General features: G+C 63.9%; 105 protein-coding genes, 1 tRNA gene, 3 pseudogenes and 2 riboswitches (2 of these 111 cut by a window edge). Of the genes and pseudogenes, 53 read left to right on the top strand and 56 right to left on the bottom strand.

Going from position 1 to position 115343, the window contains the following annotated elements:
- A protein-coding gene (locus tag AC1DR6_RS01635; RefSeq protein ID WP_476827432.1) for an amino acid ABC transporter substrate-binding protein crosses the window boundary here: on the bottom strand, positions 1-416 show its start. 604 nt of this gene lie to the left of the window's left edge; only the first 416 of its 1020 coding nucleotides appear in the window; the start codon lies at positions 414-416; its stop codon lies off the left edge, out of view.
- A 117-nt stretch (positions 417-533) separates the two neighbouring features.
- Complete coding sequence (locus AC1DR6_RS01630) at positions 534-1418, bottom strand: GNAT family N-acetyltransferase (protein ID WP_476827431.1); 885 nt, start codon at positions 1416-1418, stop codon at positions 534-536.
- 202 nt (positions 1419-1620) lie between these two features.
- On the opposite strand from AC1DR6_RS01630, the gene argE reads away from it, so the two are divergent.
- The 6 genes from argE to AC1DR6_RS01600 all read left to right on the top strand — a co-directional run bounded on the left by argE (position 1621) and on the right by AC1DR6_RS01600 (position 8271).
- Entirely contained in the window at positions 1621-2754 is a 1134-nt protein-coding gene (gene argE, locus AC1DR6_RS01625; RefSeq protein ID WP_476827430.1) for an acetylornithine deacetylase, read from the top strand.
- 22 nt (positions 2755-2776) lie between these two features.
- Positions 2777-3700, top strand: a complete 924-nt coding sequence (locus AC1DR6_RS01620) for a 2-hydroxyacid dehydrogenase (RefSeq protein ID WP_476827429.1) — start codon at positions 2777-2779, stop codon at positions 3698-3700.
- A 35-nt stretch (positions 3701-3735) separates the two neighbouring features.
- Complete coding sequence (locus tag AC1DR6_RS01615) at positions 3736-4089, top strand: cupin domain-containing protein (protein ID WP_476827428.1); 354 nt, start codon at positions 3736-3738, stop codon at positions 4087-4089.
- Positions 4090-4225: 136 nt separating this feature from the next.
- Positions 4226-5689, top strand: coding sequence for an aldehyde dehydrogenase family protein (locus tag AC1DR6_RS01610; RefSeq protein WP_476827427.1), 1464 nt, complete (start codon positions 4226-4228; stop codon positions 5687-5689).
- Between the two features lie 64 nt (positions 5690-5753).
- Positions 5754-6797, top strand: coding sequence for a tartrate dehydrogenase (locus AC1DR6_RS01605; protein WP_476827426.1), 1044 nt, complete (start codon positions 5754-5756; stop codon positions 6795-6797).
- A 19-nt stretch (positions 6798-6816) separates the two neighbouring features.
- A complete protein-coding gene (locus AC1DR6_RS01600) occupies positions 6817-8271 on the top strand; it encodes an NAD-dependent succinate-semialdehyde dehydrogenase (protein ID WP_476827787.1) in 1455 nt (484 codons plus the stop codon).
- Positions 8272-8335: 64 nt separating this feature from the next.
- On the opposite strand, the gene AC1DR6_RS01595 is transcribed toward AC1DR6_RS01600, so the two are convergent.
- From AC1DR6_RS01595 to AC1DR6_RS01575, 5 genes are all read right to left on the bottom strand, one after another.
- Positions 8336-9613: an NAD(P)/FAD-dependent oxidoreductase gene (locus AC1DR6_RS01595; protein ID WP_476827425.1), complete on the bottom strand. Its 1278-nt coding sequence runs from the start codon at positions 9611-9613 to the stop codon at positions 8336-8338.
- A gap of 10 nt (positions 9614-9623) precedes the next feature.
- On the bottom strand, positions 9624-10292 hold the full coding sequence (locus tag AC1DR6_RS01590; protein WP_476827424.1) for a haloacid dehalogenase type II: 669 nt from the start codon (positions 10290-10292) through the stop codon (positions 9624-9626).
- Positions 10293-10570: 278 nt separating this feature from the next.
- The gene (locus AC1DR6_RS01585) at positions 10571-10927 is read right to left on the bottom strand and encodes a cupin domain-containing protein (protein WP_476827423.1); all 357 of its coding nucleotides are present in this window, start codon (positions 10925-10927) and stop codon (positions 10571-10573) included.
- A gap of 141 nt (positions 10928-11068) precedes the next feature.
- Positions 11069-12403 (bottom strand): NAD(P)/FAD-dependent oxidoreductase, encoded by a 1335-nt coding sequence (locus tag AC1DR6_RS01580; RefSeq protein WP_476827422.1) that lies wholly within the window; start codon positions 12401-12403, stop codon positions 11069-11071.
- A 102-nt stretch (positions 12404-12505) separates the two neighbouring features.
- Complete coding sequence (locus tag AC1DR6_RS01575; protein ID WP_476827421.1) at positions 12506-13258, bottom strand: helix-turn-helix domain-containing protein; 753 nt, start codon at positions 13256-13258, stop codon at positions 12506-12508.
- 166 nt (positions 13259-13424) lie between these two features.
- Here AC1DR6_RS01575 and AC1DR6_RS01570 point away from each other — a divergent pair, with 166 nt between their 5' ends.
- The 4 genes from AC1DR6_RS01570 (at position 13425) to AC1DR6_RS01555 (ending at position 18119) form a co-directional block, all read left to right on the top strand.
- Positions 13425-15110, top strand: coding sequence for a peptide ABC transporter substrate-binding protein (locus AC1DR6_RS01570; RefSeq protein WP_476827420.1), 1686 nt, complete (start codon positions 13425-13427; stop codon positions 15108-15110).
- Between the two features lie 33 nt (positions 15111-15143).
- On the top strand, positions 15144-16097 hold the full coding sequence (locus AC1DR6_RS01565) for an ABC transporter permease (protein ID WP_476827419.1): 954 nt from the start codon (positions 15144-15146) through the stop codon (positions 16095-16097).
- Positions 16097-16987, top strand: a complete 891-nt coding sequence (locus tag AC1DR6_RS01560; protein WP_476827418.1) for an ABC transporter permease — start codon at positions 16097-16099, stop codon at positions 16985-16987. The genes AC1DR6_RS01565 and AC1DR6_RS01560 overlap by 1 nt, the downstream gene beginning before the upstream one ends.
- A 187-nt stretch (positions 16988-17174) precedes the next feature.
- Positions 17175-18119: an ornithine cyclodeaminase family protein gene (locus AC1DR6_RS01555; RefSeq protein ID WP_476827417.1), complete on the top strand. Its 945-nt coding sequence runs from the start codon at positions 17175-17177 to the stop codon at positions 18117-18119.
- 83 nt (positions 18120-18202) lie between these two features.
- Here AC1DR6_RS01555 and AC1DR6_RS01550 read toward each other — a convergent pair whose 3' ends face one another.
- Genes AC1DR6_RS01550 through AC1DR6_RS01535 form a run of 4 tightly spaced genes read right to left on the bottom strand, consistent with a single transcriptional unit; the run spans position 18203 to position 23347 of the window.
- Positions 18203-18823: a sarcosine oxidase subunit gamma gene (locus tag AC1DR6_RS01550; protein WP_476827416.1), complete on the bottom strand. Its 621-nt coding sequence runs from the start codon at positions 18821-18823 to the stop codon at positions 18203-18205.
- Positions 18816-21800 carry a sarcosine oxidase subunit alpha family protein gene (locus AC1DR6_RS01545; protein WP_476827415.1) on the bottom strand — a complete coding sequence of 995 codons (2985 nt, stop codon included), beginning with the start codon at positions 21798-21800 and terminating at the stop codon, positions 18816-18818. The genes AC1DR6_RS01550 and AC1DR6_RS01545 overlap by 8 nt, the downstream gene beginning before the upstream one ends.
- Positions 21797-22072 (bottom strand): sarcosine oxidase subunit delta, encoded by a 276-nt coding sequence (locus AC1DR6_RS01540; RefSeq protein ID WP_476827414.1) that lies wholly within the window; start codon positions 22070-22072, stop codon positions 21797-21799. The genes AC1DR6_RS01545 and AC1DR6_RS01540 overlap by 4 nt, the downstream gene beginning before the upstream one ends.
- A gap of 24 nt (positions 22073-22096) precedes the next feature.
- On the bottom strand, positions 22097-23347 hold the full coding sequence (locus AC1DR6_RS01535) for a sarcosine oxidase subunit beta family protein (RefSeq protein WP_476827413.1): 1251 nt from the start codon (positions 23345-23347) through the stop codon (positions 22097-22099).
- Between the two features lie 55 nt (positions 23348-23402).
- Between AC1DR6_RS01535 and AC1DR6_RS01530 the strand changes: the two genes are divergently transcribed.
- The 8 genes and pseudogenes from AC1DR6_RS01530 to AC1DR6_RS01495 form a co-directional block, all read left to right on the top strand.
- Positions 23403-24404: a GlxA family transcriptional regulator gene (locus AC1DR6_RS01530; RefSeq protein WP_476827412.1), complete on the top strand. Its 1002-nt coding sequence runs from the start codon at positions 23403-23405 to the stop codon at positions 24402-24404.
- An 89-nt stretch (positions 24405-24493) separates the two neighbouring features.
- Complete coding sequence (locus AC1DR6_RS01525) at positions 24494-25312, top strand: transporter substrate-binding domain-containing protein (protein ID WP_476827411.1); 819 nt, start codon at positions 24494-24496, stop codon at positions 25310-25312.
- A 155-nt stretch (positions 25313-25467) separates the two neighbouring features.
- Positions 25468-26208: an amino acid ABC transporter permease gene (locus AC1DR6_RS01520; protein ID WP_476827410.1), complete on the top strand. Its 741-nt coding sequence runs from the start codon at positions 25468-25470 to the stop codon at positions 26206-26208.
- On the top strand, positions 26205-27056 hold the full coding sequence (locus AC1DR6_RS01515) for an amino acid ABC transporter permease (RefSeq protein WP_476827409.1): 852 nt from the start codon (positions 26205-26207) through the stop codon (positions 27054-27056). Before AC1DR6_RS01520 ends, AC1DR6_RS01515 begins: the two co-directional genes overlap by 4 nt.
- A 2-nt stretch (positions 27057-27058) precedes the next feature.
- Positions 27059-27811 carry an amino acid ABC transporter ATP-binding protein gene (locus AC1DR6_RS01510; RefSeq protein ID WP_476827786.1) on the top strand — a complete coding sequence of 251 codons (753 nt, stop codon included), beginning with the start codon at positions 27059-27061 and terminating at the stop codon, positions 27809-27811.
- 98 nt (positions 27812-27909) lie between these two features.
- Complete coding sequence (locus AC1DR6_RS01505) at positions 27910-29520, top strand: FAD/NAD(P)-dependent oxidoreductase (RefSeq protein ID WP_476827408.1); 1611 nt, start codon at positions 27910-27912, stop codon at positions 29518-29520.
- Positions 29521-29528: 8 nt separating this feature from the next.
- Positions 29529-30695 carry an NAD(P)/FAD-dependent oxidoreductase gene (locus AC1DR6_RS01500; protein WP_476827407.1) on the top strand — a complete coding sequence of 389 codons (1167 nt, stop codon included), beginning with the start codon at positions 29529-29531 and terminating at the stop codon, positions 30693-30695.
- Positions 30696-30706: 11 nt separating this feature from the next.
- A pseudogene (locus AC1DR6_RS01495) lies at positions 30707-30922 on the top strand (carboxymuconolactone decarboxylase family protein); the annotation flags it as partial.
- A gap of 33 nt (positions 30923-30955) precedes the next feature.
- Here the strand turns inward: AC1DR6_RS01495 and AC1DR6_RS01490 are convergent.
- From AC1DR6_RS01490 to AC1DR6_RS01475, 4 genes are read right to left on the bottom strand one after another with little or no spacing between them, the layout of a single operon-like run.
- The gene (locus AC1DR6_RS01490; protein WP_476827406.1) at positions 30956-31813 is read right to left on the bottom strand and encodes an ABC transporter permease subunit; all 858 of its coding nucleotides are present in this window, start codon (positions 31811-31813) and stop codon (positions 30956-30958) included.
- Positions 31810-32730, bottom strand: coding sequence for an ABC transporter permease subunit (locus AC1DR6_RS01485; RefSeq protein ID WP_476827405.1), 921 nt, complete (start codon positions 32728-32730; stop codon positions 31810-31812). Before AC1DR6_RS01485 ends, AC1DR6_RS01490 begins: the two co-directional genes overlap by 4 nt.
- 40 nt (positions 32731-32770) lie before the next feature.
- Positions 32771-34615 carry an ABC transporter ATP-binding protein gene (locus AC1DR6_RS01480; protein WP_476827404.1) on the bottom strand — a complete coding sequence of 615 codons (1845 nt, stop codon included), beginning with the start codon at positions 34613-34615 and terminating at the stop codon, positions 32771-32773.
- Positions 34599-36158, bottom strand: coding sequence for a glutathione ABC transporter substrate-binding protein (locus AC1DR6_RS01475; RefSeq protein ID WP_476827403.1), 1560 nt, complete (start codon positions 36156-36158; stop codon positions 34599-34601). Before AC1DR6_RS01475 ends, AC1DR6_RS01480 begins: the two co-directional genes overlap by 17 nt.
- Positions 36159-36949: 791 nt before the next feature.
- On the opposite strand from AC1DR6_RS01475, the gene AC1DR6_RS01470 reads away from it, so the two are divergent.
- Positions 36950-37615 carry a class I SAM-dependent methyltransferase gene (locus AC1DR6_RS01470; RefSeq protein WP_476827402.1) on the top strand — a complete coding sequence of 222 codons (666 nt, stop codon included), beginning with the start codon at positions 36950-36952 and terminating at the stop codon, positions 37613-37615.
- Here the strand turns inward: AC1DR6_RS01470 and AC1DR6_RS01465 are convergent.
- On the bottom strand, positions 37606-38175 hold the full coding sequence (locus AC1DR6_RS01465) for a hypothetical protein (RefSeq protein ID WP_476827401.1): 570 nt from the start codon (positions 38173-38175) through the stop codon (positions 37606-37608). The genes AC1DR6_RS01470 and AC1DR6_RS01465 overlap by 10 nt on opposite strands.
- A gap of 177 nt (positions 38176-38352) precedes the next feature.
- Positions 38353-38552, top strand: a riboswitch (cobalamin riboswitch).
- 118 nt (positions 38553-38670) lie between these two features.
- On the opposite strand from AC1DR6_RS01465, the gene AC1DR6_RS01460 reads away from it, so the two are divergent.
- Positions 38671-41583 carry a ribonucleoside-diphosphate reductase subunit alpha gene (locus AC1DR6_RS01460; protein WP_476827400.1) on the top strand — a complete coding sequence of 971 codons (2913 nt, stop codon included), beginning with the start codon at positions 38671-38673 and terminating at the stop codon, positions 41581-41583.
- Between the two features lie 26 nt (positions 41584-41609).
- Positions 41610-42743 (top strand): ribonucleotide-diphosphate reductase subunit beta, encoded by a 1134-nt coding sequence (locus AC1DR6_RS01455; RefSeq protein ID WP_476827785.1) that lies wholly within the window; start codon positions 41610-41612, stop codon positions 42741-42743.
- 48 nt (positions 42744-42791) lie between these two features.
- Here AC1DR6_RS01455 and AC1DR6_RS01450 read toward each other — a convergent pair whose 3' ends face one another.
- From AC1DR6_RS01450 to AC1DR6_RS01425, 6 genes are all read right to left on the bottom strand, one after another.
- A complete protein-coding gene (locus tag AC1DR6_RS01450) occupies positions 42792-43469 on the bottom strand; it encodes a ZinT family metal-binding protein (RefSeq protein ID WP_476827399.1) in 678 nt (225 codons plus the stop codon).
- A 31-nt stretch (positions 43470-43500) separates the two neighbouring features.
- Positions 43501-44724, bottom strand: a complete 1224-nt coding sequence (gene zigA / locus AC1DR6_RS01445; protein ID WP_476827398.1) for a zinc metallochaperone GTPase ZigA — start codon at positions 44722-44724, stop codon at positions 43501-43503.
- Between the two features lie 107 nt (positions 44725-44831).
- Positions 44832-45377: a GNAT family N-acetyltransferase gene (locus tag AC1DR6_RS01440; RefSeq protein ID WP_476827397.1), complete on the bottom strand. Its 546-nt coding sequence runs from the start codon at positions 45375-45377 to the stop codon at positions 44832-44834.
- 11 nt (positions 45378-45388) lie between these two features.
- Positions 45389-46402 carry an ABC transporter substrate-binding protein gene (locus AC1DR6_RS01435; RefSeq protein WP_476827396.1) on the bottom strand — a complete coding sequence of 338 codons (1014 nt, stop codon included), beginning with the start codon at positions 46400-46402 and terminating at the stop codon, positions 45389-45391.
- Entirely contained in the window at positions 46399-47388 is a 990-nt protein-coding gene (locus AC1DR6_RS01430) for an ABC transporter substrate-binding protein (RefSeq protein ID WP_476827395.1), read from the bottom strand. The genes AC1DR6_RS01435 and AC1DR6_RS01430 overlap by 4 nt, the downstream gene beginning before the upstream one ends.
- Before the next feature lie 2 nt (positions 47389-47390).
- Positions 47391-48368, bottom strand: a complete 978-nt coding sequence (locus AC1DR6_RS01425; RefSeq protein ID WP_476827394.1) for an ABC transporter substrate-binding protein — start codon at positions 48366-48368, stop codon at positions 47391-47393.
- Between the two features lie 152 nt (positions 48369-48520).
- Positions 48521-48715: riboswitch (cobalamin riboswitch) on the bottom strand.
- 172 nt (positions 48716-48887) lie between these two features.
- Between AC1DR6_RS01425 and AC1DR6_RS01420 the strand changes: the two genes are divergently transcribed.
- Positions 48888-50486, top strand: a complete 1599-nt coding sequence (locus tag AC1DR6_RS01420; protein ID WP_476827393.1) for an ABC transporter substrate-binding protein — start codon at positions 48888-48890, stop codon at positions 50484-50486.
- Here the strand turns inward: AC1DR6_RS01420 and AC1DR6_RS01415 are convergent.
- Positions 50476-51390, bottom strand: a complete 915-nt coding sequence (locus tag AC1DR6_RS01415; RefSeq protein WP_476827392.1) for a LysR substrate-binding domain-containing protein — start codon at positions 51388-51390, stop codon at positions 50476-50478. The two genes, AC1DR6_RS01420 and AC1DR6_RS01415, sit on opposite strands and share 11 nt — an antisense overlap.
- A gap of 100 nt (positions 51391-51490) precedes the next feature.
- On the opposite strand from AC1DR6_RS01415, the gene AC1DR6_RS01410 reads away from it, so the two are divergent.
- From AC1DR6_RS01410 to AC1DR6_RS01395, 4 genes are all read left to right on the top strand, one after another.
- Positions 51491-52429, top strand: coding sequence for an ABC transporter permease (locus tag AC1DR6_RS01410; RefSeq protein ID WP_476827391.1), 939 nt, complete (start codon positions 51491-51493; stop codon positions 52427-52429).
- Between the two features lie 2 nt (positions 52430-52431).
- Positions 52432-53292: an ABC transporter permease gene (locus AC1DR6_RS01405; protein WP_476827390.1), complete on the top strand. Its 861-nt coding sequence runs from the start codon at positions 52432-52434 to the stop codon at positions 53290-53292.
- A 33-nt stretch (positions 53293-53325) separates the two neighbouring features.
- On the top strand, positions 53326-54387 hold the full coding sequence (locus tag AC1DR6_RS01400; protein ID WP_476827389.1) for a hypothetical protein: 1062 nt from the start codon (positions 53326-53328) through the stop codon (positions 54385-54387).
- 305 nt (positions 54388-54692) lie between these two features.
- A complete protein-coding gene (locus AC1DR6_RS01395; protein ID WP_476827388.1) occupies positions 54693-56402 on the top strand; it encodes an ABC transporter ATP-binding protein in 1710 nt (569 codons plus the stop codon).
- Positions 56403-56699: 297 nt separating this feature from the next.
- On the opposite strand, the gene AC1DR6_RS01390 is transcribed toward AC1DR6_RS01395, so the two are convergent.
- The 11 genes and pseudogenes from AC1DR6_RS01390 to AC1DR6_RS01340 form a co-directional block, all read right to left on the bottom strand.
- Positions 56700-57755 (bottom strand): DUF2218 domain-containing protein, encoded by a 1056-nt coding sequence (locus AC1DR6_RS01390; protein WP_476827387.1) that lies wholly within the window; start codon positions 57753-57755, stop codon positions 56700-56702.
- Positions 57752-58591 carry an ABC transporter ATP-binding protein gene (locus AC1DR6_RS01385; protein WP_476827386.1) on the bottom strand — a complete coding sequence of 280 codons (840 nt, stop codon included), beginning with the start codon at positions 58589-58591 and terminating at the stop codon, positions 57752-57754. Before AC1DR6_RS01385 ends, AC1DR6_RS01390 begins: the two co-directional genes overlap by 4 nt.
- Complete coding sequence (locus tag AC1DR6_RS01380) at positions 58588-59625, bottom strand: FecCD family ABC transporter permease (RefSeq protein ID WP_476827385.1); 1038 nt, start codon at positions 59623-59625, stop codon at positions 58588-58590. Before AC1DR6_RS01380 ends, AC1DR6_RS01385 begins: the two co-directional genes overlap by 4 nt.
- 5 nt (positions 59626-59630) lie before the next feature.
- On the bottom strand, positions 59631-60668 hold the full coding sequence (locus AC1DR6_RS01375) for a FecCD family ABC transporter permease (RefSeq protein ID WP_476827384.1): 1038 nt from the start codon (positions 60666-60668) through the stop codon (positions 59631-59633).
- Entirely contained in the window at positions 60665-61657 is a 993-nt protein-coding gene (locus AC1DR6_RS01370; RefSeq protein WP_476827383.1) for an iron-siderophore ABC transporter substrate-binding protein, read from the bottom strand. Before AC1DR6_RS01370 ends, AC1DR6_RS01375 begins: the two co-directional genes overlap by 4 nt.
- A 76-nt stretch (positions 61658-61733) precedes the next feature.
- Positions 61734-64076, bottom strand: coding sequence for a TonB-dependent receptor (locus AC1DR6_RS01365; RefSeq protein WP_476827382.1), 2343 nt, complete (start codon positions 64074-64076; stop codon positions 61734-61736).
- Positions 64077-64315: 239 nt separating this feature from the next.
- Positions 64316-65101: an energy transducer TonB family protein gene (locus AC1DR6_RS01360; protein WP_476827381.1), complete on the bottom strand. Its 786-nt coding sequence runs from the start codon at positions 65099-65101 to the stop codon at positions 64316-64318.
- 25 nt (positions 65102-65126) lie between these two features.
- The gene (locus AC1DR6_RS01355) at positions 65127-65579 is read right to left on the bottom strand and encodes a biopolymer transporter ExbD (RefSeq protein WP_476827380.1); all 453 of its coding nucleotides are present in this window, start codon (positions 65577-65579) and stop codon (positions 65127-65129) included.
- 4 nt (positions 65580-65583) lie between these two features.
- Positions 65584-66708 (bottom strand): tonB-system energizer ExbB, encoded by a 1125-nt coding sequence (gene exbB, locus AC1DR6_RS01350; protein WP_476827379.1) that lies wholly within the window; start codon positions 66706-66708, stop codon positions 65584-65586.
- A gap of 374 nt (positions 66709-67082) precedes the next feature.
- Positions 67083-67984: pseudogene (locus AC1DR6_RS01345) on the bottom strand (dihydrodipicolinate synthase family protein).
- 41 nt (positions 67985-68025) lie between these two features.
- Complete coding sequence (locus AC1DR6_RS01340) at positions 68026-68652, bottom strand: LysE/ArgO family amino acid transporter (RefSeq protein ID WP_476827378.1); 627 nt, start codon at positions 68650-68652, stop codon at positions 68026-68028.
- Positions 68653-68720: 68 nt separating this feature from the next.
- On the opposite strand from AC1DR6_RS01340, the gene AC1DR6_RS01335 reads away from it, so the two are divergent.
- The 4 genes and pseudogenes from AC1DR6_RS01335 (at position 68721) to AC1DR6_RS01320 (ending at position 74372) form a co-directional block, all read left to right on the top strand.
- A complete protein-coding gene (locus tag AC1DR6_RS01335) occupies positions 68721-69647 on the top strand; it encodes a LysR family transcriptional regulator ArgP (protein ID WP_476827377.1) in 927 nt (308 codons plus the stop codon).
- 229 nt (positions 69648-69876) lie between these two features.
- Entirely contained in the window at positions 69877-72246 is a 2370-nt protein-coding gene (locus tag AC1DR6_RS01330) for a hypothetical protein (protein WP_476827784.1), read from the top strand.
- A 1028-nt stretch (positions 72247-73274) separates the two neighbouring features.
- A pseudogene (locus AC1DR6_RS01325) lies at positions 73275-73466 on the top strand (helix-turn-helix domain-containing protein); the annotation flags it as partial.
- 405 nt (positions 73467-73871) lie between these two features.
- Complete coding sequence (locus tag AC1DR6_RS01320; protein WP_476827809.1) at positions 73872-74372, top strand: hypothetical protein; 501 nt, start codon at positions 73872-73874, stop codon at positions 74370-74372.
- Positions 74373-74582: 210 nt separating this feature from the next.
- Here the strand turns inward: AC1DR6_RS01320 and AC1DR6_RS01315 are convergent, their stop codons facing one another.
- On the bottom strand, positions 74583-75776 hold the full coding sequence (locus AC1DR6_RS01315) for a tyrosine-type recombinase/integrase (protein ID WP_476827376.1): 1194 nt from the start codon (positions 75774-75776) through the stop codon (positions 74583-74585).
- Positions 75777-76151: 375 nt separating this feature from the next.
- Between AC1DR6_RS01315 and AC1DR6_RS01310 the strand changes: the two genes are divergently transcribed.
- The 8 genes from AC1DR6_RS01310 (at position 76152) to AC1DR6_RS01275 (ending at position 83317) form a co-directional block, all read left to right on the top strand.
- Positions 76152-77393: a tyrosine-type recombinase/integrase gene (locus tag AC1DR6_RS01310; protein WP_476827375.1), complete on the top strand. Its 1242-nt coding sequence runs from the start codon at positions 76152-76154 to the stop codon at positions 77391-77393.
- 97 nt (positions 77394-77490) lie between these two features.
- Positions 77491-78654, top strand: a complete 1164-nt coding sequence (locus AC1DR6_RS01305; protein ID WP_476827374.1) for a hypothetical protein — start codon at positions 77491-77493, stop codon at positions 78652-78654.
- 191 nt (positions 78655-78845) lie between these two features.
- Positions 78846-79037, top strand: coding sequence for a helix-turn-helix domain-containing protein (locus tag AC1DR6_RS01300; RefSeq protein WP_476827373.1), 192 nt, complete (start codon positions 78846-78848; stop codon positions 79035-79037).
- 196 nt (positions 79038-79233) lie between these two features.
- A complete protein-coding gene (locus AC1DR6_RS01295) occupies positions 79234-79521 on the top strand; it encodes a winged helix domain-containing protein (RefSeq protein ID WP_476827372.1) in 288 nt (95 codons plus the stop codon).
- On the top strand, positions 79518-80018 hold the full coding sequence (locus tag AC1DR6_RS01290; protein ID WP_476827371.1) for a hypothetical protein: 501 nt from the start codon (positions 79518-79520) through the stop codon (positions 80016-80018). Before AC1DR6_RS01295 ends, AC1DR6_RS01290 begins: the two co-directional genes overlap by 4 nt.
- Positions 80015-80476: a hypothetical protein gene (locus AC1DR6_RS01285; protein WP_476827370.1), complete on the top strand. Its 462-nt coding sequence runs from the start codon at positions 80015-80017 to the stop codon at positions 80474-80476. The genes AC1DR6_RS01290 and AC1DR6_RS01285 overlap by 4 nt, the downstream gene beginning before the upstream one ends.
- Before the next feature lie 208 nt (positions 80477-80684).
- Positions 80685-81533, top strand: coding sequence for a hypothetical protein (locus AC1DR6_RS01280; protein ID WP_476827369.1), 849 nt, complete (start codon positions 80685-80687; stop codon positions 81531-81533).
- Positions 81534-81535: 2 nt separating this feature from the next.
- Positions 81536-83317 carry a bifunctional DNA primase/helicase gene (locus tag AC1DR6_RS01275; RefSeq protein WP_476827368.1) on the top strand — a complete coding sequence of 594 codons (1782 nt, stop codon included), beginning with the start codon at positions 81536-81538 and terminating at the stop codon, positions 83315-83317.
- Between the two features lie 44 nt (positions 83318-83361).
- On the opposite strand, the gene AC1DR6_RS01270 is transcribed toward AC1DR6_RS01275, so the two are convergent.
- From AC1DR6_RS01270 to AC1DR6_RS01260, 3 genes are read right to left on the bottom strand one after another with little or no spacing between them, the layout of a single operon-like run.
- A complete protein-coding gene (locus tag AC1DR6_RS01270; RefSeq protein WP_476827367.1) occupies positions 83362-83847 on the bottom strand; it encodes a DUF7689 domain-containing protein in 486 nt (161 codons plus the stop codon).
- Positions 83848-83850: 3 nt separating this feature from the next.
- Positions 83851-84309, bottom strand: coding sequence for a hypothetical protein (locus tag AC1DR6_RS01265; protein WP_476827366.1), 459 nt, complete (start codon positions 84307-84309; stop codon positions 83851-83853).
- Positions 84309-84665 (bottom strand): hypothetical protein, encoded by a 357-nt coding sequence (locus AC1DR6_RS01260; RefSeq protein ID WP_476827365.1) that lies wholly within the window; start codon positions 84663-84665, stop codon positions 84309-84311. The genes AC1DR6_RS01265 and AC1DR6_RS01260 overlap by 1 nt, the downstream gene beginning before the upstream one ends.
- A gap of 666 nt (positions 84666-85331) precedes the next feature.
- Here AC1DR6_RS01260 and AC1DR6_RS01255 point away from each other — a divergent pair.
- The gene (locus tag AC1DR6_RS01255; RefSeq protein WP_476827364.1) at positions 85332-86192 is read left to right on the top strand and encodes an eCIS core domain-containing protein; all 861 of its coding nucleotides are present in this window, start codon (positions 85332-85334) and stop codon (positions 86190-86192) included.
- 324 nt (positions 86193-86516) lie between these two features.
- Here the strand turns inward: AC1DR6_RS01255 and AC1DR6_RS01250 are convergent, their stop codons facing one another.
- From AC1DR6_RS01250 to AC1DR6_RS01215, 8 genes are all read right to left on the bottom strand, one after another.
- Entirely contained in the window at positions 86517-86690 is a 174-nt protein-coding gene (locus AC1DR6_RS01250; RefSeq protein WP_476827363.1) for a hypothetical protein, read from the bottom strand.
- A gap of 527 nt (positions 86691-87217) precedes the next feature.
- Positions 87218-87673, bottom strand: a complete 456-nt coding sequence (locus AC1DR6_RS01245) for a DUF5681 domain-containing protein (protein WP_476827362.1) — start codon at positions 87671-87673, stop codon at positions 87218-87220.
- 392 nt (positions 87674-88065) lie between these two features.
- Positions 88066-90321, bottom strand: coding sequence for a hypothetical protein (locus AC1DR6_RS01240; RefSeq protein WP_476827361.1), 2256 nt, complete (start codon positions 90319-90321; stop codon positions 88066-88068).
- A 3-nt stretch (positions 90322-90324) separates the two neighbouring features.
- Complete coding sequence (locus AC1DR6_RS01235; RefSeq protein ID WP_476827360.1) at positions 90325-92913, bottom strand: hypothetical protein; 2589 nt, start codon at positions 92911-92913, stop codon at positions 90325-90327.
- On the bottom strand, positions 92913-93191 hold the full coding sequence (locus tag AC1DR6_RS01230) for a hypothetical protein (protein WP_476827359.1): 279 nt from the start codon (positions 93189-93191) through the stop codon (positions 92913-92915). Before AC1DR6_RS01230 ends, AC1DR6_RS01235 begins: the two co-directional genes overlap by 1 nt.
- The gene (locus AC1DR6_RS01225; RefSeq protein WP_476827358.1) at positions 93191-93367 is read right to left on the bottom strand and encodes a hypothetical protein; all 177 of its coding nucleotides are present in this window, start codon (positions 93365-93367) and stop codon (positions 93191-93193) included. The genes AC1DR6_RS01230 and AC1DR6_RS01225 overlap by 1 nt, the downstream gene beginning before the upstream one ends.
- Positions 93368-93956: 589 nt before the next feature.
- The gene (locus AC1DR6_RS01220; RefSeq protein WP_476827357.1) at positions 93957-94241 is read right to left on the bottom strand and encodes a hypothetical protein; all 285 of its coding nucleotides are present in this window, start codon (positions 94239-94241) and stop codon (positions 93957-93959) included.
- Between the two features lie 2 nt (positions 94242-94243).
- On the bottom strand, positions 94244-94609 hold the full coding sequence (locus tag AC1DR6_RS01215; RefSeq protein ID WP_476827356.1) for a hypothetical protein: 366 nt from the start codon (positions 94607-94609) through the stop codon (positions 94244-94246).
- Positions 94610-94699: 90 nt separating this feature from the next.
- On the opposite strand from AC1DR6_RS01215, the gene AC1DR6_RS01210 reads away from it, so the two are divergent.
- From AC1DR6_RS01210 to AC1DR6_RS01170, 9 genes are read left to right on the top strand one after another with little or no spacing between them, the layout of a single operon-like run.
- Entirely contained in the window at positions 94700-95173 is a 474-nt protein-coding gene (locus AC1DR6_RS01210; protein WP_476827355.1) for a hypothetical protein, read from the top strand.
- Between the two features lie 3 nt (positions 95174-95176).
- Positions 95177-95572 carry a hypothetical protein gene (locus tag AC1DR6_RS01205; RefSeq protein ID WP_476827354.1) on the top strand — a complete coding sequence of 132 codons (396 nt, stop codon included), beginning with the start codon at positions 95177-95179 and terminating at the stop codon, positions 95570-95572.
- 33 nt (positions 95573-95605) lie between these two features.
- Positions 95606-96403: a hypothetical protein gene (locus tag AC1DR6_RS01200; RefSeq protein ID WP_476827353.1), complete on the top strand. Its 798-nt coding sequence runs from the start codon at positions 95606-95608 to the stop codon at positions 96401-96403.
- Positions 96404-96455: 52 nt separating this feature from the next.
- Positions 96456-96908, top strand: coding sequence for a hypothetical protein (locus AC1DR6_RS01195; protein WP_476827352.1), 453 nt, complete (start codon positions 96456-96458; stop codon positions 96906-96908).
- Positions 96905-97069, top strand: coding sequence for a hypothetical protein (locus AC1DR6_RS01190; protein ID WP_476827351.1), 165 nt, complete (start codon positions 96905-96907; stop codon positions 97067-97069). Before AC1DR6_RS01195 ends, AC1DR6_RS01190 begins: the two co-directional genes overlap by 4 nt.
- Positions 97066-97479 (top strand): hypothetical protein, encoded by a 414-nt coding sequence (locus AC1DR6_RS01185; RefSeq protein ID WP_476827350.1) that lies wholly within the window; start codon positions 97066-97068, stop codon positions 97477-97479. The genes AC1DR6_RS01190 and AC1DR6_RS01185 overlap by 4 nt, the downstream gene beginning before the upstream one ends.
- Complete coding sequence (locus AC1DR6_RS01180) at positions 97476-97769, top strand: hypothetical protein (RefSeq protein WP_476827349.1); 294 nt, start codon at positions 97476-97478, stop codon at positions 97767-97769. Before AC1DR6_RS01185 ends, AC1DR6_RS01180 begins: the two co-directional genes overlap by 4 nt.
- 37 nt (positions 97770-97806) lie before the next feature.
- Positions 97807-98190, top strand: coding sequence for a helix-turn-helix domain-containing protein (locus tag AC1DR6_RS01175; protein WP_476827348.1), 384 nt, complete (start codon positions 97807-97809; stop codon positions 98188-98190).
- Positions 98187-99125 (top strand): tyrosine-type recombinase/integrase, encoded by a 939-nt coding sequence (locus AC1DR6_RS01170; RefSeq protein ID WP_476827347.1) that lies wholly within the window; start codon positions 98187-98189, stop codon positions 99123-99125. Before AC1DR6_RS01175 ends, AC1DR6_RS01170 begins: the two co-directional genes overlap by 4 nt.
- Positions 99126-99201: 76 nt before the next feature.
- On the opposite strand, the gene AC1DR6_RS01165 is transcribed toward AC1DR6_RS01170, so the two are convergent.
- Together AC1DR6_RS01165 and AC1DR6_RS01160 are read right to left on the bottom strand one after the other, a co-directional pair.
- On the bottom strand, positions 99202-100410 hold the full coding sequence (locus tag AC1DR6_RS01165; RefSeq protein ID WP_476827346.1) for a hypothetical protein: 1209 nt from the start codon (positions 100408-100410) through the stop codon (positions 99202-99204).
- Between the two features lie 287 nt (positions 100411-100697).
- On the bottom strand, positions 100698-101483 hold the full coding sequence (locus AC1DR6_RS01160; RefSeq protein ID WP_476827345.1) for an autotransporter outer membrane beta-barrel domain-containing protein: 786 nt from the start codon (positions 101481-101483) through the stop codon (positions 100698-100700).
- A gap of 303 nt (positions 101484-101786) precedes the next feature.
- Here AC1DR6_RS01160 and AC1DR6_RS01155 point away from each other — a divergent pair, with 303 nt between their 5' ends.
- On the top strand, positions 101787-102086 hold the full coding sequence (locus AC1DR6_RS01155; RefSeq protein ID WP_476827344.1) for a PRC-barrel domain containing protein: 300 nt from the start codon (positions 101787-101789) through the stop codon (positions 102084-102086).
- A 216-nt stretch (positions 102087-102302) separates the two neighbouring features.
- On the opposite strand, the gene AC1DR6_RS01150 is transcribed toward AC1DR6_RS01155, so the two are convergent.
- The 3 genes from AC1DR6_RS01150 to AC1DR6_RS01140 all read right to left on the bottom strand — a co-directional run bounded on the left by AC1DR6_RS01150 (position 102303) and on the right by AC1DR6_RS01140 (position 104033).
- Positions 102303-102878 (bottom strand): hypothetical protein, encoded by a 576-nt coding sequence (locus AC1DR6_RS01150; protein ID WP_476827343.1) that lies wholly within the window; start codon positions 102876-102878, stop codon positions 102303-102305.
- A gap of 316 nt (positions 102879-103194) precedes the next feature.
- A complete protein-coding gene (locus tag AC1DR6_RS01145; protein ID WP_476827342.1) occupies positions 103195-103782 on the bottom strand; it encodes a hypothetical protein in 588 nt (195 codons plus the stop codon).
- 174 nt (positions 103783-103956) lie between these two features.
- Positions 103957-104033, bottom strand: a tRNA-Arg gene (locus tag AC1DR6_RS01140).
- A gap of 28 nt (positions 104034-104061) precedes the next feature.
- Here AC1DR6_RS01140 and AC1DR6_RS01135 point away from each other — a divergent pair.
- Complete coding sequence (locus AC1DR6_RS01135; protein WP_476827341.1) at positions 104062-104871, top strand: hypothetical protein; 810 nt, start codon at positions 104062-104064, stop codon at positions 104869-104871.
- A 4-nt stretch (positions 104872-104875) separates the two neighbouring features.
- Positions 104876-106360: a M48 family metalloprotease gene (locus AC1DR6_RS01130; protein WP_476827340.1), complete on the top strand. Its 1485-nt coding sequence runs from the start codon at positions 104876-104878 to the stop codon at positions 106358-106360.
- 205 nt (positions 106361-106565) lie between these two features.
- Here the strand turns inward: AC1DR6_RS01130 and AC1DR6_RS01125 are convergent, their stop codons facing one another.
- The 5 genes from AC1DR6_RS01125 to AC1DR6_RS01105 form a co-directional block, all read right to left on the bottom strand.
- Positions 106566-107162, bottom strand: coding sequence for a CarD family transcriptional regulator (locus AC1DR6_RS01125; protein ID WP_476827339.1), 597 nt, complete (start codon positions 107160-107162; stop codon positions 106566-106568).
- A 384-nt stretch (positions 107163-107546) separates the two neighbouring features.
- Positions 107547-107882, bottom strand: coding sequence for a ferredoxin FdxA (fdxA, locus tag AC1DR6_RS01120; protein ID WP_476827338.1), 336 nt, complete (start codon positions 107880-107882; stop codon positions 107547-107549).
- A gap of 170 nt (positions 107883-108052) precedes the next feature.
- Positions 108053-108361, bottom strand: a complete 309-nt coding sequence (locus AC1DR6_RS01115; RefSeq protein WP_476827337.1) for an RNA-binding S4 domain-containing protein — start codon at positions 108359-108361, stop codon at positions 108053-108055.
- A gap of 24 nt (positions 108362-108385) precedes the next feature.
- Positions 108386-111847, bottom strand: a complete 3462-nt coding sequence (locus AC1DR6_RS01110) for a helicase-related protein (RefSeq protein WP_476827336.1) — start codon at positions 111845-111847, stop codon at positions 108386-108388.
- Positions 111848-112162: 315 nt separating this feature from the next.
- On the bottom strand, positions 112163-112609 hold the full coding sequence (locus AC1DR6_RS01105) for a MerR family transcriptional regulator (RefSeq protein ID WP_476827335.1): 447 nt from the start codon (positions 112607-112609) through the stop codon (positions 112163-112165).
- Positions 112610-112972: 363 nt separating this feature from the next.
- On the opposite strand from AC1DR6_RS01105, the gene AC1DR6_RS01100 reads away from it, so the two are divergent.
- Positions 112973-114442: an efflux transporter outer membrane subunit gene (locus AC1DR6_RS01100; RefSeq protein ID WP_476827334.1), complete on the top strand. Its 1470-nt coding sequence runs from the start codon at positions 112973-112975 to the stop codon at positions 114440-114442.
- Positions 114439-115343 carry the 5' portion of an efflux RND transporter periplasmic adaptor subunit gene (locus AC1DR6_RS01095; RefSeq protein WP_476827333.1) on the top strand. It continues 553 nt past the right edge of the window, so 905 of the gene's 1458 nt are visible here — the first part of the coding sequence; it begins with the start codon at positions 114439-114441; its stop codon lies off the right edge, out of view. The genes AC1DR6_RS01100 and AC1DR6_RS01095 overlap by 4 nt, the downstream gene beginning before the upstream one ends.

Genomic DNA, 115343 nt, shown 5'->3' with positions numbered 1-115343 from the left:
GTGTCGATGCCCATCTTCTTTTGTACGAGGAAGGCCTGCCCGTCATAATAGTTCACACCGGCGAAGGTCAGCCCGAGCGTGGTGTCGCGGGACATCGTCCAGGTGGAGGTGCGCGAAAGCAGGTCCACCTCCCCGCTCTGGAGGGCCGTGAAGCGGTCCTTCGACGAAAGCGGCGTGAACTTGACCTTCTTGGGATCGTTGAAGATCGCGGCCGAGATGGCGCGGCACAGATCGACGTCGAGACCGACCCATTCGCCCTGTGCGTCGGGGATGCCGAAGCCGGCGAGACCGGGGCTGACACCGCAAACCAGACTGCCGCGGCTCTTCACCGTAGCCAGCGTCGTGGTCTGGGCCTGCACCGGCAGGCTGAGTGCCGTCAGGCCGATGGCCAGTAGAGCCGAAGCGATTGTCTTCATGGAATGTCCCTCTGATGTGCCGCCGCCCATACAGTGTCGCGCAAGCCGCGCGGCAGCATCTGCCGTTGAGGGGTGCCGCAGCGGCAGTATCGGGCTTTACGCAGCGGAGCCGAGAGATCAACCCAGAGCTTGACTGGCCAATGCAATGCGGCGCGGCGCATCCGGTCCTGACGGGAGATAAGGTGCTCGGCCAAGCCCCATCGAGGTCACGCTGTCATAGATCTGCATGCCGCTGGCGACGAGGAAATCGGTGAAGGCCTTGTTGGGCGCCGGCGTGTCGGCGCGGAGGAACCCTCCGATCTGCGCCTGCACATGCGGCCGGCACACGGCGATCGCATCGGCCTCATTCGCCGCGATCACCGGCCCCAGCACCCGCTCGCGCCCGAAGCGCCGGCACAGCGCGAAGGCCACGATCTCGCCGCCGCGGATCAGAACCTGAGCGTCGGAGGCCGCAAGCAGCCGCTTCAGCACCGCCGAACGGTCGCAGCCGAGCGCCTGCTGATCGAGCCGGACCAGTGCCGCGTGATCCTCCGGGACAACAGCCCGCAACACGCCGTCGAATCTGGCTTCCGGTGCAGCGGCGGCGATATGGCCTTGGCACTGAAGGACTTTCTGCTCGTGGGCATAGCCCATCGAGCGGTACAGCCGCCGTGCCGCATGGGTGGCGGTCAGGCCGAAGGCGCAGCCCGGGTTGAGAGCGTGAACGCGCTCCATCAGCCAGCGGCCGGCACCGAGATCCTGCAGACGGGGCGATGTGATGAGCATGCCCACCACGGTGAAGTCCGGCCCGTAGTTCAGCCACATCACGGACCCGATCACCCGCCCGATCTCGTCGACGGCGGCGATGCCCTGCCCGAGCTCGATCAGCGTGCGCCAGTCCTCCTCGCGATGCGGCCAGCCCACGGCGACCGAAAGCGCGTGGAGCTTTTCGACGTCGACCTCCGCGATATCCTGCAGGGTGACCTCGAAGGCATCGAGATGCAGTTGGCCGACCGTCTCCAAAATCCCAAGCCTCCGCGCTTGCACGAACGCCGCTCGGTGCACGGCAGTCGCGCACCGCTCGGTTGTAAAGCAATACCGCGACAGGAAGCACCGTTCTCACCCATCATTTCAGCATGGATGACCGCACGGCCGCGCAGAACAGGCGCGATCGCCGCCGCTTCGCCGCTATTCTACGCCCAACTTGAGCAAGTCGGAGCCGTTCGTGACGTCGGAAGAGATCCTCTCGGAGCTGATACGCTTTCCATCCGTCGTCGGGCAGCCGAACGAAGCGATCGCCGGCTGGATCGTCGACTATCTCGGCCGCCACGGCATTGCCGCCCAACTCCTGCCTGGGCCTGAGGGGGACCGTTCCAACCTCTTTGCCACGATCGGCCCGCGCGATGTGCCCGGCCTCATCCTTTCCGGCCACATGGACGTCGTGCCGGCGGGCGAACCGCAATGGGGCAGCGACCCCTTTACGCTGCGGGCGGACGGCGAGCGGCTGCTCGGCCGCGGCACGAGCGACATGAAGGGCTTCCTTGCCGCCGCGCTTTCGATCGTGCCCGCGCTCGCGCAAAGCAACCTCGCCCGGCCGGTCCACCTTGCCTTTTCCTATGACGAGGAAGCCGGTTGCCGTGGCGTGCCCCATCTGATCGCGCAGCTCCCCTCGCTATGCGCGCCACCCACCGCCGCGATCATCGGCGAGCCCAGCGGGATGAAGCCGATCCTCGCCCACAAGGGCAAGGCTGCAGCCCGGATCGACATCAAAGGGCGTTCCGGTCACTCCTCGCGGCCCGATCTCGGCCTCAATGCGATCCATGCGATGGGCGCGGTGATCGTGGCGGCGGAGGCCGCAGCCGCCGACCTCCGCGCCGGCCCGTTCGACCAGACCTTCGCGCCGCCCTACTCCACCCTGCAGATCGGGACGATCCGTGGCGGCGAGGCGCTCAACATCATCCCGGAGCTTTGCCGGATCGAGGTCGAAGCGCGCGCCATCGCCGGGATTTCGCCGGAGGCCTTGCTGGAGCCGCTGCGCAAATCCTTTGCCGAGCTCGAATCGAAGGGCTTCGTCACGAGCTGGGAGCCGACCGCGAGCTATCCCGCGCTTTCGCTTCCGGCCGACGCGCCGATCGCCAGGCTGCTCGAAAGATTGACGGGCGCCCCGCCCATCCCCGCTGTCAGCTACGGGACCGAGGCCGGGCTGTATCAGGGTGCCGGCATCGACGCGATCATCTGCGGGCCCGGCGACATCGCCCGCGCCCACAAGCCGAATGAATACATCACGCGTGGCGAGTTGACCGAATGCGCCACACTGCTGGAACGGCTCTGCGCGGCCTTTGCCGGCAACGACGCCTGACGCCTCGATAGCGGAGCAACCCTTGACCTTCCTGTTCAATTCCACCGAAGACCGCGCCCGGATCTTTGCCGCGCGCTTCGCCGAAGCGCTGCCCGAGGTCTGCTTTCTCCGCAGCCATGAAGCTTACGATCCCGCCGATATCCGCTACCTGATCACCTGGACGGCCCCGGACGATCTCGCCCGCTTCACCAATCTCGAAATCCTGTTTTCGATCGGCGCCGGCATCGACCAGATGAAGACGGACGGCCTGCCCGAGCACGTCCTGGTCGTGCGCATGGTCGAGGACGGCATCACCAGGATGATGCAGGAATACGTCACCTTTGGCGTTCTCGCCTTGCATCGGGATTTCCCGCAGTATTTCGCCCAGCAGCGGCAGGCGCTTTGGCAAGGCCATGGCTTGACGCCGGCGGCCGAGCGGCGCGTGAGCGTTCTTGGGCTCGGCATGATGGGCACCGCGGTGATCGAGCGGCTCAAGCCGTTCGGCTTCCCGATCTCGGGCTGGAGCCGCTCGGAGCGAGCACTCGACGGCGTGCGCTGTTTCCATGGCGAGGATGGTCTGTCCGCGATGCTGGGCGAGACCGACATCCTGATTTGCCTGCTGCCGCTGACGCCGGAAACCGTGGGCATCCTCGATGCCAAGCTGTTCGCCAAGCTGCCCCAGGGCGCCGGCCTCGTGCATGTCGGGCGCGGCCAGCATCTCGACCATCAGGCTTTGCTCGATGCACTCGACAGCGGCCACCTCTCCGGCGCCGTGCTCGACGTCACGGAGCCCGAGCCGCTGCCGGCCGATCATCCGTTCTGGAGCCACCCCAAGATCCTGCTGACGCCGCATATCGCCAGCAAGGTCGAGGCCGAGCCCGCCGCCAAAGCGGTGATCGAGAACCTTCGCCGGCATCAGGCCGGCAAGCCTCCGATCGGCCTCATCGACCGCAGCCGCGGTTACTGATCCTCCCCCCCTGTCACCTCGGAAAGGCCAGACCCATGTCGCTTCTCATCAAGCTCGACCTTGCTCCCACCAGTGAGCCCAAGCACGCCAAGCCCGGCCCCGAGCGCCTGATCGCCGGCGACCCGTCCTTCAAGACCTGGGCGCAGGATGCGTCCCGCGACGACACCGTGAAGACCGGCGTCTGGGAAGCCACGCCCGGCGAAACCCACTCGATCAAGGGCGAGACCTTCGAGTTCTGCTACATCATCGAAGGCGTGGCCGAGCTCACGGAAAAGGGCCAGGCCCCGCGCATCGTCAAGGCCGGCGACAGCTTCGTGATGAAGCCCGGCTATGTCGGCGTCTGGAAGACGATCGAGACCATCCGGAAGATCTACGTCGTCGTCGGCTGAGGCCCTCGCCGAACAATACGCCGTCAGGGCCGGAGCGAACGGGATTTCGCACCGGCCCTGACGGCCTGCCCCGTGCCACCTGCGGGCGGCAGAGCCGTAGACTCTGGGCCGCGCAACCCTTCCGGAGACCGCTCCCGTGTCGCTGAGCTTCGATCCTTCCACCGTCGACCTGCCGAAAGCTCACTTCATCGGTGGCGAGCGCGTTGCCGCCACTGGCGGCCTTGCCTTGCATCGTCCCTCTGACGGCGTTTCATTCGCGGATTGCCCCATCGGCGACGCCGATCTGGTCGATCGCGCGGTTGAATCCGCCAGGCAGGCGCTGAAAACGAGTGGCTGGGGCACCGTACGCCCCCGCGAGCGGGTCAACGCCCTGCACCGATGGGCCGATCTGATCGAGGCGGAAGCCGTCACGCTGGCCAGGATGGAAGCCATTGCATCGACCCGCCCGATCGCGGAGCTGCTGAAGTTCGATATCCCGATCACCGCCGAGCAAATCCGATTCTTCGCTGAGTTCGCCGACAAGGAAGGCGGCCATCTCGTGCCGACCGGCAGCGACAGCGTCGGCATGATCGCGACCGAGCCCTACGGCGTCGTGGGCGCGATCACACCCTGGAATTTCCCGATCTCGATGGCCGCCTGGAAGCTCGGCCCTGCGCTCGCGGCCGGCAATGCCGTGGTGCTCAAGCCCTCCGAGATGACCCCCTTCGCGACGGTCTATCTGGCGGAACTTTCCGTGCGGGCCGGCGTGCCGGCAGGGCTCATCAACATCGTGCTCGGCGATGGCCGCACGACAGGCAGCGCCATAACCGGCCACCCCGGCATCGCCAAGGTGAGCTTCACCGGCTCGACCGGCGCTGGCGCCGCGATCATGGAGAACATCGCCCGCACCGGCATCAAGCCGATGACGCTGGAGCTCGGCGGCAAGAGCCCGCAAGTGATCTTTGCCGATGCCGATATCGGGCTCGCCGCCGGCGCCGTCGCGCGCGGCATTCTGGCCAATGGCGGCCAGGCCTGCGTCGCGGGCTCCCGCCTCGTGGTCGAGGAGAGCGTCGCCGAAGAGGTCGTCGCGCTGATCCTGAAGCAGATGGGCGAGATCAAACCCGGCCCGACCTGGGACGAGGCCAGCGCCTATTCGCCGATCATTTCGGAGCGCCAGCTCGGCCGGATGGCGAGCATTGTCGACGCCGCAAACGCCGGCGGCGCCCAATGCCGCACGGGCGGCAAGCCGCTAGACCGCGACGGTTATTTCTACGCTCCGACCTTGCTGGATGGTCTCCGGGCCGATTCGCCTGCAATCACCGAGGAAATCTTCGGGCCGGTGCTGACGGTGCAGACCTTCCGGGAGGAGGACGAGGCGATGGCGTTGGCCGATCACCCGACCTATGGCCTCTGCGCCGGGCTCTATACGCGCGACCTGTCGCGGGGCTTGCGCCTCAGCAACCGGTTGCAAGCCGGCACGGTCTGGGTCAATCGATACGGCCGCTCGCGCGACCATATCCTGCCGACCGGCGGCTACAAGCAGTCCGGCCTCGGCAAGGATCTCGGCCGCGAGGCCTATCTCGCCAACCGGAAATCCAAGAGCATTCTGATCGCCGTCTAAACCACAAGATCGATCGTCGTGATCGCGTCCGACCGGACGCGCGAGGATCGAAGGAGACAGCCCCGTGAAATCCTACAAGATCGCCCTGATCCCCGGCGACGGCATCGGCACGGCCGTGATCGACGCGACCTGGGACGTGTTGAACAAGGCTGCGGCCGGCACCGGCTTTTCGCTCGAAGGCACGAGCTTCCCCTGGTCGTGCGACTTCTATGAGAAGACCGGCGCGATGATGCCGGCGGATGGCATCGAGACGCTGCGCGGCTTCGATGCGATCCTGCTCGGCGCCGTCGGCTGGCCAAAGCGCGTGCCGGATTCGGTCTCGCTGCACGGGCTGCTGCTGCCGATCCGCAAGGCCTTCGTGCAATACGCCAACATCCGCCCGCATCGGCTGCTGCCCGGTGTCGAGGGGCCGCTGCGCGCCAGCGCGTTCGACATCCTCTGCATTCGCGAGAACACCGAGGGCGAGTATTCCGGCGCCGGCGGGCGGGTCCATAACGGCACCGTCGACGAGGTCGCGGTCGAAACCGCGATCTTCACCCGCAAGGGCGTCGAGCGCATCCTGCGCTTCGGCTTCGAGCAGGCGCGCAAGCGCCGCGGCAAGCTCGCCTCGGTGACGAAGTCGAACGCACAGAAATATTCGATGGTGTTCTGGGACGAAATTACGGCCCTGGTCGCGGCCGACTATCCCGATGTCGAGGTCGCGAACTACCATATCGACGCCATGGCCGCGCGGATGGTGATGGCGCCCGAAAGCCTCGACGTCGTCGTGGCGTCGAACCTCTTCGGCGATATTCTTACCGATCTCGGCGCAGCCATCCAAGGCGGGCTGGGCTATGCCGCCTCTGCCAACATCAATCCGGAGCGCAATGCGCCTTCGATGTTCGAGCCGGTGCATGGCTCGGCGCCCGACATCGCCCATCTCGGCATTGCCAACCCGATCGCGGCGATCTGGTCGGGTGCAATGATGCTGGAGCATCTTGGCGAGACGGCTGCCGCCAAAGCGGTAATGGATGCCATCGAAGTCGCGACAGGCCGAGGCATCGGGACGACGCCGGGCCAACACAAGACGAACGAGATCACGAGCGCCATTCTCGCGGCGCTGGGCTGACAGGAGAGCAGACATGAGCATCGAAGGCCTTCGCGATCCCGGCCTCGTCAGGGAAGCCTGCCTCATCGGCGGGCAATGGAACGCCGCCGCCTCGGGCCGTACTCTCGACGTGATCGATCCGGCAACGCAAGGCATCATCGGCACGGTGCCGGATGCCGGCACGGCCGAGACCAAGGCCGCGATCGACGCCGCCACAGCGGCTTTCGTGAGCTGGCGCGCCAAGACTCCGGCCGAGCGCGCCGCGCTGCTGGAAGCCTGGTACGGCCTGATGATCGAGCATATCGAGGATCTGGCGCTGATCCTCACCCGCGAGCAGGGCAAGCCCCTGGCTGAGTCTCGCGGCGAAATCCGCTACGGCGCCTCCTTCGTGAAATGGTTCGCGGAAGAGGCCCGCCGCATCTACGGCTCGACGATTCCCGCGCCGACGGCCGATCGTCGCATCCTCGTGATGAAACAGCCCGTCGGCGTCTGCGGCATCGTCACGCCCTGGAACTTCCCGAACGCGATGATCACCCGCAAGGTCGCGCCGGCGCTGGCCGCCGGCTGCACCGTGGTGATCAAGCCCTCCGAGCTGACGCCCTATTCGGCGATCGCGCTCGGCGTGCTCGCCGAGCGGGCCGGCATTCCGGCGGGCGTCATCAACATCGTCACCGGCCTGCCGACCGAGATCGGCGCCGAGCTCACGGGCAATCTCGACGTCCGCAAGATATCCTTCACCGGCTCGACCCGCGTCGGCGCGCTGCTGATGAAGCAGGCCTCCGACAGCATCAAGCGGCTTAGCCTCGAGCTCGGCGGCAATGCGCCCTTCATCGTCTTCGACGACGCCGATCTCGACCTCGCGATCGACGGCATCCTCGCATCGAAGTTCCGCAATGGCGGCCAGACCTGCGTCTGCGCCAACCGCATCCTGGTGCAGGACGGCATCTATGACCGCTTCGCCGAGAGGCTCTCGGCTAAGGTCACGGCCATGAAGGTCGGTCCGGGTACAGATGTCGGTGTCGACATCGGGCCGATGATCAATGCGGCCGCGCTGGAGAAGATCGAGCGGCACATCGAAGATGCCATGTCGAAAGGCGCCAAGCGCCTGGCCAGTGCCTCCGCCATGCCCAACGGCAAGCAATACGCCACGCCGACCGTGCTGGGCGGCGCAACCACCGAGATGCTGCTGGCGAGCGAGGAGACCTTTGGCCCCGTCGCGCCGCTCTTCCGCTTCCGCAGCGAGGAGGAGGCGCTGACCATCGCCAACGGTACCCCCTTTGGTCTGGCGGCCTATTTCTTCACGCAGGACATCCGCCGCTCCTGGCGCGTCGGCGAGGCGCTGGAGTTCGGCATGGTGGGCCTGAACACCGGCGCGATCTCGATGGAGGTCGCCCCCTTCGGCGGCGTCAAGCAGTCCGGCCTCGGCCGCGAGGGCTCGCAGCTCGGCATCGAGGAATATCTCGAGGTCAAGGCCTTCCACATCGGCGGGCTCTGAAACGAAAAGGGCGCCGGAAAGTCCCGGCGCCCTTTTTTCTTCCGTCAGGCTGGCGCGATCCGCGTCACTGAAAACGGTCGAGCATCTTGTAGTACGCCCCCACCAACGGCAGGAACCAGGGCTTGCCGAAATGGCCCGGCACCGCCGGCCAGTTCAGGCCCTTCAGCGGATTGCGATCAGGACGGCCGAGGATGGCGTCGGCCATGATCATGCCGAGCTGGGTCGACATCTGCGCCCCGTGGCCTGAATACCCCATCGCATACCAGACGCCGTCCTCGTAGCCGGCGCGGGGATAGCGGTCCTTGGTCATATCGACCATCCCGCCCCAGCAATAGTCGATCTCGACGGTCGCGAGCTGCGGGAAGATCCGCGATAGGCTCTCACGCAGGATCGCGCCGCTCTTGGCGTCTGAGCTCTGGTCGGAACTGGCCGAGAACCGGGCCCGCCCGCCGAAGATCAGCCGGTTGTCCGGCGACAGGCGGAAATAGTTTCCGATATTCATGGAGGTCACGGCGGTGCGGTTGCCCGGCATCGTCGCGGCGATCTCGGCCTCCGTCAGCGGCCGCGTCGCGATCAGGAAGCTGCCGACCGCGATGATCCGCCGGCGGAACCAGGCGAAGGGGCCAGCGGTATAGGCGCCCGTTGCGACCAACACGTCCTTGGCTGAAACGCTGCCGCGCGGTGTGTCGAGGACATGCCGCCCGCCCTCCTGACGACGGCTGGTGACCGGCGCGTTCTCATGGATCACGGCACCGTGGCGGGACGCCGCATTGGCAAGGCCCACCACGTAGCGGCCCATATGCATCATCGCGCTTTTCTTGGAGAGCATCGCACCGTGGAAGCGGTCTGAGCCGATCTCGGTTTTTAGATCGGCTCGCGTCAGCATCGCCGTATCGGGATCGACCTCGCGATGCAGAACCTCGAAATTGCGGGCGATGCCGGCGAGATGCTCGGGCTTGGAGGCGAGCTTGAGCTTGCCGGCGCGACGGAAGGCGCAGTCGATGCCCTCCTCCGCGACGATGCGCTCGATCGTGTCGACCGAGTCGTCGAAGGCCTTGTAGAGCGCAACGGCGCGCTCGCTGCCAAGCGATTGCTTGGCGGCGATGAAGCTGTGGGCGAGCCCGTTGTTGAGATGGCCGCCATTGCGCCCGGATGCGCCAAAGCCGACATGCTGTGCTTCCAGCACCACGACCTTCGCACCGGCCATGGCGAGCTGGCGCGCAGCCGCAAGCCCCGTGAAGCCGCCGCCGATGACGGCCACGTCATAGGCCCCTTCGACCGGCCCCGAGGTGGCGCCGGTGAAGGGCGCCACTGTGTCGTGCCAATAGGACTTGAACTGCATCGTCTTCGCCTCAGAGGCCGAAGACGCCGGGCAGTTGATCGATGCCCTTGATCTCGGTGTATTCGTAGTAGGGGTTCGGGGGCTCGTGGCCGCGATTGACCCAGACCTTGTTCTTGATGCCGAGATCGTAGGCCGTCATCAGGTCGTAGCGGAACGAGGAGGAGACGTGGCAGACGTCCTCCGGCCCGCAGCCGAGCATGTCGAACATGTATTCGAAGCCCTGCATGCGCGGCTTGTAGGACTGGGCCTGCTCGGCCGTGTAGACGGCGTGGAACGGCGCGCCGAGCCKGGCGACGTTGTGCGGRATCTGGTCGTTCATCGCGTTGGAGAGGATGACCAGCGGGATTTCCYTGGCGACCTTGGCRAGGCCTTCGGGCACGTCCGGGTGCGGRCCCCAGGTCGGAACCTGCTCGGCGAYCCAGGCCGCATCCTCGGGGCGGAAGGCGACGCCGTTGCGCTTGCAGGTGCGCTCGAGCGCATTGTGCACGACATCCGCATAAGGCTTCCAGGCGCCGAGCACCTCGTCGAGCCGATAGGCCGAGAAGTCGGTGATGAAGGTCTTCATCGCCGGCTCGTCCAGCTTGTCGCCGTAGAGCGAGCGGGCCGCCTTATCCATCGCGAAATAGATCAGCGTGCCATGGCAGTCGAAGGTGACGTATTTCGGCTTGATGACGCTCATGGCGCAGTCCTCGATTGGTGAAACGGCGTGGTCGTTCCCGGACGCATCATAGCCAGGTCCGGTCGATCAGGAGCGCCGGATTGCCGCCGATCTCCGGCACGAAACGCGGCCGCGGAACCGCGTCGTGGTATATCGTTCGGGCGCGGTCTGGTCGGGCGAGGACCGGAAGCGGCTGCTCCGGCCGTCCGACCCGGCTCGATCACGGCCGCTTTGCCGGTCCGCTTCCGACCGTCGGATGTTCGATCCCGTGAGCTGTAAACCTCGGGACCGCTTTCGGATCAGGGGCTGACGACGACATAGATCTTGCGGACGGTCTCGATCGTGCGCCAGGTGCCGACATAGCCGGGCTTCATGACGAAGCTGTCGCCGGCCTTGAAGATGCGCGGCTCCTTGCCCTCTTCGGTGAGTTCGATCACGCCGGAGACGATGTGGCAGAACTCCAGCGTCTCGCCCTTGATCGAGCGATTCATACCCGGCGTCGCTTCCCAGACGCCCGAGCTGATCGTGTCGTTGCGCGAGGAATCATGCGGCCAGCTCTTGAAGGACGGGTCACCTTCCAGCAGCTTCTCCGGCGGGCATTTCGACAGCTTGGGCTCGAAGGTCGGGTTCGGTTCGATCTTGATGAGGAGGGACATAGGCAGGCCTTTCAGCAGGATTGGAGGCGGAGGTTGGCATGGGACATGGCAGCCGGTTGCGACCGGGATAGGCGCCAGGGAGCATCAATGGCGGGGCGGTGGAGCGCCGCGCCATCCGCGCTCCGAACCTGGCGGCAGGCGCTACATCATCTCCGGGCGGCGGATCGCCGAGCCGTCGCTGAAGCGGTTCAGGCGGTAGGCTGCGGTGTCGACGCAAGGCGTGTCGCCGGTGACGAGCTGGCTCGTCAGCAGGCCCGCGCCGGTGCCGATGCCGAAGCCATGCCCGCTGAAGCCCGACGAAACGACAAGGCCGGAGAGCTGGTCGACGGTGGAGATCACCGGCACGAGGTCGGGCGAAGTGTCGATATAAGCTCCCCAGGCTCCACCGATCTCGGCATCCCGCAGGGCAGGGAACTCCTTCTTCATGTTGGCGAGGGCGAGCTCAACCAACCGCCGGTCCGGAGCGGGATCGAGGATACGGATTTTCTCGAAGGGCGAGATTCCGTCATTGCTCCAGGAGCCCGCGGCCTCCGGCCCGTTCCAGAATGAACTGTTGATGCGATAGCTGATCTTCTTGGCGATCTTGGCGCGATACATCTGATAAAAGCGGGTCGCGTAGCGCAGGCTTTGCGGAGCCAGATCCAGCCTGCCATAGCCCGGAACCGAGAGGGTATAGCCGCCATCGATCCGCCGCCTCATTGCAAAACCGGGCGCTCCGAAGGTCCCCTCCGGCAGGATTTGCGCGATCGGCTTGGTGCGCATCGCCGTCGAGCCGATGTTCGCGACCGGCAGGTCTATGCCGTACCGGCGCAGAAAGCGTGAGGTCCAGGCGCCGCCCGAGGCGACGACGCTCGAAGCACGGATCAGGCCGCGCTCGGTCCAGACACCCTTGACCGCGCCATTGGAGATTTCGAGCCCACGCACGGCACAGTTCTGGTGAAGGGAGACGCCGAGCGCCTTGGCACCTTCCGCAATCGCGGGCGCCGCCATGCTGGGCTCGGCACGGCTGCCCGTGGGCGACCAGGCGCCTGCGATCCAGCGGGTGGTCGAACCCGGCGTACGCTCCTTGGCCTGCTGCGCGGTCAGCATCTCGCTGTGATAGCCCTGTTCGGCAGCCGATTTGATCCATTTTTCCCATTTCGCCACGGTGGCGGCGTCGTCCGTGCAGGACAGGCTGCCTTCCTGGCGGAAGCCGAGGTCGCGCTGGATTTCCTGGCCGATTTCGTCCCAGCGCCGGACACTCAGCGTGGCCAGCGAAAGCTCGTGAAGGTCCCGGTTCTGCTGGCGGACCCAGCCCCAGTTGCGGCAGGACTGCTCGCCGGCGACGACGCCCTTTTCGAGCAGGGCGACCGAATGGCCCTTTTTTGCCAGCTCGTATGCAGTGCAGACGCCGATGATCCCGGCGCCGATGATGGCGACATCGACCTCTTTCGGGAAATCCGGGCTGTTCTGGACGGCGTCAACTGGAACCGGCATATTCGAACCCTTTCATCCTTCCATGAGCGTTCGGCGGAGATGCCGGCGCGAGGTCGCTATTCTTTTGGGGGATCTACGACTGGAACATCAGGATCACGGCTTCTAGAGGCGTGTATCGAGCGCACTCATGATCCACATGACCTTGGCGCCTTCGCCTGAGTTGTTCGACAGGCGATGATCGACATCACTGTTGAACTGAAAGCTGTCGCCTTCTTGCAGGACGACGGTGTGGTCGCCGACCCTGAGCTCGACGCTGCCCGACACGACGTAGCCGGCCTTCTGACCCGGCGCGACCAACACCTCTTCCGTAAAGGCACCGGGCTTCAGGGACACGAACATGAAGCGCAGGTTCTCCGCGAATTGCGGAGACAGCAATTCCTTCACAAGACCCGTGCTGCCCAGCACCAGCTGCGGACGTTGATCTCGTCGCCGAACGAAGGGCGCGGGTTCGCTTGGGACGCGCGGCTTCGGCTCATCGAGAAACTGCCAGAGATTGACGTTCAGAGCTGTGCCCAAGCGCGTCAACGTCTTGATCGACGGGTTGGAATTGCCGCGCTCGATCTGGCTGATCATTCCAGCCGAGACGCCAGCCTTGGCTGCGAGTTCCAGGATCGTCAGATTGCGCTCGCCTCTCAACGCTCGCAGCCTTGCGCCAATCAGAGCCGTCCCGCCTCCGGCCGCCTTCGGCGGCGGATCGATGTCTCGCGCGATGGCGAATTTCATGATCGCGTCCATTCCGACGTTATAGATATTCAATATATTAAAATCAACGCACGTCTGCTGGGTTTTATCATGTTCGTCGTCACCGCAGGTATCATTGATGCTAAAATGCGCATTTGCCGCTGAAGCAGCCACAATGGCAGGCGATCAAAGCACTTGACACAAAATCAACATAGTGAAATTTTTCGCTTTCGGCAGGCGCTTTCTCATTTTGATGAATTTTCGCGGCCGAGGGGAACCGAGAAGCACCACAGGTGCTCCGATCAGTCATCGGCCGATGTGCCGCAGCAGGAGGCCTATCATGAATGATCAGCGCGTTATCGGATCCCGTGGTGCGATCCCGGAGCTTTCGCGGCGCCATGTCCTGGGCCTCGGTGCCGGCGCGATCGCCGTCGCGTCCGGCTTCAGCAGCCAGGCGCAGACCAGTGCGAAGCCCGTACCGCCACCGCCGTCCAAGCCGACCGGCCAGGTCGTCGTCGGTCTCTATCAGGAGCCGACGGCATTCAACCCGCTGATGCCGGGCATCGAGGTTGACGAGTCGGTCTGGATGCAGATCTTCAACACGATGTGGGTGGCTGATCCCAAGGGTAACCTCATCCCCGATCTTGCCGTCGAGATCCCGACCGAGGCCAATGGCGGCATTTCCGAAGGCGGGCTGGTCTGGAAGGTCAAGCTGCGCGATGGCGTGACCTGGCATGACGGCACGCCATTCACCGCCGAGGATGTGAAATACACCCTCGAGTTGATCAATACGCCCAGTTTCAAGGCGCGCACCCGCATCGGCCACGCGCTCGTTAAGGATATCAAGGTCACGGGCAAGACCGAGATCTCCTGGCGGATGGAGCGGGCCTATGCGCCTTATCTCGCCCTGCTGTCGAACACCTACATCGTGCCCAAGCATATTCTCGAGAAGGCCGCGGACCCCAATACCGCTCCCTTCAACAACGCTCCGGTGGGAACCGGCCCCTTCAAATGGGACAAGCGGACGCCGGGCGACAACATCCAGCTCGTGGCAAACGACAAGTTCCACGGCAAGGGTCCGTATATGGAGCGGGCGGTCCTGAAGTATATTCCGGACAAGACCGCGCTTTACGCCCAGTTCCGCACCGGTCAGATCGACATCACCATCGGCGGATTCCCGGAAAACTACTATCAGGAGTCGACCAAGCTGCAGGGCCGCAAGGTCCAGCTCGTTCCGAACGCCTCGATCGAAGTCATGATGCCGAACCTCGAGCACCCTGTGCTGAAGGACAAGGCCGTTCGTCAGGCGCTTTATGCCGCGATCAACAAGCAGGCCATCATCGATGCGATCTATTACGGCCTGCACAAGCCGACGGAGTCCTTCTCTCCGCAGGAGTCCTGGGCTTACGACCCCAACCTGCCGAAGCAGGAATACAATCTCGCCAAGGCCAACAAGATCCTCGACGATGCCGGCTGGAAGCGCAGCGGCAGCGGCCCGCGCGTCAAGGACGGTGTGCCGCTCGAATTCGCGCTTTCGACGACGACCGGTGCCGCGTTGCGCGAGCAGTGCCAGCAGCTGATGCAGCAGGACTGGCAGCAGATCGGCGCGAATGCGAAGATCACCAACATGCCGAGCGCGGTGCTCTTCGGCGAATTCTACACCCGCTCCAAGTTCGAGTCGCTGATCGTCGGGACGGCATTCCGCACGGTCATCGATCCCGATCCGGCGGCACGCTTCGCCTCCGATTCGATCCCGGCCAAGACCGGCAACGGCGCCAACCAGATGCAGTGGCAGAACGCCGAGGTCGACAAGCTGCTGAAGGAGGGCCAGACCACCTTCGACCAGGCCAGGCGCAAGGAGATCTACTGGAAACTCCAGGAGATCGCTCGCGAGGAGCTGCCGATCCTGCCGCTGTTCCAGTACGTGGTCTGCGAAGGGTATAAGGAAGGGCTGGTCGGTTACGAGCCCAATATCAATGCCCGGCACAACACCTGGAACATGGGTTCCTGGTACTGGGCGCGCTGAGCCAGCGATGACAACCGCCGGGGGAACCAGATCGTGAGCGCCTTTCTGATGCGCCGTCTCGGACAGGCCCTGCTGTTGCTATTCATCGTGTCGATGATCGGCTTCAGCATCCTGCATCTGGCTCCCGGCGGGCCGCTGTCGCAATTCGCGGCCGGCGGCGACATGTCCCAGCAGGATCTCGACCGGCTGGCGGAGCAGCTGGGGTTGAACCGCGCTCTGCCGATCCAGTACGGCGAATGGCTCTGGCGAATGCTGGGCGGCGATTGGGGCCGCTCCTACCGCGACGGGCAACCGGTGCTGGCCATCATCGGCTCGCATATCGGCGCGACGCTGGAGCTGATGCTGACCTCGACCCTGCTCGCCATGCTGATCGGCGCCTGGGTCGGCGTTCTCGGCGCGATCAAGCGCTATTCGATCTTCGACGCGCTGGCCACGATCGGCACGATGATCGCGCTCTCGATCCCGACCTTCTGGTTCGGCCTCGTGGTGATCTATGTGTTCTCCGTCGGGTTGGGATGGTTGCCTTCGGGCAACCGCATGACCATCGGCGATGGCTCCCTCCTCAACCAGATCCATCATCTGATCGGCCCGGTCATGGTGCTGGCGCTGGTCTCCACGGCGGTGTGGAGCCGCTACATGCGCTCCTCGATGCTCGAGGTCATCACTCAGGACTACGTTCGGACCGCCCGGGCCAAGGGCCTGTCGGAACGAGCGATCCTGATCCGCCACGCCTTCCGCAACGCGCTGCTCCCGATGATCACGATCACCGGCCTGCATGTGCCGACATTGCTCTCCGGCGCGCTCGTCACCGAGACGGTCTTCACCTGGCCCGGCATGGGCCGCCTGTTCCTCGATTCGATCGGCTACCGGGACTACCCCGTCGTCATGGGCATCCTGATGTTCACCGCCGTGCTCGTCCTGATGGGCTCGCTGATCGCCGACATGCTCTACGGGGTCGCCGACCCGCGGATATCGGGGAGCCACTAATGAGCGCAACCGATCTCAACCCGATCGAGGCGATTGGCCTGCCGCCGGCTGGTCTCTGGCACCGCCCCGGCTTCAAGCGCTTCCGCCGGCACAAGCTCGCCGTCTTCGGCGCCGCGACCATCGTGCTGCTCACCTTGGCTTGCGTGATCGGGCCATGGCTGCTGCCGTTCACCGACACCTATATCGACATCCGCCAGCGCTTCGCGCCGCCGTTCTCGGGTCCGCATCTCTTCGGCACCGACCCGCTCGGGCGGGACATCCTCGCGCGCCTGCTGATGGCGGGGCGGATTTCGCTCGCCGTCGGCTTCTCGGCGATGCTCATCTCGATGGCGATCGGCGTCGTCATCGGGCTGATCGCCGGCTTCTATGAGGGCGTGGTGGGGGCGACGCTGATGCGTTTCGTCGACGCGATGCTGTGCTTCCCCTCGATCTTCCTGCTGCTGGCGATCTCGGCCCTGATCCAGCCTTCGATCCCCTCGATCGTCATGCTGATCGCGATGACCTCCTGGATGGAGGTGGCGCGCGTCGTGGAGGCACAGATTCGCTCGCTTAAAACCCGCGAGTTCGCCCAGGCTGCCGTCTCCTTCGGCGCGTCCAACAAACGCATCATGTTCCACGAGCTGCTGCCGAACGCCGTCGCGCCGATCGTCGTCGCGGCCACGCTCAACGTCGCCCACGCCATCCTGGCCGAAAGCTACATCTCCTTCCTCGGCTACGGTATCCAGCCGCCGACGCCGAGCTGGGGCAACATGCTCGACAGCGCGCAGAGCTATCTCACCAGCGCGCCCTGGCTCGCCATCGTGCCCGGCGCCGCCATCACGCTCGCCGTCACCTCCTTCAACTTCGTCGGTGACGGACTCAGGGACGCGCTCGATCCACGGATGACGTGATGCCACGCATCGAGAACACGAACCCGCCGCGATCATACGTCCGGTGGCCGAATCTCCGAGAATGCGCCGAGAGTGGAACCGCGCGTTAAGTCCGCTGCGCAGCGTCGCTTCCCAATGAGATCGATACCGGCGTGCCGCGCCATAGGCGCGTTTCCCCTATCTGCCGCAGAGCGAGCCACGAGCCACCATGATTTTCGTCAGCGAAGAAGAATCGGCCGCCCTGATCACGCATGAGCTGGCTTTTTCGGCCATCCGCGCGGCGTTGATCGCCGCAGCGTCGCAGGAGAGCCGGGTATTCGCGGCCGTCCTCGGGCGCGCTTGCGACCCCGTGAACACATTCTCGGTCAAGTCTGGATCCACAGCCGACATCACCGGGCTCAAAGTCGGCTCGTTCTGGAATCGCAATCCTGAAAGAGGTCTGCCGCGCCACAACTCCGCGATCATCCTGCTCGATCAGGAGGTCGGTCGCCTCCGGGCGGTGGTCGAGGCCGGCAGGGTCAACGCCTATCGGACGGCGGCGGCGGACGCTGTCGCGGCCGACCTCCTGGCGAGACCCGATTCACAGACCCTGGCGGTCTTCGGAGCGGGCAATCAGGCGCGCCACGAGGTTTCCGCGCTCAGGCGGATCCGCCCGATCAAGCGGGTGCTCGTCGTGGCTCGCAATCCTTCCCAGGCTGACGCCATGCTTCAGCAGAGCCGCAGCGAGGGTCTGGAGGCGGTTCTGGCGAGCGCCGAAGAAGCCTGCCGCGCAGCCGACATCATCGTCACCGCCACGCCATCGCGCGCGCCCTTGTTCGAGGCGGGTTGGGTCCGGCCCGGAACACATGTCGCGAGCATGGGTTCGGACGCTCCCGGCAAGCAGGAACTGCCCCCGGCCCTTTTTTCGAAGGCGAGACTGTTCTGCGATCTGCCGTCGCAATCCGTCACCATCGGCGATTTCCAGCATGTGAGGGTGCAAGTCGAGGCCGGCGAACTCGTGCTCGGCCAACTGGGCGCGGCTCTCGAGGGGCGCATTCCCGGGCGTTCGAACGCTGACGAGATCACGGTCTTCGACAGCTCCGGGATCGCGATCCAGGACCTCTATATCGGCCAGATGATCGTCGATCGCATGGCGCTGGCAGGCCATCGATAAGAGCTCAGCTCCACCTTTGCCGCCGGAGCAGGTCCCTGAAAGGAGAACTGGTGGCAGGGCGGGTCGGCGGCCCACAGCTGCCGTCAACCTTGGCCCGATGCCACGCGGCAGCCGAATTCGCTCGCCGAGGCGACGAACCAGGACCAGAAGCTCCCCGCCATGCTGCGCGGGACCGTGACCTCGAAAGCCGGTCCTTCGGGCGTGTCTTCGAGCCGCCAGAGATGGATGCCGACATAGGCGATATTGGTCACCGCCGCGTCACTCACCGCAAAGGCCGCGGGGTGCAGATCGAGCATCACGCCCTTTGCCAGGACGTGGTAAACCCGCGGCCCCGCGAGCCTGAGCATTGCGCGCGCATCGCTCTGGTCACTCACGGCGGCCTGTGCGGAAAGCTCGTCGAGAAGTTCGGCAAAGCCAGCGCGCGAAGCGGCCCGCAGCAGCCACTGGTCCGGGCCAGCCCAGATGATGTCGTGAGCCGGGCCCCGGACGATCCGTGGCAGCGTCGGGAGAGCGAGGGCAAGTTTCGCTTCGAAGGTCCGCGACAATGCCGCCGCGCCATCCGGCGCCGCGATCACGCTCGCCAGACCAGAGCCTTCCAGGACGGTGACGACGACGCCGGCCTCGCCCTTCGCTCCGAAGGAGCCGGGCTGCGCGATGCCGGCCCAGGCGCTACGGCGCTCCCACGAGGTCACGGTCTCAGCCATGGAGATGGCTCCCTTCGGGATCGACGAAGACGGGGGAGCAGATTTCGACAACGATGTCGCCGTTGCGGACGGGGTCATAGGCGCGCACGCGATCACCGATGCGGCCGGCGCCGCCGCGGATCAGGCCAAGGCCCATCCAGTGATCGAGGTGCGGGGAATAGGCCACCGACGTCATGTAGCCCTCGTCATGTTCCATGACGGTCGCCTTGCCGATGCCGATGAAATGCGCACCGGCGCGCAGGCGCTGCGTCGTATCGACAGGCTTGAACCCGACAAAGGACGGCCGCTCCTTGTCGGCGAAAGCTTGCCGGCCGGCCATCAGGCGGCCGATGAAGTCCTTTTTCGTCGACATCATCTTGCCGAGGCCGAGATCGCGGGCCGTGGTCTGGCCGTTGAGTTCGTTGCCGGCGACATGGCCCTTTTCGATGCGCATCACGCCCAGCGCCTCGGTGCCGTAGGGCGTGATGCCGAAGCGCTCGCCCGCCCGCATCAGCGCGCGCACCATCGCGTCGCCATAGTCGGCGGGAACGGCCAGCTCATAGGCAAGCTCGCCCGAGAAGGAAATCCGGAACAGCCGCGCCGGGATGCCACCGCCGACGGTCACGGCTCGCGCCGCCAGATACGGGAAGGCTTCATTCGAGAGGTCGTGCGATGGATCGACCACGCCACGCAACGTCTCGCGGGCCTTCGGGCCGGCGACGGAAACCTGGGCCCATTGCTCGGAAACCGAAACCATCCGCGCGTCGAGGTCCGGCCAGAGCACCTGATGGCAGAATTCCAGATGCTGCATCACCTTGCCGGCATTGGCGGTGGTGGTGGTCATCAGGAAATGCTGCTCGCCAAGGCGGGAGGTCGTGCCGTCGTCCATGACGAAGCCGTCCTCGCGCAGCATCAGGCCATAGCGTGCCTTGCCGACCGGCAGGGCCTTCCAGCCGTTGGTATAGACGCGTTCGAGGAACTCTGACGCGTCTGCGCCCTGGATATCGATCTTGCCCAGCGTCGAGACATCGCAGATGCCGACGCTGGAGCGAACGGCCAGGACCTCGCGATTGACGGTGGTCAGCCAGTCATTCTCGCCCGACTTCGGATAGTACTGGGCCCTCAGCCACTGCCCGGCCTCGATGAAGACGGCGCCTTGCTCGCGCGACCAGCCATGGGTCGGCGCCAGACGAGCAGGCTTGAAATCCTTGCCGCGGTGATGGCCGGCGAGCGCGCCGATCGCCACAGGCGTATAGGGCGGCCGGAAAGTGGTCGTGCCCGACTGTGGGATCGTCTTGCCGGTCTGCTCGGCCATGATGGCGAGGCCGCCGAGATTCGACGTCTTGCCCTGGTCGGTCGCCATGCCGAGCGTGGTATAGCGCTTGAGATGCTCGACAGGCCGGAAGCCCTCGCGGGCCGCAAGCTCGACATCCTTGTCGGTCACGTCGTTCTGATAATCGACGAAGGCCTTGCCCTTCGCTCCTTTCACGCGCCAGACCGGCTGCAGAGCGGTCGTCTCGGGATCGGTCGCAGGCACTTGTTCTGCGCCAGCAGGCGTCAGCCCCGCATCAGTGGCTGCCTCCCGGCCGAGCCGCGCGCCATCGTCCAGCGCCTGCGCGAGCGTAAAATGCCCGGCCGCGCTGCCGGCAACCGAGAGCCCCGCCGGCAAGGTACCCGGCACGAAGCATTGCAAGCCATCGTCCCAGGCCGGCTTGCCGTTCTGATGCGAGGTCAGATGGAGTGTCGGATTCCAGCCGTTGGAAACCGCCAGCAGGTCGCAATCGATTGCCGTCGTACCACCGGCGGCATCGCGGACGGTGACGCCCTTGAGTTGGCGGCCCCCGCGCGCATTCTCGATCACGCCGCCTGCGAACAGCCGGGCGCCGAGCTTGTCGGCCTGCGCTTTGCGCGCTGGATTGGCGTCGGAGCGCGCATCGACGATGGCTGCAACCTTGCCGCCTGCGGCGGCGATATCGCGTGCCGTCGCCCAACCATCGTCGCCGGCGGTGAACAGCACCGTCTCGCGCCCGGGCAGAACGCCGTAGCGATTGACATAGGCGCGCGCCGCCCCGGCCAGCATGATTCCGGGCGTATCGTTGCCGGGAAAGACGATCGGCCGTTCCAGCGCGCCTGCAGCCAGGATCGCGCGCTTGGCATAGATGCGCCACCCGCGCTGACGCGGCTGATGGGCTGCCGGCTCCGGCAGGTGATCGCCGACACGCTCGACCGCGCCATAGATGCCATGGTCGTAAAGTCCGAAGACGGTGGTGCGGGGCATGATCCGCACCTCGGGAAGGCTTTCAAGCTCGGCCAGCGCCGCGGCCAGCCATTCGCTGGCCGGCTTGCCGGAGATCTCGCGCTTCTCGGCGAGCAGCCGCCCACCCAAGCGAAAGTCTTCGTCGCAGAGGATCACGCGGGCACCGCTACGGCCAGCCGCCAGCGCCGCGGCGAGCCCCGCAGGACCGCCGCCGATCACCAGCAGATCGCAGAAGGCGAAAGCCTTCTCGTAATGATCGGGATCTTCCATGCCCGCGGCCCGGCCAAGGCCCGCGGCGCGGCGGATGATCGGCTCGTAAAGCTTCTCCCAGAAGGCCGCCGGCCACATGAAGGTCTTGTAGTAGAAGCCGGCGACGAGTGCCGGCGAGAACAACCCGTTGATCGAGAGCAGGTCGAAGGCGAGCGAGGGCCAGCGGTTCTGGCTCGCGGCATCGAGCCCGTCGAAGAGCTCGACCACCGTGGTGCGCGTATTGGGTTCGCGGCGTGCGCCCGAGCGCAGCTCGACGAGGGCGTTCGGCTCCTCCGGCCCGGCCGACAGAATGCCGCGCGGCCGATGATACTTGAAGGAGCGTCCGACCAGCCGGACGCCGTTCGCCAGCAGGGCCGAGGCCAGGGTGTCGCCGGCATGGCCCTGGTACGGCTTGCCGTCGAAGCGGAAGGTCAGCGCCCGGCCGCGATCGATCAAGCCGCCGGAAGCGAGGCGAAAGGGCTGCCCGCTCATGCCGCTGCTCCGGCCCTGCGGGCTTTTGCCGGCTCGACCGCCGCGATCGCATGGGTGCGGGTGTCGCGGGTCACGACAAGCCAGGCATGGCAGCCGGCGCCGTGATACCAGAGTTCGCGATTCACACCGGCCGGGTTTTCGCGGAGATAGACGTATTCGGTCATCGCGGCCTCGGTCGCGGCCATGCCGCCCGGACGCTGCGGGTCGGCTGCGCCGAGATAGCTGAATTCCTGGGCGTCGCGCGCGCCGCAATAGGGGCAGTCAATGCGCATGGGATTGTCCTCGGCAGCGCGCGGTCAGTGCAGATTGGGCTGGGCGCCGGCGCCCTTTTCGTCGAGCAAGCGCCCCGTGGCGAAGCGATCCAGCCGATAGGCGGTCGCGACCGGATGCGGCTCTCCCGTCGCGATCAGATGGGCGAAGCAGTAGCCCGACGCCGGCGTCGCCTTGAAGCCGCCATAGCACCAGCCGGAGTTGAGATAGAGCCCGTCGATCGACGTGACATCGATGATCGGGGAGCCGTCCATCGACATGTCCATGACGCCGCCCCAATGGCGCAGCATCCGCACCCGGCCGAGCCCCGGCCAGAGCGCCATGGCCGATTCCATCACGTCCTCGATCACGGGCAGGTTTCCGCGCTGGGCGTAGGAGTTGTAGCCGTCGATGTCGCCGCCGAAGACGAGCCCGCCCTTGTCAGACTGGCTGATGTAGAAATGCCCGGCGCCGAAGGTGACGACAGTGTCGATCAGGGGCTTGAGCCCCTCCGACACGAAGGCCTGGAGCACATGGCTTTCGATGGGGAGCCGCAGGCCCGCCATCGCCGCCACCCGCGACGAATTGCCGGCCACCGCCATCGCGATCTTCTTGGCGCGGATCGGGCCGCGCGAGGTCTCGACGCCGATGGCGCGCCCGCCGGACATGGTGATGCCGGTCACCTCGCAATTCTGGATCATGTCGACGCCGCGGCTGTCGGCGGCGCGTGCATAGCCCCACGCGACGGCATCGTGACGGGCGGAACCGCCGCGGCGCTGCAGCAGTCCGCCCTGGATCGGGAAGCGGGCATTGTCATGATCGAGATAGGGCAGCATCGTCCTGACCTGCTCGCGGCCGAGCAGTTCGGCATCGACCCCCGCGAGCCGCATCGCGTTGCCGCGCCGGGCGAAGGCATCCCGCTGCGCATCGGAGTGGTAGAGATTGATCACCCCGCGCTGGCTGACCATGGCGTTGTAGTTCAGGTCCTGCTCGAGCCCCTCCCAGAGCTTCATGGAGAGTTCGTAGAAGGGCGTGTTTCCGGGCAGGAGGTAGTTCGACCGGATGATCGTGGTATTGCGCCCGACATTGCCGGAGCCGAGATAGCCCTTCTCCAGCACCGCGACATTCGTGATGTTGTGCCGGCTGGCGAGGTAATGCGCCGTGGCAAGACCATGCCCGCCGCCGCCGATAATGATGACGTCGTACTCCGCCTTCGGAGCGGGATCGCGCCAGGCCGGCGTCCAACCCTTGTGCCCTTGCAAGGCCTGGGCGAGCAACGAGAAGACTGAATAGCGCATCGAAGGATCCGGACGGGCTTGTCATCTGGAGATTGACCGACATAGGCTCGACGACATGCTCGATAGCGACATACGATTGCCTGTCAGCGACGACAGCCTCCCAACTCATGTTGGCTTTCTGCTGATCCCGGATTTTGCGCTCCTGCCCTATGCCTCGGCAATCGAGCCCTTGCGCGCTGCCAACCGGCTTTCCGGGCGGCCGCTCTACCGCTGGAGCCATGTCTCGATTGACGGCGCGCCGGCATCAGCCTCAAACGGTGTCAGCATTGCGGCCGATGCGGGCGTGGGCGCCGATCTGCGGCTCGACTATCTGTTTGTCTGTGCGGGGGGCAACCCCTCGCTGTTCACTCACCAACCGACCTTTGCCTGGCTTCGCCAGCTCGCGCGACGCGGCGTGCGGATCGGCGGCGTTTCGGGTGGCCCCTATCTGCTGGCCCGTGCGAACGTGCTGAGCGGCTATCGCTTCACGCTCCACTGGGAGCACGCGCCGGCGTTCCTGGAGGAATATCCCAACCTCGACCTGCGCCGCTCGCTTTACGAGATCGACCGCGACCGCCTGACCTGCAGCGGCGGCACGGCTCCGCTCGACATGCTGCATGCCGTGATCGCGCGCGAGCATGGCAGCGAACTCGCGCTCGCCGTCAGCGAATGGTTCCTGCAGACCCATGTCCGCGAAGGCGCGGGTCCGCAACGCATGCCTTTGCGGGAGCGGCTGGGCATCGCGCACGCGCCCTTGCTGCGCGTCATCGGCCGGATGGAGCAGACCATCGAACATCCCGAAGCGCGCGAAGACCTGGCAAGGCTCGCCAATGTTTCCTTGCGGCAGCTCGAACGCCTGTTCCGCCAGCATCTCGGGCGGTCGCTCGGCGAGTACTACATGGTTCTCCGCCTCGATCGCGCACGCGACCTGTTGCGGCAGACCAGCCTTTCGATTCTGGAGGTTGCGCTGGCCTGCGGTTTCGCCAGCGCGAGTCATTTCTCGCGTAGCTACAGCGGACGTTTCGGCCATGCCCCAAGGTCTGAGCGTCTGATGCGACAGCCGAGCACTCGACGCTAAATGTCAAGAACGTGTCGCATGAGATCAATTACACAGATTGATCCGCCGGAAGTCTAGGAGTTCAAATAAAAGACAGGGGATCGCGACCGATGAAGAAACTCGCCGCTCTCGCTTTGGCATTCGCCGCGACGCTCGCCGCCGCGCCGGGCTTCGCTCAAGACACCTTGGCCAAGATCAAGGAAAAGGGTGTTCTCACCGTCGGCGTCAAGAACGACTACAAGCCCTGGGGCTTCCTCGATCCGTCAGGCAAGATCGTCGGCCTCGAGATCGATCTCGCGCAGGAGGTTGCCGACAAGATCGGTGTCAAGCTCGAGATGGTCCCGGTCATCGCTGCCAACCGGATCGAATTCCTGCGCCAGGGCCGTATCGATCTGATGATTGCCACGCTGGGCGACACCGCGGAGCGCCGCAAGCAGATCGGTATGATCGAGCCGAACTACTATGCCGGCGCAACGAATGTCCTCGCGCCGAAGAGCGCCGGCCTCAAAAAGTGGGAAGACCTGAAGGGCCGCAAGGTCTGCGCCGTGCAGGGCGCCTATTACAACCGCCGCGTCTCGCAGGTGTATTCGCCCGAACTCGTCGTTTTCCCGTCGGTGCCGGACGGTCTCAACGCGCTGCAGGGCAACAACTGCGTCGCCTTCCTTTTCGACGACACGCTCATCGTTTCGACGCTTTCGGGCGGCGATCCGAAATGGGCGAATTACGAGATGCCGCTCACCTCGGAAGACCCACAGCTCTGGGCCATGGCCGTGCGGCTCGACGATCTCGACGGCGCTTTCGGCAAGCTGCTGAAGGACATGTCGGTCGAATGGCACAAGAGCGGCAAGCTGCTGGCGCTCGAGAGCAAATGGGGCATCWAGCAGAGCCCCTATCTGATCGAGACCAACAAGAAGCTGAAGGGCTCGTAGGCGCCGGCGCCCCCGCGCCGCTTCCATCCGGCATTCCGGGCGAATGAGGGGAGACCCGGAATCCATCGCGGCGCGCTGGCGCACTCCGATGGATTCCGGCGCTACAGCGCCCGCGCGAGTTGGCCGGAGTGACGCCGGAAGCAACGGAAGACACGATGATCGCAGCCTTCTTCGAGCGCCTGAACGACACGCGGGGGCTCAATTTCTCGATCTTCTACGACGCCTTTGACCGCTCTCGCTTCCTGACGGGACTGTGGACGACGACCTATATCTGCGTTGTCTCGATCCTGGCTTCGCTGGCGCTTGGGCTCCTTGGGGTCTGGTTTGCCGGCGGTGGCTCGCGGCTTGGCCGGTTGCTCGTCCGAATTTACGTCCAGTTCTTCCGCAACACGCCACCGCTGGTGCAGCTTTCGTTCTTTTACTTCGCCGTCGGCGGTCTTCTGCCGACCGTATCGGACGGCTTCGGAGGGCAATCGCCCGTCGTCAGCGGCACGGGCTGGGCCATTATCGCCTTCTCCCTGTTCGCCGGGGCCTTCAATGTCGAGATCTTCCGTGCCGGCATCGAGGCCGTTCCCGAGACGATGGTCGAGGCGGCAGAGTCGCTCGGCTACACGCGTTTCCAGCTTTGGCGCCAGATCGTGTTGCCTCTCGCCTTCCGCATCTGCCTGCCCTCGCTGAACAACAATCTCGTCAATCTCGTGAAAACCACTACGCTCGCCTATGCGATCGGCGTCCCCGAACTGCTCTATGCCGCGTCGCAGATCTGGTCGGAAACGTTCAATGTCCGCGAGATGATGAACGTCCTGCTCGTCGTCTATGTGCTGCTCGTCGGGGTGCTGGTCTGGATCATGCACCGTTGGGAGAAAGCCATGCGCATTCCGGGCTACATGCCATGAGGAGCGGCGCGACCGACCTCCCGGTCCTGAAGCCGTTTCGCGCAGCGCCGATCTCGCCGAGCGGACTGGCCGCCCCGATGCTGCTGAGTGCCGGACTCGTCGCCGGTGTCGCGATCGTCTTTGCCGGGTCGCTCGCTGTCGCGCAGGCGACCGGGCCGGCCGCGCGCGACGGCGCCGTGACGGTCCTGTGGCGCTGGGCGCCTCTGATCTTCCAGGGTTTTCTCTTCAATCTCCTGATCAGTTTCCTGTCGATGGCGCTGGGCACCGCAGTCGGCGTGCTGTTCGGCATCGGCCAGGTCTCGCCATCCGCTGCGCTGCGGAAGCCGGCCTGGGCCGCGACGCAGTTCTTCCGCAATGCCCCCTGGCTCGTCCTGCTGTTCTACGCGATGTTCCTGCTACCCTTCGAGATCAAGCTCGGGCCGGTCACCGTCGCGTTTCCAGCCTGGGTCAAGGCGATCATCGGATTGGCGCTTCCGGTGGCGGCGAATGTCTCCGAGATCGTGCGCGGCGGCATCCGCTCGATTCCCTCCGCCCAATGGGAATCGGCTGAGTCACTCGCCTTTAGCCGCCGTCAGACGATGTGGATGATCATCCTGCCGCAAGCCTTCAAGCGCATGATGCCGCCCTGGATGAACCTCTATGCCATCCTGACCATGGCGACGACCCTGATCTCGGTTGTCGGCATCCAGGATGGGCTGACGGTGACGCGCGCCGCCCTTGTCGCCGAGAGCCGGCCTGAGCTGATGCTGCCGATGTACCTGCTGCTCCTGCTCATGTTCTTCGCCTACTGCTATCCGATCGCACGCCTCACCATGGCGGTCGAACGCCGCTTCAATGTGAAGGGATGACCATGGTCGCCAAGCATGAACTCGGCGAACCCGTCGTCGTCATCGAAGGCGTTGAGAAAGCCTTTGGCGCCTTTGTTGTGCTCAAGGATGTTAGCCTCACCATCCGCCGTGGCGAGACCGTCTGCATCATTGGTCCGTCCGGCTCGGGCAAGTCGACGCTGTTGCGCTGCATCAACGGATTGGTGCCGATCAGCAAGGGCTCGATCACCGTCGCCGGCCGCCAGGTCAACGACCCCGCTCTCGACAAGCTCGCTCTGCGGCGGGACGTCGGCATCGTTTTCCAGCAATACAACCTGTTCCCGCACCGGACTGCGCTGCAGAACGTGATGATGGCACCGATCCATGTGCTGAAGCAGGACCGGGCCGAAGTCGAGGAGCGGGCCAAGCGGCTGCTCGCAAAGGTCGGCCTGGCACAAAAACACGACGCCTATCCTGGCGAACTCTCGGGCGGGCAGCAGCAGCGTGTCGCGATCGCACGCTCGTTGGCGATGAACCCGAAGGTGATGCTGTTCGACGAGGTCACCGCGGCGCTGGACCCCGAGACCAAGAAGGAAGTGCTCGTCGCCATCCGCGACCTGGCGGCCGAGGGCATGACCTGCATCCTCGTCACCCATGAGATGAGCTTCGCCCGCGAGGTCGCCGACCAAGTCTACTTCACCGATGGCGGCGTGATCGTCGAGCATGCCCCGCCTGCGGAGTTCTTCGGCACGCCCCGCGAGGCGCGCACGCGAGCGTTCCTCGACCAGGTACTTTGACGCGACATGTCGCGTCCCGACTAGCCAATGTCGCAAACCGGCCGGCCAGTACGGCCTGCCAGCCCAAGAATGCCTGCCGTCATTCGAGAGCGAGTTCCATGAACAGCCCGGCCTCAGACCCGAAATCCGTCACCGCCAAGCCGCTGGTCATCGACGAAAAGGTGGACGTGCTGGTCATCGGAGCCGGGATGGCGGGCCTCGCTGCCGCCATCGGGGCCGCTGCGCGGGGCTTCGGCGTCCTGCTGGTCGACGAGAACCCGGTGCCCATCGAGACGATGGGCGACGACGTGCCGTTGCATTTCGGGCAGGGCATGGCCGCCAATGCCCGCAACCGCAACGCCATGATGGAGGCGTTCGTCGCTTCCGAACCGCGGATCGAGGAGGCTTTCGAGGCCGGCATCGACGTCCGCCTCGGCACGGCCTGCTGGGGACTTTACGCCAACGGCTCCGCGCTGGGCTGGATGCCGGGGCTGGTCTTGGGGCTTGCCGACGAAGAGCGCAGTTTCCTGGTCGAAGCCAAGCACGTCATCCTCGCTTGCGGCAGGCGCGACATGGGGCTCGGCTTTCCCGGCTGGGAGAAGCCGGGCGTGATGGGCGCCACCGCCGCGCTCACTCTCGCGACGCGATACGGCGCTCTCGGTCCGCGCCGGGTCGTTCTTCTCGGCTCCAGCACTGAGGCTTTGACGACGGCGCTGGCCTTGCGCGAGACGGGCGTCGAGATCGCGGCGATCGTCGAGCAGGCACGAGAGGCCGTGGGCGACGCGCTCTTGCTGGCGCGCCTGCGCGACAGTGGGACCGAGATCCTGACGGGCCATGTCGTGCGCGAGGCCTGCGGGCGCGAAGCGGTCGAGGCTACCTCCGTCGCGGCGCTCGACGACCAGGGTCACCCGGCGCCGGCCGAGCGGCAGATCGCTTGCGACGGCATCGTGCTGGCGGTCGGCGTGACGCCCGTCATCGATCTGATCGATGCAGCCGGTTGCAAGGTCGCGTTCCAGCCCGAGCGTGGCGGCTATGCGCCGATCCTCGATGCCGGCCAGCGCACCAGCATCGCCAACGTCCATGCGGTCGGGGACTGCGCCGGTATCTGGGCGGCGAAGACGCGCGACCGCGGGATCGCGGAGGCCGAGGCTGCGCGCGCGGTCGCCTCGCTCGGTGCCGTTGCGACGGACGATCCGCCCGAGACTTTGCCTTCGCCGGAATACGATCTTTCCGCCTATCGGCTGGCCTGGGTCCGCGCCAGCGTCGTCGAGGCGTCTGCCGAATTCCATGTCTGCCAATGCGAGGAGGTCACGGCGCGGGAGATCCTCGAAATCCGGCCGCCCAGATACCTCGACTGGCAGAACGAACGCCGCAACGACCGCTCCCTGTCGGCGCTGCTCGGCGAGGGCCCGCCCCATCCCGACCAGGTCAAACGGCTGACGCGCGCCGGAATGGGCCCCTGCCAGGGTCGCCGCTGCCGCGAACAGGTCGCGGCGCTGCTGGCGCTTAGTGCCGCGCAGCCGCTCTCGTCCATCCCGCTGGCCGGCTATCGCGCGCCGACGCGGCCGATGCCGCTATCGATGACGATGCATGTGCCCGAAGCGCCGGAGCAGGCGGAGCATTGGGACACCTGGTTCGGCATGCACCCGCAATGGGTCCCGTTCTGGGAGGTGCCGGACCGCTATACCGTCGCGACCAATGACGCGACCGGCCCCGTCGCGAGCGAGTGAGAACGATCATGAGCGAGATCAAGGGAGCTTCGGTCGTCGTGGTCGGCGGCGGCGTCACGGGCCTCTCGGCCGGCTGGTGGCTGACACGGGATGGCGTCGATGTGCTGGTCGTCGAGAAGGGCTTGATCGGCTGGGAAGCGTCTGGCCGCAATGGCGGCGGCTGTTCTCACCATCATTCGCCGCTCTTTGCCGAGGAGCAACGTCTCTGGCCGATCATGGACGCGCTGCTGGGCTACCCGACCGAGTTCAGCGGCGGGCGCGTGCGCCTGGCCGCCAGCGAGCATCAGATGGGGCTCTATGGCCGCGCGCTGCGCAATGCCGAGCGGCAGGGCTTTGCGTCGCAGGTGCTCGACGTCAAGCAGGCGAAGGAAATGGTACCTCTGGCGGGCGATACCATCGTCGGTGGTTACCATTACAAGTTCGGCGGCCACGCCAACCCGCACCGCACCGTGCAGGGCTATGCATGGGCGATGCAGGATCATGGCGGGCGCGTCCTCCAGCATACGATCGTTACCGGCTTCCGCTGCGAGGGCGGCCGGGTGACGGCCGTCGAGACCGATCGCGGCCCGATCGGCTGCGACAGCCTCGTCCTGGCCGCCGGTCCGCAGACCGGGCGCCTTTCGGCCATGCTCGGGCAGGAGGTGCCGGTCCAGTCGGCCCGCTGCGAGATGATCGTGACCGAACCGCTGCCGCTGATGCCGCTCGGCGGGGTCGATGGCTGCGGTCTTTATGGCCGCCAGACGCTGCGCGGCAACCTGGCCTATGGCGGCGGTCCGCATGAGTGGCTGGCCCTGGCGGAGCAGGGCACACCGGCCAAGCCGACGACGCCATTGATGCTGCATATGGGCCGGCGTCTCGCCCAGTTGCTGCCGAAGGCGGCTCATGCCCGCATCATTCGCTCCTGGGCCGGCGTGATCGAGAACACACCGGACGGGCGCCCGGTGATCGACAGGCTCGACTCGCAGGCGAATGTCGTGGTGGCGACGCTGTCGAGCGTCGGCTTCGGCCTCTCTCCGGCGAGCGGTCGTGCGATCCGCGACCTCGTGCTCGACGGCGCCTGCAGCTTTGCCGACATTTCGAGTTTCAAGCTCGCGCGCTTCGCCGCTCTCGAGCCGAACTGGCGTGAACTGCAGGGCTGGCAGGCGACCGCAGCCAGCGAGGCGCTAGCCGCCTGAGAGCCGTCTGCGTCGAAGCCGATCTCGATCCGCTTTGGAGTGCTGTCGTCGAATCCTCGGTCGCGCTGACCGCAACGCCTGTCGCTTTCGGTGCAGCGCATGTCGGCAAGCTGCGCGCCCTTGGCCTCGACGATCTCGCTATCTCAGACCTGATCCACGCCGCCGCCTTCTTCAACTGGGCGAACCGGCTCATGCTCAGCCTGGGTGAGCCGCAGGAGCGCGACTGAGGGCGGAATGCACGCCCCGTATTTCCAATTGCATCACGGCTGCAGGCGCTGGCTCAGCGCATCGCGGAGCCCATCGCCGAGGACGTTGAAGCACAGGACGACGATGAAGATCGCCAGGCCCGGAAATAGGGTCAGGTGATCGGCGACGCCGAGATAGGCGCGCCCATCGGCGAGCATGGCGCCCCATTCCGGGCTGGGCGGCTGGGCACCCAGCCCGATGAAGGACAGCGCGGCTCCGACGAGGATGGCGGAGCCGATGCGCAGGCTCATATAGACAATCACCACCGGCAGGGCGCCGGGCAGCACATGATACAGCACGAGCTTGGCCGTGGGCACACCGATGGTCCGGGCCGCCTGGATGTATTGCGTCTGCTTCAACGCGATGGTCGTGCCCCGGACCAGCCTGGCGAAGACCGGCACGCTGAACACCGCGACGGCCCAGATGACGTTGGCGACGCCCGGCCCCAGCAAGGCCACGACGCCGATCGCCAGCAGGATGCCCGGAAATGCGAACAAGACGTCGCAGAGCCGCATCAGCACGGCATCGACCCAGCCGCCACGCCAGCCGCTGAGCAGGCCGAGCCCGGTGCCCACAAGGCCGCCGGCCAGGGCCGAGACCAAACCGACGGCGAGCGAGGTGCGACCGCCCCAGATGATCCGGCTCAGAATATCGCGGCCATAGGAGTCGGTGCCCGCGAGATGGGCGAGCGAGGGACCCTGCAGCACGGCGTCGTAATCTGCGGCGGCAGGATCGAACGGAGCGACCACGGGTGCCAGCAAAGCGATCAGGATGACGAGGACGATCACGCTACCGGCTGCGAGCGCCGTATGGCGGCGCCTCAACCGGCGCCAGAACTCGGTCGCGGGGGAGCGGACGGCGGGGGCGGTCATGAGCGAAGCCGGATTTCCGGATTGAGATAACCGTAGAGCAGATCGACCACGAGGTTGATCAGCATGAATTCGGCCGAGAGCAGCAGGATCTCGGCCTGGATCACGGGATAGTCGCGGAAGGCGATGCTATCGACCAGCAACCGGCCGAGGCCCGGCCAAGCGAACACCGTCTCCACCACGATCGCGCCGCCGAGCAACGTGCCGAACTCGAGACCCGTCAGCGTGACGACGGGGATCAGCGCGTTGCGCACGCCGTGGCGCCAGATTACCCGCCGCTCGCGCAGGCCCTTGCTGCGCGCGGTGCGGACATAGTCCTCGCTGGCGACGTCAACATAGGCCGAGCGCGAGAAACGGGCGAGCACCGCCGCCACGCTCACGCCGAGCGTGAAAGACGGCATCAGCAAGGATTGCCAGCTGTCGAAGCCGCCGGTCGGCAGCCAGCCGAGATGGACGGAGAACAGGTTGATGAGAAGCAGGCCCAGCCAGAAGCCGGGGAAGGAAAGGCCGCCGATGGCGAGCAGCATCGCGAGCTGATCCCGCCAGCGCCCTCGCCGGACGCCCGCCCAGACGCCGATGAACACGCCAACGACAGTCGCCCAGCCCATGGCCGCCAGCGTCAGCCACAGCGTCGGCCAGAAGCGCGCGGCGATGACGTCGATCACGGGTTCGCGCGTGCGGCTGGAACGGCCGAGATCGCCTTGCACGCTCGCGGAGACATAGCGGACATATTGCTCCCAGACCGGGCGGTCGAGGCCAAGCGACTCCCGGGCCGACGCGACTTCCTGTTCCGTCGCATCGGCACCCGCGACAAGACGGGCGGGGTCACCGGGCAAGACCCTGACGAAGCCGAAGACGAAGAGCGAGACGGCGAACAGCACCGGGATCGCTCCGAGCAGGCGCCTTAGAAAGAAGAGCATCGCTCGCTTTCCATGAACCGGGTTTCCAAGGCCGCAAGCATCAATACAGGCCTCCGACCCGGTGGCGCGCGACGAAATGGCCGGGGCCGACCTCGACCAGCGGCGCGACATTCGGCCTGTCGTCGCGTGCACGCAACGGGCTCGGCACCTCCGCATCGTCCGTCAGCGCCGGCTCGCGGCGGCGAGACGGGTCGGGCACCGGAACCGCTGCCAGCAGCCGGCGCGTGTAGTCGTGCTGCGGCGACGACAGCACGGCTTGGCGAGGGCCGATCTCGATGATCTGCCCGAGATACATCACCGCGACGCGATGGCTGACGCGCTCGACCACCGCCATGTCATGCGAGATGAACAAGCAGGCGAGTCCGAGCCGTCGCTGCAGCGCCATCAGCAGATTGACGATCTGCGCGCGGATCGAGACGTCGAGCGCCGCGACCGCCTCATCAGCAATGATCAGCCTTGGTTCCGACGCCAGGGCGCGTGCGATACCGACACGCTGGCATTGGCCGCCCGACAGCTCGTGAGGGTAGCGCGAGGCGAAATGCTGGGGCAGGCCGACCAGCTCCAGCAGTTCGGCGACACGCTCGGTGATGGCCGCGCCCTCGCGCAAGCGATGGGTGCGGATCGGTTCCGCGATGGAAAACCCGACCGTCAGCCGCGGATCGAGCGCGCTGTAGGGGTCCTGGAAGACATATTGGATGCCGCGACGCAGCTGCGAATCCGCCGTCGTAGCGGTCAGCACGTCAAGTCCGTCGAAGCGGATCTGGCCGGAGCGCGGCGTCTCGAGCCTGACGATACTGCGGCCGAGCGTGCTCTTGCCGCAGCCGCTTTCGCCGACCAGCGCCAGCGTCTCGCCAGGATTGATATCGAGGCTGACCTGCTCGACGGCGTGGACGCGTGCGCGCACCATCCCGAAGCCATTGCGCACGTCGAAACGCGTCACGAGATCGCGGACCTCCAGCGTCGGCGCGCCCGCGACGACAGTGTCCTGAAGCTGGATCGGCTCGCCCGATGGGGCGAACGGCGCAGGCAACGCGCTTCCCGCAAGGCTTCCGAGCACCGGCACGGCGGCAAGCAGGCTTTTGGTATAGGGCTGGTTCGGGGCAGCGAAAATGCGCCCGACCGGCCCGTCCTCGACATGCTCGCCGCCTTGCATCACGACGACGCGGTCGGCGAGTTCCGCGACCACGCCCATGTCGTGGGTAATGAAGAGCAGGCCCGTGCCGAGATCGTCCCGGAGCTCGCGCAGCAGGCGGAGAACCTGCGCCTGCACGGTCACGTCGAGCGCCGTCGTCGGCTCGTCGGCGATCAACAGGCGCGGATGGCTGGCGAGCGCAATCGCGATCATCACGCGCTGCCGCATCCCGCCCGAAAGCTCGAACGGAAATCGCTTCAGTTGCCGCCCCGCATCGGGAATTCGCACGCGTTCGAGCAGGCGCAACGCTTCCGCCTCCGCCACGGCCCAGCCGACACCGCGATGCTCCACGATGGCCTCGGCGATCTGCTCGCCAACACGCAGCACCGGGTTGAGCGAACTCATCGGCTGCTGGAAGATCATCGCGATCTCCGGGCCGCGAAGCGCGCGCATCGCGTCCATGTCCTCGCGCGCCAGATCGCGGACCTTGCCCGAACGATCGCGGTAGAGGATCTGCCCGGCATCGATGCGGCCAGGGCCATGGTCGAGCAGCCGGGTGATCGCCAGCGAGGTCACGGATTTGCCTGAGCCAGACTCCCCGACGAGCGCCACCGTCTCGCCTGGCGCCACCGTCAGAGAGAGATCGCGGACGACGGTCGCCCGGCCTTTCTCGGCCGGAAAGCTGATCGAGAGTCCTTTGACGCTGAGGAGGTCCGGCTGGCTCATCGCGATGCCGTCACTGGAGGACGGCATCCTCATAGGTCAGCGCGGTATCGGGCAGCAAGGTCAGGCCGCTCAGCCGCTTGTCGCGACCCGCGACGAGCGTGTTGACCGAAAGGAAGATCCAGGGGGCCTTCTCCCAGACGATCTTCTGGATCCGGTCATAGGCTGCCTTGCGCTGCCCGGCATCGGCCGTCGACAGGCCCTTTTGCAGCTCGGCATCGACCTCGGCGTCCTTGAAATAGGAGATGTTATAGAGCGCCGGAGGATAGCTGCGGCTCGACAGCAAGGGCCGCAGGGCCCAGTCCGCATCGCCCGTCGAAGGCGCCCAACTGCCGAAGAACATCCGGACTTCGGCCTCCTCCGGGGTCTTGGCGCCCCAGAGCCGCGTCGTCGCAACGCCGGCCTCGAGCGGGTTCAGCTTCACCCTGACGCCGACGGCGGCGAGCTGCTGCTGCAGGAACTGCGAGGCGCGATTGTTCAGCGTGTTGCTGAAGTTCCAGATCTCGCTCTCGAACCCATCGGGATAGCCGGCTTCCGCCAGCAGTTGCTTGGCTTTGGCAGGATCATAGGGCCAGACGCCCTGCTTGCTGTAGAAAGCGATGCCGGGCGCCACCGGCGCGTCCATCGGAATGCCGAAGCCGTTATAGACGACCTTCACGAAGGCGGTCTTGTCGATCGCGTAGTTCAGCGCCTGGCGCACACGCGGATCGTCGAAGGGCTTCTTCAGCGTGTTCAACGCGACATACTGCGTTACGATCGAGGGTGTCTTGTCGATGGCGAGGCGGCTGTCCTTCTCGACGATCTGGACCGTCTCCTGCGGGAGCGGGAAGATGTATTGCGCCTCGCCCGAGCGCAGGAGCGCCAGCCGCGCACCGCTTTCGCCGACGCTCCGGATCGTCACGCCGTCGACCTTCGGCGAGCCCTTTCGCCAGTAATCGGCATTTCGCGCGGCCTTCAAGCTGTCGGTCGCCCAGCTCGTGAACACGAACGGCCCGGTGCCGACCGGATGGCGTGAAAGCTCCTTGCCATATTGCTCGATCGCCTTGGGGCTGAGGATCGACGCTCCAGTGTGGGCGAGATAGTTCAGCATGACGCCGGACGGCGCCTTGAGGACGAGGCGCACGGTGAACTCGTCGACGACATCGACCTTGTCGATCGCTTCCAGCAGGCTCTGCCGCTTCAGCCGGTTGGCCGGATCGCGCAGGCGATCATAGTTGATCTTGACCGCCGCCGCGTTGAACGGCGTGCCGTCGTGGAACTTCACGTCCTTGCGCAGGTGAATGGTATATTCGGTCGCGGCCTCGTTAACGTCGGTCTTCTCAGCCAGCACGGGGACCAGCTTCAGGTCCTTGTCGAAGCCGTAGAGCCCCTGAAAGAACAGTCGCGATGCCGAGAGCGAAACGGAGTCGTTGAGATCGGTCGGATCGAGGCCAAGGATGTTGTCGCCGACGCCGACGGTCAGCTGGCCGGCGGCCTGTGCCATGGAGGACAGGCCGAGGCCGAGTGCCATGATCGAGACGAGGCTTACATTGCGGAGACGCGAAAGCATTACGCCTACGGGTGAAATCGGCATCGCCAAATTCCTTTAAGATAGATCGTGGCGCCGGTTTCGAAGACGGGCTCCGAAAAGGCTGAAAACCTAGTGGCAGAGCCCGTTGTAAAAGCTCAAGAGCCATAGCACAGGAGGGGGTTGCGTGCGGGGTATTCGACTACGTTGGAAGCCTTGATCAGGGCATTTCTTCTGCGAGCTGTCCGATTCACACCATCTTTGCGCCAGTTGGACCGGGGCGGGCTGGTCTGGGCCGCAGCATGCGCGATACGGGCGAGCCACCACACCAAGCAGGAGTGACAGCATCGATCTGAAGCTCAGAAGGGATGCTTCCAGGGGCGCCAGCCATTATGGACCACCCGTGTGCACCACCGGGTCGGTCGCAAGCCACTGATTCCAGGACTTCTTTTGGGTCAAACCCTTAGCGGGATGATAGCTGGCGGGATGATGGCGGACAGGGAGGGATTTAAAAATTACTAAATAACAAGAGAAATCAATTGTTTGTGCAGATCATGTGCGCTGAAGTGTTGCACAAAATGTTGCCCGATTGAGTGGGTAAATCAGACCCTTTTTAAGCACCTAAGACGCTTTCAATAAAGTAGCTGGATAGGTCGCTGAGAAAAAGGTCATAGAGCCGAGGCTACGGGATCAGGCCCTTAGCTGGCACGTGCACATTCCTCCTATATGGCATTCCAGTTGTCGGCTTCGAAGAAGGGCTGGAGTTGGCCCATAGCTGACCCTGCGAATGTCTGCTCTCAGGTGCTCCGTCGGCTACTGCTCTCTCCAATGCAGGCTAGTTTGTGATAAGCTTGGCCATGGACGCCTTCTCCGAGCCCAACGCTGTCACCCGCTACGCCGAGAACCCGCCACGCTTGGTGCCTGGGTACGCCGACATGCAGCGCATGGCGATGCTGCTCCTCGCGGAGCGAACCCCGGACGACGGGCAGGTCCTCGTTCTAGGCGCCGGCGGCGGGCTTGAGCTTAAAGTGTTCGCCGAGGCGCAGCCTGGATGGGCCTTCGTCGGAGTCGATCCCTCCGCGGCCATGCTAGATTTGGCGCGGATGACCCTGGGCGACCTCGAGACCCGCGCCACCCTGCACCATGGATTCATCGAGATCGCGCCCGAAGGCCCGTTTGACGCAGGCGCCTGCATTTTGACATTGCATTTCATCGAGGGCGAGGAGCGCCTGCGGACGCTGCGGGAGATCCGGCGTCGCCTGAAGCCGGGCGCCCCGCTGGTCGTCGCCCACTACAGCATCCCCGCCGACGAGATGGACATGTGGATGTCGCGGTTCGCCGCCTTCGCTATCTCGTCAGGGATCGAGCCGTCGCAGGCGCACGCCGCGCGGGCCGGCATCGTCGAGAAGCTGGCGATTCTCTCGCCCGCTGAGGATGAGCGGCTGTTACTGGATGCCGGGTTCCGAGACGTCAGACTGTTCTACGTCGGCTTCACCTTCCGCGGCTGGGTCGCCTACGCCTGATCGGCGGGCCTGCGCGATGCCTGGGACTGTAGCGAGCGCGGATACCAACCGGTGAACTTCACGGCCCCGAACAGCGCCGCGATGGTAGCCCATACGCCGAGGCGGGGCGGCACGTCAGGCCGGTAGATCCACAGCAGGTCGACTGCGACCAGCACGGCGAAGGCGGCCACCCAAGCAGCCGAGATGACATAGCTGGTCTTAAGGAACGTCGGGCTCGACCAGAGCTCGGGCTCCACGTTCTCGCGGGCGTACTGGAGGGTGAACGGCTTCCCGATCAGCATTGAAAGGATCACGATTAGCAGCAGGCCCAGGTCGACCCGCAGCCGAACGTCGATGATCGACCAGGCCGGCTGGAACGCCAAGAACCAGGCCGCCAAGCCGGCGAACAGCAGTACGGTTCCAATCTCCAGGACTTTGGGCGACTTGCCATGAAGCATTGTATCGCGGACCATCATCGCGATCGAAACCACCGCGCCGGCGAGCAAACCGTCGAGGGAGCCGAGCGCCCGATCGACCAGCGCGAAAGCCAAGAACGGCGCGAATGCGAGAAGAATGTTCATGGGTGTCGATCCAGCCGAGATGAGCCGGAATAGCGCTGCGTCAGGTAGGAGTCGAGCGGCGGTAGCCAAGTTGCTAGACGGCCTTGATCATCGCAGCGAATGTCGGCTCCCTTCCGAGATATCCACAGACGCTGCGCCTTTGCTTCACTATGAATTGACATCCGCGCCGGACGCGCCACTAGATCTGGTTGTCACGGTCTCTCGAATCGCAAGATCGAGAGCTAAGAGGGAAGCCGGTGCGAAACCGGCGCTGCCCCCGCAACTGTCAGCGGCGAGTTCTTAAGTCCAGCCTATGTCACTGGTGCGCAAGGCGCTGGGAAGACGGACAAGAGCGACGACCCGCGAGCCAGGAGACCTGCCGCGACGACATGAAGTTCCTCGGGCGGGGTGTCCCGGTGGATCGCTTTGCAGCGTCCGCTGGCGATTTTCGCCGCGATCGACTGTGCCGCGAGTCCGCCTCGGCTCTTGCCCCCAACAGATGGGGTTTAAAAGCCGATGTCCCTCGCGACCGATACCATGCGCCCTGCGACGCCTTATGTTGATGCCTCGCCGGGCAGCGAGCAGCGCGCAGCGAGCGAGCCGGGCTTTCAGATCATCCGCCGCAATGGCGGCGTCACGCCCTTTGACGCCTCGAAGATCAGCGTCGCGCTGACCAAGGCGTTCCTGGCGGTCGAGGGCTCCAGCGCCGCCGCCTCGCGCCGCATCCACGACATCGTCGCCGATTTGACCACGCAGATCGTCGCCGGCCTGACCCGCCGCGCTGATGCCGGCCGGACTTTCCATATCGAGGACGTGCAGGACCAGGTCGAGCTCGCGCTGATGCGCTCCGAGCACCACAAGGTCGCCCGCGCCTATGTGCTCTATCGCGAGGAGCGTGCGCAGGAGCGCGCCCGCGCCAAAGCCGAGACCAAGCCCGTCGTGGTCGCCGCGCCGGCCCTGCGGATGAAGGCCGCCGATGGCGCTCTCGTGCCGCTCGACGCAGTCCGTCTCGCAACCGTGATCCGCGAGGCCTGCGCCGATCTCGATGGCGTCTCGGCGGAAGCCGTACTGACGGAAGCGCGGCGCAATCTCTATGACGGCATCTCGCTCGACGAACTGGCACAGGCGCCGATCCTGGCGGCGCGCACGCTAGTCGAGACCGAGCCGAACTATTCCAAGGTGTCGGCCCGCCTCCTGCTCGACAAGCTGCGTCGCGAAGCGCTGAGCTTCGTCCATGGCCGCACCGAGCAGGCAACTCAAGCCGAGATGGCCGGGCGCTATGGCGAATATCTCCACGCCTATGTGAAGACCGGCATCGCCAACGAATTGCTCGACCCCGAACTCGGCCGCTTCGATCTCGACCGCATGGCCGCGGCGCTGAAGCCCGAGCGCGATCTCCAGTTCGACTATCTCGGCTTCCAGACGCTCTATGACCGCTATTTCCTGCACGTGCGGGGCAACCGCTTCGAGCTGCCGCAGGCCTTCTTCATGCGCGTCGCCATGGGCCTCGCCATCCGCGAGATCGACCGCGAGGCGCGCGCCATCGAGTTCTACGACCTGCTGTCGTCGTTCGACTTCATGGCCTCGACGCCGACCCTGTTCAATGCCGGCACGCTGCGGCCGCAGCTCTCATCCTGCTTCCTGACCACGGTTGCAGACGATCTCGACGGCATCTTCAAGGCGGTCAAGGACAATGCCCTGCTCGCCAAATACTCCGGCGGGCTCGGCAACGACTGGACGCCGGTTCGGGGCCTGGGCGCCCATATCAAGGGCACCAATGGCGAAAGCCAGGGCATCGTGCCCTTCCTGAAGGTCGCCAACGACACCGCCATCGCCGTCAACCAGGGTGGCAAGCGCAAGGGCGCGGTCTGCGCCTATCTCGAAACCTGGCATGTCGACATCGAGGAGTTCCTCGACCTTCGCAAGAACACCGGCGACGAGCGCCGCCGCACCCATGACATGAACACGGCGAACTGGATTCCCGACCTGTTCATGCAGCGTGTCATGGCGGGCGGGCAGTGGACCCTGTTTTCGCCCGACGAAGTGCCCGATTTGCATGACCTCTACGGCAAACTCTTCAAGGCGGCTTACGAGGCCTACGAGGCCAAAGCGGAGCGCGGCCAGATCAAGGTGTTCAAGCGTCTCAACGCGCTCGAACTCTGGCGCAAGATGCTGACAATGCTCTTCGAGACCGGCCATCCCTGGATCACCTTCAAGGACGCCTGCAATCTGCGCTCGCCGCAGCAGCATGCCGGCGTGGTGCACTCCTCGAACCTGTGCACCGAGATCACGCTGAATACCTCGGACGCTGAGGTCGCAGTCTGCAATCTCGGCTCGGTCAACCTCGCCGCCCATGTCACGGCACAAGGTCTCGATCAGGCCCGCCTGGCGCGGACGGTCGGCACCGCGATGCGCATGCTCGACAACGTCATCGACATCAATTTCTACACCATCCCGGAGGCGCGCCGCTCGAACCTGCGCCATCGCCCGGTCGGTCTCGGCATCATGGGCTTCCAGGATGCGCTCCAGACGCTGCGCCTGGCTGCGGCCTCGGAAGGCGCGGTCGCCTTTGCCGACACGTCGATGGAGGCGGTGAGCTGGTTTGCGATCTCGGCTTCGGTCGATCTGGCCGCCGAGCGCGGCCGCTATCCGAGCTTCGAAGGCTCGCTCTGGTCGAAGGGCATCCTGCCGATCGACTCGCTGGAAATCCTGTCCGAGGCCCGCGACGGCGAAGTTGAGCTCGATCGCTCCTCGACGCTGGATTGGGAAACGCTGCGCGAGCGGGTCAAGACCACCGGCATGCGTAACTCCAACACGATGGCGATCGCGCCGACCGCGACGATCTCCAACATCGTCGGCGTCTCGCAGTCGATCGAGCCATCCTACAGCCAGCTCTACGTCAAGGCGAACATGTCAGGCGACTTCACCGTGGTGAATGCCGGGCTGGTGCACGACCTCAAGGCGCATGGCCTCTGGGACGAGGTCATGGTCTCGGACCTGAAATACTATGACGGCAAGGTCAGCGGCATCGACCGCGTGCCCGACGATCTCAAGGCGCTCTACGCGACCTCCTTCGAGATCGAGACGAGCTGGCTGATCCGCGCCGCCGCGCGCCGCCAGAAATGGATCGACCAGGGGCAGTCGCTCAACCTCTACATGGCCCAGCCTTCCGGCCGGAAGCTCGACGAGGCCTATCGGCTCGCCTGGCGGCTCGGCCTGAAGACGACCTATTACCTGCGCGCGCTGTCGGCGACCCATGTCGAGAAATCGACGCTGAAGGGCACCGACGGCAAGCTCAATGCGGTGTCGGCCACGCCGATCGCAGCCAAGGCAGCCGCGCCGATCCTCGTCGACATCCCGCTTGAGAACGGCATGGCCGTCCCCAACGCCTGCTCGATTGACGATCCGACCTGCGAAGCGTGCCAGTGACCGTCGGAACCCAAGGAACCATGACGATGCTCGACTGGTCAGACAGCAAGCCAGACGCCTCCACCACCCATCCCGCGATCCTCGCCGGTAACCCGTCAGTCGCCCCCGACGCCACCGGCCTAGGCGAGATCGACCGCTCCGGCGGACGCGTCAGCGTCGACGAGAAGCGGATGATCAACTGCCGCGCCGACGTGAACCAGCTCCTTCCGCTCAAATACAAATGGGCCTGGGAGAAATATCTCGCCGGCTGCAACAACCACTGGATGCCGACCGAGGTCTCGATGCAGGCCGACATAGCGCTGTGGAAGTCGAAGGACGGCCTCACCGAGGATGAGCGGCGGATGCTCAAACGCAATCTCGGCTTCTTTGCCGCGTCGGAGAGCCTCGTCGCCAACAATATCGTGCTGGCGATCTACCGCCACCTGACCAACCCGGAATGCCGGCAGTATCTCCTGCGCCAGGCCTTCGAGGAGGCGATCCACACGCACACCTTCCAATACATAGTCGAGAGCCTCGGCCTCGACGAGGGCGAGCTGTTCAACATGTATCGCGAGGTGCCCTCGATCACCGAGAAGGCAGCCTGGGCGCTGAAGCACACGCAGACCATTGAAGACCCGGACTTCCGGACCGGCACGCCCGAGAACGACCAGGCCCTGCTGCGCGACCTGATTACCTTCTATGCCATCTTCGAGGGCATGTGGTTCTACACCGGGTTCGCTCAGATCCTGTCGCTCGGCCGGCGCAACAAGATGGTCGGGATCGCCGAGCAGTATCAATACATCCTGCGCGACGAGTCGATCCACCTGAACTTCGGCATCGACGTGATCAACCAAATCAAGATCGAGAACCCGCATCTCTGGACGATGGCCTTCCAGGATGAGGTGCGCGGCATGATCCGCGATGCCGCCGAGCTGGAGGCCGCCTATGGCCGGGATACCATGCCGCGCGGCTTCCTCGGGTTGAATGCCGCGCTCTGCGAGCGATACATGCACTTCATTGCCAACCGCCGTTGCGCCCAGCTCGGCCTGCAGCCGGTCTTCGCCGAGACCGAGAACCCGTTCCCCTGGATGTCGGAGGCAATGGACTTGAAGAAGGAGAAGAACTTCTTCGAGACCCGTGTGATCGAGTATCAGAACGGCGGCGCGCTGAGCTGGGATTGATCGCCCGTCGAGCCATGCGCGGTACTTCGCGCATGGCGACTGCGTCGCTCAATGGGCGAGCATCTCCTTGACGACCTGCGGTCCCGTCAGCTCGGCCGGGTAATAGGTCGGCCAGTTGGTCAGCTCTTTGAGAAGCGCCGCGCGGTCGTTGCCCCAGTAGAGGTGGAAATGCTCGGCGACCTCTGGGGCGATGTCGTGATCGCTGAACTGGATGAACTGCGGCGCCGCCTCGTCTCCACTGGCCTTCTTGAAGACGAAGCGCACGCCGCGATTGCCCTTCGGGTAGGTCAGGACCTCATAGCCGTCCGACACGTAATCGGCTTTGGCGGACTGCTGACCGCGCGTGAAGGTCACGGTCGATCCCTTGATGACGATGCGGCCGACGTCGGTCTTGTAGCCGGTTTCATAATAGGCGCGGTACTCGCTCGCGCTCTTGCCTTCCTGTTTGGCCTTCGCCGCCATGACCGGGTCAAGCGTGCCATCCTTCAGGAGCGGATAGACCGACTGCCACTCGCCGTCCCAGTCTTGCAGCGTGCGCGGCTTGACCTGGTCGTCCTTGAAGTAGCCTTTGTGGATATCGACCTTCGCGCCATGTGAGTGGCCATGCGTGTGATCATGGCCCTTGTGCTGAGCCCATGCTGATCCGCCCGTTGTGGCTCCCGCTGCCACAAGGAGTGCGATGGCGAATGCGAGCGTGCGGGCGCGCTTGGGGACAATGGAAAGCATGCGGATGTCCTTTCGGTCGAGGAGAGAAGGGTCAGGCGGCCTCGGCGCGGCGCCACTGCGGGAACGGGTCCGGCAGGTCGCGATAGCGCTCGGGCCTGAAGGTGATGGTCGGCGTCTCGCCGACCAGGCAGGCGTCGAGCGCGGCGCGCATCGCAGCCTCGTCTATGCCGGCACCGATGAAGACGAGTTCCTGGCGACGGTCGCCCCAGACGGAATGCCAGTTCCGGTCCAGGATCGCCTTCCATTCGGGGTGGTCCGGCCAGCGCGCGCGCGGGACCGCCGCCCACCACAAGCCCATCGCCTCTGTCCGGCAGATCGCGCCGGCCAGCGACATCTCGCCGACCCAATCGGGCCGCGTCGCCAGCCAGAAATGCCCCTTGGCGCGGATCAGGCCGGGCCAGGTCTTTCCGAGCACTTCGTTGAATTTCGTCGGGTGGAACGGACGGCGGGCCCGATAGACGAAGGAGGAAATCCCGTATTCCTCTGTCTCGGGGACGTGGTCCTTGAAGCCGTAAAGCTCCTTGTGCCAGAGCGGATGCTCCTGCGCCTTCTCATGATCGAACAGCCCGGTATCGAGCACGGCATCGAGCAGGACGCGACCGAACGTGGTCTCGACGAGCCGGGCATCCGGATTGAGCGCCCGCACGATCTTGACGACCGCGTCGCGCTGTTCGGTCGTTGCCTCGTCGAACTTGTTGAGCACGACGACATCGGCGAACTCGATCTGCTCGACGAGGAGATCGGCAAGCGTTCGCTCGTCGCCGTCGCCTGCCGTCTCGCCGCGGTCCCGCAGGAATTCGCGCGAGCCGTAGTCCTTCAGCAGGTTCAGCGTGTCGACGACCGTCACCATCGTATCGAGCCGGGCGATATCGGACAGCGACAGGCCATCCTCGTCGCGGAACTCGAAGGTCGCGGCGATCGGCAGGGGTTCGGCGATGCCGGTGCCTTCGATCAGCAGGTAGTCGAAGCGCCCAGCGTTGGCGAGGTGGCGCACCTCGGCCAGAAGGTCATCGCGCAAGGTGCAGCAGATGCAGCCATTGCTCATCTCGACGAGCTTTTCGTCCGTGCGCGAGAGATTGCTGCCGCCCTCGCGCACCAGATCGGCGTCGATGTTCACCTCGCTCATGTCGTTGACGATGACCGCGACGCGGAGGCCTTCGCGGTTGTTCAGCACATGATTGAGAAGCGTGGTCTTGCCGGCTCCGAGGAAGCCGGAAAGCACGGTGACGGGCAGGCGTGTGTCGGGCGAATGCATGGCGAGGCCGCTCTCAGATGACGGGCCCATTCAATGCAATGTTATATCGTTACAAGTCAAGCACGCTCAAGGTGGTGGATTGCCGTTCGTTCCATCCCGCGTGGACCTCAGGCCAGACGCTTGTCGAAATGCGCCGTGCCATCGGCATTTGCGAACCCGGTAAAGCTGCGGCTTCGCCAAAACGCCAGCGTCGACGGCGTGTGGGCGCTGGCATGGAGGTAGAGTGTTTTGAACCCCAGCCGGGTCGCCTCGGCCTCGGCGAGGTCGCTTACCCAGCCCCCGATGCCCTGGCCGCGCCGATCGGCGGCAACGTAGACGCGAGCCAATTGCGGGATCGCCGCAGCGTCGGGGTAGCGATCGGCGAAGGCCTTCGCTAGGGCGGGCTTGCGATCGAGGGTGTAGAGGGCCGCCGTCGCGACGATCCTGTCCTCGGGGTTCCGCAGCGCCCAGAAGGCGCCGCGGTTGGCAGCGGAGAACCAGCAGTCGGCGTCGTCGGCCACAAGGCCGTCGAGATCGGCGTGCCAGTCCCGTCGGTAATCGAAGCCGTAGAAGTCCTTGATGACGTCGAGGCAGAACCGCCGCGCCTCGGCGCGACGCTCAGGTGTCTCCTCCAGCGGGCGGGTCAGTCGGAGGCCCGCGGGGGCATCGGTCATCGGGCTCGGCATCACTCGGCGAGCTTCAGCCGCTTCAGGCCGGCAGCGACCGTCTCGATGCCGTCGATGGTCCGGATCGTCGGGTTCATCGCTTGGGCGCTGAGCTCGATGAAGCGCTTGTTCTTGACGGCGTCGAGCTTGCTGACGACAGGGTCCTTCTCCATGAACTCGATCTTGATCTTCGGGTCATCCGCGGGGAACTTGCGGCGGTCCATGGTGCCTACCACGATGACCGTCGGGTTCGCCGCGGCCACGGCCTCCCAGCTGATGCCCGGCCATTCCTCGTCGGTTTGGATCGGGTTCGTCACCCCGAGCTTCTGCGCGATGTAGCCGGGGGCCCCGTTCTTGCCGGCCATCCAGGCGTCGCCGGCCAGATTTGACGACGAGAACCAGAACATCATCGACACGTTGGCCGGCCTGCTGCCGGAGACAGAGGCGATCGCCTTGGCCTCGCGGTCCTTCAGCTCGGCGACAAAGGCATCGCCCTTGTCCTGGACGTCGAAGATCGCCGCCAGCTCCGTGATCTCCTGGTAGATTGAGTCCATTGAGAAGAGCTTCGAGCGCGAGCCGTCGCGCATCGAGTTGTCCTTCGAAGCGCAATCGCCGGGCGAGATATAGGCCGCGACCCCAAGCTCCTCGAACTGCTCGCGCTTGCCGACCACACCGTTGGGCCCGACGTCGAAGACGAATTGGGCGGCGACCAGGTCGGGATCGTTCTTCACGACCGCCTCGAAGCTCGGCTGGTTGACCGAGATCCTCGGCACCTTGTCGTTGTCGGCCTTCAGGTTCGGCAAAACCGGCCCGAGCCACATCGCCGAACCGACCATCTTCTGCGCTAAGCCGAGCGAAAGCAGGATCTCGGTCGAGTTCTGGCCGATCGAGACAGCACGCTCCGGCGCCTTGTCGAAGGTGACCTTCCGACCGCAATTCTCCAGCGTCAGCGGATAATGGGTCTTGCCGGCGGCGAACGCCGAGGACCCCACGAAGGCGATGGCGCAAGCGCCGATGAGGAAAGTCAACTTCACGACGGGGACCTTTCGGACAGGGGCCGCGGCGTCGATGCGAGGATCGCGTCGAGCCGGGCGAGGATGAAGGGGATGTTGACGGGGTTGGGTGAGACCAAGGCGTCGTAGAGATGCGCGTCGACCAGATGGGCGCCGCCGCGGGCAACGACGGGCAGGCCCGCCGCGCCGGGCAGCGGGCAAAGCAGTTCCGCGACGGTCCGCGCCTTGCCGATCGGGGCCAGCAGCGCGATGTCGACGTCGCCGTGCTGCCGAATGTCCGCAAGGGGCGCGGCATAGGACCCGTTGCAGTCGAAGGCCCCCGCGTCGCCGATGACGGGCTTGAGGCCGATCCTGCGGAAGAGGTCGAGCGCCTGGGCCGTTTCGTCGACGATCGGATGGAATGAGGTCGCGGTGACCTGCCCGTAGAGGATCGTGCGCACGCGGCCGGCCGCGTGGCGTGCGGCGAAGGCCGCGATCGCCGCATCCGCCTCTGCGACGAGCCGCTCGCCCCGCTCAGGCTCACCGACGAGGCGGGCGATCCGGCGCGTCAGCTTGGCGAAGGGATCGCGGAGGTTGCGGCCCGCGCTGACCAGCGTCGGGGCGATCGCGGCCAGCCGATCGTAATGCTCGGCATAGCTGTGATAGGCCGTCGCCGCCAGGATCAGATCCGGCTCCAGTTCGGCGATCAGGTCCAAATCGACCCGCCCGGCGGGAACGTTCGCGATGTCGGCGGGCACGGGCGGCTCAACCCACGGGAAGTTCCGGCCATCCCCTCCCGCGCCGTATCGCATCGCCCCGACCAGAGAGGTGCCGAGCGCCTGCGCGATCGCCACGTCGCTGTAGCCGACCGCGAGAATCCGTCGAGGTCGGGCGCCGAGGGTCGTCTCGCCGCGGCTATGGGTGATGCGAACTGGATCGACGGCGTCGGCGCGCGCCGAAGAACCGATCAGCGCCATGGCGCCCGTGCCTATGATCAATGCCCGGCGCGTCGGTAACGAGAGGCCCATCGTCACGCCTTCTTCGGGAAGTTGCTCTCGATCATGTCGAGCAGGCGCAACGCCGAGAGGTAATCGGGACGGACGGCGGATTCGTCGAGTTCCCACCTGCGGTAGTTGATGACCGCGTCGAGCTGACGGTAACCGGGATCGCAGCAAAGCTGCCCCATGCTGACCGGGCCGTTGGACACGATGATCAGGTTCGGCGCCGAGAACACGTCGAGGACCTCGGCGATCGGGACGACGACACGTCCGTCAGCGTCCGGCGTGGCGCCGGCAACCTTGGTGGCCGCGTCGGCGACCTTGAAACCAAGAGCGGCGAGCGCCCGTCCAAGACCGCTTCCCGCGGCGATCGCAAACGGGTCCTCATGGATGCCGGCGGGGTTCGCCTGCAAAAGCTCGATCTCGCCCTCGGGCCGGGTGATCTTGCCGGCGACCTCGCCTGCGCGGGAGTCGTATGCCGCTTCCAGCCCGGCGACCCTCTCGGATCGACCCAAGGCCTTGGCGATATAGGCGAGTTCGCTGCGCCAATCCGGCAGGGTCGCAGGCATGACGAGCGTCGGCGCGATCTTGGAGAGCTCGGCGATCGCGCCGCGGCTCTGGACGCCTCCGGCATTACGACCGCCGGCGAGGATGAGATCGGGAGCGGCGGCCCTGACCGCGCCGAGATCGACGCCATCGGACGCCGCCGGCAGGGGCTGCACCTTGGCGGCGACGGCCTGCTTGGTCCAGAGCGGCGGGAACCTGGTGCGCCGATTGATGCGGCCATCGGGAAAGCGCACGTCCGCGGCAACCACCGGCGCCTCCAGAGCGAGGGCGTAGCCCGCCAGCCCGGCATCCAGGACGACGATGCGCTTGGGGTTCGGCGGGACATCACCTGTTCCAATTCCGCTCTGCGCGATGGCCGCTCCCGACCCCAGAAACGGAATGACGCCCAAGAAAGCGCCGAAGGCGCGGCGCGACGGATGAGTTCGGTTGATGTCGCTCGACATCGCAGGCTCCCACGGTTCAACGCCGGGCGCACTGAGGCGTCCGGTGCCATGGCCGTGAGAAAGGGCAAGTCCCGTCTCGGGCGCACGGCAACATTCATCGAATGTCACCGTCACGGAAGACGACCGCGCCCTGGCACGCCCCGTGCCGCGGACTCAGGTGACCGGAACGGGCAGGTCTCCTGGCTCCCGGGTCGACGCCTGATCCCCACCTTCCCAACAACGCCGAGGCGTCGTCAGTGGCCAATCGGGGACCGGCTCTCCGGTTACAGTTGCGGGGGCAGCCACGGCATCACACCGCGTTCCCTTTCAATCCGCCTCGCGGCGGAACCTGTTCCGGGGCGAACGGTAGCGAAAGCAACTAGAAATGGGAAGCGTTGTTCAGATGTCTGGTTCTGGGAGGGACGCCGATGTCCGCTTATGGCGCTTTGTCCAATCAGGGCCATGGCCATAGCCTCTGCGCCCACAGCATCTACTCCTCGCCAGATTGTGTATGCCGTTTGGTTATAAGTCGCTCGATAGATGTCAATTGACCGCATTGAAGCTCATTGGCCTGATGGCCCATCAGGGAGAGCTCAGATGAAGAAAACCACTTTGGCATTCTTGGCCAGCTTCGCGGCCACGACAGCCACGCTGTCGCCGCTCAAAGCAGAGACGCTGCAAGTCGCTGTTGGGACCTCGGACATCACAAACCTCGATCCGCATCGTGCGAACGGTTTCGACTCGATGCTGATCGCGAATTTCTTCGACGGGCTGGTCAGGTTCCCTCCAGGAAGTGCCGATCCTGCGAAGATCGAGCCCGATTTAGCCACTCGCTGGGAGACGTCGACTGACGGCAAGTCGTGGACCTTTTTCCTGCGAAAGGGCGTCAAATTTCACGGCGATTTCGGCGAACTCACCGCCGATGACGTCGTTTTTTCGCTGAAGCGTGCGGCTGACTCCAGCACCTCCTCATTCGCTGCGAACTTCGCGGGCATTGCGGACGTAGTGAAGCTCGACGAACTGACTGTAAGGATCGATCTCAAGTATCCAGACGCAGGGCTGCTCGGGCTGCTTTCCAATTTTCACGGCGGCATGATCGTCAGCAAGAAGGCTGTCGAGCAGATGGGGCGCGAATTCGCTGCAAAGCCCATCGGGACCGGCCCTTACGAGATCGCCGAGCATGTTCTGCAGCAGCATGTCAAACTCGTCGCCAACAAGAGCTATTTCCGCGGCGCGCCGAAGATCGACGAAGTCCTTTGGCGTTTCGTTTTATCTGACAGCAGTCGTGATCTGGCCTTTCAATCCGGGCAGCTCGACCTGATTTATGGCCGCCGCGATCAGCGCTGGGTGACGCAGGTAAAGGCTCGGCCGGACGTCGTCGTGGATATCTTCGGGCAGGGCGAATTCCGCACCTTGCACATCAACAAGAGCATCAAGCCCTTGGATGATCTGCGTGTGCGTCAGGCGATTGCACTCTCGATTGACCTCGATCAGATCGTTCGTTTCGTGGGTCCTGACGTCGCCAAGAAGGGCTGCTCAGTGGTGCCGCCCGGCTATCGCGGCGAGGACTGCTCCTGGACTTTGAAGCCCGACATCGCCAAGGCGAAGGCCCTGCTCGCTGAGGCCGGACATCCGGACGGCATCACGCTCAGCGTCGTTGTCTCGAACATCTCCTCGCAATTGCCGATCATGGAAGTGATCCAGAACCAGCTCGGCAAAGCCGGCATCAAGCTGGATATGAAGGTGGTCGATCATCCGACCTATCAGCAGCAGATCCGACAGAATGCGAGCGCCCTTGTATTTTACGGCGCAGCACGGTTTCCGGTCGCGGATACCTATCTCACCGAGTTCTACCATTCCGCCGCGACGGTGGGGAAACCGACCGCGATCACCAACTTCTCGCATTGCGACGTGGCTGATGCCGAGATCGAACAGGCCCGAAAGGAAGCTGACCCGGCCAAGCAGATGGCAGATTGGAAGGTCGCGCAGGACAAGATTCACAAGGATGTCTGCGCGGTGCCGCTTTTCGAGCTTCAGCAGGTCTGGGCGCGTAGCAAGAAGGTCGACTACGGTTACGAGCTGAAGGGCGCGATCAACATCGCTCCGCAGATCACGGAGAGGACGGCCGTTACGCGATGAGAGCCTCACGCATCAGTTGATCGCCGCATTCCCTGGCGTGCTGAATAAAGAGATCGACAAGGCCCGCATTGCGGGCCTTGGTTGCTTTGGCGAGAAGAAAATGGTTGTCGATCGCCGGCTCGAAGCGCCGGATCGCGACGCGCCCTTTCACCGGGCCTGCCATCAGCGGATGCACAAGCGAAAGCCCCAGGCCATGCGCGACGAATTCGCACAGTGTCGGAGCCGTGGTCGCCTTGAGGACGTGCCGCGGCTCACAGCCATGGCTCGCCATCACCTCATCGACCCTGCGCCGGATCTCTACCCCTTCGTCGAAGCCGACGAAGGGTTGATCGTGAAGGTCTTCCGGACGGATCACCGCCTTGCGCGAAAGCGGATGTCCGACCGGCATGATGCAGACCAGAGGATGGGTCAGGAACGGCTCGGTCTCGAGATCGGGATGCTCGACACGCGCATTCAGGATCCCGACGTCGACCTGCCGCGTCACCAGCCAGTCCGCCAGCCCTGGTGAGCCACGCACGATCAGCGACACGAAGACATGCGCCTCGCTTTCCAGAAAGCGCATCGTGACGTGCTGGATAAAGTGGCCCGACAGCGCGGGCAGGACGCCGACTAGCAGCCGCCCTTTTTGCTCGCGGCGGACGGTCTCGATGGCGCGCTCAATCTGGTGAAGTCCAGAAAACACCCGATCGACCTCTTCATAGAGATGAGCGCCCTGTGCAGTTGGCGTCAATTTGCCCTTTAGCCGGTCGAAGAGCCGCAGTCCCGTATCCAGTTCGAGATTGGAGACCAGCTTGCTGACGGCCGGCTGGGTAACGTTTAGAGCGGCCGCGGCCGCGCTAACGGTGCCGTTTTCCATAACGGCGCGGAAGGCTTCGACCTGGCGGAGATTGATTGAACGAGGCATGAGGGTTTGGAATACCCTTGGCTGAATTTATCAATCGACGTTTTAGCATGGCCCGTGGATAGTTGCCATCGACAGGCCGCGGCCAGCGCCCGGAAATCTAATGAAATACGCATTTAAACGCATCTCACTCAGCTTGCCGACGCTTCTGGCGATGTTCACGGCGATCTTTGTGATCATCCGGGTCGTCCCCGGCGATGCAGCGGCGGTGATCCTGGGGGATCAAGCCAGCGCTGGTGCTTTGGAAGCGCTTCGTCAGCAGCTGGGCCTCAATGAGCCACTCTCACAACAGTATCTCGGCTTCCTGACCGGCCTGCTGCAGGGCGACCTGGGAACGTCATTGGTCACCAAGCGACCCGTTCTCGACGAGGCTCTCAGGGTTCTTCCGAACACGATCGAGCTTGCGATCGCGTCGATCCTCGTCGGGCTGGTGCTGGGGCTGCCGCTCGGCATCTACGCAGCGACCAACCGCAACGCCTGGCCGGACTACGTCGGTCGCTTGTTCTCGCTCGTAGGCCTTTCGTTGCCAGCCTTCGTGTCGGGTATCCTGCTGCTGCTCGCCTTCGCGATACAGCTGCGTTGGTTTCCTGTCATCGGCACCACCCAAAACGCAGGGCCTTGGGACCGTCTGCTGGCAGTTGCCCTGCCGGCACTCAACCTCGGCGTGATCATGAGTGCCTATGTGGCACGCGTCACGCGAGCGTCCATGCTCTCGACCTTGGGCGAGGATTATGTGCGCACGGCTCAGGCTAAAGGCGTCGCTCCGATAACCTTGGCCTTGCGGCACGTCCTGTCGAACTCGCTGCTGCCGATCATCACGGTCGTAGGGCTGTATTTCGGCACGCTGATCGGAAATGCGGTGCTGACCGAGATCGTCTTCAACCGCCCCGGTCTCGGCCGCCTGATCCTCGGCGCTCTCAACACCCGTGATTACACGATGCTGCAGGGGCTGATGATCATCTTCGCGTCATTCGTGGTGCTCGCAAACATCCTGACCGATCTTGCCTATGCCGCGGTCGATCCGCGCATCCGGACAGCTTGACGATGAGCGCGATCATTCTCCGTTTTTCTGAGACCGGACGCTTCGTGTCCCGTGGCGGTGCCTTCGCTTGGGTTGGATTGATCCTCCTGGCCGCGATCGTGCTCGTCGCGGTCCTCGCGCCAGTCATCGCCCCGCACGACCCGCTCACGCAGGACATCGTCAATCAGTTCCTGCCGCCTTCATCGGAATTCTGGCTGGGCACGGATTCCTACGGTCGCGACGTTCTGTCCCGGATCATTCACGGAGCCCGGATTTCGCTGATCGTGGGTCTGCTATCGATCCTGATCGCGATGACCGTCGGCACGATTCTCGGGGTGCTGTCTGGCTATATCGGCGGGCGTTTCGACGCCTTCGTCATGGCCGTCGTCGATCTCATGTTGTCCTTTCCGAGCCTGCTGCTCGGCATGCTCGTCGCCGCGGTCCTGGGGGCCAGCCTCGAAAACCTGATCATCGCAATCGCGGTGACCGAGATCGCCCCTTTCGTCAGACTGGCACGCGCTCCGACATTGGTGCTCAAGGAGCAGGACTTCGTTCAGGCGGCCCGCTCCGTGGGCTGCGGCCATGGGCGGATCATGCGCGTTCATATCCTTCCGAACCTGATTTCCGACATCCTCGTGATGGGTTCGCTCTGGATGGCGACGGCGATCCGCACGGAAGCCTCGCTGAGCTTCATCGGGCTTGGCGTCAAGCCGCCCACGGCGACCTGGGGCGGCATGATCAGGGAAGGGTTCGAAAACATCCTCGACGCGTGGTGGCTCGCCGTCTTTCCGAGCGTCTTCGTTTTCCTGACCGTGCTCGCGCTGAATCTCCTCGGAGACGGCTTGCGCGATGCGACCGATCCAAAGCTGCGGCAACGCGACTGACAGCCGACATCACATGACACACGGAGCCTTCTTATGAGCGAAGCGAACTTCATCTATCTCAGCCAGGAGGACGCAGTGCGCTGCGGCGCCGCTGACGTTCCCGCAACGGTTGCCGATACCGAGCGCACCACGCTGCTGGCCTATCAGGGCAAGGCGATCGAGGCGCCCACCGCGACCCTATTCTGGGGCGTCCCGGCCGAGAAGCTCAAGAACTTCGTGGGCTATCCCAGCAAAAAGCGCGCGAACATCCATGCTGGCTATCTCGACGACGGCGGTGTCATGAAGGTTGCGTTGAAGAACATCCCGAGCAATCCAGACAACCCGATTAACGGCAAGGGGCCGCGCGCCTCGGGCCTGGTGACGATCCTCGATCCAGAGACCGGTTATCCACTCGCATTGATGGATGCCATGGTGATCAGCTGCATGCGCACGGGCGCGCTGGGCGCCATCGGCGTCAAGCATCTTCGGCGGCCTGGCTCACGCAGCCTGGGCCTGATCGGCGTCGGCCCCATCAATCAAGCTGCGATCGCTTGCACTGCCGAGGTCATGCCGGAGCTCGAGGTCGCCTATGTCTATGATCTAAATACCGAGCGCGCCAAGGCCTTCGCCGCCGAGTTCTCCAGCAAGCTGAACATCGATGTCCGCGCCGTCGATTCCGCCCGTGCGGCCATCGCCGATGCAGATGTCGTCATCCCCGCGACCAACGTTCAGACGATCGACGACGCCTATATCGCACCGGACTGGATGAAGAAGGGGAGCCTGCTGGTCGATCTATCAATCTGGGACGCTACCTTCGAAACGCTTGCGCGCGCTGACGGCTATGTCATGAACTCCGCAATCAGCATGGAACGCAAGACGATGACGCCGAGCGTCATGGTCGATCGTGGCCTGGCCAAGGAGGAGGAGATCATCGACCTCGGCAAGATCATTGCCGGCGAAACCAGCGGACGCCGCGGCGACGACGATGTTATCGTCTACTTCGCTCGCGGCATGGCGATCTACGACGTGATGTGTGGCTATCGCGTTTACGAGAACGCTCTCCAGAACGGCGTCGGCGAAAAGCTCAGCCTCTGGCAAAGTGCATTCTGGAGCTGAGAGCCCGGCAACTCCCGTCACTCCGCTTATCGATCAAGCGATGATCCACTGATCCTCGACCAAAAATCACGGTGAATTGAAAAATCGTACGCCACTGTGTGAATTGCGACCCGGAGCCGCATGTCCGCTTCCTGGCATCGTTTGAATGTCAGGAAGTGGCGCGACACAGCCTCGGATGCCCGAGGCATGGCAAAAGCTGGAGCACGGGGTTATGGGACGTGCCGACACGCTGCAGGCAGGGTAAAGCGACTAGCCGCCTTGTTCCCGAGACGACATGCCGCGGCAAGAGACCGACCTTATCAGCCATGCTCACATCTATCCTCGACCTCTATCGGCCGTATCGCCGTCTCGTTTTGCTGGATTTCGGTTGCGCTGCGCTGTCCGGCCTTCTGGAGCTCGCTTTCCCGATCGCGGTACGCGGCTTCATCGACCATCTTTTGCCGTGGCAGGACGTCAGTCTGATCGTGCTGGCGATCCTGGGGCTGCTGGCCTTCTATGTCGCCAATGCCGCATTCGCGGCGATTGTGACCTATTGGGGCCATGTGCTCGGCGTGCGGATCGAGACCACGCTGAGGCAACGCGCCTTCGACCACCTGCTCTCCTTACCGTTCAGCTATTTTGACAATCAGAAGACCGGCCATCTCGTCGGGCGGCTGACCAAGGACCTCGAGGATATCGGCGAGGTCGCACACCATGGGCCCGAGGATATGCTCGTCGCCGCCCTGACCTTCGCGGGCGCGCTCGCGATCATGCTCTGGATCAATCCAGTTCTGGCGCTGCTCACCGCGCTGGCCGTGCCGTCCGTTGGTTTAGTGATGTCGCATTACGGCGGGCGGATGACCGCGAACTGGCAGTCGCAGTTCGAGCGCGTCGGCGCTTACAACGCGCGCATCGAGGAGGCCGTCGGCGGCATCCGGGTGGTCAAGTCGTTTGCCAACGAGGCCCATGAGCGCAGCCTCTTTTCGCATGACAATGGCTGGTATCGCGAGATCAAGCTCGCTGCCTATCGCATCATGGCCGCGAGCCAGATGCTGAACTATCTTGGCATGCGGCTGGTCCAGCTCGTCGTGATGCTGGTCGGCGCGCTGATGATCGTGCGCGGTAGCTTGAGCATCGGCGATTTCGTCGCCTTCCTGCTGCTCGTCGGCGTGTTCTATCGCCCGCTCGACAAGATCGCAGCTGTGATCGAGCTCTATCCGAAAGGGCTTGCGGGTTATCGCAGCTACCTCGCCTTCATGGACCAGCGGGCGACCATCGCCGATCTGCCCGGTGCCCATTCGGCGCCCGCACTCAAGGGGGACATCATTTTCGAGGATATCAGCTTCGGATACGACCCCGGCCGGCCTGTGTTGAAGAAACTCGATCTCATGGTGAAGGCCGGCGAGACCGTCGCCTTGATCGGTTCGTCTGGCGCCGGCAAGACGACGCTGCTCTCCCTCTTGCCGCGCTTCTACGAGCCGCAGGCAGGGCGCATCCTCATCGACGGGCACGACCTCCGCTCCCTGACTTTGGCGTCGCTGCGGCGCCAAATCGGCCTCGTCGCGCAGGACGTCTTCCTGTTCGCTGGCACGATCCGCCAGAACGTCGCCTACGGCCGGCTTGATGCCAGCGAGACCGACATCCGCGATGCCGTACGCCGTGCCCGGCTGGAGGGCTTCGTCGAAGCTCTGCCGGACGGGCTGGACACGATCATCGGCGAGCGGGGCGTCAAGCTTTCCGGTGGCCAGAAGCAGCGGCTCGCGATCGCGCGGGCCTTTCTGAAGGACCCGCCGATCCTGATCCTCGACGAGGCGACCTCGGCGCTGGATTCCGAGACGGAACGAGCGATCCAGGCCTCGTTGGCAGAGCTCTCAGCCGGCCGCACCACGCTTGTGATCGCCCATAGGCTCGGCACGATCCGCACCGCCGACAGGATCGTGGTGATGAACGAAGGCCGTGTGATCGAACAGGGCGGCCATGACGAACTCATGAGCCTTTTCAACGGACACTACCAACGCTTTCTTGGGACCCAATAGCGCTTTCCCGTCTGGCGGTCTTGACCTCGGGGGGAGTATTTCGAGGGCTCCGGGCGTTCCGTGTCGTGAACGGCGAGGCGCTCGACGATCATCGCGGTGGCCTGGTTCATGCCCACGACCTCGCTCGGCACAACGGCCAATCCGCTGAGCTGAACTGCGTCGCATCAGCGCTACGGTTCATCTGCTCTTGGGCAGACTGCAAAGCTTCCCTCACAAAGTCCGCCTTCGAGTGTCGCTCGAGCGACAGCCGTTGGCCCGAAGCCAGCTTCGGTTTAGGTTAGTTTGATAACGGTGGGGCTACTTTTCCCAGTACCAGGCGACGTACCGGCTCTGACGGTCTTGCTGGCGCTTGTTCAAAATGGCGCGGATCGCGCGGATGTCGGTCTTTTCGCAAGCTGCCCAGACGAAGACGTCGGGTTTGGTGGCAGCGATTGCGTTGTTTGCGGCCTGAAGCAGAGCGCCGGTTTCGCCCACCGCATAAGCGTTGCGATGGAGCCAGTTGAGGGTCAGGTTGCCGGCAGAGGGCAGCGCTTGCTCCTCGGCTCCGTCCGCGACCTCGATGATCGCCTCGATGTCGGTTCCGGCCGGGACTTCGGCAACGATCCGCGCGATAGCGGGAAGCGCGCTCTCGTCGCCGATCATCAAGAGGGACTGTGCGGCGGGCAGCCTGCCCGAGCCGGGCCCGAGCAGCGCCGCCACGTCACCCGTCTGCGCATCGCGAGCGAAATCGGCGCCCGGCGTGGGGATGCCGGGCAGCGGATGCTGCAGGAAGTCGATTGACAGCTGGCTGCGTTGGGCATCGACGGCCCGGATCGTGTAGGGGCGGACGTGCAGTTCGTCCGGCCCGCGCGGCCAAGCCAGACGGCCATCAGGGCTGTATCCCGGCCACACCGGCGCCCGCCCCTTCCGCGGGATCAGCAGGCGGGCATGCATGTCGCCGCCGATGAAGGGGTGGACATCGGCGCAGGCGAAAATCACACGCCGCATATGCGGTGTAACGTCCTCGGCGGAGACGACCGTGACGACGTGGAGGTTCGGCAGCTGCGTGGGCTGAACCGTCTGCGCCCAGTTGAGCTCGAACGGCTCGTCCCCGGCAAAATAGAACATGTGCTCGGCAATGCTGGTGCGTGCCATTTGAAGCGCATCCTGCGACGGACAGTCGAGGTCGATCAGAAGCTCGCGGGCGAGAAGGCGGATCGCCATCCTGCCGAGCTCGCTGGTCAGCACGGCTCCGGACTCCGTTCGCTCGACCTCGGCATGCTCGACGAAATGCTCGCAAATCTGGTCGAGCATGTCGCCGGGGTCGGACGCGCGCGCGACGCCAGCGAGCGTGAAGGGCGTGAGATCGTTCATAGCTGGCGCACCTCCGGCGGATGGGGCTCATCGAGCCGATGATGCCGGCCGATCGGCAACATCATCGGGCGGCCCGTGGTGGGGTCGGTCATGATCGCGCTTTGGAGGCCGAAGACGGTGGCGATGGTCTCCACCGTTAGCACCTGCTCCGGTGCGCCTGCGATATGGACGCGGCCAGCGGCAACGGCGACTAGATGATCGGCATAGCGAGCGCCCATATTAAGGTCGTGCAGCACCATGACCACGGTCGCCCCGCGCGAACGGTTGAGATCGACCAGGAGGTCAAGAATCTCGACTTGATGATTGATGTCGAGGAAGGTTGTCGGTTCGTCGAGGAGCACGATATCGGTCTCCTGAGCGAGCGCCATGGCGATCCAGACGCGCTGGCGCTGGCCGCCGGAAAGCTCATCCACCGCACGTTCGGCGAGGTCGGCCGTACCTGTCACCGAAAGCGCCCGCTCGACGGCATCCTCGTCGCGCGCTGTCCAGGACGAGAACAGGCCGCGATGGGGATGGCGGCCCCGGCGCACGAGATCGTCGACAAGAATGCCTTCCGGCGCGATCGGCGATTGCGGCAGTAGGCCGAGGGTTCGGGCGAGTTCACGGGTCGGCACGCGATGGATCGCCTTGCCGTCGAGCAGGACATCGCCACGGCTGGGCGTCAAAAGCCGCGACATGGCGCGCAGAAGCGTCGATTTTCCCGACGCATTGGCCCCCACGATCGCGGTGATCTTGCCAGGTGGCACGTCGAGATAGACCGAGGTCAGGATGTCGGTCTTGCCGTAGCCGGCGCTGAGATTGCGGACGGTCAGGCTGTGGCGAGGGGGCTCGGTCATAGCGATCTGCCGCTGCGGGTAACGCAGATGATGAGGTAGAGGAGGTAGGGCGCGCCAAGCGCGCCGGTGACGACGCCGACAGGATAGCGGCCGGGCAGCAAGAACTGGCCGGCATAGTCGCTGGCAAGCGTCAGGACGGCGCCGACCAGCGCGGCGGGCGCCAGCAGCGAGCCCCCGTTGCCGATGATCCGGGCGGCGATCGGCCCCGACAGGAACGAGACGAAGGCGATCGGGCCCGTCACCGCGGTGGCGGTCGCGATCATGCCCACGGCCGCCACGACGACGACGATTCGCGTCCGCGCCACGCTGACGCCGAGCGCGGCCGCCGTATCGTCGCCATGGCGCAGCGCCTCCAGATCACGCCGCTGAAACATCAGCAGACCGCCGAACACCACGATCGCCAGCAGGAGGTAGCTGGATTCTTGCAGCTGGGCGCCGTTCAGCGAGCCCGTTAGCCAGCGCAGCGCCTCCTGCAGGTTCCAGGCCGGCGCCGTCGCCAGGACATAGGCGGAAATGCTGTGGAGCATGGCTGAGACGCCGATGCCGACCAGGATTAGCCGCGTGCCGGCGACACCGTTTCGCGCGGCCAGCAGGTAGATCGTCAGCGCAACGACGAGCCCGGCGACGATGGCGATGATCGAAACCACCGATCCGCTCAGCGACAGGACGATGATCGCGAAGACGGCGGCCGCGCTCGCGCCCGAGGTGATGCCCATAATGTCCGGGCTGGCGAGCGGATTGCGCAGCATGATCTGAAACACGACGCCGCCCAGGCCGAAGCTGACGCCCGTCAAAAGGGCCAGGACGGCGCGCGGCATCCGCAGGGTACCGACAAGGAAGGTTGCCGCTCCCGCCGGCTCGCCCATCAGCACGCGCAGTACATCGCCCGGTGGGGTGAAGGACTGCCCGAGCATCAGGGTTAGCGCTGCGAGGCACAGGATCGTCGCACAGAGAACACCGATGACCACGCGCTGGCGCAGCAGGCGCCGCCGACGCTGGTCGCCGCGTGAAGGTGCGGTCGACAGGGAGGGCATCGCCGTCACAGCTCGCGCACCCGGTGACGCCTGACGATCCAGACGAAGAACGGAGCGCCGATGAGAGCCATGATGATCGAGACCTTGATCTCGGCGGGCCGGGCGACGATCCGCCCGATGACATCGGAGCCGAGCAGGAGGCAGGCACCGCCGACCATCGAGAAGGGCAGCAGCCAGCGGTAATCGACGCCGATCAACAGGCGGCAGAGATGCGGCACTACTAACCCCAGGAAGCCGATCGGACCGCACAGCGCCGTCGTTGCGCCGCAGAGCAGGACGCCGCCGACCGACGCCACGATGCGCGCGAGCACGACCCGCTCTCCTAAACCCGCAGCGAGATCGTCACCCAAAGCCAGGGAGTTGAGCTTGCGGGCCGAGAAGAGGCTGATCGCAAAGCCCGCCATCAGGAACGGGAGGGCGGGTACGATCTGCCCGAATGTCGCGCCGCCGACTCCGCCAGCCTGCCAGGATTGTATCCCACCGGCAATGTCGTTTCGCGGCAGAACAACAGCGATGCTCAGTGAAGCACAGGCAACGGAGGTCGCAGCGCCCGCAAGCGTCAGCTTCAACGGCGTCGGGCCGCCCGGCCCCAGCGAGCCGACCCGGTAAACGAAAAGCGTGGCGCAGCCCGCGCCGGCCATCGCGCTCCAGAGATAGCCCTCGGCAGAGCTGATATCGAACCATGCGACGCCGATGACCACCGCGAGCGCAGCCCCGGCATTGACCCCGAGGATGCCGGGATCGGACAACGGATTGCGCGTCACGCCCTGCATGATCGCGCCCGCCAGCCCCAATGCTCCGCCCGCCAGAAGGGCCAATACCGTGCGGGGAATACGCACCGCGACCGCAGCCTCGCCATTCGTCGCCGTACCGCCTTGCAGCGCGCTCCCGATCTCGGCTAGCGAGACCTCGCGCGCACCGACCATGACGGAGGCCGCGATCAGCCCGCCCATCAACGCGAGCAGACCGACGAGCACCCATGCACGGCCACGGTCGCGACGCAGAGGATCGCGATGGACGATGGAAGACTGCGGCTTCGTCATTTCGACTTGCGGGCGGCTTCTGCCAGCAGCGCGACATAGTCCTTGAGCACCCAGGAGATCGAGAGCGGCGTAGGCTGGGCCGCCGTGCCAAGCGGGTTGTTGCCGAGAACGACGATTGAGCGCCTGGCGATAGCCGGGACCTTTGCCGTCAGCGGGTTGGCAGCGAGAGCGGGCAAGAGGTCGGGTCCGCCATAGGTCACTGCGATATCGACATCGTCGAACATGTCGGCCCGTTCGGCGCTGACCGACCCGGAATATTTCCCGGGCTGGGAGGCCGCCATAACGCTCTTGGGCGCGGTCATGCCTAGATCGCCGAAGAATTTCACCCGCGTGTCGTTGGTCGTGTAGAAATTGATCGTGCTTAGGTCGCGCGAACGCAGATGGGTGATGAACATCGCCGAGCGCTCCTTAAGCTCGGGGTAGGCCGCAGTGGTCTGGGCGATCTCGCCCTCGAGCTTGGCGATCAGCGCCTCGCCCTCCTTCGCCATGCCCATGCCGGCGCTGTTGAGCCGGATCATGTCGCGCCAAGATGTCGTCCAAGGCGCCTCAGGATAGACGATAACGGGCGCGATCTGGCTCAATGTCTCGTAGGTCTTGGCGTTCATGCCGGAATGGGCGGCAAGGATCACGTCGGGCCGCGTCGCGGCCACGGCCTCAAAGTCGATGCCGTCGCCCTCGTTGAACAGCACCGGCGTGACGGCACCAAGCTCCTTCAGCTTCGCCGCGACCCAAGGCATCAGGCCATCGCCATCGTCGTCGCCGAAGTTGGCTTTTGCGAAGCCGACAGGCACCACCCCGAGCGCAAGCGGCACTTCGTGATTGGCCCAGTTCACCGTGGCCACGCGCAACGGCTTCTTCGCGATCACGGTCGTGCCGAGCGCATGCTTGATCGTGATGGGATAGACAGTGTCGTCGGCGAGCGCGCTATCAGCAGCCGCCAGCGACAAGGCGAGCAGCACCGCGCGCAGTCCCGAGATCCATCTCATCATGACGTTCCCTTTTCAAAGCGCCGCAGCCAGCGGCCGGTGAAACCGGACGCCGGCCCTGGCATTCCTGTAGCTGCGGTCAGAAGGTGACCGACGCCGACCCGACGAAGGTGCGCGGCGCTCCGACTGTCACGAACGTACCGGTGGTCAGGAAATATTGCTTGTCGAAGACGTTCTCGACACCCAACCGCAGCGTGACGGGCCGGTTGTAGATCGCCGTCTGATAGCGCACTCCGAGATCGACGCGGGTCCAGTCTGAGAACTTAACAGTGTTGGCGGTCGTCAGGTATGAACCGGAGGTGTAGACCACCCGCCCGTTCACGCTGAGCCCGGTCAGCCACGGCGTGTCCCATTCCAGCGCTGCAGAGGCGGTCAGATCGGGCACGCCGGCTGCGTCATTGCCGCGCTCGAGCGGGTTCGTCGGCGTCGTCAGCTCGGGCTTGAGGAAGGTGACGCTGCCCAGGCCTCGCAGGCCGGGCACGATCTCGCCATAGGCGGTGAGCTCGAGCCCGCGATTGCGCTGCTCCCCATCGTAGGCGAGCGTGTTGGCGGCGGTGCGGACCGCGCTCGGGCGATGGATCTGGAAGAGCGCGGCGGTGGTCGTGATCCGGCCCCAGTCGACCTTGACGCCGACTTCCTGCTGGTCGGACTTAAACGGCGCCAGCGTCTCGCCGGTGTTGGCATAGCCTGCGCCGACGATCTGGCCAGCCGAGAGCCCTTCGGCATAGTTGGCGTATACCGAGACGTTCTTCCAGGGCTTGACCACGATGGCGGCCAGCGGCGTCGTGGCGTTGGCGTCGTAGACCGTGGTCGGCGCGCCGGTAACGTTGTTGAAGCCCTGCTGCTTGACGTTCTGCTGGCGCACGCCGGCAGTGACCTGCAGTCGCTCGTCGAAGAGCGACATGGTATCGACCGCGGCGAAACTCGTCAGCGTGGTGACGTTGGACTTGGTAGGGTCGACCCGCACGCCCGGCACGAACTGCAGCGGCGTCGGATTGTAAATGTTGGACGGGCGTGACTGGGCCGCCGTGTTGGCGAGATAGGCGAAGCCAAGCTCCTGCTGATACCCGGTGTAGACCAGGTTCAGCGAGTGGTTGATAGGCCCGGTATCGAACTTTGCCCGCAGCCCGACATTGCCGCTCACCGTGTCCGTGTATGAATCGTAATACGCATTGATCAGGCGAAAATTGCCGAACTGATCGGCGCCGCCGACGAAGCCGGCGACACGCGAATCCGGGAAGGTCTGGTCATTGCTGCCTGACCGGTAGCCAATGCCGCCATAGGCCGTGAGCCAGTCAGTGATGTCATATTCGGCATAGGTGGCAACGGTGTTGTCGCGCTGCTTCAGCTTCGTTCCCGGATACCAGTTGCCGCGTGCATCCGGCACGCGCGGGATATAGGAAATCGTCGGCTGGAAGCTGATCTGGGGGCGATAGTTCTTGGTGTCGTCGTTCTGGGTGATGGCATCGAGTGCCCAGCGGAACCGGTCGCTCCGGTAGTCTAGCGAAAGCGAGCCCAACGCCGTTTTGATGTTGCCGTTGTCGACCGACTGCTCGCCGTTACGCAGCAGGCCGTTGACGCGGACGCCCCATTCCTTGTTGTCGCCGAAACGACGGTTGGCGTCGACATTCACGCCATAGCTGCCCGAGCTGATGAAGGTCGGCGTGACCGTGACGAAAGGCGTATCGACCGCGCGCTTGGTGACGATGTTGATGCTGCCGCCCACGGTCCCGCCGGGAGGGATGCCGTTGATGAAGGCAGCCGGACCCTTCAGGAGCTCGATGCGCTCGATATACTGAGCGGCAGCGCGGTTGGACGAAATCAGCCCATAAAGCCCATTGAAGCCCAAATCCTGTGCCTGGACGGGAAAGCCGCGGATCTGGAATGTGTCGTCGAAGCCGTTCGAGCCGGATGTTAGGCGCACCGAGGAGTCGTTGATAAGCGTGTCGGCCGCGGTGCGCGCCTGCTGGTCATGAATGACCTGCTCGGTGAAATTGACGGTGCTGAACGGCGTGTTGAGCACGTCGCGACTGCCGAGGATGCCGAGCGAGCCGCCGCGCGCAACCTGCCCGCCGGCATAAGGCGGTTGGACGTCGCCGAACCGGCCCGAGGGGGTGGTGGCGTTGCCGATCCGCGGCATGGAGACCGGCTGCTGCACCTGGACGGGCGCACGCGCCATAGGAGCGACACCGCGTGCGCGCGCTGCCGAACCGGCCTGCGGGTTCTGGCGGCGCACCACGGGCCGCGCGCGCTGTTCCGCTGGCGCCTCGATCGTCACGGCGGGCAGGTTCTGCTGGGCCTGCGCTTCGGCGGTCGCCAGCGCGCCAAGGCTGACGGAGACGCCAAGAAGGAGACGCGAAGACAGCACATGGCGGCGCTTGGCCACGCGTCTGCTGACTGTCGAAGGCTGAATGAAGTCCACAATACCTCTCCTGAGATTGCGCCCAGGGGTAACATCGTGATCCAGTTGGTCAATCCAGAGACAGACCTACAAGCCAATTTTTAGCTCCGTCAGCGAAGAGCCTGTCGGCTTGTCACATATTGACCACAGGAATCATAGAATCGATCCAATCGATACTTAGGGGTCATCCGTAATCAAACGATAGTTCTTCTTTCTAACAAATCTAAACTAACATAGGGATGCTCTTTGATAGGCGGCGGCTAACTCCGACCGCCCAGCGTGAAGCTGACCGGCAGCGTGAAGGTCAGGCCATTATCTGCGACGAGCGGCGGCGGCATGGGCAAGGGGTCGGCGCGACGCAGCATGGCGAGCGCCGCCTCGTCGAAGCGCGCGTCGCCCGAGCTGCGGGCGACCTTCGCGTCGAGCAGCTTGCCGCGACGGTCCAGCGTGAACGTTACGACGATCTCCGCCTCGCGTCGACCCGCACCGTTGGGATAGCGCTTGTTACGATTGAGATGGCCGAGCAGCTGGCGTTGCCAGGTGGTCTTGATGCGCTGGGCACTCGCACCACTGCCGGGCGTTGGCGCAGTGGAAACCGGCGCTTCTTTGGCTGTCTCGACGCTGGGCGCAGCGGCGGCTTCCGAGGGCAGCGATTCCGCGGACTGCTGGGATCGTTCGCGAGCCGGCGTCTCGACAACCTCCTTGGGTTCAGGCGGCTGCTCCTTCGGCTTCTCGGGCGCCACGACCCGGTCGGGTTCAGGGGCCTCGACCGGCGTTTCCTGCGACAGGTTTTCGGTGGGCTGCGGCTTGGTCTCTTGAGCCGCGGCCGCCGACGAAGGCGCGGCATCGTCGGCGGGCGACCCCGGCGGCAGGTCGGTCGGCTCGTCGCGCGGTGCGGCGAGTTCGATCCCGACCTCGATGCCGGGCGCGCCGTCGTCGTCGGCCGCCTCCGGTGGGCTCGCGATCAGGAAAGCGGCCGCAGCGGCAGCATGCAGCAGCGCCGCTAGCGATGCCGACACGAACCAGATGTTCCAGCGGAGCTTCATCGAAGCGCGCTCCCCTCCTGCGCCCTCATGGCGCAGCCTGTGAAGCTGCCCCGGGCGGTACGCCTTCAGCGGCAACCAGCGAGACCTTAGCGAGGCCTCCCTTCTGCAGCAGTTCGAGAACGGCCATCAGCTCGCCATAGGGCACCATGCGGTCGGCGCGCAGGAAGACGCGGGCTGCCGCGCCGCCGGGGCGCGCGACAAGCGCCTGCACCAGATCGAGCCGCCGCACCGGGGCTTCGTCGATGAACAGCGCGAGATCGGGCTTCAGCGTGATGTAGGTCGGCTTATCAGGCCGCTTCTGAGGCGCAACCGAGGACGTCGGCAGATCGATCGGCACGTCGACCGTCGAGAGCGGTGCGGCCACCATGAAGATGATCAGCAGCACGAGCATGACGTCGATGAAAGGCGTGACGTTGATCTCGTGCGCCTCGGCAAAATCGTCGTCGTCGGACGCGCTTTCGGAGATAGAGCCGGCCATCGCCTCAGTTCCTTGCCGGAGCCGGATCTTCGCGGCGCGCATGGTCGAGATCGCGTGACAGGAGCCGTAGCGCGATCCCCGAGGCTCGGTTGACCCGCTCCAGATGGTTCTTCGTCACCCGCGCAAAGTGATTGTAGATGATTACGGCCGGGATCGCTGCCACAAGGCCGACAGCCGTGGCGAACAGCGCTTCGGCGATGCCCGGCGCAACCACGGCGAGGTTCGTGGTCTGCGCTTTCGCGATGCCGACGAAGCTGTTCATGATGCCCCAGACGGTGCCGAACAAGCCAACAAACGGCGCCGTCGATCCGATGGTCGCGAGCATGCCGGTGCCGATTCGCAGCCTCTGCCCTTCGGCGCGCACCACTTCCGTGCAGCGCGCCGCCGCCCTGTCGCGGATGCCGCCGCCCGTTGTGACGCCGCTGGACAGCCGAACCTCGTCGACGCATTCCTTGACGAGCCGCGCGACGACATCCTGGCGGCCCGTCGCGAACAGATCGTCCGCGTCCACCAGTGTCCTGGACTGGGTCAACCGGCGTATGGCGCGATTGATGCGGCGTTGAGCCTGCGAGAACTCATAGGTTTTAGCGAGCAGGATCGTCCACGTTGCCAGGGATGCGATCGCGAGTCCCACCATCACGAATTTGACCACGATGTCGGCGCCGAGAAACATCGACCAGGGCGACATGTCGTGCGGAGCCGGCTCCGAAGCACCCGCCCCCGGCAACGACTGCGGCGGACGAGGTTCGGGCACAGTAGCACTGCCTGGCGGTGTCGCCGAGACGGCAGGGGGGGCATCTGCCGGGGGCGCGGACTGTTGCGCGGTCGATGGAAAGGCGACCAGCAAAGCCGCGGTCGTCATCAGAAGCGAAAGCGCCAAGGCGAAACGACGGAGCGACACGATCCCCATCGAGGAGGTGATTTTCGCACGATTGGTTTCGCTGGTCATCAGGCTCCGCCTCGTTCTTCGATCAGGAACCTCATGATCAAACATCCAGTTCCATAAACGCACTAAAATGGAATTAGTATAAACTAAAATAAGCGATCCCTCCGTTACGTATAGCCGCGTCGAGCTGAATGATCGAGACGAAATTGCGATGCTGCGACTTAGTGACATCGCTGCGCTCACGCGCGTATCTCGGGCGCGGGTCGGGAAATCCTTTCGTGTAACGGGGTCACGGGGGTTGTAGACCTGTGAAGCCTGGATAGCTGTGTCGGATGTAGACCGCTCAGAAGGCTGCCGGCGCCTTGGGCACATTGGAGGCGCTTTCTTGGCCGCAAGCCTGACAAGCTAGTGGTATCGCGTCCTGCATCGATGATGCTGGGCTCATTTGCGATGAATATGCAATTGGCCTAGCTGATGGCTGCTCAACCTTAGCTGTCATATTGCTATCGAGGCCCGCATTTGCTTGCGGATTTCCATCTGCAACGGCTCCGCTGAACGTCAGCTCCCTAGCAGGCCTTCGCCGTCCGCTCGTGGCGCGTTGCGACGTCGACCAATGGCTATCCTGAGAGGGCTTCCAACGCCTCGGCGACTGCTAAGCTGACCGAGCCGTCCAGCGCCTGGATCGGCAAGGGCGGCTGCCCGGGCCTCAGCCCGAGCTGGTCAGCGATGAGGAACATGACGCGCAGGCTGCCGTATGTTCGAAACAGCTTCCATAGCGGCCCGAATGCCGCATCGGCCGCGGCGGCGGCCGCGCGGTCGCCGGAGAGGGCCGCGCGCGTCAGGCGCAGTGCCGGCACTGGCAGGAGGCCTGCGACTACGCTGTACCAGGCGTCAGCACCAGCCAGAAGGGCGGGAGCGGCACCCCAGTCGCCGCTATAGCCGACGATCAACCCCTCGCGGCACAACGAGCGCAGCCGGCCGATCTCGCCTGCGAAATCTCCATCGGTGGGAAGTGGCATCTTGATCGCCGCGATGGTGGCGACATGCGAGAGGCGCGACACCAGTTCCGGCGAGAATCCGAATGGGTCGTGCTCGGATTGTTGTCGATACAGATCCGTAGACCCGTCGCGGCGGCGGTGGCGTCGAAATGCGCGAAGACCTCGTCCTGCGTCAGCGGCGCGTAGGAAACGGGAGCGAGCAGCAACCCGTCGGCACCCAGCCGTTCGGCATCGCGCGCCAACTCTTTTACCCAGGACGTCCGCATGGCGCCGATCCCTGCGATCAGCGGGACATCGCCCGCGACCGTCTCGACAGCGGCAGCCAGAGCGCGCGAGCGCTCGCTTCGATCGAGAAAGGCATAGGTCCCGGTGCTGCCCAGCACGGCGATCGAATCAACGCCGGCCGCGGCGAGCCGGTCGATCATAATCGCGAACGCTTCGGTATCGACCACGCCATCGGCATTGGCCGGCGTCAGCGGAAAGGCGGACAGCCCGCGGAAAATCGAAGCGTCGTCGGTCATGTCCGGATGTTCCTCTCGGTTGGGTGGCGAGAACGCATCGATCAGCTTGCCAGAACACCGCGCAGCAGGCTTGTCGCCAGCGCCAACATCAGGACGCCGATCGCCAGATCGAGAATGCGCCAGGCAAGCGGGCGGGCGAAGAGCGGAGCCAGGAAGCCCGCGCCAAAGCCCAGCGAGGCGAACCAGGCAAAACTGGCGCTTGCTGCGCCAATGATGAAGGGCGTCCGCTCGTCAGAGGGTAGGCTCGTCCCTACCGCGCCCATCAGCAGAACGGTGTCGATGTAGACATGCGGATTCAGGAAGGTGAAGGCCGCCGTGCCCGCAAGCGCGGCGCCGAGCGTCATGCCGGCCTGCCGGTCGACGACTATGGCGGATGCCTGGGCTGACCGCCGCAGCGCCGAGACGCTGTACCAGGCCAGGAACGCTGCCCCAGCCAGGCTGAGGGCCGTTTCCAGCCCCGGCACGAGCGCGAGCGCGCTGCCCAGGCCGTTGACTCCTGCGACGATCAGCGAGGCATCCGCCGCCGCACAGAAGATCACGATCGGCCAGACATGCTCGCGCCTGAGCCCCTGCCGGAGCACGAACATGTTCTGGGCGCCGATGGCGGCGATAAGCCCGAGCGACAGGGCAAAACCCTTGGCGAAGGCAGGAAGGAAAGTGCTGGTCATGACAGCTTGATGCGGGTGATCGGCTGTGTAGTCTAACTCAATTTCTTAAGTGTGGATTAGGCAGGCTAATGCTGGACTACCTCTCCCTGGCTGCTGTTGCCGCCGTCGCGCGCGAGGGCAGCTTCGAAAAAGCAGCAGTCGGATTGGGCGTGACGCCATCTGCGGTGTCGCAGCGTATCAAAGGGCTTGAAGACCGTCTCGGCGCTATCCTGCTGGTGCGCGGATCGCCATGCCGTCCAACCGAGATCGGCGCCAGATTATGCGCTCATGTCGAACAGGTCCGGTTGCTCGAAAGCGAGGTCATCGACACCCTGCCGGGCCTGACGACACGGGCGGCCGGGCCCACTACGCTTCGGGTGGCCGTGAACGCTGACAGCGTCAGCACCTGGTTCCCCAAGGCGGCGGCGACATTTGCAGACGAGACGGGAGGTCTGCTCGATCTCGTCCTCGACGACGAGGCACATACCGCCGAACGGCTGCGGACGGGCGATGTCTTGGCGGCGGTGACAGCAGACCCTACCCCTGTCGTCGGCTGCAAGATCCATCCCCTTGGGCAAATCGAATACGTCGCAGTTGCCGCTGCAGGATTTGCGGCTCGCCACTTTTCAAGGGGTGTCGACGGGCAGAGCCTGCAGCGGGCGCCGATGCTGCGTTTCGACCGTCGCGATGGCCTTCAGTTCCGCTGGGCACAGGAGGCATGGGGCACGACCATCACGCCACCGACCCATTGGACACCATCCACGCAGGGAATGCTCGACATGACGCTGGCGGGCCTGGGATGGTCGATGGCGCCGGTCATGCTCGCAATACCCTTGATCGCCGAGGGGCGGCTGGTTGAGCTCCCGCCGCTTAAGCGGATCGGCGTGACGCTGTACTGGCAGCGCACCAGGCTAGCGGCGCAGCTGCTCGATCGGCTCACGCAGGCGGTGCGAGGGGTAGCAGCCGAGGCACTTCAGCCGAACACCAAGGGCACTGACCAGTCCATGAGGGGTTGAGGGCGCTCGTTGGAGGAATGATGTTCAAGCCTGAGCGTCTGGTTTGTGGCGGAACTCCAAGGTCAGGAAGTGGCGCAGAGCGCTTGAGAGAAGCAAAGCGGTGAGGCGCTGCGCCGTGGAGGAGAGATAGCTCATTCGAGGCGTCGGCACTCTTCGCTTGCGTCATGACAAGGCGAAAGAATCAGGTAAAAGCGCGCTCTCTTCAGTCCTATCGATCAGCCTACCGCCTATGCCTATCGATCGAAGCCCGCGCACCTTCGCCGACCGTATCGCCGCTTTCTGCCGCAGGCGTCTTTCATCCTTGCTAGGGTCGGATACCGACCGTCTCGAAGCCTACCTCATCGATCTGATCGTCCGTCACGAATGCCCGCCCCTGCATTCCACCGGCTACTCGTGGCGGGAGATCGCCGCGAACACCGAGATAAGCTATTCAAACCTGGTCGCAGCCAAGGAGGAAATCCGGCCCGCGCTCGACGCTATCGTTCGTGCCCAGGATGCCGAACTCGGCAAGGCGTTGGTCCCACTAAGGCGCGCGGACGCATCCCCGAAAGCGGCGAACCGCGTCATTGCCGCGCAATGCGGTCGACCGAAAGCTACTGCTGCTCCGTCAATCCCTAGTGCGCATACGGCCGCCCGACCCACGTCTTCTTCTGCCCTCGCCGGTAATGGATCGAAGCGGGGCGCGAAGCCGCAACAGATCGACGAGTTTCCGCAGCCAAAGGCGCTGCAATGGCAGGATCCGCCGACGTTCCGCGAGGCGCTCGCGCTTCACATGGAACGCCACGGCGATAGCTATTGGCATCTGCATCGCGCGATCGTCCGCGATGGTGAGACCTTCGATCGGCAGACGTTGCGAAGCTGGGTGAAGGGAACGCGAGCTCCAATAAGTGTCGCCAGCATGGAGATGCTGGGCCGCATCGAGCGCCGTTATCGGCTCCCTACGAGATACTTCAAAGCCAAGCTGCCGCATCGGGCGCGTGCGGTCCGAGGCCATGAGCCGAAGGGTATTGGACGCGCGGAACGGCAGCGGCTCGCCTGGCATCTGCCGGACAACTTCTACGCGCTGCCCCGAGCCGAACGCGAGCGCATCGTCGAATGGGTTCGGCGCGTGATCCTGAGCGGCGCGACCGACTATCGCCGGTACCAGGCCGCCGCCTCAAAACACCGATATGCCATTCGCTTTCCGGGCGTCGCGTATGGGCAATCGGAACCGGCGCAAAGCATGGATCACGGTCACGTCGCGGACGAGGGCATGCCGGAGACGGATCCGGACCTCCGATCCGGCGTCATAGAAGCGCCGCCGCAGCTCACGATGGAGATGGCGAGCCTCGTCCGCTTCAAAACCTCGACGCTGACTGCATTCGGCTTGCAGCGGAATGGCGTCTGGGGTGAGGAGACGACCTCCCAGAAGATCGAGCACCTCGGCCTCATGTTGGGAGCGCTGGCGGCTTCGCCGAAAGGTCCAGTACGTGGCTACGGCGTCCCGCTGCAGCACCTGACGCTGGGCCTGCTCGTCTTTCCCGGCGTCTGGGACTGGTATGTCCAGTGGCGGGAGCGGAAGCGCGGCTTCTATACCGCCTGGGAGATCGATATGCTTCGCATCGCGCTCGCCGTCACGCGGCAGGAGACGGGCTGGCTTCGGCAGCATGGTCAACTGGTCCACCGTGTTCAGCCGATCCCGGGACTGGTCTCGTCAGTGGAGATAGAGCAGGCCAAGGCCGATTGGCACGGGGCCTGCGACGCCTTCTTCAAGCACGCGACTGGGCGCGTAAAGGAGATCCAGCGTGTCGCCCGCGTCCACCGCGACCCGTTTGAGCCGATCATGCCGATCCTCGAAGCCGAAAGCCCGGTGGGGGAGTATCGCAAGATCACCGAAGAGATCCTCGCCCGAATGCCTGATACGACTCGCTATCCGCGCCAGGCCGCGGAAGCGGCGCGCTCCTTCCTGATGCTCCGGTTCGGCCTGCATCTTGGGCTTCGACAGAAGAATCTTCGCCAGCTCCTGGTTTGCCCGCGGGGTCAGATCCCTCTCTCCGAACGTCAGCTTGAGGACCTCAAGCGAGGCGAGCTGCGCTGGAGCGACCGGGACGGCGGCTGGGAGGTCCTGATCCCCTCCGTCGCCTTCAAGAACGCGACGTCTTCCTACTTCGGCAGCAAGCCGTTTCGGCTGGTCCTGCCGAATCTCGGCGGGCTCTACGAACACATCGAAGCCTATGTCTCGCGCTACCGCCGCGTGCTGCTGGCCGGCGCCGAAGACCCCGGTACCTTTTTCGTGAAGACGGTCAAGCGGACGAGCTCGGATGCGGCTTACGACCAGACCACGTTCTACGAGGCATGGCGGCTGACGATCCAGCGTTACGGCATCTACAATCCGTTCACCGGGCGAGGCGCGATCCCGGGCCTGCTGCCGCATGGGCCGCACAATGTCCGCGACGTGCTGGCGACCCACATCCTGAAACAGACCGGGTCCTATGAACAGGCGAGCTACGCGATCCAGGACACCCCCGAGATGGTGCAGAACCACTACGGACGTTTCCTCCCACAAGACAAGGCTGCGCTGGCCGCTCGAATTCTGAACCAGGTCTGGGAGGCGGCCTAGCGATGTGGCGCAGCAATGAAGTGATTTTAGCCCAACCACCTCTGCAGGGGCCGCGGAACGGCCAGATGCGGGCTTTACCTCACGTGAAGGCAGGCTCCTCGAACTTGCTGCTTCGTTGAGCTCAACAACGCATTTCCTGATGTCCGCTTGTCGGCGTTGAGCTGATGTCCGATTCTGGCGCGTCGCAGAAGCTAAATACTTGTTAGCAACTGGCGGGCGAGGGATACAATCCGGAAATGGCAGTGGACCAATGATTCAAACAGTGGATTGTGGAAACACGGATGAGCTTGGTCAGTGTGATCGTCGCCTCGGCGGCTTGAATCTCGCAAGCCCGCGTCGCTGAAACAGCGGCCTTGTGCGAAGCTATGCCTGGAGTTTGGCGCATCCAGTCATCGGCGGGAAACGCGCTTTGATATCTAAGCAGTGCGCCGTTGTCGCCTGTCGCAATTGTATCGAAACTACGGGGATATCAGAGGTTATCCGCAATCTTGCGGGTCGCCCGAGCCAAAAATGTATCGAGGGGGGCGGTCAAAAGTGATGGGGCCTCCGCACCCCTGCACCGGGTCCATTCTCATACGGAGTTTTTTTTCTTGGCCCTCGCTTTTTCGCTAGGCGGAAAGAAAACAAAACAATCTTGAGTATCTCCACCTCGCGGTAGCGCTGATGCGCAGCGAGATATTTTTTAGGATCACGCCGGCTCGAGCTGGCCGGTCACTTTCGTGTTTACCCGCTGTCTTCGGCCAGCGGGTTTTTGCGTGGCGTAAGACGAGAGGCTGAAAGCGTCCGCGAGTCTCGGCGCTTCCGGCGAGGCAGCTGTGGCTTCGCCGAACAGATCCAARGTCAGCTYCCTAATGTGTGGCCTCAGCTGGTCCCGCGATCAGCAATCGACCTCTGCCTGATCTTCGGGCGGAGCGCCTTTCTGCACCCTTTTTTCACGAAGGAATAAAGCCCATGCCGGGGCCGATCCCTGCTGTGCCTTGGTCGCTCGCGCCCARGGCGCGGACCCATGCCGATTTGAGGAGCAAGCGATGAGCGTGCTCCTCACTGACCGCATCCTCGAGGCGGATATTCCCTCCCGCACGATCAAGCTGGTGTTGCTCAAGCTCGCTAAGCACGCCTCGCCTGACGGACGCAGGATATTCCCATCTGTGGCGGTCATCGCCAAGGCTGCACAGTGCTCGTCCCGGCAAGCACAGAGGATCCTCGCAGAGCTGCGCGGGAAGAGGATCATACAATGCGTCMGACAGGGCGGTCGGGGCCCTCGGGCGACCGAATATATTTTCGATCTGGAAGTCCTTGACCGCCTGCTGCGGGATGGCTGGGACAGGTTCACCGAAAGCCCTGCGTGGAGCGCAGAGCGCCAAGTTGTCGATCAGCGGGCGCTTCAACCRGCCCAGTACGACCCCATGGTGTCGTACTCCACCAATGAGAGTACGACATCTGCGACCAGGGCGTGCGACACTTGGTGTCACCCCAATAGTCAAGAAGAAGCATCAATAWCTGAAAAAGAGCGTGCGCGAACTGCGAGCAGTTTTTYCGAGCGCAACCCGCTCAAYSCAGGCCATGCGCGCCAAGCATGCGCTGTCGCATTCGAGACGTTCTTCGCTTTRTGGCCTGATCGAGCCATGTCTGATGCCTCCAAGTCGCTCAAGGTTTGGCAGGCGCTCGCGCCTGGGGAGCGGCAGGCTGCGCTTGCCGGTATCRAGCCATTCCACGTTGCCTGGAAGGCGGCCGGCCGGACCTATCCGATCGCTGCACAGACCTATCTCGCGGACCGACGCTGGCTCATGCGGCCACAAGATCCGGAGGCAGCAACTATCGAGGTCGTGGAGCCATGGACGTTGTCCTGGTGGCAGGTGGTGCTATGGCGGCTGACTGCCGGCAAAAGGGTCTCGTTCGCATTTACAGAAGCCCGCTCAGGCCGCTCTTTGACGGTGGCTGCCGGCGAGCTGATCGAAGCGGCAGCTGCTCTGCCTCGACTTCAGCAGGTTGAACCTGATGGCGCTGATGGCGAAGCCTGGCGTGCGTGGCTTGTCGAAAGAGGCGTTCGGCTGCCGGATTCAGGCGAGCGGTTTGAGTTGATGGTGCCATCGCCCACTCCGCCCGCCGCGGGACGGCGGTCATGACAGCCAAGCCGAAGGCGGAGCTGACGCTCGCGCGCCTTGAGCCCGTAATCCTGCACCTTGCCCAATGCGTGGTCACGCATGGACCGCGCTTTGCGCCTTTCCTCGAAAAGCTTCTGGCAGAGCGCGATCGTCTGAAGGGGCARCAGGATCCTGTCGCAARAGCCCAGGCGATCATTGCARGCGCTGGGARCGCTGGTACCATYGCGCCTGCTATGCGTCGTCGGGCCTGAAGGCGATCTTTTCGAGCCATCCCCGCTTTTGCTGCAAGCTGGGGCCAGCGCCATATTTAGGTCGGCTGTATTTGTGCCCCATCAGTGCAGCGATCACCTTCTCCGGCGCCTCGACTGCAGTGAGGCGGTCCTCGAAAGTRTGGCGCAGCGAGTAAAGCGAATGCTGCGAAGACGGCCGCAGGTTGCGCTCGGTCATCACACGGTTGACYAGCGCCGAAAGACCGGCATTTTTGTCCCGATATCGCGGAAAGCCATTCGGRTGCTGACGCATCGCCGCAAACGCAACCCCTACCAGCGGAATTGTCCGACGCGACTGATCTGTCTTCATCCTCCGACCCTCCGGCTCAACCGAAACATGCGGAACAACATCATCGAGCCTGATCGTTCCGGCGGTCAGGTTGACGGCTTCCGATATCCGCAGGCCCGTATCGGCAATCAGCGCGATGATGGCCTGAGCTTCTGCGTTGAGATCGCCAAACGCGCCTGGCCGCAACAGCGTGTCACGGACGAAGCTGGTATCGAATGCCGCGCGCGAAGCCTCAACTTCGCCCTCGATTCGCAGCTCGGCGAAAACGGCGCTGAGTCCGAGCCGGCTCTTGGTGTTCAGCACCCGCCACATTTTGTTGAGATGGCCGATCGACTTGTTGGCCGTGCCAATCTCGACCTTTCCRGCTAAAACTCGTTCCTGCCAGTGGTCCCGAAAATCCAAAGCGTCGTTACGCGTAACTTCGCTCAGGGGCTTGTCACCAATAAGCTCGATCAGCAGACCGATTGCGTGSGTCTTGGCATTGCGCCAGCGCCGCCTCTGCTCCTTTGACAGATCGGCGAGAGAGGCCCGCTGCAGACGTTCGTATTCTTCGAATACGCCGGATAGGCGCATGCTCGGCGCAGCAACAAGGCCGAGAACTGCATCGGTAGCCGAGCTCTCAGGGGACAGACCCTTCGCCATGACTGCCTCGACGCGGGAGACAATATCAGCCGGCGCACTCTCGACCAACTGAGCAGCCGGGATGTAATCGAAGCCCAGGGCACGAGAAAATTGCCTGGCGGCTTCGAACCGCTGCCGAGCATCCTCGCTTTGCCCAAGAAACAGTCCGCGCCAATAGGCTTCGTGCTCCGCATTGATTCTCRCAGCYGCTTTACGCGCGCTATGGCCGCGCGGATCGTCGGCCACTCGGATGCGCGTCGACTGCTTGACAATGCCCCGCGGGTCAAAAGCCGCAAACGGCGCCGGCACCCGTCGCACATAGTGCCACCACCCGTCACGCTTCCCAAGGAAATCCGGCACTGGCGCACACCGTTACACGAAATGTTGTACGCGATGTTGCGCGAAAAACCACCGTAACGTCAAGCAGGCGCGGATCTTTCGGCCAAATCAACGAATTGGCATGGCAAGCGTGGCGGACAGGGAGTCCGTGGAATTGAACTGTCAGGGCGGGTCACGACGTGAACATTAGGGATACACCGAGAGAACAAAAGCTGAAGCTCTTGCCTGAGAGTGCCATGGCGTGCCAGAAAATGACCGTCGTCCGGTGGGGCGTAAAGTGGGGTGACGGTGGGGCGCCAACTCAACAAGCTTTCTGCACGAGGCGTCGCGACGCTTTTGGAGCCAGGCCGGCATAGCGACGGCGGGGGGCTCTACCTTTGGATCGAGGCCAGTGGCGCAAAGCGCTGGCTATTCATGTTTCGTAGGAACGGTGCGAGGAAAGAAATGGGGCTAGGGGGCCTCACCGCCGTGACGCTGGCTGAAGCCCGCGACAAAGCTGCGGAAGCCCGCAAGCATCTCGATGCCGGCCGCGATCCAATTGAAGCCAGGAAGGAAGCGCTAGCGGCTGCCGAAGCGAGCGCGAACAAGACGCCGCTGTTCGGCGCCTTTGCCGAGGATCTGATCGAAGATATCAAATCCGGCTTTCGAAACGCGAAGCATCAGGCGCAGTGGTTGTCATCGCTGAAAGCGCATGCCAGCTCGCTCTGGCCAATACGCATTGACGTGATCGGCACTGAGGACGTTCTGGACGTTCTCAAACCTATCTGGAAAACAAAGCAGGAAACCGCCTCACGGGTTCGGGGCCGCATAGAACGCATCTTAGATGCCGCCACCGCCAAGGGGAAAAGGGCAGGGGCTAACCCTGCACGATGGCGCGGCCATCTGGACAAGCTCTTACCTAAGCGGTCGAAGCTGGCGCGCGGCCATCATCCCGCTATGCCCTATGCCGATGTCCCCGGCTTCATCATCTCGCTGCGAGAGCGGGAAGCCATCGCCGCCCGTGCACTTGAGTTCCTAATCTTCACCGCATCGCGCACCGGCGAGATCCGCGGCGCTGTCTGGAACGAGTTCGATTTTGACCGTGGCGTCTGGACGGTCCCTGCCGAGCGTATGAAGGCGGGCCGGCTTCACCGTGTGCCGCTGACTGCGCGGGCTTCGGAAATCGTGCAAGCGCTCCAGCGGGTCAGCACGAGCGACTATGTGTTCGCTGGCTCTCGCGAGCGCATGCCTCTTTCATCGCACGCCATCCTTATGCTGATGCGGCGGATGGAAGCCGATCAATTTACCCCACATGGTTTCCGCTCCAGCTTCCGCGATTGGGCTGGGGAGCAAACCTCATTCCCCCGCGAGTTGGCTGAGGCTGCTCTTGCCCATGTGATCGGGGATGAAACCGAGCGAGCCTATAGGCGAGGGGACGCGCTAGAAAAGCGTCGGAAGCTGATGGAAGCCTGGGGCCGCTTCATCACAGCGCCGAAGGCCAAGGGAGACAATGTGACGCCAATCCGCGCAAAGGCTGCCGGATAGACATCGAGCTGCGTGGGGATAGGCCGGCCAGCCGACAAGTGGGGAAGCACCGCCCCATTTCCCCATGCTCCGCAAGGTGCGCCGTGGAGCGCGGCAATTGAAGATCGACGTAGCCAACTTCTGGTTTCAGCCCGAACGCTGGCCAGCAGATACAAAGGACCGGCTGTTTCTGGCGCGGGCAGTGATGCGCCTTGGGCACGCTATCGGGCGCAGCACGTGGCAGGGGTTATGGGATGACAGCCATCTTTTAACGACCGCAGTAGGCGCTAAGGTTTTCGATATCGCCACCGAGTTTCTAGCCCGTGCCGGTGCCGAGGAACGGTTAGAATTTTCTGTCGCAGAAATTCAAGCCATGCGAGTGATGACGGGCCATGAATGGACGCAGATCGATCGAATAGATTTGTTTCATGCTTGCCGCCTGCCTATGTCCGACCAATCCGGCGGAAGTGCTTTCCCCGTTTACGTCGAGAAGAAAAGACTGCCCGATTTGATCGGCTTCTATTCTGATGCGGCGGCTGCGATTTCAGCCGACCAATATTTCAACCGCATTAAGCGTGAACGCTTCAGTTTGGCGAGCCCGCCAACTACTCTTGCTCCACCCCCCGGCTTCTTGTCAGTTGATGGCGCGATCAGCGCTCTCTCCGGCGATACCCATGCTGAGAAGCTGGATGCGCTGAAGAGAATGCTTGCAGCCGGCCAGGCCCGAGCAATTGTTCAGTTTTGGGAAACGGGCCGGATTAAGGAAATGCTGCCTTCTGACTGGCTCAGCATAGATCCGGACGAAGCGCTGGCTGACAACGGCATCGTATCGATCCCTGAAAATCCCATCGATCCGAATTCGCTCCCGCTCCTTGCCTTTCTTCGTGTGGGCGTCGCTCAGGAAATACCGAGTGCTAAAGATGGTAGGGCGGCCGCCACCCCATTGACTGCCCCGCAAGAAGGACACCGTCGCGCCGGTTCGACAAAGCCATCAGGATTAGGGCGGATGCGCACCCGCACTGTCGATGACCTTACGGCAGAATTTTCCGAAATTCGACGGCTCCGCCGCGCGCTTCAACAGGCCGCGACAGAAAGCAAAACCCGTCTCAACCAAAGCCAACTCTTGAGCGCCGCATGTAGGCTGCTGGGCGATGCCAACGAGACAAAACGATCCAGATTAAAGCAGATATTGAGGGGTACTCACGATCTGTCCAACAAGCTGATGGCGGGTGACCCTCCGCTTGAAGCATTCAAGACGCCCACCCTTAAAAAAAGCAGGTAAGCCTTACCCGCCGGGCGAATCTGCCCAGCTATCAGCGGCGATTTACCCACTCTTACCCATTGATAAATAATAGATTATTCTGATTTTCGCCGGGTCTTCGGGTAAGCGCCGGGATGCGCGATTCTTCCAGTCACGCCACGACGCAACAGGGCACATCGCTCTGAGCCGGATGGCGGAACTGGAGCGCAGCAATGCAAAAAGCCGCCCTGACGATCAATGAGGTTGCCCACGAGGGCGCCATGAGTACCCGGCAGGTTTATCGCCTGCTGAAGAATGGAAAGCTGACGGCCCGCAAGTCCGGCCGCAAGACCTTGATCCTCTCTGAGGACTTCAAGATCTGGCTGGCCTCCCTCCCGGTCGCTGATCTGGAGGCCGTGAGCTAATGCAGCTACATACAGCAAACCCGGCGCCAAGTGGCACCGGGCTCGCAAAAGGCTTTTCCCTAGCAGGAACGCCCAGCGAGAATACCATCCCCTCCGTCATCGTCAATCGTCTTCAGCGCCGTTTCGGCTTGTCCGAACAGCACGCCCTGACGGTGCTCCGCCTCGCCTCTCTTGGGCCGCAGGAGGGCCGCAACTAATGGCAATCCTCAAGAGCATCACCATCGCCGTCGAGGGCGATCCCGATCCCAAAACCTTCAAGGGCCGTGACGCCTGGGCCTTGGACAACCTCATCTTGGCCGGCGCGCGCGGTTGCACGCCGATCGACCATCCCGGCCCACGCTGGAGCCATTATATTTTCAAGTTGAGGCGCGGCGGCGTCGGCGTCGTAACCCACGATGAGAAGCACTCCGGTCCCTATGCCGGCACTCACGCTCGTTACGTCCTGAGCGTGCCCGTCACGGTCATCGAGCGGAGGGCGGCATGATGCAGTTCAACCCTGACGCTCCGCTCGACATGACCTTGCTTCAGACGGTCGCGGCCCATCACCCTGACCCGCTCGGCGAATTTGCCCATGTGCTTGCGCTTTGGCGCCACCGAGGTGCGGTGAGCTTCCGTGGGGCATGGGGTGAAGCCCTTGCCCATTACGAGGGAGCAATGCCGGATGAGGTATCGAGGCACCTTGCAGCCATGCAGCTCGCTTTTGCAATGTGCGGGATTCCCATCGTCAACCCGATCAAAGTCCCCGACATCCGCAGCGTCGATGAAAACGGCGTTGCGGAAAATGGTGACGGATACACCGGCCAAGCAGTGCCGGAGCTGGTTGATCGTGGCCTGGCCTTCAACGTCCCCGTCTTTGTTCGCTATCCAGACGGGCGCCTTTTGAAAGGCAATGAGGTTCGCTTCACCGATACCGCCGTGAAGATGCTGGAAGCCGATCTGAAGGCCTCCGTTCTGCCGGAAGATCACTGGAGGCAGCATTGAGCGGTATCGTGCAACCTCTCGCCACCGCCGCTGTCGGTTTAGCCAATCTGCGGTTCTTCCGGCGGCCTCTGCCCGGCCACCGGATGATCTGGCATTCGTGGCAGGACATGCAGGCTTGCCTAGCGCTGCCGCGTGATCTGCGCCGCGAGTTCCTTTCCAAGCTTCGCAAGGAGTGGGGCAAAGATACCCGCGCCGTGATGACAGAAACCGGCCCGACGACCCTTGCGCCGCACTTTATGGCGCAAGGTCTCATCGGCTCAATGATCGAGCTGGGGCAGGCTTCTCGCAACTTCGAACGCGCTTATGTGCTTGGCATGGTCGCGGCCACGAAAGTCTATCATGGCGAAATAGGCCTCTCGGAAGCGGAGGGCGTCAACTATTCCCTGCGCGCCTTCCGCGAGGAAAACGGCATCGCTGGCCCGCATCCGACCATTGAGATGCTGCGGGGCGAGCCATGAGCGGCGAACTCTATCTGATGGACGACGAGCGCGGATGGTTTGTCGTCCACGAAAGTCGGGGAGGCGATAGCTCGGGCATTGATGGTCCGTTCGCCTCCCGCCTTAGCGCGGTCCTTGCGGGACGGGATTTGGCGTCGCGGCTAGATGCCGACTTCGCAGAGGGGGAGGCCGGGCGAGTCCTGGTCTTCCCGGAAAGGGAGGAAGGGTGATGGCTCGCATCCGCTCTATCCATCCCGGCCTTTTCAGCGATGAAGTGTTCGTCGCCCTTTCAGCGCAGGCGCAAGTTTTCTGGATTGGCCTGCTCTGCGATGCCGACGACCGAGGCATCTTCGAATGGAAGCCCGTCTCCCTCAAGATGCGTATCCTGCCGGCTGCCGTAAGCGATGTCTCATGCCTTCTGGAAGAACTGGAGGCTCACAAGCTCATCCGCCGCTACGAGAGCGGCGGAGCGACCTACGGAGCCATTCGCAACTTCTGCCGTTACCAGCGCCCGAAATGGCCGAAAGCGGCCCATCCCATCACTGCGGAAATCCGTGCCTTCACTGCCGTCGATGGCAAGGCGGAAGGCGGTGCCATGTCGTTCTCGAACGACCCCACGGCGGCGGAACGCCAACGCCGGAAGCGTGACCGTAATCGGAACGAAGCGGGCGACACAGAAGACGTGTCACGCATCAGCCGTGACGATGACGGAACTGTCACTGCAGGGGAGAGGAGAGGAGAGGAGCTAAGGAAGAATACCACTGCTAACGCAGTGGGCGTTGCCGCCCCGGATGCGCCTTCGCCGGTTACTGCCTTCCCCACTGACTGGCGGGAACGTCTCTTCCGGCAGGGCCTCGCTTCCGTCTCCGAGATGACCGGAAAACCAGTAGGCCCGGCCCGGTCGCTCATCGGCCGCTGGCTCCGCGATGCCCGAGACGACGCCCGCAGGGTGCTACGCACGATTGAGGACGCGCAGGAGCAGAACGCGGCCGAGCCCGTCGCCTGGATCGAGGCGGCTTTGAAAGCTCGGCCAGCTCAGTGCTCCGATTCTCTGGCCTTCACGATGGGGAGGGGCTGAGCATGGATTTCCTCGAAACCGCCAAGGCCGAAGGCATCCGGCTTCGCTCATGGGCGCAGGGCAACCACAAGACGACGTGCCCTCGCTGCTCTCATCTCCGCAAAAAGAAAACCGACCCCTGCCTGTCCGTCACCGTGTTTGCCGATCGAGCCCGCTGGCAGTGCCATCACTGCGGCTGGACCGGCGGCGCCGGGGGCGATGACCACAGGCGCAACCCTGTCCGCGAGGTTCGCATGTACAATCGCCCTGTTCGGATCGAGAACCCCGAACGCCCTGACAAGATGCTGGCATGGTTCGGAAGTCGCGGCATCTCCTCCGCCACCGTCGAGAGCATGGGCATCTATCGCACCCGCCAGTGGTTTTCGCAGACCGAGGCGGAGGCGAGCTGCATCGCCTTTCCCTACGAATGGGCCGGCACGCTCCGCAATGTGAAGTACCGCTGCATCGAAAAGCACTTTCGCCAGGAGAAGAACCCGGAGCCGGTGCTTTACAACGCCGACGCAATCAAGCCGGGCGAGGATCTGATTTTCGTTGAGGGCGAGATGGATGTGCTGGCCTTCATCGAGGCCGGGCTGTCCAACGTCGTCAGCCTGCCGAATGGTGCGCCCGATCGGCCGGAGCAATCGGACAAGCGCTATGAGCCCTTGGCAACGCATGCCGAGGCACTGGAGGTCGCAGGCCGCATCCTCATTGCGACCGACATGGACGGCCCCGGCGAGCTGCTGGCGCAGGAACTCGCGCGCCGCCTGGGCAAGGACCGATGCTGGCGCGTGCGCTTTCCGGCATCCGGCGACGTTCAGACCAAAGACGCCAACGAATGCCTGATGGACCACGGCAGAGAGGTCTTGCGCGAGTGCGTCGACACTGCCGAGGCCTGGCCGATCGATGGGCTCTATGAGGCCGATACCTTTTCGGACGACGTGCTTGCGACCTATCGCGGCAAAGGTCCGCAGCCTCTTTCTCTCGGCATGGGGCGGGACATGGATCAGGCCTGCAAAGTGTTACCCGGCCAGTTCGTCGTCGTCACCGGCATCCCCAACCACGGCAAGAGCCGCTGGCTGGATCAAGCCGCCGCCTCGATGTCGGACCTTCACGGCTGGCGCTGGGCCGTATTCTCACCCGAGACCGGCAGCGAAAGCCACATCATCGATCTGTGCGAGATCAAGACCGGCTTGCCGTTCCATCCGGGTCCGAGCTTCCGCATGGATGAGGAGCAGCTTCATACCGCCATGCGGTGGGTGAACGATCGGTTCGTTTTCATCGACTCTGGCGAGCACACTCCGTCGCTCGATTGGGTGCTGGAGCGGGCAAAGGCCGCTGTCCTGCGGAAGGGCATCAACGGCCTCATTGTTGATCCCTATAACGAACTGGAGGCCGGTCGCCCGAACGGCATGACGGAAACCGAGTTCGTTTCCCAGCTCATCAGCAAGTGCAAGCGTTTCGCTAAGGTCCACGGCGTGACCGTCTTCATGGTCGCGCATCCGACGAAAATTTCTAACCCGGCCGGCGGCAAGGAGCCAGTACCTGGCCTCTATGACATCTCGGGCTCGGCGCACTGGCGCAACAAAGCGGATGCCGGGTTGGTCGTGTACCGCGACTTCGAAGAGCGCTGCACGATGGTCATCGCGAAGAAGATCAGGCGCCAGCCGATTTGCGGTAGCCCTGGCCAGGTCAAGTTCTGGTTCATGACCGACGCCCGCCGCTTCGATCCCGCCGCAGGCAGCTACCGAGCGCAGGGGCAAGAGACAGGGTTTGGCGCCAATACTAGCCGCCGCCAAGCGTAGGTAGCACGTGCCATCAACTCTTTAGTCATATACGGGGAATGCGTTCACGGCCTCAGTATTTTGCTTTGAGGCGGGTGCAGAGCGGGAATTTTCCAAGGTTGGCCGCGCTGCCTTTGCATATACGCCAGCAGTCTCCCGTAACCAGACCCGACATATGTGAATTCGTCAATATGCTCCACGTCAGTACCAGTACCCATTTTGCATGCCCAGCGGCCATTCGACATTTGGCGCGATGCATGAAGAACAGTATCCTGATCTTTTCCGTAGATTGCGATTTTTTCCCATCCCAAAATCAACGAACCGCCATTACATTCGGAAAACCCAACTAAATTGAAAAACGCTTTAAAGTTTTCAAGCGTCGGATTTCGGTCGATATCTTCAGGCCATCCAAATATTCCGTCATCATCAGGCCAAATGACAACATCGTTGCTCCCGATTGACCAGCTAATACAATTATAATTGGCGTCTTGCGGGCTAGTAATAAAATAAGTTTTATCCTGAATTGCAGAGGGAAACGGGTTATTAAACATTTTTTAGACTAAGCCGTTCTGCTTACCCCAACTCATCCAACTTTGCATCATCTCCGGCACGCGGCCGCGATGATGAGGGGGGACAGGATCTTGACCCGCAATATTCTTCAAAAGAAGAAACCATTGCAGCTTCACATCACCATTTTGCATGCGAATTAGAATTTCTCGCAACGCGAAGCGCCCCATATTTAGTAAATGAGCGTAATTTGGGTGAAGTTTCATATCGGCAGTAGATGACATCCACTCAGTATCAGTCAGCCAATTCTCAGATAGATTATTAAATCTAACACGCCGGTGGAAAGCAGCCGTTACTGGCGTATCGTTTACAGCAATAATTCGCTGTACGCCGGCGGGTATGTTGTAGACCTGAGCATTATAATTATCAGGGCTCCTCGAAATATAGCTATTAGAGGTGTGTACGCTGGCAGCGCCCCAATCCGCCAGCCGCAATTCCAAGGTCATCAAGCAGACCCCTTTTCAGAACTTCCGAGCATGTCGTCCAAATCGCGGATACGACTCGACAACCAATCCTGCAACTCTACAGCTGCTGTCCTAGATAGGATGATATCTACATCCATCTCCCGGACAATCCCGTCCTTTCCTTCGATTATTTTCTCGGAGCCCAGATGCCCCGATGGATCAATTTCATGGGTGGTATGTTTGGCAATAGCGGGCCGTTCGCTGTAAAATGCCGCGTGAATATGGCCTCGGGGTGTCACTCCACCAACCGCACCGTCGACATGAAGCACTCTGAAATGCGGGCTTTTGACGTAGTGAAAGTTCACTAGCTGCGGCGCGCCTAATTTGCTCTCAGGCATGCATGTACCTTTCAGTTGTGACTTTCCTAGCAGCCACTTCGCTCGTTCCGCAAGGCGCCGACCCTCAATCCCCGCAGGATGGCGGCATATGGGGTCGCTGTTCGTCAGCGCCGTTGCACCTGGCGGGAACATCACGACGCTTCGCCAGCGGGTTGAAGAATGCCGCGCGATGCTTCGCAAGGCAGGGGAATTGGCGTGAAGGGCGTTCCTATGCAAAGCGATATGGGCGCCGTGACTCAGGGGGGCGCTGACTAGATTTGTGGGGGTGTCCGCTACCCCACGTAGCTCATAAGCTGGCGAAGCCGCTCCTGGCCCTCCTGAGGACTTCGACGTGCTCCCCTCACGTGTGCACCTGCGGGACGCGCGAGGGAAGCCGTTTTCGAGACCGGCGCAATCTTCGCTGGTTGCCAAGGCCGGCGCTGCTGTCCTGCACGAATGGAGCGTCCGCGCAGACCTTTGAATATTGCCCGGCGGAGGTCGTCGCCGTCGATGGCGACTGGCTTAAAAGGCCGGCGTTAGAGACTTAAGTTTCGGACAATCGAGATAGGGTCGTCGGTCTAGACCGAATTACCAATATTTGCGCGAGCTCTTCGCCGAATCTCAACTTTCAATCCATGGCCGCCTTTCGTAAGGTAGCCGCTTCTGGTAAGTGGCGAGGGGGGAACGATGTCTAGTTCATTCAAATACGCCGTGCGATTTCTAGTGTTGTTAGTGACGTTAATACTGGGCGCCAATATCGCATTTGCATGTGGAGGCATATTCGACGTCGCATGCAATCTGCAACATGGAGGGATGAGCCCCGACAATATCCGCAGGCAGGCCGAAAAAGCGGCACAAGATGCTGCCGAAACGGCGAGAAAAGCCGCTCAGGATACTGCTAATTCTGCCGCTAAAGCTGGCCAAGACGTCGCGAATGCCATCAATGAACTGCAGGCTAGTGTGCTAAGCGGCCCTGCTTTGGAGCAAGCCATAATCGCATCGCGAGATACAGCAATCAACGGAGCAATGCCGATACCTCCCCATATTAGGCAGCAACTTATTGGATATGTCAGCGAGGATTCACTTAATCGGGCCCGTTATAAAATTGGAGACAACGGCTTTGTGAATTTGGCGCGGCTTCTTGAACAGGGGGGTACAGCGTCAGCGGTCACCCTAATTGACGTGATCGTCTTTATTGGCCCGAGCGAGGCAGAGGATCCAGCTTTGTGGGCACATGAGCTTACTCATGTAGAGCAATATCGGGACTGGGGCGTGCATAGCTTTGCGGTCCAATATGCGCGCAATCACGGATCAGTTGAAGATCCTGCATATGCCAAGGGTAATGGTTATTGGGGGTGGCGCCAGCAGAATGGCTCAGCGACGACTGCGTCGACACCTGGGCCCTTTCCTATGCCGATCCCAAATGCCGGCGCTTTCTGCTTCGTCATGAACTTCGGTCGTTTTGGTCCAGGGCCTCTGCAAATAATTGGAAGTCCGTGTGTAGTGGGGACGCCTCAGGGTCCTATATTTGGGCAAGTAGTGCCTTAGTAAACGAGGCGTCCAAGATCCTGAAATAAGTCAACGCCTGCTCGACCCGAAGCCTCGTTGACGGTGCGCGTAGATTCCCGGTCGCAATTCCCCGTCCTTTTTGGCGGATGAGGAATTGCGGCTGCGCCGGAGACTAGCCGGCGTACAGGAAATACGATCCGGACTCTGGGTCATGCGACCGCCTCGGTGAGCATCTTCATCTCCCGTATCATCGCGAAAGCACGCGCCGTTGCGGCTCTTCCCGCCGTGCATCCGGCAACGGCCGTTCGGCATGGAGCGGAATTGTCAGCACAATCGCCCCACTATCGACATGAGCGTAATGGGCTATAGACCGACACAGTAGATGGCAGCCCATTCGGCATCTGACATCACTGGCCGCTGTTGGTAGGGCTCCTGCTCATCATCATCGGGGGCATAGTCGAGCACCACATATTCGATGCCCTCTTCGTTTTGAATCCGCTCTAGCAACGCAATGCGGCGATTGAGTTCGCGCGTCATGCCGGCCTCGCTGCGGCTTCAAGAATGGTGTTGGACAGCTCTCGATCCGAAAGCCGCTTTGGATCGGCCCCCGTCGCCCCGTGAGGCTGCATCTCGGCAATCGCTATCAACTCGGCCTCGCTCATGCTGGTAGCACCTGTCCATCGCATGACAGGCAGGGGCGCCGGATGAGCAATTGTGCCCATGATGACCGGATCACCCCGTTTCACGACGCCGGCAGCCAGGGCGCGCGCCAATGCAGCCGAGGCGGCTTCGCGCGTCCGCTCCCATATGACGAATGCCACGCTCGACCGCTCGCTGGTGTTGGCTGACGCTCCAGCAGCGCAATACGTTTCGCCAGCGCGGTCATGTATCCGCTCTCATCCCAGCCAAGATAGCTGCTCGCTGCTGCGGGTCGGATGGGATCGCGTCAGGCAAGGTCGATCCCCAGGCTTTCACTTTTGCATCGCGGGCAACCTTTGGCTCGATTGCAGCCACCGGCCTCCGCCGCTCTTCCAGTTTGTTGATGCGCGCTTCCAGATTACCCCTCATGTCCTGCCTCTCTCCAGCGTCTCAAGCCTGCGATGAAGGTCCGTCACTTCGATAGCCTTGGCGTGTGCGTCAACCAGCTTGCCGAGTTCGGCTGCCTCCGATGGCGTCAGTTCGCCGGCCGCCACCGCGATGAGGATGGCCTTGGTCGCCTTCGTCAGATCCTCGATGGCGTCGATGGAAGGAAGATCGAACGTCACGGGCCGGTCACGTCGCACGGGCGCGAGACGATCCATGCAAAGGCGCAGCGCGGTCATATCGCCGGCCTGCGCCATATCGACCGCCTTACGTGTCAGTGCCTCGGCTTCACCCTCAAGGATGGCCTCTATCGCGAGCGTGACCTTGTGGCGGGCGCCTTTTGGTTTCCCGGCAGGGTTGCCGGATTGACCTGGCTTGAACCGCCCCTGTTTCTGGCCTGTATTTTCAGGTTCAAGGACGCTCACAGCAGCACCCAAGTCATCATCCCAAGGCTCGCGAGCGCCAGCGCGGCGTCACCCCTTGCGGGAGGACGGGTGAAGAGGCACGTTGTGGTGGCAAACTGGAGAATTGCACCGTGGATCGGCTGACGCGTGGGTTTCATAGGCTGGGCCTTGTGGTCGCGGTGCCGCTCCTGCTGTTCGCGGCGTATGTCTGCTTTGGGGGTCTTTTCCTCGCGAAGACAGTTAGTGAGGCGAACGACAGCTACACCTTTGCTGCGCTTGTCGCTGTCCCAGGTGTCCTCTGGTATGCCGCGTGCCGTGCCTTGGCGTGGATCGTGAACGGGTTCCGTAAAACAGCCTGAATGCGCGGTCTCGCTTGGTCCCTGATCGGCGGTGCCCTGATAGCGGTCGGTCCTCACCCGTGGTCCCTACTGCTGGTTCTGATCTGCGGCGGCCGGCAGATATGGCGCACCACTCCGCGCCCCGCTCGATACATTCAATGGCCCCGTATTTGAGGCGAGGCCGCTAAGCTGGCCGGCTTCGTCCGCGACGCTGCCGAGGAAGCGCATTACGCCGGGGCTTTTCACCGCCATTTTCGTTAGGGTCTGAAGCTGGGCCGGGTCGCCACTCGCCAGCATCTCGCCGATCTTTTTCGACAAGCCCTCGTTGATCTTGGCATTGCCACTTTTAAACGCCTGCCGAGCGGCGACGCCTGCCATCATACCGAGGCCGGCGCTGTGAGCGTCGCCGCCCTGATAGAGCCCCACGCCACCACCGATACCGCCGGCTGCGCTCAACTCGACGATCTGTCGCGCCGTAGTCGAGTTGCCGAGAGCGTTCTGAAGCTTGAGCATCGCCGTCTCGACACTCAGGGCCGCCTCCAGTTGAGTCGCCTGTCCTTTGCCCAGGGCAATTTCGACACGCTCCCGAGCGGCCGGACTTCCGAAGATAGCCTTGACAATATCGCGCCCGTCGCCGGTTTCCCGGATCTTTGCGATGAGGTCGGACCGGAAGCCCTCCGCGAACAACTCACGCTCTGCCGGCTTCATGGCAGCAAGCGCCTTACGAGCCTCGATATTGCCCATGCGGGAGGTGACGAATATTTGCCCGGCCTCTAGCGCGTCTTCTGCCTGGAATGCCCGAAAGGCCCCCGAGCGGGCTTCGGCAAAGGCCGGGGCCTGCTGATCGAGATGGTTCAAAAGCTGACGACGAAGGTTCGTGTAGTCGCCGGCCAGATCCTTGTTGCCGCCCCGCGCTGCCTCACCAGCCTTGCCGCGAAGCTCTCGCGACACATAATCCCAGAACTGGAGGTTCGGCTTGGCGATCGATCCATCGGCCTGCCTTGCAAGGGTGAGGTTGCCGGCGGCGTCGGTCGTGAACGGGTTGCGGATTGGCGGCATGCCCTCGGCTACCGTCTTGTTCGCTCCGGTCTTGATGACAGAGCGGATAGCGTTCTGCACCGCAGGGGCCTGTGCCAGTCCCTCAAGCGTCTCGTTCCACATGCCGGCACCGCCCTGCATGTAGGCGCGGGCATAAGCAGGCCGGTTGGCGGCACGCGCTGCCGACTGTAGCTCCTCCAGCGTCTTGCCGGCGCTCGACGGGCCGAAGCTGCGGAGCAAATCCGTGATGCGGTCGCCCTGGCCGGCGAAACGATCTGAGGTCGCCTCTGTCAGCGCCGCGCGGCCTTCCGGCGACGTGTTCGCTGCGGATCGGGCCAAGGCGCGCGTCGTCTCGCCACCAACGTCACCGAGAACGGCAGGGGCACCGCCACTCTGCATTTCAGCCAAGCGCGAAGTTGGATCAGCCACACCGTCGCGGGCCATGGCGGCATTGATCCGCCTGGCTGCTTCGGTCTCAGGCGTGACCCCAGCACGGAAGGGTGCCGCGACCTTACCGGCAAGCTTCCCGGTTGCGCTGGCGAACGCCTCTGCACCACGGATGAACGCGGGGGCAACGGCACCAACGCTTGCCCCGATTGCGCCTTGGACGCCTGCCGCCGTCGCCTTGTCGGTCAAGCCGCCGTCGCTCTCGACGCCGCCGGTGATGGCGCCATAGAGCCCGCCGGTCAGCGCGGCGTTGGCAGTGGCAGCACCGCGCACGCCCTCGCGAACGGCACTGACACTTGGCATCAAGCCGGCGGTGGCCCCGAGGCCGGCTACCTGCCCGGTGAGACGGGAGCCAGGGTTTAGCGCTTCGTCAGCGGAATCCATCGCCCGCTGCCGAGCAAGGTTGTCGCCGTAGCGCTCGCCAAAGGTATCGCCCTGGCCTGAGCCGAAAGCCGCATCGCCGGCCGCAGCCAGCTTGTTCATGCCAGGTACCCATTCCGCCACGCCGCGCATATAGGCATCCACCCGACCTAGCGGACTGGTGTTGTCCTGCTGCTGCCGAGTGCGAACGGCATCAGCGAGATATTCCGCATCGCGGGCTTGGGTGGCATCGCCCTCGCGCTGGTCGCGCGTGGCAAAGCCGGGCGTTGAAGGTGGCGGCTGCCGGTTGGGCGCTACGGTGACGACAAGCGGGCCACTGCCGGTGTCGCGCGGAAGAGCGCCGCTCTGCGGTGCGTCGAACTGGTCGAAGACGTTGCCGGCGCGGCCCGGCATGCCACCCAGCGCTGGCATAGGCATCCCGCGCGGAGGCTGGGAAGGCGCAGCCGTGTCGAATTGGTCGAAGACGTTTCCAGCCATGGCTTACTCTCCCAACACGCTTGCTGCGGCACCGCGACCGTACTTCGCATCGAACTGGTCACGGGCGCCGGGATTGGCCTTGAGGAAATCGACGGCGGCGGAAGGCGTTGAAACTGCTTGCCGCTGTTGCTGGGATGGTGCTGGCGGCTGATTGCCGCCACCCTGGGAACGCTTCTCTGGGCTCTTGTAGAAATCCCCGCCGCGAAGCTCATTCGCACGCTGCTGGTTGAAGGCCATCCGACGCTCGGCCATCTGGATTGCGCGGTCATAGATGCCTTGCCGGATATTGTCCGGCTGGCTGATGCTGCCTTGAATATCGAGTAAGATTTTCCGTTCGCCTTCAGTCGGGGCCGCGCCAAAGATGCTCTTGAGTTGTGCGAGAGCTTGCGAGGTCACGAGGTTGTCGAGGTTGGCGGTGGCTTCACCCTTTTGCGGACTAGCGATGCGGTCGGGCACCATCCAATCAGGAAGGTTGTTCGCCAGCGCAGCCTTGGTCCCGGCGCCCCAGCCACCGAGGGCCTGCGGCGAAAGCTTCTTGGCATCCTGCAAAGCTTTGATGGCCGTCTGCGACGACTGCACCGCTTCATCCGCCTCAAGGATGGCTTTCTTGTCCGTCGCCGACAGCGGTCCCATGTCCTCGCGTGGCATCTTGCCGGTGAGGATAAAGCCCTGGTAGCCGGCATCGCCGGGCTTCAGACCGGCCCGAGCCGCAGCCGCCTGGCGCGCCTCAACGTCATCGTCAGCGGTGTTCTTCTTGGCCTTTTCCTTTTCGGCGGCATACTCGGCCGGGTTCTTCGCGGTCGTCCACCCCATGCCCTTCGCGTACATGAACTCCTTGGCGCCATCGGGCATCTTCGATTGTTCAAGGGCGTCCTTCAGGAAAATCTCTCCGAGGCCGCGAGCGTTTGCCGGGAGGTTCGGGTTCGCGAGTGCCGACGCCAGCGCGCCCACCTGGCGCTGCTTGTTCTCGATATCCTTCGTGTAGCGGTAGTCCTGCGCTTCTTGCGGATTCGTCGGGCGCGGCAGCTCGCTGGTGGGCACCGGGTTTGCCGCCGGCTGTGTCCGCTCGCCGGCCGCCGGTTGAACCTGGGCAGTTGCACCCGAGGTCGCCGGTGAACCGACCGCCGCCGGGCTCATGCCGATGGTCGGAGAGGCGCCGCGAGCCGGAATATCGGCCTGCGGGTTCGGCACCACTATGCTGGCCGGGGGCTGTTGCGGGAGCCGCGAGCCGTTGAAGTTGCCATCGGCCGGCGTCGGCTGGCTCTGGCCGCCGTAGTTCGCCCATGGGCTCATGAWGCCGGCGCCGGAAGGGAGCCCACGCCGCGCCTCCTCGCCGGCAACGAGCCCGGCAAGCCCGCCTGCATCATTGCTGTTGGGATTGACCGCCGCGTATTGKCCTCCGAGTGGAACCGGCTGCGGCATCTGCCCCATGGCTTGGACCGCGCCAGGTGCGGGAACGTCAGACTGGAGGTCGTATGGCCGGCGGGGTGGCATCGGGGGTTGAGCCTGCGCGATGGCGGCGGTGTCCTGCCGACCACGAGGCCCGAGAGCCGAACCCATCCAAGGCTGCGAGGCGCCTTCCGACTGGAAAGCCGGATCTAGGGGCCGGTTACCTTGCGWGATGGCGTCGAAGGTGCGTCCGTTCATGGAGGGCTGGCCAGGGATGGCATAGCCGTCCTGCCCGGTTTCCATYGCGACCGGCACCGATCCTCGCGCCGGCATGTCCGCTTGCGCGCTGCGCTGGCCCCGAGCCCCGAGGGCCATATAGTCCATCAGTGACGTGCCGTTGGCATCGGCGGGRTTGTAGGCGCCGCCAGTGGAGATGAAGCGTTCTAGGCCACCCTTGCCGCCGAGGTGAGCCACCGCSACCATGCCRTCGCGGGTGATCGGCACGCCGTTGATGCTCTGSCCGATCARGCGATCAAAGCCYTTGGCCTGAATAGTCTGGTCGATGTCATCGACATGCCACCGCTCGGCTGCCTGCTGGAGCGCTGGCGAGTTCTTGAACTGCTGCGGCGTGGTGCCCTGGGGGATGGCCCCTGCGTCAGCCGCTTCCTGAAGGCGKGCRACGCTGAACTGGCCCCGGCCGAAGTGACCGACATTGCCGCCGGCCCCGACTTCGTTGTTCTGCGCGCCCCAATTGCCGCCGCTCTCGGAACTGACGAGCGACGCCGGGAGGGCGCTGTCCGTCGAGCCGGAGGTTCGCGAGATCGGGCCACCGAGGCCGCCACCGCCAAGGTAGCCTTGCAAAGCAGAGCCCATGCTCTGGGTTGCGGCCTCGCCGGCTTTGCGCTGAGTGGCAGCCTCGTCCAGTTTCAGTAGATCRAAGCCGCTGGCGGCATCGCCTAGCTGGAAGAGCTTGCCGGCAGCCTGCTTGTAATTGACCGTACCGCTCGCAATGCCCTGGCCTACCTCACCAAGGAGCTGCTGTTTTTGGATGGCCTGCTGCTGCTTTTGCGCGTCCTCGCGTTCCTTGCGGATATCKCCCGGYAGGTTCCCAAGCGTCTGYCCGAGGTTGGCGRAYGCRSWGTTCTCCGCGCTGTAATCCGTTCGCATGTTGGGGATGCGCAGCGGCGTCAGTTGAAACGGCATCAGGCTTGGCCCCTGCATTCGAGRACTTCGCGATAGGCGCGGTAGTGGTCGTGAAGGGTGCTCCACGCGTCGAGCAGTTCGCCGTGCAAGCGGTCGAACACGGCAGCGTCGCGAGGCGCGTGCTGGAGCACGAGAAGCATCTGCACGGTGAGGCCGCGCATCGTCTCGGTCGTCAGCGCCGCCGCGAYGATATGCGGCTCGATCGGCAAGGGCGGAGCCTCATCTGCGATGGAGGCGGTCGTGACGCCGGGGCGAAGCTGATACACGTCGGCCGACATCACGCCGCCGCCTGATGCTGAGTGCGGATCGTGGCGAGCTGAGCGCGGATTAGAGCCCGCACCGTGCTCGACAGCGAGGTGTCGCGACGCTCGGCTTCTGCTTCAACGGCAGCGCGTAGCTCGGGCTCGACACCGCAGATGATGGTCGCGGTTCGCTTGGCTTTGCTGGAACGCATGATTTGCCTCCGAATGATGGGAGGCAGTATGCGCTAACGCCGAATAAAGATCAATGAAATCAGATGTTTAATGTTACAGCCTGTTTTGGCTCGTACTGGCTTGGCGGTCGGTTTGGATGGTCACATCGGCTATCCGATAGGACGCTGCATCATCGCCGATAGCGGGCCCGCATCCTATCAGCTAAGCGTCGCCATTCTCCGCTAGCCAAAGGTCGAGAGCGGAAAGTTCGGGTGCAGCTGTGAGGTCGCCAAGTTTGTCCAGCGTTCGGTCAATGGCGACCCGGTCGTAACGAGTGGTGCCGGGGATTGCCGCCGGCAACGTTCCAGCCTTTACAAGCTGATAAAATCGCGAAGGGGTGACAGCACAGTAGGCCGCTGCTTGGACCTTAGTAAGCAGCCTAGGGACGATGCCAGTCGGCAGTTCAGCCACCTAGCCCTCACTATCGATCTGGAGCGTCACCATTCCTTCGCGCCAGGAATGACGGACCGCTTCTCGACTGCCGGTGCAGACATCTTGGGCGCAGGTGCTTTGAAGAGCGCTCCAGCATTGTCGCGAGCGCTAGCTGGACGGCGCGTGGCCTACCGTTGGTCACGACGCATCCCCTCCTGTGGCAGCTGTCGCAATCAGATGCTCGGCCGTCGCAATCGCCCGCGTCCTGGCCTCCGGCGTCATCATCGCAGCAAGCAACGCAGGCACCCACGGCGGCACCGGAACCTCATCGTTCAGCCATTCATGGACGCGGCTGAGTCTGCCATTGCAAAAAAGCTCCGCAAACCGGTCGGGCGGCATGTCGATCTGCCGGAGGCCGTAACGGAACTGTTCGCCGTCGATATGAGCGGCCTTGGACGTAGGAAGCTGAAGCTTTCGGGCCATGTTTAGCTTTTCCTGGGCCTGTGCATCCCTTTGCCGCGAGCTTTACCAATCACGGATGGCTCATCTGTCAGAGTTGCGCGGCGGTCGGCCTTTTCTTCCTTCGTGGCATCCATTTCGCTCATAGCCTCATCAGCGACAGCGGCAGCCTGAGAGCGCACATTCGCAGCGCTGGCCTCGATCTGCTGAACGGTCATAGTCGATGGCTTTGCGAGGCGCACGCCAGCACCACCGCCGTTCTCGGGAATGAACTGAACGCCTGCGGCCTCTAACGCCGCGCGAATAGCTTGCACTGTTCGATCTTGGGCGCCGAGCGGCCCCGGCTTGCCTTCCAGCCGCTTAATCGAGGGCAAAGACACTTTCGATGCCACGGCTACGTCTTTTTGCTCCCACCGTAGGAGCGCCCGTGCTGCGCGAAGTTGCTCACTCGACATCATCACATTTAATCCCTCAAGAATATTTTGATACCTGAGGTATTGACAGCTCCACAGGATCAAACTTATACCTCAGGTATCGCATATCAAACGACGAGGATCAAACCGATGAGTCAACACTACGACTTGGTTGTCCGTCATTTCGATCGCATCACCTTCAACAAGGGCGCCATCATGCGCCGCGCATATGAAGCCGGCCGCTTCGCCTTCGCCGCCTGCCGCAATCTGACCGAGCGCCGCCGTCAGCTATCCGTCTGGCTTCGTAAAGCTTGGACTGAAGCGAAGGGCGAAGCCTATCGACTACGCCACCGTGCTGAGATCGACGCCGTGACCAAGGCTCGTGTCGCGCTGCTAGAGCGCAATGCCGCCGCGCTCGCCGCCTCTTTCCGCAATGACGGCGCGGCGATCCGCTTCGAGATCGAGCGCGAGCACTACCGCCAGCATTTCCAGCCCACCCGCATCGACGCTCTGCGCGGTGCACTCGCCAGCATTGGAGCTTAAGCCATGGCAACCCTCGCATCTCTTATGCCGCCTACGATAAATGCCCACTTGGCGGAACCTGCACTTACCAAACCCGCCATAACCGTCTCGGGACCGGTCCAACTCGCACGAGCCATTCAGACGCTCACTGCCGTCGCCAACTCGCTGACCAACCAAGGCGGTTTCCACGACAACGATGGCCGGATGACCGCTGCCGGTCGTCGCTTCGAGAAAATCGCTGACACGATCTGCAACGAATATCTGGACGTGATGGCTGAGCTTCGCGACGCCAAGCCCCGCACCGGGCGGGAGACGGAGGACCGGGGCTGCGAATTGCTCGCCTTCGATCTGAACTGTGACGAGGAGCCGACCACCATCGCTCTGACCGCCGTCCGCCGCGCCTTTCCCGGCCGCTATTAACCCAACCCGCTTTCACATCGCTGGAGACTGAAAATGCTCAACGCCACCGTTGCGGCAGCCGCTACCGGCTTGCCTGCTGCCATCTTCAACCGCCGCCGGATGCTTCTGGGCCTTGCTGCCGCGTCCACCGCTGCCGCTACCGCTAGCGCGGCTGTCAGCCCCACGCCCAAGGCGACCGAAAACCCCAAATTGCTCCGACTAGCGGAGGGGCTGCCGGCGCTCGTGGATCGGTATCACGCCGCTTGGAAGCGCCAGCGGGATACAAAGGCCGAATGGGAGCCCCACTGGCCTGCCGCCCCCGACGAAATCACTCAGCCCGGCAGAAAGGGCGCCTGGGGCGGATGGGAGCAAACCTTTGAAGGCGCTGCACGCAAGCGCCCAAACGAAGAGCACCCGCGCCAGCTCATCCCCTCCCACTCCTTCCGCTGGCAGGTCCGGCGCGACGAGCGGGCCTTGAAGAGCAAGGGCCTTCTGACGACCGGATCGAAGGACGGCCGAAACCGTGCTGAATGGGAGGCTGAGCTGGCGGAGGACAAGTACTGCCTTGCCCTTGCCGAAACCTACGAGGCCAAGACCAAACGCATCCGCGATGCTTCCGGTTATGAGGCCTCTTGGAAGGCCCATCACGCGGCAACCGACGCGCTGGCAGCTCATGTCGCTCTCATCATGGCAGAGCCCGACCACACGATGGAGGGCCTGATTATCAAAGCCGAAGCGCTGGAGGCGTGGAACAGGGTCGAACGGTGGCAGCGCGCCATGAAGCCCGCAGCGGCTGACTGGCATGGGAAAATCGCGGCCTCGGTCCTCCGCCACGCCAAGGCCGGCGCCTAGCGAACCCTTTTCTGAATTCCGACACCTCCCATCCAAAAGGAGTGCTTTTCCAATGACCGTTGCACGTCGCCAATTCCTTCAATCCGCCGCCGCTTCTGTCGCGGTCGCGGTACCTGCCATGCCGCCCGGCTGCATTATGTCGCCGGCCGCAGCGTCGATACTCAAGGCTGCCCCCTATGTGCCGGCGCAAGACGACGCCGAGTTGCTGCGGCTCGCATCGCGCTTTCAGGCGGTCGCTTCTGAGCAGTCCACGGCTTGGGCCGTCTTCTGTGACGCGAACCCCTCAAAGGAGGCCTGCGCCGACGTAGAGCCCTATTTTGCAGGGTTGTTTGCCGAATGGGTCGGTACGTCGGACACCTGCTACGGAATTGCGCCGACGACACCGGCCGGGGCGTCAGCGCTCCTCAAGGTCATTCTGGAGCGCGATGCAGACTTCATAGACGACGAGCCGAAAGAAGCGCTTCGCCGCCTGAGCGATGCATTAGCCGCGATGGTGCGCGCATGAGCCCGATCCGCATCAATCGCCAAGCTGGCAAGCGCAAGCCCGTCAGCAGCAAGCCCGTCACCCTTCCAACATTCAGCTTCTACGACTTCGAGCCGGTCTGTTTCGTTCGCGGCCGGCTGGAGTGGGGAAAGCGCGTCATACCTCTGGAGCGCCGCAAATGAGCCTGGTCGATCTTCGCCCCTTCACTGTGTCGCGCAGCTTGCGCCAAATGGCTGAACCGCTCCCGCCCGTGTGCCTGTCGGATCTGGTCTTGCCACTTTCGGACAGAGAGCGTGCGGAGGTCGAGGCCACCCTTCGCAATGTCGCGAAGATGCTGAGCAAGACGCCCGGCGCCACAGGCAGCATGCGCCGCCGTGTCGGGATTATCGTGGACTGCCTGATTGCGGTTGCCGACGAAATGGATGGCGACGCCGACCTAGAGGACGGCGCCGACAACGAGATTGTATCCGAAGATGAGGGCGCTCAGTGCGACGACGAAGGCGAGCGTGACGACAATGGCATCGCTGACGACGATGGCAGGTCCGAACAGTGGGGCCATCAAGATCAGCACGGCGCATGGGTGCAGGGATGAACGTTCGCGACATCACTGCTGCTATCGCAGACGATGACCGCAAGGCGATGCGTCAGGGGTTTCGCGCCTTGGTCGATCCGGGCGAAGACCGGGTGCAGGCAACCGCTCCCGGCCTGCGGGTTGTGGCGCTCAACCGCCTTTGCGTGGCCCTTAAGGACGACGCCGCCATGATGCCGCCCGAGACCTGTATTGCGCTCGATCTTCCGGCCGGCGCCACCTATGCCGATGGGGTAGTCAAGGTGAGGCGGGATAGCGCGAGGCTTGCACGGCATCTAATGACTGGCGGCTGAAACTCAGTGGTCCGCCAATACGGTCCACGATTACGCCGTGGCAATCAGGCAGATTGCGGCATCCAGCGAGGAGATTGCAGTGATGCCTTCGAAGTCGGTTTCTATCCTCCAGCCTGAACGGATTCGTGCGGACCGGGCGGCGGCAATCCTCGGCATCCAAACCCGCACCGTCCAAGCGATGGCACTGCGCGGCGAACTGCCGAATGCGGCCAAGATCGGCGGCGTCTGGACGTTCGAGGAAGCCGCGCTTCGCAACTACACCAAGGAATGCATTCAATGCCCGCAAAACCCAAGGCCCCGAAGCACACCTACTGGCGCGGTGAAATCCTCTGGTCGAGGTTCTCAGTTCGCGGATGCGAATATCGAGAAAGCCTACGAACGGGCGATGTTAAAACTGCGCGGGCGCGGGTCGCAAAAATGAGAGACCGGGCCATTGGCGCCTTGGTGTTCGGAGATAACCGCAAGACATGGGAAGATGCTGTCATCGGTTGGTCCGGGCATATTTCCGAAGCGGTCGCAGCCACGACGCAGCGCCGCTATTGCGTATCGATTTCCCAATTCAAGCCGGCTTTTGCAGGCAGGTTTATTGATGAGATCGACAAAGCGGACGTTCTAGCCTTTGTCAAAAGTCGCCGGGGTGACGTTACGAACGCGACGATCCGCCGTGACCTCCAGGCACTTTCATCCGTGATGCAATATGCGGAGCTGAATGACTGGCGCACCGGCAATCCTGCCAAGCTTATCATGGAGACTTTGCGCGAGCGCCGCGACCCGATCGCCCTCCCGACAGAGGATGACTTCGCTTTCATGCTCACCCGCCTCACACCAATGATGGCCGCGTTGATGATAACGGCTCGGACTACGGGTGCTCGTCTTGGCGAGCTTGTCTCGGCTAAGCGTTCGCAGCTCGATCTTTGCACTGGCGTTTTGACAGTCATCGGGAAGCGTAACAAACGTCGCGCGATCAAACTCAGCCCAGATACCGCCAAGCTACTCGATAGTCTGCCGACACGCAGCCCGAACATGCGCATATTCCATTGCGGGCCAAGCGAGAGCGAGAATGCATCATCCCTCTTCAGCAGAGCCACCCGCTCGGCACGAAGCACGGCCGCTGAGACTGGCCGCGAGTTTACCGGATTCCGCTTTCACGACCTACGTCATTGGTTCGCCGTCGAGTGGCTGAAGGCCGGCCGGTCGATCTACGACCTCCAGCAGCATCTAGGTCATTCCAGCGTCAGTACGACGGAGATTTATCTGGAATTCCTGACCGTCGATCAGAAAGACGCTGCAAAACGCCCTCGTGAGGTCAGCCGGAACGTTGCGCCGCTCCCTGCTCACTTCATCGCGTCGGCGTGATACATTACGGTTTCCGGCGCCTCGTCCGTACTGGCGATACGGTTTCCTCATGGGCGCGCGAGGGCGGAGCGTCGAGCTATATCAGACTGCTTTTTAGCATCGCCTGGTAATAGCCATCGAAGCCTAGAACGGCGTGCGCTGTTCGCTCCAAGCCCGTTTTCATCAACTTGTCGCCGGGCGCGTAGAAAAAGCCTGGAGGCGCGGGAGGATAATGCATCCCGGCTGGAGCGCCGGCAGGGCTCCATTGCGCGTACCAGCTCGCCTTTGCATTCGAGGCTCTTACCCAAGGCTTTGTACGTTCCGCAACGATCCATCGGCTATCGAGGTCGATGGTCTCCGCAATGACGCCAGAGCCTCCGAACTGGGTGATGAACGCACGGAGAAAATGGATGCCTGAGCTGAAACTCGTGACGCCCAGCTTCGCGACTTTCACGGCACCGTCAAACGGGACAATAGGGACGCGCGTGGCCATCTCACGACGCGTAGCAGTCATAAGGGCATTCAGGGTTGCGATGGGCCTGGTCGCAAAAACGTTCGCGGGAGAATCCGCACTCATGGCGGCATCCACCATAAACGGGACAAGCAAGGGCATGTTTCTGGCCGCAGAAAGCTGCGTTCCCCCACGCGTAAGATAACCCGTCATCCGGGTTTCCCAGTCCCCCTTGAAACTGTGATAATCCGACGCCTTAACGCCGGCTTGCTGTGGCGTGGCATGTAGGAAAACTTGGATCTTGGTGTAGTCGACGGTCAAAGGCGGGACAGCCGCGCCTACCCAATATCGGTGACCGTCCTTTTCGACTTTGAATATAAAGAGAAAACAGCCTCCTAGGATGCTCATCGTTTGGATCGGTACGCCATTTAAAATCGGGCCGAGCACGGAAGGCGTTTGAATATATGGGGTCGTCGCCTGGCTGATCCGAGTGATTGTGATGCCGTCGAAGTCGGACGGATCAGTTCCGCCTGGTCCGATGGGCGTTGGAGGTGCAGCGCCGGCCTTCGCATCAAGCTGTCCGATCGTCGCGCCATTCGGATCAACGACACCGTCGACCTTCTTCACCTCTCCCGTTGCGACCCAGCGTTGTTGAAAAACCTTGATAGCCCGCACGAGTTCCGCCGGGGGATGGTAGGCTGCGCCGGGCGAAGGCAAAGTCCAAATGCCGCGTTGACCGCCGTCGATCGGCGAGATGCGATTGAGCAAGTCGATGACCTTGGCTTGGTCGTCGGGCAGGCTCTGAGCTGCTGTGCCACTTGTTTTCCGGCCTACAGCACTAGCTAGGACTGTCATCCGTTATCCGGGGTTTTAAGCACCAATGATAGAATGACGCTAAAGTTGCGCGTTGGGGGTCCGTCACATGGATGATCTGCAAATGCTCATCCAGACACCCCAATTGCCGCCTGGCATCGCGGGCGGCGGCAGAGCGCGATGCAAGAGGCAGGCGAAAGGCAAGCCGGTCTATTTCGCCGAGCTGAAGATGGAGCCCGATGGCCGGAAATGTAGGCAGCGGCTATAATCCGATCGAGCGGCGAGCGCGCGATAGCTAGAGCGCGGCCCTGAGAAAAAGCCAAGAAGCCTTAGAAGCTGACCCTGATTTGGGCCGTGCCGCCCAGGCGTCGAGTGTTGGCGGAAAGCTCACTGTCCAGTCTAACGCCTAGCGTGACGCGCTCGTTGAGCTTGGCGTCGAGGCCAGCTGCGATCAGAGCCGCGTTTGCATCTGGCCTCACGCCTTGAGTAACGAAGCTCGCGCCGGGTAGCGCGACCAGGCTAGCCGCGATCTGGGCATCGCGCTGGAAATAGTGCGCCCATGAGGCACGCGCAAAGGCCGTTAGCGGAACGCCACCGATGAGCGCCTGCGTGTCCAGCTGAGCGCCAAGCTCGGACCGGCTTGTCGTGTCGCTGTTTCGCGCCACCGAAAGCGCTGCCGCATTGCCGCCAAACGCCGTCCGCTCGTTGAAAGCCGGATTGCGGACGCTCACCGCCTGAAGCGCTGCCAGTGGCGAGAGGGTAAAACCGCCCCAATTGGCAAGTGCGGCACTGGCCTGGATACGGCCGCTCCACGCCGTGCTGACGTAGGATGACAGCAGCGCGTTTCCAAGCACTGGCACGGCCCGGCTGACATCGTTATCGAGACGGCTATAGCTGCCGGCGGCGGCGAAATTGAGCGGGCCCAATTTGGTCAGTCCGTAAACGCCGGCCTGGAAGACCCCGGTTTCGACCTTGCCGAGGGCATCATTAAGCGAGGAACGAGCTTTGCCGCCTGAGACTGCGACACCGGCCACGGTATCGCGTCCGATGCGCAAATCCGCGCCGACCGCCAGATCCAGTATTCGAGGGGCGGGCGACGCGACATAGATACTCAATGCCTGCCGGGACGATGGGTTCCCAATCTTTGAAATTAAACAAGTTCTTACAATACTTTAGCCATTCAGATTTAGCTGGCTGACATATTGAGCGGAACGCCGTTGAAGATAGGCTGGTTACGCTACGCACAGTGAGAAGCGGGTGCTTAATGGATGCCCTTCTCATTGCGGTTGGGATGTCTGCCATAGCCGAAGTCGCCTGGCTCCTCACCACGGGTTCCGAGCTTTTAGGTGCGAGCGGTCATATCCGGAGGAACGTCTAAACGGCTCATCTGTTGGTCCTGCACATCCAAGGAGGAAGCAATGGACCATTCCAAGCACACTCGCCTCGCGACCACCGAGTTGACTCCCGACGTTCTCGATGATGCCACGATCTACGGGCCTGGCGATGAGAAGATCGGCTCGGTATCCCATATTCACGGCACCGGCGCGGGTGCCAAGGTCGTGATCGATGTCGGCGGTTTCCTCGGCATCGGTGCCAAGCCCGTTGCGGTCTCGATCAGCGACCTGGAATTCATGCGGGACGAAGATGGCGACGTCCATGCAGTGACAACTTGGACGAAAGACCAGCTCAAGGCGATGCCCGAGCACACTGACCCCTGATCTATTCGCACGAAGGCTCACGCAGTCCAGGTCATGCTTCGGCGCGGCCGAGCTTTTTTGATCCGCGCGCAGGAACGAATCACTCAGCAGCCCGTTAGCGACTCGTTTCGTTGCGTGGGTTGCGTCCATGTGTGCGCGTCGGGTTCTCAAAGCCGGGCTAGGCGACGATTTACCCGGGCCGAGTAACGCGACGTATGATCTAGAGCCATAGTTCGATCAAAAGCCCCGGTGGCTTGCTGACTTCGCGCTTGAATAACCGAGGCCCTCGACCACTCGGACAAAGCCTTCGTAAGCGGGATCGTCTGTGATTTCTAAGCCGGGACTTGCGTCCACTGCGGAGTAAAGCTCGCGGATTGCACGATCAAAGAATAAAGGCCGTCCAAACTGAGTCTCGTAAAATATCTGCTCAGCCAGACGCGCGGCAACGTCCTCTTCGACATGATTCAAACTCGTTACCCTCAGCATGTCGAATACGGCGTGAGTTGATTCATGGACCACGTAGGCCCATTCCCATGTTTCTAGCGTCGTTGCGTTTTCGAGATTGTCTTGGAATATGAATTTCGGTGGAGGATCACCATCATAAAGCGCATTCAGCGGTATGCCTGTCTTTCTCAGCTCAGAAGAGTTGAACTCAATATTAATTTTACCAGGCGTGACTAGAATCTTCTTGAATCTGGAATAAGCCGCTCCGTTTACCTTTATGCCTTTAATGCTAAAATTAATACTGGCAACACCTTTGCTCCCGAGAATCTGTGCCATTGCTTTTTTGAAGCCGGCTTGATTAGCGGTCATTAGTCACCCTAAGGGTCAGGTCCAAGTGCGGACAGAGCGTAACCACCGGGCATATGGATGCGTCCCCTAGACGGATGACGTCGCGCTGATGCCGGCTGCGACGGGAACCGGGCGAGCGGAAGAGGACGTTTGGCTCAGGCCGGTCCAGGGGCGGAAGTGGCCTTCCGCCCCTGGACCGATGACGGTAATCTGCATCATGCGTCGCACAAGGGGCTTCGCGAAGAGGCCGACGAGGCGCTGGTCTGTAAGCTTGCTATTTAAGCTGCCCGCCTGGAACGAGGCGTGTCCCCCCATCGGACGGCCATTCGCTGGGCCGTCACGGATCGGGGTCCTTTATTCCCATCCCGAGGAAGCGCTCGTCCTTCCCGTTGGGATACACCCGCCGGCATCCCGCCTTCAGCCCGAGGGGGTTATTCGACTGGCTGTTAAGCGCCCCCTCGGCGATCCTGTCTGCCGCCCGCGCAAGTGAATAAAGGAGGTCGTAGCCAGGCCGATTGTTGGGATCATCGTTCATCTGCCCATAGGTGAAGCGCCCAATATCCTGCGTTCCATCAGCAGCGGACGTACACCCCAATATCCTGACGCGCGCAGTCGGCATCATAAAGGACCGGAGCCAACCTCCGAGCGGAGCGATGCTATCGGCTCTCAGATCCTTGCCGACATGGACGACGCCGGGACCACCGTGGCCTACGATGAAGATGCCGTAGATCCGCTCGATGTCATTTTTTGCCAACCAAGTGCCGGCTGCCCCAGCGGTGGTAGAAGCATCCTGCCGCTCCGGCACCTTCTGAAGGTGACAATTGGGCCCGTCCCTCCGCTGCTGTCTGACGATGTCCCAAACATCGGCGGCGACGTAGTAATAATGGAACCCTTGCTCTCCCCAACCACCGTTGTCGTTTGCCATGGCGCCAATCTCCGCGAGGCCAGTTTAGCGGGGCCAAGAGAGACAGCGTCCAGCATATAGAGGATGCGCAGCCGATAGGCCGGCGAGTTCTGCGCGTTGTTGGGGTGATTGTTGGGGTAAGCTAGGACAATCCCGGCTAATACCGCCTAATCCCAGGTGTTTAGCACCCGATAATGGCGTCCCGGAAGGGATTCGAACCCCTGACCTACGGTTTAGGAAACCGTTGCTCTATCCTGCTGAGCTACCGGGACGCACGGATTGTCGTGTAGCATAAACAGGATGTCGGTGAAGCCTGTTCTTGCCATCGTGCTTGCGACGCTGTTGCCCGCCGAGGCAGGCCATGCTGCGACTTGCGGCGAAGAGTCCTGGCCGACCGAGCCAGCGCGTCTGAGCGGCCTCGACAGCGCTGGCGATCTCCTCCTCGCGGACGGGCGCGTCGTTCGCCTCATCGGTGTGGCGCCTCGGCAGGACGAGGCCGAGGATGCGCGCTTTCGCGCCGCGTTCCAGCCCTTGATCGGTCGCGAGGTCGTCCTCTCCGTCACCGGCGAGAAGGATCGCTGGGCCCGCTGGCCCGTGCGTATCCGTCTGCCGGCAGCGGCGGGCGAGACGGCCGGGCAGGATATCGCGCTCCTGCTTCGGCAGAGCGGCGCGGCTCAACCGATGCCGGAAGGAGCGGCGGCGCCTTGCGGGGCCGGGCCGGCGGTCGGCGGTAAGCCGACCACCGACACAGCGCAGGGGACTCCGCCCGCAACCCAAGCCGCCAAGATCGATGGCGTAGGGATCGATGGCGCGGTCGACGGCCACGACCTGGCTGCGGTCAAGGCTCGGGAGGGGCGCTATGTCGTCCTCGAAGGCCGGATCGCCTCAGTCGGGGAACGCCCTCAGCGGACTTATCTGAACTTCTCGCGGCGGCCGAAGGAGGCTGCTGCAATCGTGGTTTCACGAAAGCTCTGGCGCGAATTGCAAGGCGCGGGCTGGACCGCCGCCAGCCTCGGCGGTAAACGGCTGCGGGCGCATGGCGTTCTGGGCGGCCGTGACGGCCTCCTGCTGGAAGCCACTTCGCGCGCGGCGCTGGAGCTGATCGACTGACGGCATGCTGAAGTCCTGGCGAGCAACGACGCGACACGGCAAGAGGCTGGCGGCTTTGGCGCTGCCGGCCATGCTGCTCGTGGGCTGTCTCGGCGACCAAAGCGCCCTGCTCCCGCCCGGCGCGGGTGGCGAAAGCGAGATCGCACCGCCGATCACACCGGTGCAACGCGCCGCCGACCAGGAGCACCAGCGGCTGCTCGCCGCTTTCGGCGGCGAATATCGCGCCCCGCGCACCAAGGCGGTTCTCGACGACATCGTCCAGCGCCTTGCCAAGGCTGGCGAAGGCCAGATCGGCGCCTTCGAGGTCACCATCCTGAATTCGCCGGCGGTCAATGCCTTCGCTCTGCCGACCGGCCGTCTCTATGTGACGCGCGGTCTGCTGGCGCTGGCCAACGACACGTCCGAGATCGCCTCGGTGATGGCTCACGAGATCGGCCACGTCACGGCGCAGCATGCGGTGCAGCGCGCGGAGAAGGAGGCGGAATCGGCTCTGGTCAGCCAGGTCGTCTCTCAGGTGCTGAAGGACCCGAGCCAGGGCGCGGCAGTGCAGGCAGGCTCGAAGATGTCGCTCGCCCGCTTCTCGCGACAACAGGAATTCGAGGCTGACAAGATCAGCGTGAACAACCTCGCTCGCGCCGGATATGATCCTTACGGCGCCAGCCGCTTTCTGACGACGCTCGGCCGTAGCTCCGCCTTCCGCAACAGCGGCCAGGACCAGAGCGCCGAGGCCAAGCGGCTCGACATTCTCGCGACCCACCCTCAAACGCCCGAGCGGATCGCGGCCGTGGTCGCCGCGGCACGGCAGATCGGTGCGCCCGGCATCGGCGAGCACGAGGCCGGGCGATGGCTTACGGCCCTCGACGGGCTGGCCTATGGCGATGATCCCCGCGACGGCGTGGTTCGGGGTCGGCGCTACCTCAACAGCTCGCTCAGGATCGCCTTCGCCGCACCCGAGGGCTTTGGCCTGGAGGCGGCGCAGGACATGGTGATCGGCACCAGCGCGAATGGCGCACAGGCCCTGCGCTTCGATTCCGTAACCTTGAAATCAGGCCAGACACTGGAGGCCTATGTCGCGGCCGGTTGGATCGAGGGGGTCGAGACGACGGGGATCGAGACCACCCAGATCGCCGGACAGGCGGCCGTGACGGCGCATGGTCGCGGCACCGACTGGATGTTCCGGCTGGCGGCCGTGCAGGTCGGGGAGCGGGTCTACCGCTTCATCCTGGCCGCGCGCGGTTCGAACGACCCCGAACGCTCGCTGCGCATGATCTTGGAGAGCTTCCGGAGTCTGACGCCGGCGGAGGCGCAGGCCACCAGGCCCCTCCAGATCCGCATCGTCACCGCAGCGGCAGGCGATACCGCCGCCGGCATGGCGGAGCGCATGCCGGATCAGGACCGTCCGGCAGAGCTCTTCAGGCTGCTGAACGGGCTCGAACGCGACGCAAACGCGTTGGCGGCCGGTCAACGCTACAAGATAGTCGGTGAATAAAAGAACGATAAGCGGAGCTCGACCTGCCCCGTCATTGCGAGCTCCGCGAAGCAATCCAAAGGACTAGGCTGAACGATTCCCCCGCTCCTCCTGAATGGCTTCGTCGTTTCGCTTCTCGCAATGACGGCGGAGCTCGCTCTTCGCCGGCAACAAAAAACCCGGCGGTCGCCCGCCGGGTTTGAATGAACTTGCGTGGAAGAGCGCTTCAGGCCGCCTCTTCCTGGATGTCGTCATTGTCGCTCTCGACCTCGGCTTCGGCCTCAGCCTCGCCCTTCGCGGCACGGCGCGGCGACTTGGCGAGCTGGCCCTCGATCTTCTTGAGCGCCTCGGTCTCGGTCACGTCGTCCACCACGGCGATCTCGCGGGTCATGCGGTCAAGCGCGGCCTCGTAGAGCTGGCGCTCGGAATAGGACTGCTCGGGCTGAGCCTCCGAACGATAGAGGTCGCGCACAACCTCGGCGATGGCGACGAGATCGCCCGAATTGATCTTCGCTTCGTATTCCTGCGCACGACGCGACCACATGGTGCGCTTGACGCGGGCGCGGCCAGTCAGCGTGGTCAGAGCCTTGGTGACGGATTCGGCATCGGCGAGCTTGCGCAGCCCGACGCTGGCGGCCTTCGCGGTCGGAACCCGAAGAGTCATTTTGTCCTTGGAGAAAGACACCACGAAAAGCTCGAGTTTGAAGCCCGCGACCTCCTGCTCCTCGATCGCCGTGATCTGGCCGACGCCGTGCGACGGATAGACGACATACTCGCCCGTCTTGAAACCCAAGCGCATGGAAGCTTTCTTCACGATGGACATGCGGGTACGACTCCTGACCGGACCGCCTGTTGGGCGGGCCTGATGATCCCGTCCCCGACCGGATGGCCGGGAACTTTCCGCCTGATGCGACGCGGCAAGACGCAACGCTTCACGCTCCCTCAGTCGATCGTCTCATTCCCCGCGAAGGAAAAAGCTGCCGGCCCGGGGGATCGATGCCGGATTCCTCGCAATCTTTCTTTCGTGGGACGCCCCTCTGGTAGGACCTCGCAGGGGCATGCGGAACGACTTCGACGGCATTGTGTGTAGCACAAAAAACACGCCGAATCAAAGGTAAACGCCGTCGGGTGGTCGCTACCGAACGCTGGGCAAGGCCGTGGTTAACGCAGAACGGTCGGCTTGGAGCCCGTCAGCCCGGTGTCGCGGTCAGTCGCCCTCACCGGGCATGGGCGAGAACATCTCCAGTTTGCCGGCCACCCCGTCGAACGCCTTGGCATCTGGCGGAGCGTCCTTCTTCTGGGTGATATTAGGCCAGCTCGACGCGTATTGGGTGTTGAGCTGCAGCCAGCTTTCCAGGCCCGGCTCGGTATCGGGCTTGATCGCCTCGGCCGGACATTCCGGCTCGCACACGCCGCAATCGATGCACTCGTCGGGATGAATGACGAGCATGTTCTCGCCTTCATAGAAGCAGTCGACCGGGCAAACCTCGACGCAATCCATGTACTTGCACTTGATGCAGTTCTCGGTGACCACATAGGTCATGGGCCGGCCCTTCCAACATGCTTGAACCGCCCCATAAACCCCCGAAGGCCGAGGGTTTCAAGGGCGTTTTCACCGGCTTGGGCAGAAGAAATCGCCTGTTCCGGCATAAAATCGGAGATGATCGTCCGCACGCAACCGCATACCGGTTCGCCGCAACGATGCCATCGGAATTAGTCTTCGCCGCTCCCTGCCGCAAGGGAGCCGTCGTCGCGGCCTTCATCGAGGCGTTCGTAGAGCAGCCGCGCCGTCTCGAAGGCACCGCGTCGCTCGGCGAAGGCGAGGATACGCACCACGATTGTGGCGTGGGGTAAAGCGAGGGTTAGCACGTCGCCGACCTTGAGGCCGTGGGCGGGGTTCTCGGCACGCCGTCCCGCGATGCGCACATGTCCATCCTCGACGAGGCGCACCGCAAAAGGCCGGGTCCGCGCGAAACGCGCGAACCAGAGCCATTTGTCGAGGCGTTGACGATGCTCCTGCAATCGCGTCGCGCCTCCTGCGATCGGCTAGGTCTTGGAGCCTTCCAGCTGGGCCTTGAGCGCAGCCAGCTTGGCGAAGGGCGAATCCGGATCGGGCTCGCGCTGCGGACGCGGGCGCTGCTGCGGCTGCTGGAAGCGCTCTCCGCCACGCTCCTCGCGGCGCGGGCCGCCGGGCCTGCCGTCCCGCTTGAAATCGGGACGCGGACCGCGACCGCCCTCGGGACGGTTTTGGCGCGGCTGATCGTCGCGGCGCGGACGCTCATCCTGTCGCGGACGCTCTCCCTGCCGTGGACGCTCTTGGGACCGGGGACGGTCCTCGCGCGGGGCCAGGGCCGTTGCACCCTCGCCTGCAACAGCGACGGTCGGCTGGCTCTGCGGCCTGCCATCTCGGCGTGGGCCGCTCGGGCGCCCTTCGCGCTGCGGCCGGTCGCCACGGCGCTGACCGTCGGCACGCTGCCCCTCGCGGCGCTGGCCCTGCTCCGGACGACGCCCACCCTGATGGCGATGCGGACGCCAGACCTCGATCAGCTCCGGCTCGGCGGGAGCCGCTTCGGTCGCAGTCGTGGCTTCGGTAGCAGTACTGGCTTCAGTGGCAGTGATGGCCTCGGCAGACGATGTTTCCTCGGCCGAAGCCGATTCCGTCGTCGAAGCATCGTCGGCGGCAGAGGTCTCTTCGACGGTCGCGGCATCGCTGGCGGCTTCCGCTACCGGCTCAGTGGGCAACGACGACAGCAGATCCGCCGGAACGGGCTCACGCGCCGGCTCGAGTTCCGCATCGGTCAGGATCGGAGCATCGGCCGTCTCGGCTGCCGGAGCCTCGATAGCGGGCTGCTCGTCCTGCGCGGCAGTCTCGGTGTCCAGGACCGGAGCGGGCTCGGTCACCGCAGCCTCATGGCCTGCGTCCGGCGCGACGTCTTCATCGCTCGGAGCAGCCTCATCGGAGACCGCTTCCGCGATCGCCTCGACCATCACCGGCTTGGCCGGTTCGGTTGCGGCGGGGGGCGGGGCCAACGGCACGGTGATCGCGGGGCCCGGACGCTTGGTCGCGACATAGCCGAGCGAACGCAGGATCGAGGCGAAATCCTCGCCGGCACAGCCGACAAGCGATGTCATTGCACCGGTCGCCACGAAGCCGTCCTGATCGGCCGCGCCGGTCGGCGGCACGCCTTGCGTCAGGCCGGGGCGATAGGCGATCGCCGGGCGGATGAGATCGGCGAGACGCTCCAGGATGTCGACGCGCACGGCCCGTTCGCCGCAGACACGATAGCCGGCGGCGCGATACAGCCCCTTCGGCACGGCCTTGTCGACCGGAAACGAGGTCCGGCCCGAAGCGGCCAGATGGGCGATGTCGTCGAGGCCCGCCGTTTCAGGCCCGCCATGCTTCAGCGCCCAGAGCTGGGCCGCCAGCGCGCGCGGCGCGGGCTTCAGCAGCGCCGGCATGTAGATATGGAAAGCGCCGAAGCGGATGCCGAGATGACGCAGCGCGGCGCGGCCCTCCTGATCGAGCGCCTTCATCTCCTCGCCGACCTTGGCCCGCTCCAGAACGCCGAGCGACTCCGCGACCTGATAGGCGATGCCACGCGCGATACCGGCAGCGCTCTCCGCCGCCTCGAGCAGCTGCAGCGCGCCGAGCAGACGGGTGACGTGGCTTTTGAGCCAGGCATTGAGCCGTGTCTCGACCTGCTCGCGGGCGGCGCCCTGCAGATGCTCTTCCACCAGAAGCCGCAGGCGCGGCTCCAGCACCTTTTCGCCTGCGACGAGACGCGCCACCGGCTCGCCGATCCAGCGCAGCAGGCCGTCATGAGCCAGGATAAAGGCATCGTCGCTCGCCAGCACGACCCGCGCGGCGCGCGATTCGATCTCCGAGCCGAGCGCCTTCATCGCCGCCAGGTTGAGAGCCTTAACCTCCGGCCCTCCCGCTTTCGGGTCCGCCGTGAACCGGAAGCCTTGCAGCATCCCCACATGCTGGCCCTCGACGAGCACGTCGCCCGTCGCAGTGACCTCAGCCTCCAACATCGCATTCTCCCGCAAGCGGCGCATCAGCACGCTGGTGCGCCGATCGACAAATCGGCTGGCGATACGCTCGTGCAGAGCGTCCGACAGCTTGTCCTCTACAAGACGCGCCATGCCCTGCCAATGCTCAGGATCAGGCAACCAGTCGGGACGGTTGGCGACGAAGGTCCAGGTCCGCACCTGACTGATGCGGGCCGAGAGCGTGTCGATCTCGCCATCGGTGCGGTCGAGCGACGCCAGTTGCGTCGCATACCAGTCCGGATCGAGCCGGCCATGCCTCATCAGACGCAGGTAGAGCGTCGTCGAAAGGTCGGCATGCTGCATCGGCGAAATCTTGCGGTAGTCCGGCAGCGCACAAACCTCCCAGAGCCGCTCGACGGCTGAGCGGCCCTGCGCCAGGCCTGCGATATCCGGGTTCTTCGCCAGGATTTCCAGCGTCGTCATGTCCTCGGCGATCAGCGCCCGCGTCAGCCCCTGCTCGGTGGGCTGGATGTTCAGCGTGCCGAGCAATCCGGCAATCGAGCGCAAATCGAGATCGGAGTTGCGCCATTGCGCCTGTCTGATCGGCTCGAAACGATGGCTCTCGATCGCCTCGACCAGTTCGGCATCGAAGGGCGGGCAGCGACCGCTGGTGCCGAACGTCCCGTCGCGCAGATGACGTCCGGCGCGGCCCGCGATCTGGCCGAACTCGCCCGGGTTGAGTTTGCGGAAATGATGCCCGTCGAACTTCTTGTCGGCCGCGAACGCGATGTGATCGACATCGAGATTGAGCCCCATGCCGATCGCGTCGGTGGCGACGAGGTAATCGACATCGCCGGATTGGTAGATCTCGACCTGCGCGTTGCGCGTGCGCGGCGAGAGCGCGCCCAACACTACGGCCGCCCCGCCCTTCTGCCGGCGGATCAGCTCGGCGATGGCATAGACCTCCTCAACCGAGAAGGCGACGATCGCCGAACGCGGCGGCAGCCGCGTGATCTTGCGGTCGCCCGCGAATGTCAGATTGGAAAGGCGGGGCCTGCTGACGACGTTGACGCCGGGGATGAGCTGCTCGATCAGCAGGCGCATCGTGCCGGCACCGATCAGCATCGTTTCGGCGCGGCCGCGCCGGTTCAACAGCCGGTCGGTGAAGACATGGCCGCGGTCGAGATCGGCGGCGAGCTGAATCTCGTCGATCGCGACGAAATCGACCGCGAGGTCGCGCGGCATCGCCTCGACGGTACAAACCCAGAAGCGCGGACGCTCCGGCTTGATCTTCTCCTCGCCGGTGACGAGTGCGACCGCTTCCGGCCCGACCTTCTCGACGACGCGTTGATAGACCTCGCGCGCCAGCAGCCTGAGCGGCAGACCGATCATCCCCGTGGGATGGGCGACCATGCGCTCGATGGCGAGATGGGTCTTGCCGGTATTGGTGGGACCGAGAACCGCGGTGACGCCATTGGCGCGGGCGGAGGGAGGCAAAGAACGGAACAGCTGCAAAACGGAAGGCCGATCATCTTGCCGGTCCGGCCGGCGCAAAGGCGTCGATGCCGGGTGGTCTGGACAGGGGGATCAGGCGGCGCTCCGAATCAAGAACGGGTCCCACACGAAGCGAGGCCGAATCGCGGACGCCGGCGGAATCCGGGTTTGTTCTTTCCCGCGCCTCTCGCGCTCGTCGCTGGCCGTGATTCCGGCATCGCCTGCCCTCCTGCGGATGCTTGAAACAGGACGGTAGAGCGCCCTTCCCTTGTTCTATCTAAGCCGTTCGAGGATGGAAACGAGGGGTCGCCAACCATCTTGGCATGGCCGAGTGGCCTAATGCCGCGAATGGCTGCACCGGCCGTGATCGGCCAAGGCTTCGATGATCGCGCAATCGCAGGCCGAAACGCCTCCCGAACAGGTCGTCGCGATCCGTTCCAGCTCCTTTTCGAGCGAGCGCAGCCGGGCGATCTTGTGCCGGACCTCGTCGAGATGCGCGACCGAGATCGCATGCGCCTCGTCGCAGGCGATGCCCGGCGTATCCGAAAGCTTCAGCAGGGTGCGGATGGCCTCGACCGCGAAGCCGAGATCGCGGGCATGTTTGATGAAGGCGAGGCGCTCGGCATGTCGCCCGCTATAGCGCCGCTGGTTGCCCTCGGAGCGTTCCGGCGGCGGCAGCAAGCCGACCTGCTCATAGTAGCGGATGGTCTCGACCCTGACGCCGGTACGCTCGGCCAGCATGCCGATCGGCATGACCCGTTCCAGTCCGGTGATGGCGGTCATGACAGTTTCCTTCAGCCGTGGCTCACAGAACCTTCCGGAAAATCGTGTCGGCAACCGGGTTTTGCAAGAAGCCGGCTGCTTGCAGCACTCCCCGGCCCCTCAGCGCCGGAGGATGGGCGCGTACGCATCCCGTCATTGCGAGCGCAGCGAAGCAATCCAGGGGTCCGGGCTGGACCTTTTACCACGGCTTCGCTGGCTGGCCGCGCTGCCCTTGCCGTGAGGGCTGGTTCCGGACGAAGGCCAAAGCTGGACAAAGATTAAGACAAATTCACTTTCTCTCCCTTGCGGTCCATTCTAGAAGCGGCATCGGTCGCGCAGTCCGCGTCCTGGATCGGAATGGGCGGGTGGATGGTGCCGGGCGATATGCGTGATCCTGCCCGGCCCGGAGCGCGTTCCTCATGGCTTCGCCTTTCATCCGCGGCGGCGCTCGCGCTTGGGCTCGGCGCCTGCCTGCCGGCCGAGCAGCGCCCTGATCTCGGTGTGTCCGTCACCCCCGGCTTTGCCGCAGGCGAACACCGGCCCGCATCCGCCGTATCGCCGCAATGGCCGCGCCTGTTTCGCTCGGTCGAGCTGAACCGGCTGGTCGAACGGACTGGGGGCGAGAACTTCGACATCGCCGCCGCAATCGCCCGCATTCGCCAGGCCGACGCGCAATCGCGCATCTCGGCTGCATCCCTCTACCCGACGCTGAGCGGGTCGGGCGACACCTCGCGCTCCTTGAGGCCGGGCACGCTGAGCTCCCGGCGCGGCCCTTTCAACGAAAGCGTCGGCAACCAGTTCAGCCTTGGGCTTTCGGCGAGTTACGAACTCGACTTCTGGGGTCGCAACCGCGCGGGCGCCGATGCCGGACGCCTGGCCGCCGAAGCAACGCGCTTCGACCGCGATGTGGTGGCGCTGACGGCCGTCTCGAACGTCGTCACGACCTATTTCCAGGTCCTTGCCGCGCAGGACCGGCTGCGCATCGCGCAGGAGAACATCGCCGGCGCCGAGCGTGTCCTGAAGGCGATCCGCGCGCGGCTCGATGTCGGCACCGCGACGCAGCTCGACCTCGCGCAGCAGGAGAGCGTGCTGGCGCAGCAGCGGGCGAGCGTGCCGCCGCTCGAACTTGCCTCCCGACAGGCGAAGGTAACGCTGGCGATCCTGGTCGGCGACACGCCTGCCGCCGTTTCGATCAAGGGCGGCAGCCTGAACGCGCTCGCCGTGCCCGCCGTGCGGCCCGGCCTGCCCTCGCAACTCCTCCAGCGCCGGCCCGATATCGCCGAGGCCGAGACGCGCCTGACCGCGCAGGAGGCGACGCTCTATGCCGCCCGCGCCGCGCTTTTCCCCAGCGTCACGCTGACCGGCCAGGGCGGGCTCGAAAGCGCCGTGCTGAAGAACCTGCTGCGACCGGACGCGGTGTTCGCCTCGGCCGCCGCCGGCCTCGTGCAGCCAATCCTCGACGGCGGGCGGTTGCGGGCCCAGATCGAACTCGAGCGGGGCACGGCCGACGAACTGATCGCGACCTACCGCAGGACCGTCGTCAGCGCTTTCGCGGATGTCGAGAACGCCTTGATCGCGATTCAGGAGAACACCCGCCATGAGCGCCTTCAGGCCGAGACGGTCGCATCCGCGCGGCGCGCCTACGCCATCACCGAGCAGCGCTTGCGTGAGGGCACGATCGACATCGTCACGCTGCTGAACACGCAGCAGACGCTGTTTTCGGCGCAGGATCAGCTTTCGCAGGTCAAGCTGCAGAAGCTCACCGCCTATGTCGACCTGTTCAAGGCATTGGGCGGCGGCTGGACACCGGCCGACCGGCAGGCGGCGATTCTCGACACGGATGCGGCGCGATGAAGCGGCTCCTCATCCTCCTGATCGTGGCCGGCGCCGCCGCCTGGGGCTGGCACAGCTACAATGGCGGCTGGTGGCCGGGCAGCGGCGAGACCGTCGCCGGCGCGCAGCAGGGCCAGGGACGCGGCGGGCGGCGTGGCCGCGCCGGTGGCAACGAAGGGCCGATCCCTGTCATCGCGACGCCCGCCCGCTTCGCCGACGTGCCCGTTACGGCCGATGCGGTCGGCACGATCCAGGCGCTGAACACCGTCACCGTGCGGACCCAGGCCGATGGCCGCCTGCTGGAGATCGTCTTCAAGGACGGGCAGGATGTGAAGAAGGGCGACATCCTCGCCAAGGTCGATCCGGCCACCTATCAGGCGCAATACGACCAGACCGTCGCCAAGAAGGCGCAGGACGAGGCGCAGCTCGCCAATGCCCGCGCCGATCTCGAGCGTTATGCCAAGCTGGCCCAGACCGATTACGGCTCCCGCCAGCAGGCCGATACCCAGCGCGCCACGGTCGCGCAGCTGGAAGCGCAGGTCCGCTCCGACCAGGCGGCGATCGACAACGCCAAGGCGATCCTCGACTACACCACGATCCGGGCGCCGATCGACGGACGCCTCGGCATCCGTCAGGTCGACCAGGGCAATATCGTGCGCGCCTCCGACTCGGGCGGGCTTGTCGTGATCACCCAGCTGAAGCCGATCGCGCTGATCTTCAACCTGCCGCAACAGCAGCTTCGCGCGGTGAGCGCCGCCGTGGCACGCGGGCCTGTCGAGGTCGACGCGCTCGATTCCGACGGCACCACGATCATCGACAAGGGGGTGGTCGAGGTCATCGACAACGTCGTCGATCAGACCACCGGCACGATCAAGGTCAAGGCGCGCTTCCCCAACGACCGTCTGCAGCTCTGGCCGGGACA

The sequence above is a fragment of the Allobosea sp. P5_A5 genome (genome assembly GCF_056400625.1).
This window is presented reverse-complemented; position numbering and strand designations above follow the sequence as displayed.

Bases quoted from the DNA above. Each gene is read 5' to 3' on its own strand.
- AC1DR6_RS01240 (WP_476827361.1), bottom strand. From the start codon at position 90,321: ATGGCTGGAAACGTCTTCGACCAATTCGACACGGCTGCGCCTTCCCAG.
- AC1DR6_RS01330 (WP_476827784.1), top strand. From the start codon at position 69,877: ATGCCTATCGATCGAAGCCCGCGCACCTTCGCCGACCGTATCGCCGCT.
- AC1DR6_RS01180 (WP_476827349.1), top strand. From the start codon at position 97,476: ATGAACGTTCGCGACATCACTGCTGCTATCGCAGACGATGACCGCAAG.
- AC1DR6_RS01335 (WP_476827377.1), top strand. From the start codon at position 68,721: ATGCTGGACTACCTCTCCCTGGCTGCTGTTGCCGCCGTCGCGCGCGAG.
- AC1DR6_RS01535 (WP_476827413.1), bottom strand. From the start codon at position 23,347: ATGCGCTATTCAGTCTTCTCGTTGCTCGCCCAGGCCTTGCAAGGGCAC.
- AC1DR6_RS01380 (WP_476827385.1), bottom strand. From the start codon at position 59,625: ATGCCCTCCCTGTCGACCGCACCTTCACGCGGCGACCAGCGTCGGCGG.
- AC1DR6_RS01450 (WP_476827399.1), bottom strand. From the start codon at position 43,469: ATGCTTTCCATTGTCCCCAAGCGCGCCCGCACGCTCGCATTCGCCATC.
- AC1DR6_RS01360 (WP_476827381.1), bottom strand. From the start codon at position 65,101: ATGAAGCTCCGCTGGAACATCTGGTTCGTGTCGGCATCGCTAGCGGCG.
- AC1DR6_RS01145 (WP_476827342.1), bottom strand. From the start codon at position 103,782: ATGGCAAACGACAACGGTGGTTGGGGAGAGCAAGGGTTCCATTATTAC.
- AC1DR6_RS01615 (WP_476827428.1), top strand. From the start codon at position 3,736: ATGTCGCTTCTCATCAAGCTCGACCTTGCTCCCACCAGTGAGCCCAAG.
- AC1DR6_RS01430 (WP_476827395.1), bottom strand. From the start codon at position 47,388: ATGGGCCTCTCGTTACCGACGCGCCGGGCATTGATCATAGGCACGGGC.
- AC1DR6_RS01340 (WP_476827378.1), bottom strand. From the start codon at position 68,652: ATGACCAGCACTTTCCTTCCTGCCTTCGCCAAGGGTTTTGCCCTGTCG.
- AC1DR6_RS01150 (WP_476827343.1), bottom strand. From the start codon at position 102,878: ATGACCGCTAATCAAGCCGGCTTCAAAAAAGCAATGGCACAGATTCTC.
- AC1DR6_RS01165 (WP_476827346.1), bottom strand. From the start codon at position 100,410: ATGACAGTCCTAGCTAGTGCTGTAGGCCGGAAAACAAGTGGCACAGCA.
- AC1DR6_RS01155 (WP_476827344.1), top strand. From the start codon at position 101,787: ATGGACCATTCCAAGCACACTCGCCTCGCGACCACCGAGTTGACTCCC.
- AC1DR6_RS01250 (WP_476827363.1), bottom strand. From the start codon at position 86,690: ATGACGCGCGAACTCAATCGCCGCATTGCGTTGCTAGAGCGGATTCAA.
- AC1DR6_RS01500 (WP_476827407.1), top strand. From the start codon at position 29,529: ATGAGCGAGATCAAGGGAGCTTCGGTCGTCGTGGTCGGCGGCGGCGTC.
- AC1DR6_RS01455 (WP_476827785.1), top strand. From the start codon at position 41,610: ATGCTCGACTGGTCAGACAGCAAGCCAGACGCCTCCACCACCCATCCC.
- AC1DR6_RS01585 (WP_476827423.1), bottom strand. From the start codon at position 10,927: ATGTCCCTCCTCATCAAGATCGAACCGAACCCGACCTTCGAGCCCAAG.
- AC1DR6_RS01395 (WP_476827388.1), top strand. From the start codon at position 54,693: ATGCTCACATCTATCCTCGACCTCTATCGGCCGTATCGCCGTCTCGTT.
- AC1DR6_RS01255 (WP_476827364.1), top strand. From the start codon at position 85,332: ATGTCTAGTTCATTCAAATACGCCGTGCGATTTCTAGTGTTGTTAGTG.
- AC1DR6_RS01410 (WP_476827391.1), top strand. From the start codon at position 51,491: ATGAAATACGCATTTAAACGCATCTCACTCAGCTTGCCGACGCTTCTG.
- AC1DR6_RS01195 (WP_476827352.1), top strand. From the start codon at position 96,456: ATGACCGTTGCACGTCGCCAATTCCTTCAATCCGCCGCCGCTTCTGTC.
- AC1DR6_RS01130 (WP_476827340.1), top strand. From the start codon at position 104,876: ATGCTGAAGTCCTGGCGAGCAACGACGCGACACGGCAAGAGGCTGGCG.
- AC1DR6_RS01420 (WP_476827393.1), top strand. From the start codon at position 48,888: ATGTCAATTGACCGCATTGAAGCTCATTGGCCTGATGGCCCATCAGGG.
- AC1DR6_RS01470 (WP_476827402.1), top strand. From the start codon at position 36,950: ATGGACGCCTTCTCCGAGCCCAACGCTGTCACCCGCTACGCCGAGAAC.
- AC1DR6_RS01520 (WP_476827410.1), top strand. From the start codon at position 25,468: ATGATCGCAGCCTTCTTCGAGCGCCTGAACGACACGCGGGGGCTCAAT.
- AC1DR6_RS01275 (WP_476827368.1), top strand. From the start codon at position 81,536: ATGGATTTCCTCGAAACCGCCAAGGCCGAAGGCATCCGGCTTCGCTCA.
- AC1DR6_RS01510 (WP_476827786.1), top strand. From the start codon at position 27,059: ATGGTCGCCAAGCATGAACTCGGCGAACCCGTCGTCGTCATCGAAGGC.
- AC1DR6_RS01560 (WP_476827418.1), top strand. From the start codon at position 16,097: ATGAGCGCAACCGATCTCAACCCGATCGAGGCGATTGGCCTGCCGCCG.
- AC1DR6_RS01580 (WP_476827422.1), bottom strand. From the start codon at position 12,403: ATGCCGGTTCCAGTTGACGCCGTCCAGAACAGCCCGGATTTCCCGAAA.
- AC1DR6_RS01460 (WP_476827400.1), top strand. From the start codon at position 38,671: ATGTCCCTCGCGACCGATACCATGCGCCCTGCGACGCCTTATGTTGAT.
- AC1DR6_RS01425 (WP_476827394.1), bottom strand. From the start codon at position 48,368: ATGTCGAGCGACATCAACCGAACTCATCCGTCGCGCCGCGCCTTCGGC.
- AC1DR6_RS01490 (WP_476827406.1), bottom strand. From the start codon at position 31,813: ATGACCGCCCCCGCCGTCCGCTCCCCCGCGACCGAGTTCTGGCGCCGG.
- AC1DR6_RS01100 (WP_476827334.1), top strand. From the start codon at position 112,973: ATGCGTGATCCTGCCCGGCCCGGAGCGCGTTCCTCATGGCTTCGCCTT.
- AC1DR6_RS01475 (WP_476827403.1), bottom strand. From the start codon at position 36,158: ATGCCGATTTCACCCGTAGGCGTAATGCTTTCGCGTCTCCGCAATGTA.
- AC1DR6_RS01370 (WP_476827383.1), bottom strand. From the start codon at position 61,657: ATGATGAGATGGATCTCGGGACTGCGCGCGGTGCTGCTCGCCTTGTCG.
- AC1DR6_RS01125 (WP_476827339.1), bottom strand. From the start codon at position 107,162: ATGTCCATCGTGAAGAAAGCTTCCATGCGCTTGGGTTTCAAGACGGGC.
- AC1DR6_RS01300 (WP_476827373.1), top strand. From the start codon at position 78,846: ATGCAAAAAGCCGCCCTGACGATCAATGAGGTTGCCCACGAGGGCGCC.
- AC1DR6_RS01185 (WP_476827350.1), top strand. From the start codon at position 97,066: ATGAGCCTGGTCGATCTTCGCCCCTTCACTGTGTCGCGCAGCTTGCGC.
- AC1DR6_RS01290 (WP_476827371.1), top strand. From the start codon at position 79,518: ATGATGCAGTTCAACCCTGACGCTCCGCTCGACATGACCTTGCTTCAG.
- AC1DR6_RS01515 (WP_476827409.1), top strand. From the start codon at position 26,205: ATGAGGAGCGGCGCGACCGACCTCCCGGTCCTGAAGCCGTTTCGCGCA.
- AC1DR6_RS01595 (WP_476827425.1), bottom strand. From the start codon at position 9,613: ATGCAGTTCAAGTCCTATTGGCACGACACAGTGGCGCCCTTCACCGGC.
- AC1DR6_RS01400 (WP_476827389.1), top strand. From the start codon at position 53,326: ATGAGCGAAGCGAACTTCATCTATCTCAGCCAGGAGGACGCAGTGCGC.
- AC1DR6_RS01225 (WP_476827358.1), bottom strand. From the start codon at position 93,367: ATGCGTTCCAGCAAAGCCAAGCGAACCGCGACCATCATCTGCGGTGTC.
- AC1DR6_RS01190 (WP_476827351.1), top strand. From the start codon at position 96,905: ATGAGCCCGATCCGCATCAATCGCCAAGCTGGCAAGCGCAAGCCCGTC.
- AC1DR6_RS01485 (WP_476827405.1), bottom strand. From the start codon at position 32,730: ATGCTCTTCTTTCTAAGGCGCCTGCTCGGAGCGATCCCGGTGCTGTTC.
- AC1DR6_RS01170 (WP_476827347.1), top strand. From the start codon at position 98,187: ATGAGAGACCGGGCCATTGGCGCCTTGGTGTTCGGAGATAACCGCAAG.
- AC1DR6_RS01265 (WP_476827366.1), bottom strand. From the start codon at position 84,309: ATGACCTTGGAATTGCGGCTGGCGGATTGGGGCGCTGCCAGCGTACAC.
- AC1DR6_RS01205 (WP_476827354.1), top strand. From the start codon at position 95,177: ATGGCAACCCTCGCATCTCTTATGCCGCCTACGATAAATGCCCACTTG.
- AC1DR6_RS01375 (WP_476827384.1), bottom strand. From the start codon at position 60,668: ATGACGAAGCCGCAGTCTTCCATCGTCCATCGCGATCCTCTGCGTCGC.
- AC1DR6_RS01480 (WP_476827404.1), bottom strand. From the start codon at position 34,615: ATGCCGTCCTCCAGTGACGGCATCGCGATGAGCCAGCCGGACCTCCTC.
- AC1DR6_RS01415 (WP_476827392.1), bottom strand. From the start codon at position 51,390: ATGCCTCGTTCAATCAATCTCCGCCAGGTCGAAGCCTTCCGCGCCGTT.
- AC1DR6_RS01135 (WP_476827341.1), top strand. From the start codon at position 104,062: ATGTCGGTGAAGCCTGTTCTTGCCATCGTGCTTGCGACGCTGTTGCCC.
- zigA (WP_476827398.1), bottom strand. From the start codon at position 44,724: ATGCATTCGCCCGACACACGCCTGCCCGTCACCGTGCTTTCCGGCTTC.
- AC1DR6_RS01385 (WP_476827386.1), bottom strand. From the start codon at position 58,591: ATGACCGAGCCCCCTCGCCACAGCCTGACCGTCCGCAATCTCAGCGCC.
- AC1DR6_RS01355 (WP_476827380.1), bottom strand. From the start codon at position 65,579: ATGGCCGGCTCTATCTCCGAAAGCGCGTCCGACGACGACGATTTTGCC.
- AC1DR6_RS01405 (WP_476827390.1), top strand. From the start codon at position 52,432: ATGAGCGCGATCATTCTCCGTTTTTCTGAGACCGGACGCTTCGTGTCC.
- AC1DR6_RS01465 (WP_476827401.1), bottom strand. From the start codon at position 38,175: ATGAACATTCTTCTCGCATTCGCGCCGTTCTTGGCTTTCGCGCTGGTC.
- AC1DR6_RS01200 (WP_476827353.1), top strand. From the start codon at position 95,606: ATGCTCAACGCCACCGTTGCGGCAGCCGCTACCGGCTTGCCTGCTGCC.
- AC1DR6_RS01440 (WP_476827397.1), bottom strand. From the start codon at position 45,377: ATGACCGATGCCCCCGCGGGCCTCCGACTGACCCGCCCGCTGGAGGAG.
- AC1DR6_RS01220 (WP_476827357.1), bottom strand. From the start codon at position 94,241: ATGGCCCGAAAGCTTCAGCTTCCTACGTCCAAGGCCGCTCATATCGAC.
- AC1DR6_RS01545 (WP_476827415.1), bottom strand. From the start codon at position 21,800: ATGAGCGGGCAGCCCTTTCGCCTCGCTTCCGGCGGCTTGATCGATCGC.
- AC1DR6_RS01540 (WP_476827414.1), bottom strand. From the start codon at position 22,072: ATGCGCATTGACTGCCCCTATTGCGGCGCGCGCGACGCCCAGGAATTC.
- AC1DR6_RS01390 (WP_476827387.1), bottom strand. From the start codon at position 57,755: ATGAACGATCTCACGCCCTTCACGCTCGCTGGCGTCGCGCGCGCGTCC.
- AC1DR6_RS01295 (WP_476827372.1), top strand. From the start codon at position 79,234: ATGGCAATCCTCAAGAGCATCACCATCGCCGTCGAGGGCGATCCCGAT.
- AC1DR6_RS01505 (WP_476827408.1), top strand. From the start codon at position 27,910: ATGAACAGCCCGGCCTCAGACCCGAAATCCGTCACCGCCAAGCCGCTG.
- AC1DR6_RS01270 (WP_476827367.1), bottom strand. From the start codon at position 83,847: ATGTTTAATAACCCGTTTCCCTCTGCAATTCAGGATAAAACTTATTTT.
- fdxA (WP_476827338.1), bottom strand. From the start codon at position 107,882: ATGACCTATGTGGTCACCGAGAACTGCATCAAGTGCAAGTACATGGAT.
- AC1DR6_RS01105 (WP_476827335.1), bottom strand. From the start codon at position 112,609: ATGACCGCCATCACCGGACTGGAACGGGTCATGCCGATCGGCATGCTG.
- AC1DR6_RS01280 (WP_476827369.1), top strand. From the start codon at position 80,685: ATGGCTCGCATCCGCTCTATCCATCCCGGCCTTTTCAGCGATGAAGTG.
- AC1DR6_RS01260 (WP_476827365.1), bottom strand. From the start codon at position 84,665: ATGCCTGAGAGCAAATTAGGCGCGCCGCAGCTAGTGAACTTTCACTAC.
- AC1DR6_RS01550 (WP_476827416.1), bottom strand. From the start codon at position 18,823: ATGGCTGAGACCGTGACCTCGTGGGAGCGCCGTAGCGCCTGGGCCGGC.
- AC1DR6_RS01530 (WP_476827412.1), top strand. From the start codon at position 23,403: ATGCTCGATAGCGACATACGATTGCCTGTCAGCGACGACAGCCTCCCA.
- AC1DR6_RS01555 (WP_476827417.1), top strand. From the start codon at position 17,175: ATGATTTTCGTCAGCGAAGAAGAATCGGCCGCCCTGATCACGCATGAG.
- AC1DR6_RS01570 (WP_476827420.1), top strand. From the start codon at position 13,425: ATGAATGATCAGCGCGTTATCGGATCCCGTGGTGCGATCCCGGAGCTT.